The organism is Allobosea sp. P4_H5 (assembly GCF_056400825.1).
The window spans coordinates 55473-167002 of record NZ_JBFUKM010000013.1 but is presented as its reverse complement, the minus strand read 5'-3'; the positions used below and the strand labels follow the sequence as shown (position 1 = coordinate 167002).

At 67.0% G+C, this 111530-nt stretch carries 102 protein-coding genes and 2 tRNA genes (2 of these 104 cut by a window edge); 53 read left to right on the top strand and 51 right to left on the bottom strand.

The features are described from left to right. Positions 1–76, bottom strand: the start of a protein-coding gene (argE, locus tag AC1DS0_RS24710) for an acetylornithine deacetylase (protein ID WP_476816873.1). It extends 1100 nt beyond the left edge of the window; the window shows 76 of its 1176 coding nt (coding positions 1–76); it begins with the start codon at positions 74–76; its stop codon lies off the left edge, out of view. After that, positions 73–465 (bottom strand): Co2+/Mg2+ efflux protein ApaG, encoded by a 393-nt coding sequence (apaG, locus tag AC1DS0_RS24705; RefSeq protein WP_152013077.1) that lies wholly within the window; start codon positions 463–465, stop codon positions 73–75. Before apaG ends, argE begins: the two co-directional genes overlap by 4 nt. Positions 466–709: 244 nt before the next feature. Between apaG and AC1DS0_RS24700 the strand changes: the two genes are divergently transcribed. The 4 genes from AC1DS0_RS24700 (at position 710) to AC1DS0_RS24685 (ending at position 3787) form a co-directional block, all read left to right on the top strand. Beyond that, positions 710–1876, top strand: coding sequence for a 2'-deoxycytidine 5'-triphosphate deaminase (locus tag AC1DS0_RS24700; protein ID WP_476816872.1), 1167 nt, complete (start codon positions 710–712; stop codon positions 1874–1876). Between the two features lie 261 nt (positions 1877–2137). Beyond that, positions 2138–2434 carry a hypothetical protein gene (locus AC1DS0_RS24695; RefSeq protein ID WP_476816871.1) on the top strand — a complete coding sequence of 99 codons (297 nt, stop codon included), beginning with the start codon at positions 2138–2140 and terminating at the stop codon, positions 2432–2434. 127 nt (positions 2435–2561) lie between these two features. Further along, positions 2562–2636 (top strand) — tRNA-Gly (locus AC1DS0_RS24690). Positions 2637–2947: 311 nt separating this feature from the next. Beyond that, positions 2948–3787: a hypothetical protein gene (locus AC1DS0_RS24685; protein WP_476816870.1), complete on the top strand. Its 840-nt coding sequence runs from the start codon at positions 2948–2950 to the stop codon at positions 3785–3787. A 217-nt stretch (positions 3788–4004) separates the two neighbouring features. Here AC1DS0_RS24685 and AC1DS0_RS24680 read toward each other — a convergent pair whose 3' ends face one another. Further along, positions 4005–4892: a LysR substrate-binding domain-containing protein gene (locus tag AC1DS0_RS24680; protein WP_476816869.1), complete on the bottom strand. Its 888-nt coding sequence runs from the start codon at positions 4890–4892 to the stop codon at positions 4005–4007. A 107-nt stretch (positions 4893–4999) separates the two neighbouring features. On the opposite strand from AC1DS0_RS24680, the gene psrA reads away from it, so the two are divergent. From psrA to AC1DS0_RS24655, 5 genes are all read left to right on the top strand, one after another. Continuing rightward, positions 5000–6088, top strand: coding sequence for an iron-containing alcohol dehydrogenase PsrA (gene psrA, locus AC1DS0_RS24675; RefSeq protein ID WP_476816868.1), 1089 nt, complete (start codon positions 5000–5002; stop codon positions 6086–6088). 78 nt (positions 6089–6166) lie between these two features. Then, positions 6167–7042, top strand: coding sequence for a phosphonate ABC transporter substrate-binding protein (gene phnD, locus AC1DS0_RS24670; RefSeq protein WP_476816867.1), 876 nt, complete (start codon positions 6167–6169; stop codon positions 7040–7042). 30 nt (positions 7043–7072) lie between these two features. Then, entirely contained in the window at positions 7073–7882 is an 810-nt protein-coding gene (phnC, locus tag AC1DS0_RS24665) for a phosphonate ABC transporter ATP-binding protein (RefSeq protein ID WP_476816866.1), read from the top strand. A gap of 14 nt (positions 7883–7896) precedes the next feature. Beyond that, a complete protein-coding gene (gene phnE / locus AC1DS0_RS24660) occupies positions 7897–8700 on the top strand; it encodes a phosphonate ABC transporter, permease protein PhnE (RefSeq protein WP_476816865.1) in 804 nt (267 codons plus the stop codon). A gap of 105 nt (positions 8701–8805) precedes the next feature. Further along, positions 8806–9546: a metallophosphoesterase family protein gene (locus AC1DS0_RS24655; protein ID WP_476816864.1), complete on the top strand. Its 741-nt coding sequence runs from the start codon at positions 8806–8808 to the stop codon at positions 9544–9546. A 16-nt stretch (positions 9547–9562) separates the two neighbouring features. On the opposite strand, the gene AC1DS0_RS24650 is transcribed toward AC1DS0_RS24655, so the two are convergent. Genes AC1DS0_RS24650 through AC1DS0_RS24640 form a run of 3 tightly spaced genes read right to left on the bottom strand, consistent with a single transcriptional unit; the run spans position 9563 to position 14400 of the window. Beyond that, positions 9563–11119, bottom strand: a complete 1557-nt coding sequence (locus tag AC1DS0_RS24650; RefSeq protein WP_476816863.1) for a SpoVR family protein — start codon at positions 11117–11119, stop codon at positions 9563–9565. Between the two features lie 11 nt (positions 11120–11130). Continuing rightward, positions 11131–12435, bottom strand: a complete 1305-nt coding sequence (locus AC1DS0_RS24645) for a YeaH/YhbH family protein (RefSeq protein WP_476816862.1) — start codon at positions 12433–12435, stop codon at positions 11131–11133. A gap of 18 nt (positions 12436–12453) precedes the next feature. After that, positions 12454–14400, bottom strand: a complete 1947-nt coding sequence (locus AC1DS0_RS24640) for a PrkA family serine protein kinase (RefSeq protein WP_476816861.1) — start codon at positions 14398–14400, stop codon at positions 12454–12456. A 326-nt stretch (positions 14401–14726) separates the two neighbouring features. Between AC1DS0_RS24640 and AC1DS0_RS24635 the strand changes: the two genes are divergently transcribed. Then, entirely contained in the window at positions 14727–14903 is a 177-nt protein-coding gene (locus AC1DS0_RS24635) for a hypothetical protein (protein WP_476816860.1), read from the top strand. 32 nt (positions 14904–14935) lie between these two features. Next, on the top strand, positions 14936–15529 hold the full coding sequence (locus AC1DS0_RS24630; protein WP_476816859.1) for an SCO family protein: 594 nt from the start codon (positions 14936–14938) through the stop codon (positions 15527–15529). On the opposite strand, the gene AC1DS0_RS24625 is transcribed toward AC1DS0_RS24630, so the two are convergent. After that, entirely contained in the window at positions 15474–17411 is a 1938-nt protein-coding gene (locus AC1DS0_RS24625; RefSeq protein ID WP_476816858.1) for a glycosyltransferase family 2 protein, read from the bottom strand. The genes AC1DS0_RS24630 and AC1DS0_RS24625 overlap by 56 nt on opposite strands. 547 nt (positions 17412–17958) lie before the next feature. Between AC1DS0_RS24625 and AC1DS0_RS24620 the strand changes: the two genes are divergently transcribed. From AC1DS0_RS24620 to AC1DS0_RS24600, 5 genes are all read left to right on the top strand, one after another. Then, positions 17959–18948, top strand: a complete 990-nt coding sequence (locus tag AC1DS0_RS24620; RefSeq protein WP_152016175.1) for an ABC transporter substrate-binding protein — start codon at positions 17959–17961, stop codon at positions 18946–18948. Further along, the gene (locus AC1DS0_RS24615; protein WP_476816857.1) at positions 18945–19787 is read left to right on the top strand and encodes an ABC transporter ATP-binding protein; all 843 of its coding nucleotides are present in this window, start codon (positions 18945–18947) and stop codon (positions 19785–19787) included. Before AC1DS0_RS24620 ends, AC1DS0_RS24615 begins: the two co-directional genes overlap by 4 nt. A gap of 3 nt (positions 19788–19790) precedes the next feature. Further along, positions 19791–20537, top strand: coding sequence for an ABC transporter permease (locus AC1DS0_RS24610; protein WP_152016173.1), 747 nt, complete (start codon positions 19791–19793; stop codon positions 20535–20537). 4 nt (positions 20538–20541) lie between these two features. Beyond that, positions 20542–21285 (top strand): ABC transporter permease, encoded by a 744-nt coding sequence (locus tag AC1DS0_RS24605; protein ID WP_476816856.1) that lies wholly within the window; start codon positions 20542–20544, stop codon positions 21283–21285. A gap of 97 nt (positions 21286–21382) precedes the next feature. Further along, the gene (locus AC1DS0_RS24600) at positions 21383–21652 is read left to right on the top strand and encodes a hypothetical protein (RefSeq protein ID WP_476816855.1); all 270 of its coding nucleotides are present in this window, start codon (positions 21383–21385) and stop codon (positions 21650–21652) included. Between the two features lie 706 nt (positions 21653–22358). Here AC1DS0_RS24600 and gyrB read toward each other — a convergent pair. Next, positions 22359–24797: a DNA topoisomerase (ATP-hydrolyzing) subunit B gene (gene gyrB / locus AC1DS0_RS24595; protein ID WP_476816854.1), complete on the bottom strand. Its 2439-nt coding sequence runs from the start codon at positions 24795–24797 to the stop codon at positions 22359–22361. Positions 24798–24915: 118 nt separating this feature from the next. Beyond that, positions 24916–26769 carry a DNA helicase RecQ gene (gene recQ / locus AC1DS0_RS24590; protein ID WP_476816853.1) on the bottom strand — a complete coding sequence of 618 codons (1854 nt, stop codon included), beginning with the start codon at positions 26767–26769 and terminating at the stop codon, positions 24916–24918. Between the two features lie 129 nt (positions 26770–26898). On the opposite strand from recQ, the gene AC1DS0_RS24585 reads away from it, so the two are divergent. Continuing rightward, positions 26899–27414 carry a hypothetical protein gene (locus AC1DS0_RS24585; protein ID WP_476816852.1) on the top strand — a complete coding sequence of 172 codons (516 nt, stop codon included), beginning with the start codon at positions 26899–26901 and terminating at the stop codon, positions 27412–27414. Positions 27415–27421: 7 nt separating this feature from the next. Here AC1DS0_RS24585 and AC1DS0_RS24580 read toward each other — a convergent pair whose 3' ends face one another. The 3 genes from AC1DS0_RS24580 to AC1DS0_RS24570 form a co-directional block, all read right to left on the bottom strand. After that, the gene (locus AC1DS0_RS24580; protein ID WP_476816851.1) at positions 27422–27982 is read right to left on the bottom strand and encodes an NADPH-dependent FMN reductase; all 561 of its coding nucleotides are present in this window, start codon (positions 27980–27982) and stop codon (positions 27422–27424) included. A 193-nt stretch (positions 27983–28175) separates the two neighbouring features. Continuing rightward, positions 28176–28976, bottom strand: a complete 801-nt coding sequence (locus AC1DS0_RS24575) for a class I SAM-dependent methyltransferase (protein WP_476816850.1) — start codon at positions 28974–28976, stop codon at positions 28176–28178. Positions 28977–29113: 137 nt separating this feature from the next. Beyond that, positions 29114–29875, bottom strand: a complete 762-nt coding sequence (locus tag AC1DS0_RS24570) for a Crp/Fnr family transcriptional regulator (protein ID WP_476816849.1) — start codon at positions 29873–29875, stop codon at positions 29114–29116. A 121-nt stretch (positions 29876–29996) separates the two neighbouring features. On the opposite strand from AC1DS0_RS24570, the gene AC1DS0_RS24565 reads away from it, so the two are divergent. The 3 genes from AC1DS0_RS24565 to AC1DS0_RS24555 all read left to right on the top strand — a co-directional run bounded on the left by AC1DS0_RS24565 (position 29997) and on the right by AC1DS0_RS24555 (position 33265). Continuing rightward, the gene (locus tag AC1DS0_RS24565; protein ID WP_476816848.1) at positions 29997–31808 is read left to right on the top strand and encodes an ABC transporter ATP-binding protein/permease; all 1812 of its coding nucleotides are present in this window, start codon (positions 29997–29999) and stop codon (positions 31806–31808) included. 130 nt (positions 31809–31938) lie between these two features. Beyond that, entirely contained in the window at positions 31939–32214 is a 276-nt protein-coding gene (locus AC1DS0_RS24560; RefSeq protein ID WP_152016164.1) for a hypothetical protein, read from the top strand. 178 nt (positions 32215–32392) lie between these two features. Beyond that, positions 32393–33265 (top strand): transglutaminase family protein, encoded by an 873-nt coding sequence (locus tag AC1DS0_RS24555; protein WP_476816847.1) that lies wholly within the window; start codon positions 32393–32395, stop codon positions 33263–33265. Here the strand turns inward: AC1DS0_RS24555 and AC1DS0_RS24550 are convergent. From AC1DS0_RS24550 to AC1DS0_RS24540, 3 genes are all read right to left on the bottom strand, one after another. Beyond that, a complete protein-coding gene (locus AC1DS0_RS24550; RefSeq protein ID WP_476816846.1) occupies positions 33190–34920 on the bottom strand; it encodes a histidine kinase dimerization/phosphoacceptor domain -containing protein in 1731 nt (576 codons plus the stop codon). The two genes, AC1DS0_RS24555 and AC1DS0_RS24550, sit on opposite strands and share 76 nt — an antisense overlap. Before the next feature lie 114 nt (positions 34921–35034). Further along, complete coding sequence (locus AC1DS0_RS24545) at positions 35035–35595, bottom strand: sigma-70 family RNA polymerase sigma factor (RefSeq protein ID WP_476816845.1); 561 nt, start codon at positions 35593–35595, stop codon at positions 35035–35037. Further along, positions 35582–35797, bottom strand: coding sequence for a NepR family anti-sigma factor (locus tag AC1DS0_RS24540; protein ID WP_476816844.1), 216 nt, complete (start codon positions 35795–35797; stop codon positions 35582–35584). Before AC1DS0_RS24540 ends, AC1DS0_RS24545 begins: the two co-directional genes overlap by 14 nt. Before the next feature lie 342 nt (positions 35798–36139). Here AC1DS0_RS24540 and AC1DS0_RS24535 point away from each other — a divergent pair, with 342 nt between their 5' ends. From AC1DS0_RS24535 to AC1DS0_RS24520, 4 genes are all read left to right on the top strand, one after another. Next, the gene (locus AC1DS0_RS24535; RefSeq protein WP_476816843.1) at positions 36140–36934 is read left to right on the top strand and encodes a response regulator; all 795 of its coding nucleotides are present in this window, start codon (positions 36140–36142) and stop codon (positions 36932–36934) included. Between the two features lie 191 nt (positions 36935–37125). Then, a complete protein-coding gene (locus AC1DS0_RS24530) occupies positions 37126–37875 on the top strand; it encodes an extensin-like domain-containing protein (protein ID WP_476816842.1) in 750 nt (249 codons plus the stop codon). A gap of 441 nt (positions 37876–38316) precedes the next feature. Then, a complete protein-coding gene (locus AC1DS0_RS24525) occupies positions 38317–38778 on the top strand; it encodes a DUF992 domain-containing protein (RefSeq protein WP_476816841.1) in 462 nt (153 codons plus the stop codon). Between the two features lie 177 nt (positions 38779–38955). Continuing rightward, positions 38956–39315 (top strand): response regulator, encoded by a 360-nt coding sequence (locus tag AC1DS0_RS24520; protein ID WP_476816840.1) that lies wholly within the window; start codon positions 38956–38958, stop codon positions 39313–39315. An 8-nt stretch (positions 39316–39323) separates the two neighbouring features. Here the strand turns inward: AC1DS0_RS24520 and AC1DS0_RS24515 are convergent, their stop codons facing one another. The 4 genes from AC1DS0_RS24515 to polA form a co-directional block, all read right to left on the bottom strand. Beyond that, positions 39324–40712, bottom strand: a complete 1389-nt coding sequence (locus AC1DS0_RS24515) for a sensor histidine kinase (protein ID WP_476816839.1) — start codon at positions 40710–40712, stop codon at positions 39324–39326. Positions 40713–40813: 101 nt separating this feature from the next. Further along, the gene (locus tag AC1DS0_RS24510; RefSeq protein WP_476816838.1) at positions 40814–41233 is read right to left on the bottom strand and encodes a hypothetical protein; all 420 of its coding nucleotides are present in this window, start codon (positions 41231–41233) and stop codon (positions 40814–40816) included. 3 nt (positions 41234–41236) lie between these two features. Next, positions 41237–41599, bottom strand: a complete 363-nt coding sequence (locus AC1DS0_RS24505) for a glycine zipper domain-containing protein (RefSeq protein WP_476816837.1) — start codon at positions 41597–41599, stop codon at positions 41237–41239. Between the two features lie 96 nt (positions 41600–41695). Further along, on the bottom strand, positions 41696–44725 hold the full coding sequence (gene polA, locus AC1DS0_RS24500; RefSeq protein ID WP_476816836.1) for a DNA polymerase I: 3030 nt from the start codon (positions 44723–44725) through the stop codon (positions 41696–41698). 81 nt (positions 44726–44806) lie between these two features. Between polA and AC1DS0_RS24495 the strand changes: the two genes are divergently transcribed. The 4 genes from AC1DS0_RS24495 (at position 44807) to addA (ending at position 52867) form a co-directional block, all read left to right on the top strand. Next, positions 44807–45472 (top strand): nitroreductase family protein, encoded by a 666-nt coding sequence (locus tag AC1DS0_RS24495; protein WP_476816835.1) that lies wholly within the window; start codon positions 44807–44809, stop codon positions 45470–45472. Between the two features lie 76 nt (positions 45473–45548). Continuing rightward, on the top strand, positions 45549–46283 hold the full coding sequence (locus AC1DS0_RS24490; protein ID WP_476816834.1) for a nucleotidyltransferase family protein: 735 nt from the start codon (positions 45549–45551) through the stop codon (positions 46281–46283). A gap of 6 nt (positions 46284–46289) precedes the next feature. After that, on the top strand, positions 46290–49394 hold the full coding sequence (gene addB, locus AC1DS0_RS24485; protein WP_476816833.1) for a double-strand break repair protein AddB: 3105 nt from the start codon (positions 46290–46292) through the stop codon (positions 49392–49394). Then, on the top strand, positions 49391–52867 hold the full coding sequence (addA, locus tag AC1DS0_RS24480; protein WP_476816832.1) for a double-strand break repair helicase AddA: 3477 nt from the start codon (positions 49391–49393) through the stop codon (positions 52865–52867). Before addB ends, addA begins: the two co-directional genes overlap by 4 nt. Before the next feature lie 4 nt (positions 52868–52871). Here addA and AC1DS0_RS24475 read toward each other — a convergent pair whose 3' ends face one another. Then, positions 52872–53267, bottom strand: a complete 396-nt coding sequence (locus tag AC1DS0_RS24475; RefSeq protein ID WP_476816831.1) for a RidA family protein — start codon at positions 53265–53267, stop codon at positions 52872–52874. 41 nt (positions 53268–53308) lie between these two features. Next, a complete protein-coding gene (locus AC1DS0_RS24470) occupies positions 53309–53953 on the bottom strand; it encodes a TetR/AcrR family transcriptional regulator (RefSeq protein WP_476816830.1) in 645 nt (214 codons plus the stop codon). A gap of 120 nt (positions 53954–54073) precedes the next feature. Between AC1DS0_RS24470 and AC1DS0_RS24465 the strand changes: the two genes are divergently transcribed. The 4 genes from AC1DS0_RS24465 to AC1DS0_RS24450 are packed head-to-tail and all read left to right on the top strand — an operon-like array spanning position 54074 to position 58071. Further along, a complete protein-coding gene (locus tag AC1DS0_RS24465; RefSeq protein ID WP_476816829.1) occupies positions 54074–54853 on the top strand; it encodes a cyclase family protein in 780 nt (259 codons plus the stop codon). 23 nt (positions 54854–54876) lie between these two features. Then, positions 54877–55803 (top strand): 3,5-dioxohexanoate:acetyl-CoA acetone transferase, encoded by a 927-nt coding sequence (kce, locus tag AC1DS0_RS24460; RefSeq protein WP_476816828.1) that lies wholly within the window; start codon positions 54877–54879, stop codon positions 55801–55803. Next, positions 55803–56831, top strand: coding sequence for an SMP-30/gluconolactonase/LRE family protein (locus AC1DS0_RS24455; protein ID WP_476816827.1), 1029 nt, complete (start codon positions 55803–55805; stop codon positions 56829–56831). Before kce ends, AC1DS0_RS24455 begins: the two co-directional genes overlap by 1 nt. Positions 56832–56862: 31 nt before the next feature. Next, positions 56863–58071 carry an ABC transporter substrate-binding protein gene (locus tag AC1DS0_RS24450; protein WP_476816826.1) on the top strand — a complete coding sequence of 403 codons (1209 nt, stop codon included), beginning with the start codon at positions 56863–56865 and terminating at the stop codon, positions 58069–58071. Between the two features lie 168 nt (positions 58072–58239). On the opposite strand, the gene AC1DS0_RS24445 is transcribed toward AC1DS0_RS24450, so the two are convergent. From AC1DS0_RS24445 to AC1DS0_RS24430, 4 genes are all read right to left on the bottom strand, one after another. Then, on the bottom strand, positions 58240–58989 hold the full coding sequence (locus tag AC1DS0_RS24445) for an ABC transporter ATP-binding protein (protein ID WP_476816825.1): 750 nt from the start codon (positions 58987–58989) through the stop codon (positions 58240–58242). Beyond that, positions 58965–59843, bottom strand: a complete 879-nt coding sequence (locus tag AC1DS0_RS24440) for an ABC transporter permease (RefSeq protein WP_476816824.1) — start codon at positions 59841–59843, stop codon at positions 58965–58967. Before AC1DS0_RS24440 ends, AC1DS0_RS24445 begins: the two co-directional genes overlap by 25 nt. A gap of 3 nt (positions 59844–59846) precedes the next feature. Then, complete coding sequence (locus AC1DS0_RS24435) at positions 59847–60860, bottom strand: ABC transporter substrate-binding protein (protein WP_476816823.1); 1014 nt, start codon at positions 60858–60860, stop codon at positions 59847–59849. A 68-nt stretch (positions 60861–60928) separates the two neighbouring features. Beyond that, positions 60929–62275, bottom strand: a complete 1347-nt coding sequence (locus tag AC1DS0_RS24430) for an LLM class flavin-dependent oxidoreductase (protein ID WP_476816822.1) — start codon at positions 62273–62275, stop codon at positions 60929–60931. 494 nt (positions 62276–62769) lie between these two features. Between AC1DS0_RS24430 and AC1DS0_RS24425 the strand changes: the two genes are divergently transcribed. Beyond that, positions 62770–63894, top strand: a complete 1125-nt coding sequence (locus AC1DS0_RS24425) for a helix-turn-helix transcriptional regulator (protein WP_476816821.1) — start codon at positions 62770–62772, stop codon at positions 63892–63894. A gap of 91 nt (positions 63895–63985) precedes the next feature. Here AC1DS0_RS24425 and AC1DS0_RS24420 read toward each other — a convergent pair. Both AC1DS0_RS24420 and AC1DS0_RS24415 read right to left on the bottom strand, forming a co-directional pair. Next, a tRNA-Ala gene (locus AC1DS0_RS24420) sits at positions 63986–64061 on the bottom strand. A 189-nt stretch (positions 64062–64250) separates the two neighbouring features. Beyond that, the gene (locus tag AC1DS0_RS24415; protein ID WP_476816820.1) at positions 64251–64658 is read right to left on the bottom strand and encodes a TIGR02300 family protein; all 408 of its coding nucleotides are present in this window, start codon (positions 64656–64658) and stop codon (positions 64251–64253) included. A 242-nt stretch (positions 64659–64900) separates the two neighbouring features. Between AC1DS0_RS24415 and cmk the strand changes: the two genes are divergently transcribed. Both cmk and AC1DS0_RS24405 read left to right on the top strand, forming a co-directional pair. Beyond that, positions 64901–65527, top strand: a complete 627-nt coding sequence (gene cmk / locus AC1DS0_RS24410) for a (d)CMP kinase (RefSeq protein WP_476816902.1) — start codon at positions 64901–64903, stop codon at positions 65525–65527. A 183-nt stretch (positions 65528–65710) separates the two neighbouring features. Continuing rightward, positions 65711–66529 carry a DUF1194 domain-containing protein gene (locus AC1DS0_RS24405; protein WP_476816819.1) on the top strand — a complete coding sequence of 273 codons (819 nt, stop codon included), beginning with the start codon at positions 65711–65713 and terminating at the stop codon, positions 66527–66529. Between the two features lie 3 nt (positions 66530–66532). On the opposite strand, the gene AC1DS0_RS24400 is transcribed toward AC1DS0_RS24405, so the two are convergent. Both AC1DS0_RS24400 and AC1DS0_RS24395 read right to left on the bottom strand, forming a co-directional pair. Further along, positions 66533–67729 (bottom strand): multidrug effflux MFS transporter, encoded by a 1197-nt coding sequence (locus AC1DS0_RS24400; RefSeq protein WP_476816818.1) that lies wholly within the window; start codon positions 67727–67729, stop codon positions 66533–66535. A 209-nt stretch (positions 67730–67938) separates the two neighbouring features. Next, positions 67939–69351: a sodium:proton antiporter gene (locus AC1DS0_RS24395; protein WP_476816817.1), complete on the bottom strand. Its 1413-nt coding sequence runs from the start codon at positions 69349–69351 to the stop codon at positions 67939–67941. A 247-nt stretch (positions 69352–69598) separates the two neighbouring features. Between AC1DS0_RS24395 and AC1DS0_RS24390 the strand changes: the two genes are divergently transcribed. Both AC1DS0_RS24390 and hrpB read left to right on the top strand, forming a co-directional pair. After that, complete coding sequence (locus AC1DS0_RS24390; RefSeq protein ID WP_476816816.1) at positions 69599–70387, top strand: class II glutamine amidotransferase; 789 nt, start codon at positions 69599–69601, stop codon at positions 70385–70387. 43 nt (positions 70388–70430) lie between these two features. Continuing rightward, on the top strand, positions 70431–72929 hold the full coding sequence (gene hrpB, locus AC1DS0_RS24385) for an ATP-dependent helicase HrpB (protein WP_476816815.1): 2499 nt from the start codon (positions 70431–70433) through the stop codon (positions 72927–72929). A 4-nt stretch (positions 72930–72933) separates the two neighbouring features. Here hrpB and AC1DS0_RS24380 read toward each other — a convergent pair whose 3' ends face one another. Continuing rightward, a complete protein-coding gene (locus AC1DS0_RS24380; RefSeq protein WP_476816814.1) occupies positions 72934–75084 on the bottom strand; it encodes a transglycosylase domain-containing protein in 2151 nt (716 codons plus the stop codon). Positions 75085–75384: 300 nt separating this feature from the next. Here AC1DS0_RS24380 and AC1DS0_RS24375 point away from each other — a divergent pair, with 300 nt between their 5' ends. Next, positions 75385–75780, top strand: a complete 396-nt coding sequence (locus tag AC1DS0_RS24375) for a DoxX family protein (protein WP_476816813.1) — start codon at positions 75385–75387, stop codon at positions 75778–75780. A 73-nt stretch (positions 75781–75853) separates the two neighbouring features. Here AC1DS0_RS24375 and trxA read toward each other — a convergent pair whose 3' ends face one another. Then, the gene (gene trxA, locus AC1DS0_RS24370; protein WP_126114465.1) at positions 75854–76174 is read right to left on the bottom strand and encodes a thioredoxin; all 321 of its coding nucleotides are present in this window, start codon (positions 76172–76174) and stop codon (positions 75854–75856) included. Positions 76175–76336: 162 nt separating this feature from the next. Beyond that, on the bottom strand, positions 76337–77581 hold the full coding sequence (locus AC1DS0_RS24365) for a Zn-dependent hydrolase (RefSeq protein WP_476816812.1): 1245 nt from the start codon (positions 77579–77581) through the stop codon (positions 76337–76339). A 394-nt stretch (positions 77582–77975) separates the two neighbouring features. Here AC1DS0_RS24365 and AC1DS0_RS24360 point away from each other — a divergent pair, with 394 nt between their 5' ends. From AC1DS0_RS24360 to AC1DS0_RS24340, 5 genes are all read left to right on the top strand, one after another. Beyond that, positions 77976–78911, top strand: coding sequence for a sugar ABC transporter substrate-binding protein (locus tag AC1DS0_RS24360; RefSeq protein ID WP_152016126.1), 936 nt, complete (start codon positions 77976–77978; stop codon positions 78909–78911). 66 nt (positions 78912–78977) lie between these two features. Then, positions 78978–80126 (top strand): ABC transporter permease, encoded by a 1149-nt coding sequence (locus AC1DS0_RS24355; RefSeq protein WP_476816811.1) that lies wholly within the window; start codon positions 78978–78980, stop codon positions 80124–80126. Between the two features lie 2 nt (positions 80127–80128). Beyond that, positions 80129–80926 carry an ATP-binding cassette domain-containing protein gene (locus tag AC1DS0_RS24350; protein WP_476816810.1) on the top strand — a complete coding sequence of 266 codons (798 nt, stop codon included), beginning with the start codon at positions 80129–80131 and terminating at the stop codon, positions 80924–80926. A 45-nt stretch (positions 80927–80971) separates the two neighbouring features. Next, complete coding sequence (locus AC1DS0_RS24345; protein WP_476816809.1) at positions 80972–82084, top strand: Gfo/Idh/MocA family protein; 1113 nt, start codon at positions 80972–80974, stop codon at positions 82082–82084. A 99-nt stretch (positions 82085–82183) separates the two neighbouring features. Beyond that, positions 82184–82639: a MarR family winged helix-turn-helix transcriptional regulator gene (locus AC1DS0_RS24340; RefSeq protein WP_476816808.1), complete on the top strand. Its 456-nt coding sequence runs from the start codon at positions 82184–82186 to the stop codon at positions 82637–82639. 186 nt (positions 82640–82825) lie between these two features. On the opposite strand, the gene phnN is transcribed toward AC1DS0_RS24340, so the two are convergent. Together phnN and nadC are read right to left on the bottom strand one after the other, a co-directional pair. Further along, positions 82826–84868, bottom strand: a complete 2043-nt coding sequence (gene phnN / locus AC1DS0_RS24335) for a phosphonate metabolism protein/1,5-bisphosphokinase (PRPP-forming) PhnN (protein WP_476816807.1) — start codon at positions 84866–84868, stop codon at positions 82826–82828. A 7-nt stretch (positions 84869–84875) separates the two neighbouring features. Then, positions 84876–85709, bottom strand: a complete 834-nt coding sequence (nadC, locus tag AC1DS0_RS24330) for a carboxylating nicotinate-nucleotide diphosphorylase (protein WP_476816806.1) — start codon at positions 85707–85709, stop codon at positions 84876–84878. Positions 85710–86101: 392 nt separating this feature from the next. Here nadC and AC1DS0_RS24325 point away from each other — a divergent pair, with 392 nt between their 5' ends. From AC1DS0_RS24325 to AC1DS0_RS24310, 4 genes are read left to right on the top strand one after another with little or no spacing between them, the layout of a single operon-like run. Beyond that, complete coding sequence (locus tag AC1DS0_RS24325; protein WP_476816805.1) at positions 86102–87586, top strand: 6-hydroxynicotinate reductase; 1485 nt, start codon at positions 86102–86104, stop codon at positions 87584–87586. Between the two features lie 4 nt (positions 87587–87590). After that, positions 87591–88478: a UPF0280 family protein gene (locus AC1DS0_RS24320; protein ID WP_476816804.1), complete on the top strand. Its 888-nt coding sequence runs from the start codon at positions 87591–87593 to the stop codon at positions 88476–88478. Then, positions 88471–89055 (top strand): amino acid synthesis family protein, encoded by a 585-nt coding sequence (locus AC1DS0_RS24315; RefSeq protein WP_476816803.1) that lies wholly within the window; start codon positions 88471–88473, stop codon positions 89053–89055. The genes AC1DS0_RS24320 and AC1DS0_RS24315 overlap by 8 nt, the downstream gene beginning before the upstream one ends. After that, entirely contained in the window at positions 89052–89636 is a 585-nt protein-coding gene (locus tag AC1DS0_RS24310) for an amino acid synthesis family protein (RefSeq protein ID WP_476816802.1), read from the top strand. Before AC1DS0_RS24315 ends, AC1DS0_RS24310 begins: the two co-directional genes overlap by 4 nt. Before the next feature lie 28 nt (positions 89637–89664). Here AC1DS0_RS24310 and AC1DS0_RS24305 read toward each other — a convergent pair whose 3' ends face one another. From AC1DS0_RS24305 to typA, 7 genes are all read right to left on the bottom strand, one after another. Further along, the gene (locus tag AC1DS0_RS24305) at positions 89665–90444 is read right to left on the bottom strand and encodes an ATP-binding cassette domain-containing protein (protein WP_476816801.1); all 780 of its coding nucleotides are present in this window, start codon (positions 90442–90444) and stop codon (positions 89665–89667) included. An 11-nt stretch (positions 90445–90455) separates the two neighbouring features. Next, positions 90456–91709 carry a sugar ABC transporter permease gene (locus AC1DS0_RS24300; protein WP_476816901.1) on the bottom strand — a complete coding sequence of 418 codons (1254 nt, stop codon included), beginning with the start codon at positions 91707–91709 and terminating at the stop codon, positions 90456–90458. A gap of 43 nt (positions 91710–91752) precedes the next feature. Then, positions 91753–92802: a D-xylose ABC transporter substrate-binding protein gene (gene xylF / locus AC1DS0_RS24295; RefSeq protein ID WP_476816800.1), complete on the bottom strand. Its 1050-nt coding sequence runs from the start codon at positions 92800–92802 to the stop codon at positions 91753–91755. A 221-nt stretch (positions 92803–93023) separates the two neighbouring features. Continuing rightward, positions 93024–94256: a COG3904 family protein gene (locus tag AC1DS0_RS24290; protein ID WP_476816799.1), complete on the bottom strand. Its 1233-nt coding sequence runs from the start codon at positions 94254–94256 to the stop codon at positions 93024–93026. 153 nt (positions 94257–94409) lie between these two features. Then, the gene (locus AC1DS0_RS24285; RefSeq protein ID WP_476816798.1) at positions 94410–95348 is read right to left on the bottom strand and encodes an aldo/keto reductase; all 939 of its coding nucleotides are present in this window, start codon (positions 95346–95348) and stop codon (positions 94410–94412) included. Positions 95349–95456: 108 nt separating this feature from the next. Further along, entirely contained in the window at positions 95457–95990 is a 534-nt protein-coding gene (locus tag AC1DS0_RS24280; RefSeq protein WP_476816900.1) for an AAA family ATPase, read from the bottom strand. 38 nt (positions 95991–96028) lie between these two features. After that, positions 96029–97852, bottom strand: a complete 1824-nt coding sequence (typA, locus tag AC1DS0_RS24275; RefSeq protein ID WP_476816797.1) for a translational GTPase TypA — start codon at positions 97850–97852, stop codon at positions 96029–96031. 194 nt (positions 97853–98046) lie between these two features. On the opposite strand from typA, the gene AC1DS0_RS24270 reads away from it, so the two are divergent. Together AC1DS0_RS24270 and AC1DS0_RS24265 are read left to right on the top strand one after the other, a co-directional pair. Further along, a complete protein-coding gene (locus AC1DS0_RS24270; protein WP_476816796.1) occupies positions 98047–98493 on the top strand; it encodes an Rrf2 family transcriptional regulator in 447 nt (148 codons plus the stop codon). After that, positions 98483–99388 (top strand): NAD(P)/FAD-dependent oxidoreductase, encoded by a 906-nt coding sequence (locus AC1DS0_RS24265; RefSeq protein WP_476816795.1) that lies wholly within the window; start codon positions 98483–98485, stop codon positions 99386–99388. The genes AC1DS0_RS24270 and AC1DS0_RS24265 overlap by 11 nt, the downstream gene beginning before the upstream one ends. Before the next feature lie 7 nt (positions 99389–99395). Here AC1DS0_RS24265 and AC1DS0_RS24260 read toward each other — a convergent pair whose 3' ends face one another. After that, positions 99396–99731 (bottom strand): hypothetical protein, encoded by a 336-nt coding sequence (locus tag AC1DS0_RS24260; RefSeq protein ID WP_476816794.1) that lies wholly within the window; start codon positions 99729–99731, stop codon positions 99396–99398. A 72-nt stretch (positions 99732–99803) separates the two neighbouring features. Then, positions 99804–101057, bottom strand: coding sequence for an ABC transporter substrate-binding protein (locus AC1DS0_RS24255; RefSeq protein ID WP_476816793.1), 1254 nt, complete (start codon positions 101055–101057; stop codon positions 99804–99806). A 130-nt stretch (positions 101058–101187) separates the two neighbouring features. On the opposite strand from AC1DS0_RS24255, the gene AC1DS0_RS24250 reads away from it, so the two are divergent. The 3 genes from AC1DS0_RS24250 to AC1DS0_RS24240 all read left to right on the top strand — a co-directional run bounded on the left by AC1DS0_RS24250 (position 101188) and on the right by AC1DS0_RS24240 (position 104021). Continuing rightward, a complete protein-coding gene (locus AC1DS0_RS24250) occupies positions 101188–101871 on the top strand; it encodes a phosphoribosylanthranilate isomerase (RefSeq protein WP_476816792.1) in 684 nt (227 codons plus the stop codon). Further along, a complete protein-coding gene (trpB, locus tag AC1DS0_RS24245; protein ID WP_476816791.1) occupies positions 101868–103085 on the top strand; it encodes a tryptophan synthase subunit beta in 1218 nt (405 codons plus the stop codon). The genes AC1DS0_RS24250 and trpB overlap by 4 nt, the downstream gene beginning before the upstream one ends. 198 nt (positions 103086–103283) lie before the next feature. Then, the gene (locus tag AC1DS0_RS24240; protein WP_476816790.1) at positions 103284–104021 is read left to right on the top strand and encodes an SIMPL domain-containing protein; all 738 of its coding nucleotides are present in this window, start codon (positions 103284–103286) and stop codon (positions 104019–104021) included. 3 nt (positions 104022–104024) lie between these two features. Here AC1DS0_RS24240 and AC1DS0_RS24235 read toward each other — a convergent pair whose 3' ends face one another. After that, on the bottom strand, positions 104025–104870 hold the full coding sequence (locus tag AC1DS0_RS24235) for an aldo/keto reductase (protein WP_476816789.1): 846 nt from the start codon (positions 104868–104870) through the stop codon (positions 104025–104027). Positions 104871–104979: 109 nt separating this feature from the next. Here AC1DS0_RS24235 and AC1DS0_RS24230 point away from each other — a divergent pair, with 109 nt between their 5' ends. After that, on the top strand, positions 104980–105810 hold the full coding sequence (locus AC1DS0_RS24230) for an alpha/beta hydrolase family protein (RefSeq protein WP_476816788.1): 831 nt from the start codon (positions 104980–104982) through the stop codon (positions 105808–105810). A gap of 70 nt (positions 105811–105880) precedes the next feature. Here the strand turns inward: AC1DS0_RS24230 and AC1DS0_RS24225 are convergent, their stop codons facing one another. From AC1DS0_RS24225 to AC1DS0_RS24195, 7 genes are all read right to left on the bottom strand, one after another. Further along, positions 105881–106294: a hypothetical protein gene (locus AC1DS0_RS24225; protein ID WP_476816787.1), complete on the bottom strand. Its 414-nt coding sequence runs from the start codon at positions 106292–106294 to the stop codon at positions 105881–105883. A gap of 22 nt (positions 106295–106316) precedes the next feature. Next, complete coding sequence (locus tag AC1DS0_RS24220; RefSeq protein ID WP_476816786.1) at positions 106317–107639, bottom strand: bifunctional folylpolyglutamate synthase/dihydrofolate synthase; 1323 nt, start codon at positions 107637–107639, stop codon at positions 106317–106319. Between the two features lie 34 nt (positions 107640–107673). Further along, the gene (gene accD, locus AC1DS0_RS24215) at positions 107674–108573 is read right to left on the bottom strand and encodes an acetyl-CoA carboxylase, carboxyltransferase subunit beta (RefSeq protein WP_476816785.1); all 900 of its coding nucleotides are present in this window, start codon (positions 108571–108573) and stop codon (positions 107674–107676) included. A gap of 35 nt (positions 108574–108608) precedes the next feature. Then, a complete protein-coding gene (gene trpA, locus AC1DS0_RS24210; protein WP_476816784.1) occupies positions 108609–109457 on the bottom strand; it encodes a tryptophan synthase subunit alpha in 849 nt (282 codons plus the stop codon). A gap of 58 nt (positions 109458–109515) precedes the next feature. After that, positions 109516–109902 carry a DUF488 domain-containing protein gene (locus tag AC1DS0_RS24205; protein ID WP_476816783.1) on the bottom strand — a complete coding sequence of 129 codons (387 nt, stop codon included), beginning with the start codon at positions 109900–109902 and terminating at the stop codon, positions 109516–109518. A gap of 77 nt (positions 109903–109979) precedes the next feature. Next, on the bottom strand, positions 109980–110915 hold the full coding sequence (locus AC1DS0_RS24200) for an acetamidase/formamidase family protein (RefSeq protein ID WP_476816782.1): 936 nt from the start codon (positions 110913–110915) through the stop codon (positions 109980–109982). A 20-nt stretch (positions 110916–110935) separates the two neighbouring features. Then, a protein-coding gene (locus AC1DS0_RS24195) for a DMT family transporter (RefSeq protein ID WP_476816781.1) crosses the window boundary here: on the bottom strand, positions 110936–111530 show its 3' portion. It continues 500 nt past the right edge of the window; only the last 595 of its 1095 coding nucleotides appear in the window; the start codon falls outside the window, past its right edge; it ends in the stop codon at positions 110936–110938.

Genomic DNA, 111530 nt, shown 5'->3' with positions numbered 1-111530 from the left:
CCGTGTCGAAGGCGACGAGGCGGGCGAGCATGTCGAGCGGCTGGTAGCGCTGCCCGGTCGGTGTTGCGGTAGTCAATGCAGGACCTTCTTCACATAGGGCGAGTCGAGCGGAAACAGCGGCACTTCGACATCGAAACGCGCGCCATCCTCGCCGAGCATGGCATAGACGCCGCGCATGCTGCCGTCGGGCGTCATCAGCGGGCAGCCGGAGGTATAGCTGAAGCGCTCGCCCGGCTGCAGCACCGGCTGCTGGCCGATCACGCCGTCGCCGCGGACCTCATGCACCTCGCCGCGTCCGTCGGTGATGACCCAGTGCCGCGTCATCAACTGCATGGCGCGGGGCGACAGGTTCTCGATCTCGATCGTATAGGCCCAGAAATAGCGGCTCTGGTCCGGCGTGGATTCGCTGTCCATGAACTTGGGCGAGGCGGTGACGCGCACGCCATGCGTTTCGGCCTGGTACATCATCGCGGCTCCGTGCCGCCTCCATGCGGCTCTCGCCGGGGCGGCGGGAAGGCCTTGTTATGCCTTGCGGCGGCGCAGCGTCAATGCCGTCAACCGGTTGTAGACCCGATGATCCGCGAGTACGCGGGCATGTGGACAACCTGACGCCGGACTCGCCAGCTGCATCCCGGCACGGCAAGAAGAACGATCAATCTCGCGGCAGGCTGGCTTTGCGCCGCGCTTCACAAGGTGATCTGATAGCGCCATGGCGACATCGCCCGACATGCTGGCCGAGATCGCGACCGCGCCGGCTTCGCTCGCCGGCCCTCCCGGCGTGCTGCCGCGCCAGGACATCCGCAAGCTCGTCCATCGCGGCATGGTCCGCTCGACCTCCGGCGCCTTCGCCGAGAGCCAGTACCAGCCTGCGAGCCTCGACCTGCGTCTCGGCCACAAGGCCTATCGCGTCCGCGCCAGCTTCCTGCCCGGGCCGAACAAGAGCGTCGCCCAGATGCTCGCCGACCTGACCCAGGACGAGGTCTCCCTCGAGGAGGGCGCGATCCTCGAGAAGAACTGCGTCTATGTTGTCGAGCTGATGGAGTCGCTGCACGAACTGCCGGCGACGATCTCGGCCTTCGCCAATCCGAAGAGCTCGACCGGCCGGCTCGACGTCTTCACCCGCCTGATCGCCGACCGCAGCGAAGCCTTCGACAGCGTCGCCGGCGGCTATTCCGGCAAGCTCTATGCCGAGATCTCGCCGTCGAGCTTCTCGATCAAGGTGCGCAAGGGCAGCCGTCTCAACCAGTTGCGCTTCCGCCGCCGGAGCTCTGGCCAGGAGGAGGCGGAGGGCTTTCGCGTCTCCGACCGCGAGCTGCGCGAGGTCCATCGCCACACCGCTCTGGTCGACGGCCCCGCGACGATCCGCAACGGTCTCCTGTTCAGCATCCATCTCGGCGACGCCGAGAGCGAGATCATCGGCTACCAAGCCCAGCGCTTCACCGACGTCATCGATGTCGACCGGGTCGGTGGCTACGAGATCGACGATTTCTGGACGCCGATCCCGGCCAAGCGCAAGCGGCTCATCCTCGACCCCCATCAGTTCTACATCCTCGCCTCGAAGGAACGGATCTACATTCCGCCGGCCTTTGCCGCCGAGATGGCACCGATCGATCCTGCGATGGGTGAATTCCGCGTCCACTATGCCGGCTTCTTCGATCCCGGCTTCGGCGTCGGCGCCGGCGGCGTTCCCGGAAGTCGCGGCGTGCTCGAGGTCCGGAGCCATGAAGTGCCCTTCCTGCTCGAGGATGGGCAGGTGGTCGGCCGGTTGGCGTTCGAGCGCATGGCGGCCGAGCCCGACGCCCTCTATGGCACGATCGGTACCTCCAACTACCAGGGCCAGGCGCTGAAGCTCTCCAAGCATTTCCGCTCGGCTTGAGCGACGACAAGAACTGACGGCTCTGCGCGGCCGATTCAACCTTTCCTTAGCTGCGAATCCGCAACGCAGGCAGGAAGATTGCCCGGGCGGCAAGCTACGGGGCGACAAAATGGCGATTCCGTGTCAGATGGCAGCAAGCGCCGATGGCGTTGCCGGCCGTTGGCCTGCGGCGTGTTCATGCTTGTGTCACCGGCGGCAGGCTTCGACCGCCTTCCGCTTCATGGCTTTCGTAGCCAAACGTCTACAGGGAAAGGATTTCTCATGCGCGCCCTCATCATCGCCGGCGTTCTCGCCGCTGCCCTCGGCGGTTGCCAGAGTGTCGAGCAGTCGGCGGCCGAGTCCGACCAGGTCTGCATCGATGCCGGCCACCGCCCCGGCACCCGCGCTTTCGAGCGCTGCCGCAGCGAAGTGTTCCAGAGCTTCCGTCGCTCCAACGCGCAGGCCAGCAACGCGGTTGCGGCCGGCGTCGTCGCCGGTGCGGTCGGCGGCGCGGTCATCGCGGCGTCCTCCCGGCGCAGCTACGGCTATTATGGCTGCGGCTACTACGGCTGCTACTGAGACGCACCGCGTCTGAACCAAGCCGCGCCGGGCGACAGGGGTCCGGCGCGGTTTTTCGCATCTACGAGGAAATCTCGTGGCGACCGGCTTGCCGGCGGCGGCTCGGCCCGGCTATAGGGGCAGGAGCGCGGGCGTAGTTCAGTGGTAGAACGTCAGCTTCCCAAGCTGAATGTCGTCGGTTCGATCCCGATCGCCCGCTCCAAAAACCTGTTTAATTACAGTATGTTGGCACTCTTTTCAATCGAGCCTTGCCAGCGGTTCGAACTCTCTGGCGTGGTTTGGCAGGGAACGCGAGCGTGCAATTTCAATGGGTTAGGCATTAGCTGGGCGCCGCGCAAAGAGACTGGTCGCCATAACCGGCACCGAAACGCGGCAATCGTTGAAGCTCTTTCGTCGAGCGAGATCGCTTACGATCGACCTAAACAGACGTCGTGGCACAGGGTGGTCTTGCGGATCGCAAGACGGATGACCAATGTGCGTCGATTGCGGATTTGACATTGTCAGGAAGCAGTCATGGCGGATGTATTCAGAATCGAGCCGGGCGAGACCCGCGTTGCTCTGTTTAGCACGCATCGGATGCCTCATACGTCAAGAAAAGGCCCTATGGATTCGGCGCGTCGTGAATTACGTGCGGCTATCGAAGACATCGAGGCTTCATCCGGAAAGATTATCGAGGGTGTATATTCGAGCCAGATTGAAGGCTTCTTTGATGTCGAGAACGTCGTGTTCTACAATATCGAGCCCGCAACGTTTAGAAATTCGGCGAGGAACGGTCTACGAGCGCGTAGATGCAGATTACATAGTGAGACTTATAGCCCGGGATTTCCGCATAAGATGGACTACCGCTTAATCCCGACGCCGGAGATTCCCGTTTCTTCCCTAGTTCATCTTAGCTTCACGCCGGGCAGCCTCAAGAGCGTCTTCGATGTCTGGTGGGCGGCAGGTAGCGGTCGGGCAATCAGGACAGGCGCTGTCACAGGAACCTATGGGATTTACGTGGAATTGGGCGGGCCGACGCCATTGAGAAATCCAGCAGTGAAAATGAAGGCGCTGTTCGATGGAATCATCGCCTCCCTACAGCAGGACTTATTGCCCGACGCGGTTGCCGTGGAGCGTCTTTCCAAGACACACCAGATCGCGCACGCCTTGATCGAAGAGCGCCTCAAGAACCCTATTGTTTCGGCGATCACAGCATCCAGTTCGAAGAGTCTAGTTCGGCAATACCGAACGCATGTTATGTGGAACCCCGCCGACGATAGGTGCGAGGAATGCACTCTGATTGTTACGCAGAAGCCCACACCGATCTGCAATGTATATGTCTACGCTTTGGTGGATGGCTTTGCCCCGGATTGACGGCTTTCCGCCACCCTTTCCGGACACTGTCGATCATCTATTCGGGAACGCAGGCGCAGTAATTCAACAACTTAGCGCCGCTTCCCAAGCTGAATGTCGTCGGTTCGATTCCGATCGCCCGCTCCAATTCCCTTCGAAACTCAGTCGATTGCGGCGGCTTGTCGTTGGCCGCCGATTCCGCGGGCCTTGCGTTCGCGCGCCCCCCTATATCGATGCCCTACGCATCGGCGACGTCAGAAGCATCGCGCGTCCGCTGGACGACGTCGAGGAAGGCCTTGATGATCCGGCTGGTCTGCCGCTGCTTCAGCACGACCACATGCGCATAGGTATAGACCTCGGCCCCCTCGATCGGGATCAGCCGCAGCGTCTCGTCCGGAACGAACTCGGCCTCCGAGACATAGCTGATGCCGAGCCCGCGGATCACCGCCTCGCGGATCGCTTCGCGGCTGCCGATCTCCATGACCAGGCGCGGCTTCGTGCCAGTCTTTGCCAGTGCACCCTCGAAAGCGCGCCGGGTCGTCGAGCCCTGTTCGCGCGCGATCATCGGCTCCCCCGCCAGCTCCGGCAGCCGGATGCTGCGCTGGTCCGCCAGGCGATGATCGCGCCGCACGAAGACCGCGACGGGGTGGCGGCGATAAGGGATGGTCAATAGCCTGTCGTCCTCGTCGATATAGGCGAGCACCGCGACGTCGCAGCGATAGCTTTCGAGATCGCCAAGCACCTCGGCGGAGTTGCCGATCTTCACGGCCAGCTCGATGCCCGGATAGGCCTGGTTGAAGGCGGCGAGCATTTCGGTGACGTGGAACGGTCCGACGGCGCCGATCGAGAGCCGGCCCGTCCGGAGCTCGCGCGATTCCGTCAGGAAGGCGAGCGCCTCGGCCTCCTCCGCGAAGAGCCGGGTGGTGATGCCAAGCAGCTGGCGCCCGCTCTCGCTCAGTTCACGTCGCCGGCCGCGCTTGACGAAAAGCTCGACACCGAACTCCGCCTCCAGCGCCCCGACCTGGGCGGTCAGCGTCGGCTGGCTGATGTTGAAGGCCTCGGCCGCCGCGTTGAAGCCGCCGGCGTTCGCAACGTTATGGAAGGACCGGAGCTGAGTGTAACGCATAGAGAATTTCTATTCATTTGGATTAAAAAATCAATTTGTTATAAGAATGGAGCTCTGTGAGCATCCTTCGCAACGAGCCGGCAAGGCGCATTGCGAGGATGGACCGCATGAATTGGGCGTACTGGAACCCCGTGAAGATCCGGTTCGGCAGCGGCCTCCTCGATGAGGTCGCCGGGCTGATCGGCGGGCGGCGCTGGGCCCTCGTCACCTATGATCAGCCGCTCTTCCGCGAATTCTCCGCCAGGCTGACCGCGGTGGCCGGCGCGCCGGTCGTCTCGATCACCAATATCGAGACCAATCCGGACTGCGCCGATCTCGCCGAGTCCTGCCGCCAGTTCGGCGCGGCCGAGCCGGCCGAGGTCATCGTCGCGCTCGGCGGTGGCTCGATGATCGATGCCGCCAAGGTGCTGGCGGCCAGCGACGGCGACTTCGAGACCGTCCGCCGCCACCTGACCGAGAAGAAGCCGCTCGATGGGGCCGCGATCGTCCCGATCATCGCCGTGCCGACCACGGCTGGCACCGGCTCCGAGGTCACGTCCTGGGCGACGGTCTGGGACCAGGCCAATGGCAGCAAGTATTCGCTCGCCCATCCCCGGCTCTATCCGGAGACGGCTGTTCTTGACCCCGCCTTGACGGTCGGCGCGCCGCGCGGCCTCACCTTGGCGACCGGGCTCGATGCCCTCTCCCATGCGCTGGAGAGCATCTGGAACGTCAACGGCAATCCGGTCTCGGCCAATTACGCGGTCGAGGCTGCCCGCGAGATCATCGACACGCTGCCGCGCCTGCTCGAACGCCTCGACGATGTCGAGCTCCGGGCCCGGCAAATGCGCGCCAGCCTGCTGGCGGGCCTCGCCTTCTCCAACACCAGGACGGCGCTCGCCCACAACATCTCCTACGACATCACCCTGAAGAGCGGCACGATCCACGGCATCGCCTGCTCCTTCTCGCTGCCGATGGTGATGCGCTGGGCGATGGGCGCGCAGCCGCAATGCGACGCGGCGTTGCGCCGGGTCTTCGGCCCCGATCTCGAGGCGGGAGCCGAGCGGCTCGGCGCCTTCCTCCGGGACCTCGGCGTCGCGACCGACCCTGTCGCCTACGGCGTCTCGGCGGGCGAATGGAACCGTCTCGTCGGCAAGGCGCTCGAAGGCGAGCGCGGCCGCAATTTCATCGGAAGGCAGGCGGCCATGGCCGCCTGAGAGCACGCACCGGGCAACGACGCCCGCAACGGTTCACCGGCAGATCAAAAGATCGCCGGATCATCTTGGGAGGATGACATGACCACCACGCGTCGCACGATATTGAAGGGTACGCTGGCCGCCGGAGTGCTGCTGGCCGCGCCGGCCCTGGTCCGGGCCCAAACCAAGCTGGTCCGCGTCGGGCTGATCCCGTCCGAGGACTCGCGGGCGATGCTGGAATCGAGCGCCCAGCTCCTCGCCGCGCTCCAGAAGAATCTCGGCATCCCCGTCCAGGGTTTCGTCGCCTCCGACTATAACGGCGTGATCGAGGCGATGCGCTCGAACCATGTCGATGTCGCCTATCTCGGCCCGTTCTCCTATGTGCTCGGCACCACGGTCGCGGCGATCGAGGCCTTCGCCACGGCGGAGACGGCCAAATCGAGCCGCAGCTATTATCGCAGCCAGATCATCGCGCGGAAGGACAGCGGCATCAGCGACTGGAAGGGCCTGAAAGGGCGCACCTTCGCTTTCGTCGATCCGTCCTCGACCTCGGGCCACCTCTTCCCGAAGGCCGGGCTGATGAAGCTCGGCTTCGATCCCGAGAAGGATTTCGGCCGGGTCCTCTTCACCGGCTCGCACGACGCCAATGCGCTCGCCGTCGCCAACAAGCGGGTCGATGCGGCGACGATTGCCGACCGTATCCTCGATGCGGCCGTGCAGAAGAAGCTGGTCGATCGCGCCGACATCCACGTCGTCTGGGAGTCGGACCCGATCCCGGAATCGCCGACCTGCTGGCGCAAGAACCTGCCGGAGGATCTGAAGGCGAACATCAAGTCGGCCTTCCTGAACATCCGCGACATCACCTGGGCTGACCAGGGCAAGCTCAACCGCTTCGTCGAGACCAATGACCAAGCCTACGACATCATTCGCGAGACCGCGAAGGTGCTGAAGCTCGATCTCACCAAGATGAAGTAGTCGCGGAACGCGACCGGCGGAGGAAGCGGCATGATCAAGATCGAAGGGCTGAAGAAGTCCTATGCGGGCCGCCCGGTCCTGCAGGGCATCGACCTCAGCGTCAAAGCCGGCGAGTTCCTCGTCGTGCTCGGCCCCAGCGGCGCCGGCAAGTCGACGCTGCTGCGCTGCATCAACGGGCTCGCCCAGCCCGATGCGGGCCGGACCGTCATCGACGGCAAGGTGCTCGACCTCAGGCGCGGCACGGCCGGCAAGCGGCCGGTGGCGATGATCTTCCAGCACCATAACCTTGTGAAGCGCCTGTCGGTGCTGAAGAACGTGCTGGTCGGCCGCATGGCGGGCTTGTCGTCCTTCCTCTCGATGCTGCAGCTCTTCCCGAAAGAGGACGTCGCCATCGCGATGGACTGCCTGGCCCGGGTTGAGCTCGCCCAGAAGGCGAATTCGCGTGGCGACCAGCTCTCCGGCGGCGAGCAACAGCGGGTCGGCATCGCCCGGGCGCTGGCGCAGCAGCCGGCGGTGATCCTCTGCGACGAGCCGGTGGCGAGCCTCGATCCCAAGACCTCGCGCATCGTGCTCGGCTATCTCAAGGCGATCTGCAAGGAGGAGGGTATCGCGGTGATCTGCAACCTCCACCAGGTCGACTATGCCGTCGAGTTCGGCGAGCGCATCGTCGGCCTCAGCGGCGGCCGGGTGGTCTTCGACGATACGCCGGACCAATTGACCTCCGAGATCGTCCACCAGATCTATCCCGGCCTGGAGGACCCCGGTATCGCCCGCGTGCTCAAGCCTCGCCCGGCCAGTCAGCCCATGCTGGCGCCGATGATCGCCACCGCAACCGCCTGACGGGGAGGCAAGCCATGTCGTTCGGAACGCTGCAACTCGTCCTTCGTCCCCCGCAAGGCCGCTTCGGCTGGTGGGGCGTCGGCTCCATCACGCTGGCCGCGCTGGTCTTCCTGTGGTGGGCCGCGCTCGGCTCCCAGATCAACGCCAGCAACCTCTGGAACGGCATCCCCTATATGGTGGACTTCCTCGTCCGGATGATGCCGCCCAATCCGGAGTTCCTCGAGCGGCTCTGGCAACCGGCTCTGGAAAGCCTGCAGGTCGCGGTCTGGGGCACGCTGCTCGGCGTCGTCATCGCCCTGCCGGTCTGCTTCTTCGCGGCGCGCAATCTGAGCCCGAGCCCGGTCGTCTTTCATGCGACACGGCAATTGCTCAACTGCATGCGCGGCATCAACGAGATCATCCTGGCGCTGATCTTCGTCGCTGCCATCGGGCTCGGCCCCTTCGCCGGCGTGCTGGCGCTCGCGATCCATGGCGCCGGCATGCTCGGCAAGTTCTTCGCCGAGGCGATGGAGGATATCGACGAAGGGCCGCTGGAGGCCTTCCGCTCGGCCGGGGTCGGCCCGTTCAAGACCTTCTTCTTCGGCGTGCTGCCGCAGGTCCTGCCGGCCTGGCTCGGGACGATCTTCTATCGCCTCGAGACCAATGTCCGCCAATCGACCGTGCTAGGCATGGTCGGCGCCGGCGGCATCGGCTTCGAGCTCGTCTCCTCGATGAAGCTGTTCAAGTACCAGGACACCGCGACCTGCATCCTCGTCATCCTCGCCATGGTCCTGATCGCCGACCTCGTCTCGTCCCGCGTCAGGGCGCTGATCCGCTGATCGTATCGTCCAAGCCATGACATCCCTGGCCTTGGCGCGCGGCCCGGGACGCGTCATCACAAGATTGGCTGGCGCAAGATCGGTCGGGGATTCGGGAGCTATGACATGCGGCTAGGCGTCCTCGCAGACGTGCACGGCAATCTGCCGGCCCTCGAAGCCGTGCTCGCCAGGCTTGCCGGGCTCTCCGTCGATCGCATCGTCAACCTCGGTGACTGTGCCTCGGGCCCGCTCTGGCCGGCGGAGACCGTGCGGCTGCTGCGTGCCTCCCCGATGAGCCATGTCCGCGGCAACCACGACAGGGCGCTCGGCGCGGCCTCGCCGGACGGCCTCGGTGCCTCCGACAGCTTCGCCTGGCGCAATCTCGACGCCGATGCCCGCAATTGGCTGGCCGACCTGCCCTTCGAGCTCGATGTCGGCGGTGTGCGCTGCGTCCATGCCAGCCCGAAGGACGACGACACCTATCTCCTCGACGAGATCGAAGGCGGGCGCCTGGTTGCGGCCAGTCCAGGCGTCGTCGAAGACCTGCTCGGGCCGACCCGTCCCGCCGTGGTGCTGTGCGGACACAGCCATCAGCCGCGCCTGCTGCGGCTCGATGACGGCACCGTCGTGATCAACCCCGGCAGCGTCGGCAATCCCGCCTATAACGCCGACGAGCCCCGCATCCATGTCTCGGAGAGCGGCGCGCCGCATGCCCGCTTCGCCGTGGTGACTATGGCGGATTCGGTCGAGATCGAGCACTACGCCGTCGCCTATGACTGGGAGCATGCGGCAAGGCGGGCGCAGGCCAATGGCCGGGCCGACTGGGCCCATGCCCTGCGGACCGGTCGGGTCCTGCCGACGCAGTAGCGGCCTGCGCCTGTGATCACTGCTCCAGCTGGCTGCTGGAGCGCTCATAGACCGTTGCGCCGGTCTGCGCGTCGATGCCCTGCAGGCTGACCTCGTAGCCCCAGAGCCGCTGGACATGGCGCAGGGTCGCGTCGCAGCTGCCGCCATCCAGCACGATGCCGTCGCGGACCTTGTGCTGCAGGCGCAAATGCCGCTGGCCGAGCAGGTCGACATCGACGACCTGGATGTCCGTATTGTTCGCCCCGATGTCGTATCTCTGGGCCAAAGCGGTGCGGATCTGCTGATAGCCACGCTCGTTGTGGATCGAGGCCACGCTGTAGAACGACTCGTTCGCCGCATCGGAGAGCAGGAACAGCCGCCATTTCCGGATCAGCGCCGGGCTCAGATATTGGCGGATGAAGGATTCGTCGCGGTGGTTGGCCCAGGCATCGAGCAGGATCGTGCGCCAGTCGCCGCTGCCCGCGATCTCGGGAAACCAGTCACGATCCTCCGCGGTCGGCTCGGTCGCGATGCGCTTGATGTCCTGCATCATGTCGAGGCCGAGCGCATAGGGGTTGATGCCGGAGAAGCGGGGATCGTCGAAGCCGGGCTGGAAGATGACGTTCGAATGGTTGCGCAGGATCTCCAGCATGGCGCCTTCGCCGATCCGGCCGCGATCGAACAGCGCATTCATCACGGTGTAATGCACGAAGGTGGCGCAGCCTTCGTTCATCACCTGCGTCTGCCGCTGCGGATAGAAATACTGCGCGATCACCCGGACGATCCTGAGGATCTCGCGCTGCCAGGGCTCGAGGATCAGGCTGGTCTTCTCCAGGAAATAGAGCAGGTTTTCCTCGGGCAGGTTGAGCGCCTTCTTGCGCTCGGCGATCAGGTCCGCACTCTCCGCTGCCGCCGCCTTGCTGCCATCCGCCTGGCGCGGGAGCGTCCGCCAGAGGTCGTTATAGGAGCGCTCCTCATACTCCAGCCGTTCGCGTAAGCCCTCGCGCTGCTTCTCGGAGGAGAGCCTTGGCGGGCGGCGATAGCGGAACACGCCCTGGTCCATCAGCGCGTGGGCGGCGTCGAGAATGGCCTCCACGGCCGCGATGCCGTGCTTCTCCTCGCAGCGGGTGATGTAGCTCTTGGCGAAATCGAGATAGCCCAGGATCGCGTCGGCGTCGGTCCACTGCCGGAACAGATAGTTGTTCTTGAAGAAATGATTGTGCCCGAGGGCCGCATGCGCCGTCACCAGCGCCTGCAGGGCCATGGTGTTCTCTTCCATCAGATAGACGATGCAGGGGTCGGAATTGATGACGATCTCATAGGCGAGGCCGCGGCCGCCCTTGCGGTAGTGCAGTTCGTGATGGACGAAGTGCTTGCCGAACGACCAGTGGCGATACATCAGCGGCATGCCGATCGAGGAATAGGCGTCGAGCATCTGCTCGGAGGAGATCACCTCCATCTGCACGGGGTAGATGTCGAGCCGCAGCTCCTCCTTCGCCACCGCCTCGATGACGTCGTAGGCATGCGACAACGTTCCGAAATTCCAGTCCGAGCCGGTGAACAGCAGATCGGATCGGTGCGCGTGCCTGGGCATCGGCGCTCCTTTCAGTTGCGCGGCCGCGCCGGCTGCCGGGTGAAGAGCTGGCGGAAAACCGGGTAGATGTCGGCGGCCTTGGCGATGCGGGTCGTGTCGAAATTCGGCCAGCGTTCCTTGACCGTGAGATAGGCACGCCAGAGCGAGGTGCCGTTGTCGGTCGAGCCGAAGATCTCGCTCTCGCGTTCGTCGATGATCTCGACATAGGCGAAGTACTGGCACAGGCGCATGATCTCGCCATCGAGCAGCCGCAGGCAGCGCTCGGAATCACTGGCGAAATTGTCACCGTCCGAAGCCTGCGCGACATAGATGTTCCAGTCCTTACTGGGATAGCGCTGTGCGATGACGCGCTGCATCTCCTCCAGCGCGGTGGAGACGACGGTGCCGCCGCTCTGCGTGCTCAGGAAGAAGGTGTCCTCGTCGACCTCCTGCGCCGTATGGGTGTGGCGGATGAAGACAATCTCGGTGCGGTCATAGCGCCGCTTCAGGAACAGGTGCAGCAGCACGAAGAAGCGCTTGGCCAGGTCCTTCTCGCGCTCGCCCATCGAGCCGGAGACATCCATCAGGCAGAACATCACCGCGTTCGCATTCGGCTGGGGCTGCGCCTCGAAGCGGTTGAAGCGGATGTCGACGGGGTCGACGAAGGCGATCACCCGGCGCCGGCGCTCCAGCCGGTCGAGCTCGGCGCGCAGGGCCGCGACCTTGGCGCGGGCCGTATCCGTTCCCTCGGCCTCGATCCTCGTCAGCTCCGCGAGGATGGCCTCGACCTCTGCGCGCTTGGGCCGCTGCAGGGCGATGCGGCGGCCATAGCTGTTGCGCATGGTGCGCGAGACATTGATGTTGGTTGGCGAGCCGCCCGTCGAGAACCCGGCCCGTCGTGGCTTGGAGGCGAGGATCTCCTTCAAGGCGAGCTTGACCATGTCAGGCAGCTCGAGGTCCTCGAAGAACAGGTCGAGCACCTCCTCGCGCGACAGCACGAAGCGGAAATCGTCCTCGGAATCCTGCAGTCCGGGGGACGACCCCGCTCCGCTGCCCTCGCCGGGCTTCGGCATCTTGTCTCCCGGCGAGAACTGCTTGTTCCCCGGCAGGACATGCTGGCGTCGGCCGCTGTTCCTGGCGTCGCGGAAGCTTGGCTCGCTCGTGCCCTTCGCCGGGATCGAGACGGCATGCTCCCCGTCCGCATCGGCGATCTTGCCGGAGCGGATCTGCTCCTGGACGCTGCGCTTCAGCTCCGCCCGCACGCGGTGCAGAAAGCGCTGGCGGTTGCCCAGGCTTTTGTCCTTCGGATTCAGGCGGCGATCGATGAAGATCGGCATGGCAGGCTCCCGCCGAGGTCAGCCCGCCTTGTTGACGCGCATGTACCAGTCCACCAGGCGCCGGACCTGGCGCTCGGTATAACCACGCTCGACCATGCGCTGCACGAAGCCGTGATGGCGCTTCTCGGTCACGCTGTCCTGCTTGGAGCCGAAGCTGATCACCGGCAGCAGATCCTCGACCTGGCCGAACATCCGCTTCTCGATCACCTCGCGCAGTTTCTCATAGCTGGTCCAGGACGGGTTGCGGCCGTTGTTCCTGGCCCTGGCGCGCAAGGTGAACTTCACGACTTCGTTGCGGAAGTCCTTGGGATTGGCGATGCCGGCCGGCTTCTCGATCTGCGACAGTTCGTTGTCGAGGACCTGCCGGTTGAGGATCTGGCCGGTATCGGGATCCTTGTAGTCCTGATCCTCGACCCAGGCATCGGCATAGGCGATATAGCGGTCGAACAGGTTCTGGCCGTATTCGCCATAGGATTCGAGATAAGCCTTCTGGATCTCGTGCCCGATGAACTCGGCATAACGCGTCGCCAGCTCCGACTTGATGAAGTCGAGATAGGCCGCTTCAGTCTCCTTCTGAAACTGCTCGCGCTTGATCGCCCCCTCGAGGATGTACATCAGGTGCACCGGGTCGGCGGCGAGCTCCTCGGTGTCGTAGTTGAAGGTCTGCGACAGGATCTTGAAGGCGAAGCGCGTGCTGACGCCGGTCATGCCCTCGTCGACGCCGGCGGCATCGCGATACTCCTGGATCGCCTTTGCCTTGGGCTCCAGCTCCTTCAGGTTCTCGCCGTCATAGACGCGCATCTTGGTGTGGAGCGGCGAATTCTCGAACTCGCTGAGCCGGGTCGAGACCGAGAAGCGGCTGAGCAGGTCGAGCACCTCCGGTGCGCAGGGGCTGCCGGCCAACTCGCTCTCGCGCAGCAGCTTTTCGTAGATCTGCCGCTCCTCGGTGATACGCAGGCAATAGGGCACCTTGACCACCAGGATGCGGTCGAGGAAGGCCTCGTTGTTCTTGTTGTTCTTGAACTGGAGCCATTCCGACTCGTTGGAATGGGCCAGGACGATGCCCTGATAGGGAAAGCCGCCGAAGTTCTCGGTGCCGTTGTAGCTGCCCTCCTGCGTCGCGGTCAGCAGGGGATGCAGCACCTTGATCGGCGCCTTGAACATCTCGACGAATTCGAGCAGGCCCTGGGTCGTCCGGTTCAGTCCGCCGCTATAGGAATAGGCGTCCGGGTCCGACTGGCTGAAGTTCTCGAGCTGGCGGATGTCGACCTTGCCGACCAGGGTCGAGACGTCCTGGTTGTTCTCGTCGCCAGGTTCGGTCTTGGCGATGCCGATCTGGCGCAGGCGCGAGGGCATCAGCTTGACGACACGGAACTTGGCGATGTCGCCCGAGAGCTCGTCGAGCCGCTTTGCCGCCCAGGGCGAGATCAGGCCGGTCAGGCGCCGCCGGGCTATGCCGTATTTGTCCTCGAAGAGATCGCCCATGCGCTCCGGGCGGAACAGGCCCAAAGGCGATTCGAACACCGGGCTGATCCGGTCGCCGATCTTGAGCGTGTAGAAGGGACGCTCCTCCATCAGCTTCTTCAGCCGCTCGGCCAGCGAGGATTTGCCGCCGCCGACGGGGCCGAGCAGGTAAAGGATCTGCTTGCGCTCCTCCAGCCCCTGCGAGGCATAGCGGAAATAGCCGGCGATCCGCTCGATCGTATCCTCCATGCCGAAGAAATCGGCGAAGGAGGGGTAAATCTTGATCGTCCGATTGGAGAAGATCCGGCCGAGGCGCTCGTCCTGGCTGGTGTCGAACAGTTTCGGCTTGCCGATCGCGTCGAGCATGCGCTCGGCGGCGGAAGCGTACATCGATTTGTCTTCGCGACAGGCCAGCAGGTATTCCTGCAGGCTCATCTCCTCCTGCGAATAGCTTCGATAATCCTCAGAAAATAAGCGAAAGACCTCGCCGTCTCGTTCCATCGTGGTAGCCCTCCAGCGCAAGCCGGCTTTGCCGACAGTGCCCCTGAACAATCAACCGCAGACAGACTTGCAAGTTCCTGGCCGATAAGGGGGCGCTTTGATGACTGCCGGGCATCTGGGCCCTGCCCCCCCGACGCAAACGCGAACTGTCCTCAACTCATCTCTTCGCGTCAACGCCAGAGATGGGCGCCAGCCTGTGCGCCTATGATGTCATGTGGGGTGGCCGAGCGGGATCGCCAAGTGGGGTCGCGAAGATGCGAAGTCGGAGTATCCCTGCGGCATGAACGCAGCTTCCGGTTGGCGGCCTGCGGCGCTAAATAATGCCGATGAGCGTAGCTCCGCAGACCGATACTCAGGATGCCGCCGCGGCGCATCGGCCTGGCCTCTGGCTGCTTGCCAGTGGTTTCGGGCTCCTGTTGGCGGCCGGCCTGCTGCTCTGGTGGCGCGAAGGCGATCGGCTGTTCACCGACGGGCTGATCGCCGCGCTCCTCGCCTGCTTCTGAGCGGCGTTCCACTCGCCTTCGAGGGTCTTCCCGTGAACCGCCGCCTGCTCCTGCCTCTGCTGGTTTTCCTGCTCGGTGCCGCCGCGCTCGCCGCCGCCGCCTTCATCACCTTCTCGCCGGCCTCCCGTCAGAGCGGGCAGAGCCTGGCTTCCAGCGTCGGCGGGCCGTTCACCCTCACCACCGCCGAGGGCAAGGCCCTGACCGACAAGGACCTGCGCGGTGCGCCCTTCCTGGTCTTCTTCGGCTTCACCCATTGCCCCGACATCTGCCCGACCAAGCTGTTCGAGATCTCGGAGGTTCTGCGCGCGGCGGGAACGAAGGGCGAGAAGCTCAAGGCGCTCTTCGTGACGGTCGATCCCGAGCGCGACACCACGGAGACGATGAAGAGCTATCTCGGCTCATTCGACCCGCGCATCGTCGGGCTGACCGGCGAGCGCGCCGCGATTGACGCCACGGTCAAGGCCTATCGCGCCTATGCCCGCAAGGTGCCGCTCAAGGATGGCGACTACACCATGGACCACACCGCTTTGGTCTATCTGATGGACAAGAACGGCGGCTTCGTCGGCGCCTTCAATATCGAGCGCCCGCCGGCAGAGGCGGCGCAGGAGTGGCTGCGGCATCTGTGAGTGGCGGGGGCTGCTGCCGGCCCCGATAGCGTGACGAGCGGGCAAGGCCGTGCACCGTCTTGTTCCAGGCGAAACGGTCATCGAGATATTCGTACAAGGCGAGCCACGCTGCCAGCGAGGCCAGCAGATGATAGACGGGCACCAACGGCAGCCAGCGCCAGAGCCCGGGCGCGCCGCGTCGCCAGGCGCCGAGCGCCGGCACCAGGAAGACCACGCAGATCCCGCTGACGCTCAGCACCAGCGCCAATGACGAAAACAGCAGCTCTAGCGGGCCATTCGGCGACAGCAACGAGCCGCTTAGCATGGCTGTCCCGGTTGCCGCGACGAACACGGGATAGAAGAAGCTCCCCAGCACGGTTCCCAGCGCCAACACCAGAAAAGTCAGCGTGTTGAAGAGGCCGGCTTCTTTCAACAGCCGGCCGGGCTGCAGCAGGTGGCTGATCAGTGTCTGCAGATAGCCCTTGTGCCAGCGCGTGCGCTGCTTGAGCCAGGCGCGCAGCGTGACGGGTGCTTCCTCGAGTGTGTGGCTCGGCAGGTCGGCGATGTAGCCGCCTGCGCGCACGAGCCGGAAGCCGATATCGGCATCCTCCGTGACGTTCCAGGGATCCCAGCCGCCGATGGCACGCAGCGCCTGCGTCCGGAAATGATTCGAGGTGCCGCCGAGCATGATCGGCAGGCCTGATTGCAGCAGGCCGGGGTTGAGCACGTCGAACAGCCCGGCATATTCGAGCGCGAAGCAGCCGGAAAGCCAGCTGTCCTCGGTGTTGTCGATGACGAGATGCGCCTGCAGGCAGACGAGTTCCTCATCCGAGCGCATGAAGCGGGCGGCGGCGAGGCGCAACTGGCGCGGCTCGGGAATGTCCTCGGCGTCGAAGATGGTGAACAGGGCACCGCGGGCTTCCGCGAGCGCGACGTTGAGCGCTCGTGGCTTGGTTTGCGGAGTGCCGCGCGGCACGATCACGACCTGCATGAAGGGTGGCAGTTCATAGGCCGAAAGGGCGCGGCGCAGCCGCCAGTCGACCTCCTCGACGAGGATGCGGATATCGAGCTTGGCTGGCGGATAATCGATCGCGCGCAGCGCGCCGATCAGCTGGTCGAGCACAGCCTCCTCGCCGAACAGCGGTACCGCGATGGTGTAGACGGGAAGGCGGCTGTCATCGATCTGCCAGCGATGTACGCGCCAGAGATCGATGGCCGGTCTCTCCATCAGCGCCGCGAGGCGCAGGATCACCGCACCGAAGAAGACCGGCCCCAGCGTTAGCATCACGCCGATCAAGGTCAGCGTTGGCATGAGCGTGCCGGTCACGGAAAGAATGGCGACCAGGATGAAGGCCAGCGTCTTCTGCAGCCAGTTTGTGCCGGTTCGGGCGCTGAAGCGTTGCCGGCCTGCCTCGTCCAGCCAGGCCGCTGCGCGCGTGATTGTTCCGGCGTTTGTCCGCCGCAGCTCGGCTGCCAGCGCAGTGGGAGGCAGTACCAGGATATCCTCCCGAGCTCGGGCGCCGGCCGAGAGGAAGCGTCGCAAGGCCGGGCCCGGCGGTGGCGCGGCTGCGAAGCGCAGGGGACTCTCGGGGCGGATACGCGTGGCGGCCAGGCCTTCGCGCAGGATCGCCGCGACGTCGCCGCCCGGCTGCAAGGGAGGCGCGCGCGGCTGGAAGCGCAGGTCGAGCTCTGCAGCCAGCGCCCGGTAGAACTGCTCTTCGGTGACGAGGCCGGAGGCGATGACCTGGCGGCTCGGCGACACGCCGATCCGCTCCGCGAGCCGGGTGGCCTCCCGCAACTCTGCGGGCGGCACACCATGGTCGGCGAGGAAGGCGATCTCGGCAGGCAGGCCGAGCATACGCACCTCGCCGGCGCCGGCGCGCGGCCAAGCTAAAACCTCCATCCCCATCCCCCCGGGGTTGCAGCTGAGCGCTCCCGCAGCCGGCAGCAACTTATGGTTGCTTAACGATACGTCAGAGTCGAGTCGAGCAAGAGAGACCGGCGTGTTATCCCTTCGACAAGGCGGCGTCGTCAGCCTTGGGGAAGGGCGAAATAGCCGCTCTAGATCATTTGCATACAAATGAGGCGAGCTTGCCGTTTCCCGCAGCAGTGACCGAGCTAGCGACGATGTCGCGAGTCGGTGGCGGCCTGGCCTGTGCTCGATGCCAAGCCGCGATCGAGCCTATGGTCGGTCCAACCCCTTCATTTCTTGTCGAATTTGTACGGTGCGACGGAGATCGAGTGCCATTTCACTTCGCAGTTGCGAACGAGATCGCGCGCGATAGTCTCGCTCCCGGCTGCCGCAGGCAGTTTGCAAGGGTCGATCTCAAATCGCTTGACAAGCTTGAAATCCGTTGAGATCGTTGTTTGCATACAAATGAAATTTGGACGTGAACGTCCGGCCTGCTGCAACGATAACGATCGGCGGCCTGCCACAATGGGAGAGTGACATGACCGCCTGGCTTGGCCTGACTTCGTTCAATCGTCTCGCGGCCATCGCCGCTGCGGCCGTGCTCTCCCTTCAGGCGCCTGCACGCGCCGAGGAGATTTCCGTCACCCAATGGGGCGCGAGCCTCTATGGCGCGCCCTATGCGGTGGCGATGGAGAAGGGCCTGTTCAAGCAGGCCGGCATCGACATCACCGGCATCATCGGCTCGGGCGGCGGCGGCACCACGGTACGCAACATCCTCGCCAGCGCGACGCCTTACGGCGAGGTCGCGGTCTCCGCCGCGCTCGCTGCCAAGGCGCAGGGGCTCGACCTGATCATCGTCAACACCGGCACGCGCAGTGTCGCCGAGGCCTCGATGGTCGTCATGCCGAACTCCGACCTCAAGGGCGTCGAGGACCTCGCCGGCAAGAAGGTCGCGATCACCTCGCCTAAGTCCGTCTCGGAAATGCTGCTGCTGATGGTGCTGCGCGAGAAGGGCGTCGACCAGACGAAGGTCCAGCGCGTCGCCGCCGGCGGCTATGTCCCGGCGCTGACCATGCTCGAGCAGAACGCCGTGGTCGGCTCGGTGCTGATCGAGCCGCTCTCGATCATCCGCAAGGACAAGTACCGCACGCTCTACAAGGCCGGCGACGTCCTGAAGCCGATGACGACCTCGGTCGGCATCACCACGCGCAAGTTCGCGCAGGAAAACCCGGAGAAGCTCAAGGCGATCATCGCCGGCCGCCGCGCCGGCGTGCAGGCGATCTACAAGGACCCGGCCGAGACCGCCAAAATCATCGAGAAGCTCTACAAGCTCGACGCGCCGATCGCCAAGGAAGCCGTCGACAACATGATCCCGCCGAAGATGTGGAGCGAGGGCGAGTTCAACGTCGAGGAGCTCAACCGCATGGTCGAGGGCCTGAAGCTGATCGGCGAGGTCAAGAGCGACGTCGACTGGTCGGCCGTGCTCGACAAGTCCTACCTGCCCGCCGACCTCCAGGCGAAGCAATGAGCGCGGCATCGGGGGCCAAGGTCGTGCCGCTCGCGCCCCAGGCTGCCGCCGCCCCGGCCCATGCCAGGCTGCGCGGCGTCACCCGGGTCTTCGATCTCCCGAAATCGACCCTGCATGCGCTTGGCCCGGTCGATCTCGATCTGGCCAAGGGCGAGTTCTTCTCGGTGGTCGGCCCGTCCGGCTGCGGCAAGTCGACCTTGCTCGACATCCTCGCGGGCCTCAGCGCTCCGCAAGCCGGCACGGCCGAGTTCGAAGGCAAGCCCATCCAGGGCGTGCCCGACGGCGTCGGCGTCGTCTTCCAGGAGGACGCCTCCTTCCCCTGGCTCAATGTCCGCGACAATGTCGCCTTCGGCCTGCGCCGGGCCGGGGTCGATCCGGCCGAGATCAACAGGCGCGTCGATTACGCCGTCGGCTTCATGGGGTTGAAGGATTTTGCGGCGTCCTATCCGGCCCAGCTCTCCGGAGGCATGCGCCAGCGTGTCTGCATCGCCCGCACTTTGGTGATGCAACCGCGCCTGATCCTGCTCGACGAGCCCTTCGGCGCGCTCGATCAGCAGACCCGCCTGCTGATGGGCGACGAATTGCTGCGCCTCTGGCGCGAGACCTCTGCCACCGTGCTCCTGATCACCCACGCGCTCGACGAGGCGGCGATGCTGTCGGATCGCGTCGGGGTGATGTCGACCCGGCCCGGTACCTTCATCGATTTCGTCGAAACCGGCTGGGAGCGGGACCGCGACAGTCGCGTCGTCTCGACCCCGCATTTCGGCGACATCACTGCCCGCCTCTGGGAAAAGCTCCGGATCGAGGCCTTGAAGATCATGTCGGCCGGAAAGGCCTGAGCCATGTCCGAGAAATGGCTGCGCGTTGCGGTCGTCACCGCGATGATCCTGCTGGTCGAGGCGCTCTGCCGCGTCGGCATCATCCCGCGCATGGTGATGATCGCCCCGTCCGACATGGTGGTCGAGCTCGGCAAGATCCTCGCCTCCGGTCAGTTCTCGGCCGATATCGCAATCACCTTCACCAATATCGCGATCTCGACCGTGCTCTCGGTCCTGCTCGGCTTCGCAGCCGGCGTGATCATCTACTCGCTGCCGGGCCTGCGCGACGCGATCGAGCCGCTGCTGGCGAGCTATTATGCCGTCCCGACCTTCGTCTTCTATCCGATCTTCATCACCCTGTTCGGCGTCGGCTCGGCCTCGATCATCGCGATCGCGGTGCTGCTCGCGATCGTCTCGATGGTGACCGCGACTCTGAACGGGCTCGACCGCATCCCGCGCGTGCTGCGCAAGACCGGCCAGATCTACCGGATGTCGCGGGTCAAGACCGCGCTCCTGATCGAATTGCCGGCTGCGACGCCCTACCTCTTCACCGGGGTCAAGCTCTCGGTCGCCTATTCCTTCATCGGCGTGATCGCCTCGGAGTTCATCCTGTCGGGCGCCGGTGTCGGCTACGCCATCGCCTATGCCTACAACCTGTTCGAGAACGGGCACATGTACGCGCTGATGCTGCTCGTCCTCATCGTCGTCACCGTGGTCAACACCTTCCTCAATGTGATCGACCGGCGCCTCCAGGCGCGCAGGCAGCGGTGACGCCATGACTGCTCTCATGCCACGATCCGCCGGCACGCTCCTCGTCCTCCTTGCTCTTCTCGTCCTCTGGCAGGGTTTGCATCTCCTGGTCGGCGCCTCCTCGCTGGCCTCGCCGGCGGCGACGGTCACGAAGCTCGCTTCCCTGCTCGCGACCGGCGAGTTCTGGCTCAACGTCTCCGAGACCATGCGGGCCTTCGTCGCCGCCTTCGCGATCTCGCTCTTCGGCGGCATCGCGCTCGGCATCGTGCTCGGCGTGCGCAAGCTCGCCGGCAATGTCGCCGAGCCGATCCTGACGACGCTCTATTCGATCCCCAAGGTCGTGCTGTACCCGCTGGTGCTGCTCTGCTTCGGCCTCGGCATCTCCGCCAAGATCGCCTTCGGCGTGATGCATGGGCTGATCCCGATCACGCTGTTCTCGATGAACGCGATCCGCCAGATGAAGCCGGTCTACCGCCGGACGTCGCAGGTGATGCGGCTCTCGCCCTCGCAGAACGCCTTCACCGTGATCATGCCGGCGATCCTGCCCGAGATCATCTCGGGCGTTCGGCTCGGCTTCTCGCTGACCTTGCTTGGCGTGCTGATCGGCGAGATGTTCGCTTCGCAGCGCGGCCTCGGCTTCCTGCTGACCAGCGCGATCAACCTCGGCCAGATCGACACGATCATGGCGATCGCCCTGCTGCTGACCATCTTCGCGGTGACCTGCAACACGCTGATGATGCGCTTCGACCGGCGGTTGACGCACCGCTGACGCTCGCTGTGGGAGCTTGCGCGGACCGCGCGGGTCATGCAGGTTGCGCCGGACTCGTTCGGCTGCGGTCGCCCGCGCCTCCCGCATTGGAAAAACCATGAACCGCTATCATTTCGGCGCGGCTGCCGTCCTCGTCACCCTGCTCGGCGGCTGCGTCTCGCGCGAGGAGCCGGTCGCTGTCTCGGAGCCTGCTCCGGTGACGCGCACGCGGGTGGTGCGGAACGCGCCGCCGCCGGATCGCGGCGATCTCCAGCTCGGCCTGCCGCCGGCGCGCGAGGGCGGTCCGGCCTATGTCCGCTCCGGCCTCGGTAGCGGGGCTGGGCAGGGCGAGCTTTATGGTCGCGGTACCCTGCCGTCAGGCTTCTGAAGCCTGGCGTCGCCAGATTTCGTGAGGCCGTAACAGCCCTTCCCGCCATGGTCGGGCTTGTCCCGGCCATCCACGTCTTTGCCTCACCGATCGCGTGAGGCGTTCAGACGTGGATGCTCACCACAGGGGCGAGCATGACGAAGCGGACTGATGCGTCCTCCAGTGTGTCGGTGCCCCCATAAAGCGGGACGCCGCCTCTAAAAGAATCAAAGGGTTAGCGCGCGACGCTTCCGAGTAAGCTGGACGCTATGCCTCGAAATACCAGGATTCTTGATCGCAGCGGACCAATAAACCCGGACGACGCATTGAGTCGCCTTACTTGCGCGATTCCCCGTGAGCGAGGGCGCCCGCATGAACAAAGCCATAGCATAAAAATTAGCGAGAAAAAGCGGAGGCCCGATTCAGGCCGGCTTATCCAAAGCTAACTGCCGAAGCGCTCACGTGAACGAGTTAGATGGCTGGAGCTTGGTCTGGCGGATTGCAACGAGTCTCCGAGCCGCTGAGGTGTGGTCGGTGCCATCGAAACGACGATTAGCCGCTGCTCCCGAAGCGGGCGATGAGGCGACTCGCGACGCCGACATCGGGATGGAGAGGCGCGTACCTGATGCCCAGGCATTCAGGCCGCGCAGCAGCCCGTCCTCAAATGACCAGCGGCTGTTCCCATAAAGCCGGATTCCCTGCAGTAATTGGGGTCCCCCACAGCCGCTCAGGTATCGACCGTCGCGTTCAGCGCATTGGTCTGGATGAATTCGCGGCGCGGTTCGACCACGTCGCCCATCAGCTTGACGAAGAGGTCGTCGGCCTCGTCGTTCTGGTCGTTCTTGACGCGCAGCAGCGAACGTACGTCGCGGTCGAGCGTCGTCTCCCAGAGCTGGTCGGGATTCATCTCGCCGAGGCCTTTGTAGCGCTGCAGCGACACGCCCTTCTTGCCGATGGCGTTGATTGCGTCGAACAGATCGCTCGGGCCGTTGACGATATGGTCATCGCCTTTGCGGCTGAGCACGCCTGGCTTGGCATAAGCCTCCCGCAGCGAATGGGCAGCAGCGTCGAGCTTGCGCGCTTCGGCGCTGGCGAGAAGCCCGGAATCGAGCGAGACGACCTGCTTCACCCCGCGCACCAGCCGCGAGAAGGTGAAGCCGCCATCGGCGGCCTTGCCCTCCCAGCCGCGCTCGATCTCGTCCGAGATCGCGTCGAGCCGGCGCGCGACAGAGGCGGCGGCCTCGGTGAGCTCAGCCTCGCCGCGTTCGCCCTGTGGACGCAGCGCGCCGGCGATGGCGATCTGCTCGACGACGCGCCGGTCATAGCGCGAATGCAGCTGCGACAGCGTGTTGCGGATGCTGCGGGCTTCCTCGATCAGGGCGCGCAGGTCGGCGCCGCCGCGCTCGCTGCCCTCGCCGGTCCGGAAGACGGCGCCGTCGAGCGCACTGTCGACGAGATAATCCTCGAGCGCGCGCTCGTCCTTGAGATAGGTCTGCGACTTGCCGCGCGCCGCCTTGTAGAGCGGCGGCTGGGCGATGAAGAGGTGGCCGCGGTCGATCAACTCCGGCATCTGCCGATAGAAGAAGGTCAGCAGCAGGGTACGGATATGGGCGCCGTCGACATCGGCGTCGGTCATGATGATGATCTTGTGGTAGCGCAGCTTCTCGACGTTGAAGGCGCTTGAGTCCTTCTCGTCGCGCCCAATGCCGGTGCCGAGCGCCGTGATCAGCGTGCCGACCTGGTCGGAGGACAGCATCTTGTCGAAGCGCGCGCGCTCGACGTTCAGGATCTTGCCACGCAGCGGCAAGACGGCCTGGTATTCGCGGGCCCGGCCCTGCTTGGCCGAGCCACCGGCCGAATCGCCCTCGACGATGAAGATCTCGGACTTGGCCGGATCCCTCTCCTGGCAGTCAGCCAATTTGCCCGGAAGAGACGCGATGTCGAGCGCGCCCTTGCGGCGGGTGAGGTCGCGCGCTTTGCGGGCGGCCTCGCGGGCGGCGGCGGCCTCGGCCACCTTGCCGACGATGGTCTTGGCCTCGTTCGGATGCTCTTCGAGCCAGGTCGAGAGCGCCTGGTTGACGACGTTCTCGACGACCGGGCGAACCTCCGAGGAAACCAGCTTGTCCTTGGTCTGCGAGGAGAACTTCGGATCCGGCACCTTGACCGAGACGATCGCGGTCAGGCCTTCGCGGCAATCGTCGCCGGTGAGCGAGACCTTCTCTTTCTTCGAAATGCCGGACGTCTCGGCATAGCCGGTGACCTGCCGCGTCAGCGCGGCGCGGAAGCCGGCAAGATGGGTGCCGCCATCGCGCTGCGGGATGTTGTTGGTGAAGCAGAGCACGTTCTCGTGGTAGCTGTCGTTCCACCACAGCGCGACGTCGACGGTGATGCCGTCCTTCTCGTTCGAGAGCATCACCGGCTTGGAGATGATTGGCGTCTTGGCGCGATCGAGATAGCGCACGAAGGCTTCGACGCCGCCTTCGTACATCAATTCCTCGCGCACGACCTCGGCATGGCGGGCATCGGTCAGCACGATGCGCACGCCCGAGTTCAGGAATGCGAGCTCACGCAGCCGGTGCTCCAGCGTCTTGTAGTCGAACTCGATCATCGTGAAGGTTTCTTGGGAGGGCGTGAACGTCACCTCCGTGCCGCGCTTGTCCCCGGCCGGTCCCACAACCGCCAGCGGCGCGATCGCATCGCCATGGCGGAACTCCATGAAATGCTCCTCGCCGCCGCGCCAGATCCGGAGCTTCAGCGAGATCGAGAGCGCGTTGACGACCGAAACACCGACGCCGTGCAGGCCGCCCGAGACCTTGTAGGAGTTCTGGTCGAATTTACCGCCGGCATGAAGCTGGGTCATGATGACCTCGGCAGCCGAAATGCCTTCCTCGCTGTGGATGGCGGTCGGGATGCCGCGACCATTGTCGGTGACAGTGACCGAGCCCTCTGCATTCAGCGTCACCGTGACGAGGTCGGCATGGCCGCCGAGTGCCTCGTCGATGGCATTGTCGACGACCTCATAGACCATATGGTGCAGGCCCGAGCCATCATCGGTGTCGCCGATATACATGCCGGGGCGCTTGCGCACCGCGTCCAGGCCCTTGAGAACCTTGATGGAATCGGCGCCATAGGCGGCATCCTCGAGGTCGCGGGCAGAATCGCTCATGGTGGGGTCCTTCGGCGGGCGAGCAGGCGCCCGCGATGATCTTGATTCGTCAGGAGAATATAGTGCTTCAGGATGGCTTTTTCACGTGCGTGCGCGTACGTACGCGGGAGTGGCAGATTTAGCCAGTGAATGTCGCGATCGCATCCAGGAAAACCTCGCCGTACTGGGCGAGCTTGCGTTCGCCGACGCCTTCGATGGCGCGCATCTGGTCGAGGCCGAGCGGTCGCTCGCGCGCCATGGCGATCAGCGTGCGGTCGGTGAAGATGATGTAGGCGGCAACGCCTTCCTCGCGCGCGAGGCTCAGCCTGAGCTGGCGCAGATGCTCGAACAGCGTGGCGGTGTCGCCGTCGAGCCCGTCGGCGCGCGCTGCCTCGCGCTGGCCGCGGCGCGAGCGCCGTTCCGCGAGCGGGTCGACGCGCAGCGCGATCGGCTCGCGCCCGAACAGGATGTCCTCGCCCTTCTCGGTCAGGCAGAAGCCGCCATGTTCGGTGCTGGCCTCGGCGAGCGCGCCGGCGGCGAAGAGCTTGCGGGCCATCGCCATCCAGGCTCCCTTGGGCTTGTCGTTGCCGACGCCGAAGGTCTTCAGGCCGTCATGGTTCTGGCGCCGGATCGCCTCCGTCTGGGTACCGGTCAGGATATCGGCGAGATGGCCGGCGCCGTAGCGCTGGCCGGAGCGGATCACCGCCGAGAGCAATTTTCGCGCATCGAGCGTCGCGTCGGCGAGCTCGGGCGCGGTCGGCCCGCAGAGATCGCAGCGGAACTGCGCATTGTCTGAATTGACCTGGCCATGCCGGCAGGGCGGTACCTGCTCGCCGAAATAGGACAGAAGCGCCGAGCGCCGGCAAAGCGCCGATTCGCAGAGATCGATCATCGCGTTGAGGCGCTTGTGCTCGATGCGCCGGCGTTCGTCGTCGATCTGCTTCTCGTCGATCTGGCGCCGGCGTAGCGCCATGTCGTCGACGCCGTAGAGGGTCAGCGTATCGGCCGGCAGCCCGTCGCGCCCGGCACGGCCGATCTCCTGGTAGTAGCTCTCGATCGAGCCCGGCATGTCGGCATGGACGACGAAGCGCACATCCGGCTTGTTGATGCCCATGCCGAAGGCGATGGTGGCGCAGACGACGACGCCGTCCTCCTGCAGGAAGATGTCCTGGTTGCGGTTGCGCTCCGTCTGCTCCAGCCCGGCATGGTAGGGATAGGCCTTCCAGCCTTTTTCGCTGAGACCCTGTGCCAGTCGCTCGGTGCGGCCGCGCGAGGAGCAGTAGACGATGCCTGAGCCGCCGCGATGGACCTTCAGGAAGTCGTCGATCTGCCGGCGTGGCTGATCCTTCGGCGCGAAGGCGAGCTTCAGGTTCGGCCGGTCGAAGGAATGGACGACGAGGTGCGGCGGCGCCGGGAAGAGCTGCTGGGCGATGTCATCGCGCGTCTGGCGGTCGGCGGTCGCCGTGAGCGCCGTCACCGGGACATCCCCGAGCGCCTCGCGCACTTTCGAGAGCAGGCGATATTCCGGGCGGAAGTCGTGGCCCCATTGCGAGACGCAATGCGCCTCGTCGATGGCCAGTCGCGTCACGCCCAGGCGTCGCAGGCGGGCGACGAGGCCCTCGCCCGCCAGACGCTCCGGCGAGACGAAGAGGAGCCGCAGCTCGCCGGAATTGAGCTTGTCCCAGGCCTGGGCCGCCTCGGCCTCGCTGTTCATCGAGTTGAGCGAGGCGGCGGCGACGCCGGCGCGCACCAATTGGCCGACCTGGTCGCGCATCAGCGCGATCAGTGGCGAAACCACCAGCGTCAAACCCCCGGTGACCAGCGCCGGCAGCTGGTAGCACATCGACTTGCCCGAGCCGGTCGGCATCACCGCGAAGACGTCGCGGCCGGCGAGCGCGGCCTCGATCACCTCCCACTGCCCGGGACGGAAATCGTCATAGCCGAAGACCGACTTCAGGATCGCGCGGGCTTCTGATTCGCGGGGCGATGACATCCGCCGGATGTGCCGGATTCGGGCTGATAAGGCCAGTGCGATGGCGAAACCATCCCCGCTTCCCGCAAGTCGGCTTGATCAGCCGCGATGTGTGCTTCACGTTACGGCAGCCCGGCAAGGAGAGCCGTGATGCGCCTGCCCCTGACTGTCGCCATCTGCTGCCTTGCCACCTTTGCGCAAGCCCAGCCGCTCGAGCGTGAGCTGCCGCCGGCGAAGGCCGCCTGCTGGGAGCGGGCCTATGATGCTGCCCATCTCGCCAGCCATCCGCAGCAGAAGGTCACGCGGATCCGCCTGGTCCATCTGCCGCAGAACTGGGCCGAAGCCGGGCAAGGTGGGTTCTACGTCGCGCTCTATGTCAACCTGCGCCAGCGCGTGAAACCCGATCAGGGCTTCGACTACCAGCTCGGCGGCATCTGCAAGCCGGCCGGGCAGGGGCTGCGCTGCGTGCCAGAATGGGAGGCCGGCAATTGGCGGATCGAGCGCGGCCCGAACGGCGCACTCGACATCCGCAATGCCGGCATCATCGCCAATCCCAACCCCTACGATGCCGAGGAGATCGCCGACGGCGCCGTCCGCATTCCCGCCAGGCCGGATGACGGGCTCTGGCGCCTGTCGCCGGCGAGCGGGCCGTGCGGGATGGAGTAACCGCGCTCTAAGGATGCAGCGCCGCGACCTTCACCAGCCGGGCCACCATCTTGTCGCGCATGCCCTTGAGGCGCTTGTCGGTGAAGTCGCCGTCATCACCATAGGCCTTGTCGGCGCCGTTGACCGCGAGCATCTCCGGCACGAGCAGCGCGCCGAAGCCGAGCTCGAGCACGGTACGCAGCTGGGTCAGGCACCGATAGGTGCCGAGATTGCCGGCCGAGGCGCCGCCGATGGCGACCACCTTCTCGCGCAGGCCGGGGCCGCCGGAGCGGACGATGCTGATCCAGTCGAGCGCGTTCTTCAGCGCCGGCGGATAGCCGGAATTGTATTCGGGGCTGGCGATGAAGAGCCCGTCATGGCCATCGACCAGCGCCGCCAGCGCCTTCGCCTCATCAGGCGGGTCGTTGTCGAAGGCGCGCGCGTCGATCAGCGGCAGTGGATAGTCGCCGAGCGAGATCTGCGTCACCTCGGCTCCCGCCGCCTGGAGATTCCCCGCGATCAGGGTCGCGAGCCGGGTGTTCATCGAGCCCGGGCGCCAGGAGCCGGCGAAGACGAGGATTTTTGGCATGGTCACTCCGACAAGCTGGAGCATTTTCGAGCGAAGTGGCCACCGGTTCGCGTGAAGAAAATGCGATCAAAACAGAAACTTGGAGCAATCCCGCGATTCGGAGAAACGCGGGGCTGCTCCAGCCGGAGCGAGCGCCCCGGCTTTTTCATTCTGCGATGTCGAGCGATGCGGGCGTCCAGTCAAGCCCGAGCCGTCACGGCTTGGCGCGGCGATAGACCCAGACGCGCGCCGGCGGGATGTTGCGCAGCACCCAGTCGGAAACCTCAGCCTTGAGGTGGGAGCCTTTGCGCGGCACCGGCGAGATCACCGCATAGGTGAACTGGATGAAGGGTGCGCCGGGGTTGAGCACATTGGTAAAGGCGTCCTGCACCAGTTCGGTCCGCTCGGCCGGCGGCTTGTTGAACAGCGGTAGCGAGGACACGACCGCGCTCGCCTTCTCGGTCAGATGCCCGGCGAGCGTCGTCGAGAGCGCATAGGCATCGCCCTCGATGACGGTTGCCTGCGGAAAGCGACGACGCAGCAATTCGCAGAATTCGGGGCTGTACTCGACCAGGATCAGCCTGGCTTCGTCGATGCCGCGCTCGATCAGCGCTTCGGTGACCGGGCCGGTGCCCGGGCCGATCTCGACCACCGGCCCTTGCGCCTGCGGATCGACATAGGACGCCATGCGCCTGGCCAGGAACGGGCTCGACGGCGCGACCGCGCCGGTTCTTCCAGGCGAATCGATCCAGGACTTGAGGAAGCGGGCATCGTCGCTGAACCGGGCCTTGGCCTCGTCGGCCGCCTTGCGCACATGCGACTTCAGCTTGCCGGCGGTGTTGCGGACCTCGTCCTCGACCTTGTAGCGCGCCGCGGCGACCCGAAGCCTGGCCTCTGCGACGCTGTCGGCAAAATCGGCCGCCGTCAGCCGCACCTCGTGCTCCAGCCGCGCAGCCACGGACGAGCGTCCGAAGCGAGTGGCGCGCAGGCGCTGACCGGAAGCGGAATGGACCATCCAGAACCTCGATGCGGCCAGGCGGAAGGCCCGCGCCGGAGCGACATGACAATGCCGTGACGTTACGCCGCTGTCATATGGGGTCAAGAGCGGGTCGAATCCAGCGATTTCTTGGCTGGCCGCCCGAGCGTCAGCGATCAGATCAGCGGGCGCGGGTGAAGCTCGCCCTCGAACAGCAGCGCCATGCGCTCGGTCAGGCGCGGATTGTGGATGGTGAGGCGGCCGCGCTCGAGCGAGAACATCCCGGCTTTGCGCAGGCGGGCCCAGGTCTTGCTGGTGTGGACGAGCGAGAGGCCGAGCGCATCGGCGAGCTGCTGCTGCGTCAGCGGGAAGGCGAAGCTCTTCTCGGCGACCAGGCCAAGCGCTTCGGCCCGGCGATAGAGCGAGATCACCAGCGCTGCGATCCGCTCCTGCGCATTGCGCTGGCCGACCGAGGTCAGGTTCTCGTCGATCAGGCTCTCCTCGCGTGAGCCGAGCCAGGCGAGCTCATAGGCGAGCGCCGGCATCCGCCCGAACATTTCATAGGTGCGCCGGCGCGGGAAGACGCAGAGCTCGACCTCGGTCAGCGCCTCGATGCCGTGCTGGGCGGCGCTGAGCAACGAAGCCTGCAGGCCGACGAGATCGCCGGGTAGCAGGAAGTTCAGGATTTGCCGGCGTCCGTCCGGTAGCGACTTGTAGCGGAAGGCCCAGCCGGAAAAGAGCGTGTAGAGCTCGGCATCCTCCTGGTCGGGGTGGATGATGTCGGCGCCGGCTGGCAATTGCCGGTGATCAAGCTTCATCTCCTGGATGAAGCGGATTTCCTCGTCGGACTTGTCCTTGAAGGCAGGTTTCAGCCGCAACGGACAGGCGAGGCAGGACGGGCTGCGGTGATTGCGGTGATTGCTCGATGCGACGATCACGCCCGGCTCCTTCATCCGCCGGAACCCGCGGCGAATGCTTGCGTTTTCTGTGTGGCGCGAAAGCCGTGGCTTAGCAATCGCGCCCGTCCCGGCATAGCAGATCGGCTCAGGAGGCCGCCGCATGAAATCACATGCCTCCGGGCTGCGGCGTTCGCGCCTGCGCCAGTTCTTTCGTGTCGCCTTGGGCTTCTGGCGCGGCAAGACCAGGCTGCGCGCCTGGGGGCTTACCCTCGCGGTACTGCTCTTCGTCGCGGCCCAGCTCGGCGCGGCGGTCGGCGTCAACAGCTGGAACCGGCTGTTCTTCGACGCGCTGGAAAAGCGCGACCTCGACAAGATCTGGACGGCGGTCGGCTGGCTGCCGCTGATCGTCGCGGCGTCGGCTGCATCGTTGTCCTGCCTGGTGATCAGCCGGATGCTGCTGCAGACGCGCTGGCGGGAATGGCTGACGCATCGCCTCGCCGGCTGGTGGATCGCCGACCAGCGCTATTACCGGATGCAGTTCGTCGCGCGCGAGCAGAGCGCCCCCGAATACCGCATCGCCGAGGATGTCCGCCTTTCCATCGAGCCCCTGGTCGAGTTCGCCATCGGCCTGCTCAGCGCCTTCGTGACCGCGGTGACCTTCGCCGCGATCCTGTGGCAGGTCGCAGGCTCGGCGCATTTCACGCTCGGCGGGTCCGAGATCGTCATACCCAGCTACATGGCGATCGCCGCAATCGTCTATGCGGTCGTCGCCTCGGTCGCGGCCTACTTTGCCGGGCGGCCCTTGGTGCCGCGCATCGCCGCCAAGAACGAGGCCGAGGCACAGTTTCGCGCCGAGATGACGCGGTTGCGCGAGAACGCCGAGAGCATCGCCCTGATCAAGGGCGATGCCGACGAGCGCGATTCGGTCGGCGAAAACTATGGCCGCGTCGTCGCCGCCTGGCTGAAGGTGATCCGGCAGCAGGGCGTCATCGCCATCGTGCTGAACACCAATGGCGCGCTGTTCCCGATCGTGCCGCTGCTGCTGATCGCGCCGAAATACCTCTCGGGCGAGATCACCTTGGGCGCTGTCATGCAGGTCGTCGCCGCCTTCAGCGCGGTGCAGGCCGCCTTGATCTGGTTCGTCGACAATTTCGTCCGGCTGGCGGAGTGGTTCGCCTCGGTGAGGCGCGTCGACGAGCTGGCCGAAGCGCTGGAGGCGCTCGACATCGGCACGATCATGGAGGGCGAGACCCAGATCGAGCTGGGGGAGAGCGAGGATGGCGGCATCCATATCGCCGATCTTTCGATCGCCCACCTCAACGGGCGGATCGTCATCGCCGACGCGTCGATCGTGATCGCGGCCGGCGAGAAGGTCCTGGTCGCCGGCGAGAGCGGCACGGGCAAGAGCACCCTGATCCGTGCGATTGCGGGCCTCTGGCCCTGGGGCTCGGGCTCGATCAAGCTGCCGCCGGGCAAGCGCATCGCCTTCGTGCCGCAGAAGCCCTATCTGCCGATCGGCACGCTGCGCGACGTGCTGCTCTATCCGGAAGCCGAGAGCCGCGTCGACGACGAAGCGGTCAGGGACGCGCTGAAGCGCTGCGGGCTCGCCTCGCTCGGCCGACGGCTCGACGAGGAGGAGCGTTGGGACCAGACCCTGTCTGGTGGCGAGCGTCAGCGCATCGCTTTCGCGCGGCTGCTGATCCAGAAGCCCGACATCATCATCATGGACGAGGCGACCTCGGCGCTCGACGAGGCCAGCCAGGATTCTCTGCTCGGGCTGATCGATAGCGAGCTCTCCTATGCCACGATCATCAGCGTCGGGCATCGGCCTGGCCTTGAGGATTTCCACGAGCGCAAGATCACCTTCGAGAAGCGCGAGGCTGGCGCGCATCTGACCTCGAGGCGCCTGACCCGGTCGCTTTGGCGGCTCTTCCGCCGGCGCGAGGCCGCCAATGATCGCTCAGTCGCCTGAAAACGAATCGCGCCTGAAGAAAGAATCGGGATCGCTGCGATTTTCGCACAAACCGGAACAATTCCCAGCCAGATGGGTTGAAAAGCCGTTCCGCCTTTCAAAAACGACCACACGAACCGGGAGAGCGAAGATGACTACCGCCAGCCTTGCCCCCTTCAAGCGCGCTGCCACCTTCTTCGGCGGCATGGCGCTGGTCGTGACCGCCCTGACCATGGGCGCCTCGTATCAGAACGGCTTTGGCGAGAGCTCGGAAGCGGTCGCCCAGGCCAAGCTCCAGCGCGGCGCTCCGGCCGATGTCCAGTACGCGGCGGTCAATCCGGCCGAGATGCGCCGTGATTTCGCTCATCGCGTCGTCCCGACCTCGCAGCGCGAGGCCAGCCTCAAGGGCAACACCGTCCTGCGCTGAGCTCCGCTCCTCGTCTTATCGCATTTTCTTCACGCGAACCGGTACCCACTTCGCTTGAAAATGCTTTCGGCGGAACCGATCCGGCGCTCGCGCGTAATTGACCTGCCTGACCAGCAAAGCCGCCGCGAGGCGGCTTTTCGCCGTGATGGCGAGGTATGATGGATCGGCTGGAGATCAGATGTATCTGCGCATTCGCCACGCGACGACCTATCGCTACGCCGAGCCGGTCGTCTTCGGCCCGCATCGACTGATGCTGCGTCCGCGCGATTCCTTCGATCTGCGCGTCATCGATACCGCGATTGCGATCTCGCCGCCGGCCGGGCTGCGCTGGATGCACGATGCCTATGGCAACCCGGTCGCCATGGCGAGCTTCGCCGGCCCGTCGGACACGCTCGAGGTCGTCAGCAAGCTCGTTGTCCAGCGCTTCGGCTCGGCGCTGCCGCGCTCCAAGATCGAGCCTGACATAGAAATCTACGAGATCAACTACACCCCGGCCGAACGCGCCGTGCTCCAGCCCTATCTCGACCTGGCTGCAGCCGATCCGGACGGAGCGCTCGACGCCTGGCTGCAGGCGTTCCGGGCCCGGCTCAATGGCGGCCATCTGCTGCGCGCCCTGGCGCATGAGATCAATGCCGGCCTGAGCTATGCTGTGCGCTTCGACGAAGGCACCCAGCATCCGCTCGACACGCTGAGGCTGGGGGCGGGCTCCTGCCGTGACTACGCCTGGCTGTTCATCGAGCTGGCGCGCCGGCTTGGCTTCGCCGCGCGCTTCGTCACCGGCTACATCCATGATCGCTCGCCGGAAAGCGGAGGAATGACCTCCGTGGCCGGGCTGACCCATGCCTGGGCCGATGTCTTCATCCCCAATGACGGCTGGGTCGAATTCGATCCGACCAATGACCTCGTCGCCGACCGGCAATTGCTGCGCGTCGCGGTGGCACGGGTGCCGCAGGACGCGTCGCCGGTGTCGGGGAGCTATGTCGGGCCGGCCGGCGCCTTCCTCGGACTTAGCGTCGGCGTCGAGATCACGCCGGTCGACAAGCTCGGCTGACTCTCGTCGGTCCGGCGCGGAGTGCCGTGGCTCAGGCGCCAGATGCCGAGGCTGCGCCCCTGCGGCGGGCTGATCTCGACGGCTTCGATCTGCATCAGGAGTCCGGCGAACAGGCGCGGCGGCGCGATCTGTGTGGTGTCGCGGTCGGTGCTGATGGCGACGTCGATGATGCCGTCGCCGGCCGCGGTCACGGCGAGTTCGAGGCCGATGCCCGGAGCTGTGCGCAGCACCCGGCTGACCACGTCGACGATCAGGAAGCCGAGCGGGATGATCCGGTCGATCGGCAGGGCGGCTTGCGTCTCGATGCGGCTCTCCAGCCGCTGGCTGCGGGCGAGGATCAGGCTGGAGACCATCGCCACGACGTCGTCGAGGAAGAGGTCGATCCGCACCGGCTGCATCTCGCCGTCGGCGAGCGTGAAGCGATAGGCGGCCGAAAGCACATGGACGCGGCACTCCGCATCCGAGAGCGCCATCCGCGCCTCGCCCTGATGGTCGCGCTTGGTCAGGCCGATATAGCTCTGCACCACCTGCAGGCTGTTCTTGACCCGATGGTGCAGCTCGCGGACCAGGAAACGGTTATCGTCGAGCGCGAGCCTGAGCTTGCTCTGGCGCACCTCCTGCTCGTCGACCATCGCATTGAAGGCCTCGGCGACGCTGCGGATGTCGCGCGGCATCTCGTCGGAGAGCGGGACGCGGGCACTGGCCGAGCTCGACCTCGCCCGGGCCGTCGCCTCGATGCCGCGCAGCCAGCGCACGCAGTGCTGGTCGATCGCCTTCATATAGACCAGGCCGAGCAGGGTCAGCGTCAGTAAGGGCGCGAGCAGCAGGATGTAGAACTGCGTCCTCGCGGCTTGCTCCGCCGTGCCGTCGAAACTCACCACGACATAGAGATCCGGTTCGGCCACCATGCGGGCGGCGTAGGTCCGGCTTGGTCCGGCCCGGCTCGGAGCAGCCCAATGTGCGGTCGGCTCGGGTACGGTCTCGGCCTTCGGAAGCCAGGATGCGTCGGCTTGCGCGCCGCCGCGCGCGACCACGACGTCGCCGCCGCGTCGGAGCAGCGCCGCCATCATGCCTTTGTCGCTGCTGCCGAGGTCGAAGGTGTCGTCGAGCGGATCCGGCTTGGTGAGCAGGAGCGCATCGCCCCCGTCGAACTCGCTGTAGATGGCGAGATAGGAGCGGCCGGCGATCGTCACTTGATCATAGCGGGCCTTGGTGAACTCGGTCCCGCCCCAGAGCTTGATGGGAAGGCGCGTGGCGAGCTGATTCGCCACGGCCGTGAGCTCGCCGCGTGGGATGCTGCCGTCGAGCCCGCCGATACAGTCCGGCTGGCCGGAGACCCGCAGCAGCAGTGACTCGTAGCCGGAGACCGCGGCGATTGCCTTCTCGGCGATGCGTTCGCAGCTGTCAGCGGGCGGCGCTGCCGCCCGGATCGCCGTTGAGCTGGCGACGAGCGAGCGCAGTGCGCCGCGATACCAGACGCGGGCGCGCACGGCGAAATCATCCGCCGTGCGCGCCTGCGACGTCTCGATCGCCTCGAAGACGGTCCGGTAGGTCGCGACCGCCGCCGCCGCCGTCAGGCAGGCGATCGGCAGGACGATCGCGACCATCAGTGCCAGCAGGCGGCCGCGGACCGTCCTGAACAGCGAGAGGGCCATCAGATCACGATGATTTTGGACCGAATCGGTCCAAAATCATAAAATGTGATCGATTCTAAGAGTTTAGAACAGGATTCCTGCGAAAAACCGGTTCCCACTTTTTCGCATCCTGTTCTAGCTGCCGACGGTTTCGGGTCCGGCGCGCTGCACGGCCGCGGTGATCCGGCGATCGGGGCCGAGATCGTCGACGCCGCCGATGGACAGGAGTTCCGCCAGCTTGGTGCGTGCCCGGTTGACGCGGCTCTTGATCGTGCCGATCGCGACGCCGCAGATTTCGGCGGTCTCCTCATAGGACAGCCCGGTGGCGCCGACCATGATCAGCACCTCGCGCTGCTCCTCGGGCAGCTTGGCCAGCGCCTTGCGGAAATCGGCGAGGTCGAGATGGCTTTCCTGGTTACCGTGGGTTGCGAGCCTGTCGGCATAGGTGCCTTCGCTGTCCTGCACCTCGCGCCCGCGCTTCCGATAGAGCGAGTAATAGGTGTTGCGCAGGATGGTGAAGAGCCAGGCCCGCAGGCTGGTGCCGGGTTGGAACTTCTCGGCATTGCCCCAGGCCTTGAGCAGCGTGTCCTGGACCAGGTCGTCGGCGAGCTGCATCGAGCCCGAAAGCGACGCTGCGAAAGCGCGCAGGTTCGGAATCTCCGCGATCAGCCCGTCCTTGAAGTCAGCTGAGCTCATCGGAGCCGCCTTCGGCCTTCAGGCGCTGTTCGGTATCCTCGAGCTGGGCCAGCAACACCAGAAACCGATCGGGCACCGGCGCATTGATCAGGTCGTCATAATGCGCCTTGAGGGATCGGCCGATCGATTCCTGCACCCGCGGGTCGAGCACCATCTCGTCGTCAGGTTCGGCTCGGGCCGCTTGGGGCGGATCGGCATTCATCAGATTCATGATCCCTAGCTCCATTGGCATGCCGACATGTCCGCCGATCACACCCAACCACGCCACGCACGCTCGTCGACACGCCTGCGCGCAACCGCCCCGAAACGCACCTTCATTCGGCCCAATAACGAGGCCGAAAGCAAAAGGTTCCATTCCGAACGAAAAATAATTTTCTTGTCATAACAGGGACTTGAGTGCTCTTCTCCAGCAACTTTGGTTGGAGCCGGATCTCGCTTGGTCGGAAGTCCGGTCGGTGATTCCGACTCTCAATTCTGGATAGTGCCCGACCCGATCAGCTTGCATCGAAAGCCGATCGGGTCGGACTTCGTGGGGGATAGCAAGATGTCGATCGCCACTGAAATCGCGCCGCATTTGCCGTATCTGCGCCGCTTCGCCCGGGCGCTGAGCGGAACGCAGGCCAGCGGTGACGCCTACGTCGTTGCGACGCTGGAAGCGCTGATCGCCGACCCCGGCACCTTTCCGCGCGAGCTCGGCGCGCGGGTCGGCCTCTACCGGCTGTTCCTGCAGATGTGGTCGTCCGTGGGACTCAACACCCAGGCATCGGCGCCGGAGACGGAGCGTTCCGCCGCCGAGCGTAATCTCGACGCGCTGACGCCGCGCTCGCGCCAGGCCTTCCTGCTGCGGACGGTCGAAGGTTTCTCCATCGAGGAGGTCGCGCAGGTCATGAACATCGCCCCAAGCAACGCCGCAGCCCTCGTCCAGACGGCCGGCCAGGAGATCGCCGAGCAGGTCGCCACCGACGTGCTGATCATCGAGGACGAGCCGATCATCGCCCTCGACATCGAGACCATGGTCGAGGAGCTCGGCCATAAGGTCACCGGCGTCGCCCGGACACATCGCGAGGCCATCGCGCTCGTCGCCAAGAAGCGGCCGGGCCTGGTGCTGGCCGACATCCAGCTGGCCGACGGCAGCTCCGGCCTCGAGGCGGTCAACGAAATCCTCGCTGCGATCGAGGTGCCGGTGATCTTCATCACCGCCTATCCGGAGCGTCTGCTCACCGGCGACCGGCCGGAGCCGGCCTTCCTGATCACCAAGCCGTTCCAGCCGGAAGCGGTGAAGGCCGCGATCAGCCAGGCGCTGTTCTTCGATCGCCGCGCCGGCCGCAAGGCGGCCTGACGCACCGACCGAGGTGACCGGGAACAAATCGGCCATCCCTCGCGTTGCCCCGGCCCGGGCGATGCGAAGGAGATCGGTCATGTCCATGGCTCTGCTGGCGGCGCTGATCATCGCGGCCTCGATCACGGTCCTGTTCACGGCTGTCGGCTGACCGCATGCGTCGGCATTGGCCCATCTGGTGGGGTTGCCTGGTGATCGTCATCGCCGCCGCCGGATTGGTCGAGGCCGATCGGGCTTGGAGCCAGGAAGCGAAGCCGACAAACGCTCCACGGCCCCCGCCGCGGCCCGCCTCCCTGCAGAAACCCGCTTCGGCTCCAGCGATCATCTCGCCGGAGGACAAGCCGGTCTCTGCGACAGAAGGCAGTGCCTGCGTGCGGATGCTCGCAGGTGTCCCCGGGAACAGGATTCGCCCGATCGCGCTGGCCGCGAAGCCGGAGGCGGAAGGCTGCCGCGTGGTCGATCCGGTCGTGGTCGAGGCGCTGGCGGTTCGTGCGGCCTCGGGGCCGGGGCAGGTCAGGCTGGTACCGCCGCCGACGGTGAGCTGTGAGCTGGCACGGGCGGTCTCGCTTTGGCTCGACACCGGCCTTCAGCCTCTGGCGCGCGGGGCGTTCGGTCGCGAGCTGACGGCGTTGCGCGTCGGTGGCGGGCACGAATGCCGCCGGCGCAATCGTCAGGCGTCAGGCGCGCTGAGCGAGCACGCCACGGGGCAGGCGCTCGACATCTTTGCCTTCGAGCTGGGCGAGGAGAAACAGGGCGGAGCGGTGGTGGTGGTCGAGCGGCCGAGCGGCCTGGAGCAGACGCGCTTCCTGGACGGTGTGCGCCAATCGGCCTGCGGCGCCTTCATGACCGCCCTTGGTCCGGGCGCGGATGCGGCCCACGCCAACCATCTTCATGTCGATATTCAACAGCGCCGGGCGGCCTCGAGCCGCTTCTGTCAATGATCCCGGCGAAATCCCGATGATCCCGGCGAAATCCTATGACGCGATCGTGAAGACGCCGTCGGGCGTGTCGGACTGCGCCGCGGCCGGTGGCGGACGCCTTCCGCTCGACCAGCTCTCGCGCCGACGCGCAAGCTCGGCCAGCGCCGAATCATGGTCAAAACCCTCGCGCAGAAGTTGTTCAAGGTCCCAGAATGGCGGAAGATCGCGCGCCAGTTTGGGAGTAGGGAACATCTGCACCGGGCTGGTCCGTCCTTGCTTTGGCATTTGCGCGTCCACTGGTCAGTTCCCGTCAACGCAAGCACCGGATTGAGGTTCCGGATTATTTGGGAACTATGGAGTGATTGCGGCGTTTTGGTGCGGTTTCGAGGCGCAGCGGACGATTCGGCGAAGCCGGCCTCGTGCCGGTGCGGTGCATTCGGGGTACGGCGCAGGAGAAGGTGAATGAGACGTCTGATCGCAATGCTCGCTTTGGCGGCCGGTGCCAGCCTGCCCGCAGCTCCGGCCCTGGCGCAGAGCACTGCGCCGGCGGGGCGCTTGACTTGCACGATCGGCGCCGGCCTCGCCCAGGCCGTCGCGACGCAGAAGCCGCTCGAATGCCGCTTTCGCCCGCGACGCGGGCCGCTTCAGACCTATACCGGAGTAATCCGTGGTTTCTCGCTCGACGCCAAGACAGTTGGGCGCAGCCTGCTCGCCTGGCGGGTCTACGGGCCCTATGCGCGCGCGCCTCTCGGCGTCCTCAGCGGTCCCTATGCACGCAAGGAGGGCGATATCAGGTTGTTCGGCAGCCATGACGGCGATGTCCGGCTGGTGCCGCGGGCCCTGCCCATCCAGCGCGGCGCCAATGTCGCCCTCGGCGTCACCGCCTTCGAGCTCAATCTCGTCCGCTCGCCGCGCCGGCGCTGAGCGGCGATACTTACGCTTTCCTAACCATATCCAATCAATTTGAGTTGAATTTGAAGGGTTTGACGCGGACAATCCGGTTCAGAACGGAACAAGGCCGACCAAGCAGGCGTTCATGAAGCTCACAAGCAGGAAGCAGCTTGGGGTTTAGTCGTGAAGTTGGAAGGTGATCTGGGTCTCATGGCCGGTATTCGGGTCCTCATCGTCGAGGACGACCCCTTCATTGCGATGGATATCGAAAGCGCCGTGAGCGAGGAGCTCGGCGGCGACGCCGAGCTGATCGTGGTCGACTCGGTGTCGCAGGCGCGGCGGGCCGCCGATCAGCCGCTCGATTGCGCCTTGCTCGACATCGACGTCGTCGGCGGAAAAACCTTCGCCATCGCCGCCAGCCTGCGCGCCAGAGGCACCCCGCTGGTGTTCGTCTCCGGCTCCGCCCCGAGCGAGGTTCCGCCCGAATTGCGCGACGTGCGCTTCGTGCGCAAGCCCTTCTCGGCCGACGAGCTCGGCCGCTTCGTCTCCAAGGCCGTGAACAAGGGCTGAGGAACGGCCTATGCTGCCGCGTCCTCCTCGGCCGGTTGCTCCCGTTTCGGGAAGGTGACGGCGACACGGGTGCCGGGCCGCGCCACACCGGGCGACAGCGGTGCAATCTCCATATCGGCCCGCATGCTGCGCAGCAGGGCGTTGATCACCGACTTGCCCAGCCCGGCGCTCTGCTGGTCTTCCGGCATGCCGACGCCGTCATCCTCGACGCAGAGGACGAGGTTCTCCTCGGGCGTCCGCGCGAGCCGGATCGTGATCCTGCCGGCGGCACCGTCCGGAAAGGCGTGCTTGATCGCGTTGGTCACCAGCTCGTTGATGACGACGACGAAGGAGACGGCGTCGCGTCCCGGCAGGCGGATCGCATCCATCGCCAGGGCGATCTCGATCGGCTTGCCTTCCGCCGCCTTGCCGATCTCGGCCAGCAGGTCCTCCAGATAGGGCCGGGCCTCGATCTCGTCGGCCTCGATGTCGAGCCGCAGGCGTCGCTGGCCGGCCGCGATGGCCTGGATGCGCGATTGCGCCTGGGCCAGCGCCTGCTTGACGGCGGGCTCGCGCGTCTGCCGGCTCTGGACGTTGAGCAGCGCCGAGACCATCGCCAGATTGTTGCCGACGCGATGGTTGACGTCGCGCAGCAGCGCCTCGATGCGCAAACGCTCATTCTCGAGCTGGAGCGTGCGCTCGGCCACTTTCCGTTCCAGCTCGGCGTTGTAGCTGGTCAACGAGACTGTCCGGCGATGCCGCCCCCGCAACTGTAGCCAGGCGGCGAGGCACAGGCCGGCGAGCGCGATCAGGATGCCGGCGCTGGCCAGGACACGTCGGCGTGTCTCGCGGCGGGTGCTGGCGGTGAGCCGAAGATTCTCTTCCAGCTGGATCGCGCTGACGACCTCGCGCAGTCCCTGGGTCAGCCGGTTTCCGGTGCCCTGATTGACGAGGGCGGCGGCTTCGCTGCGCTGGCCGCGCCGCATCAAGGCGATCGTCTCGGCCATTTCCCCGAGTTTGCGGTTCGTGATGGCGCGGGCGCTCTGAATGCGCTCCAACTGCGTCGGACTATAGGCCGCGAGCTGCTCGATCTGATCGAGACTCGGCAACAACTCCGCTCGCTTGTCGTTGTATGGCTCGAGATAGGCTTCGTCGCCGGTGAGCAGGAAGCCGCGCTGACCTGTTTCCGCATCGAGCACGTTGCTGAGGAAGCGTTCGCTGCGTTCGCGGATGTCGATCGAGCGCGAGACCAGCTTCGAGGCCTCGTCGGCCTGGATATTGATCCAGCCGGCGATCAGCACGGCGGCGGCGACCACGACGATCGCGATCGCCGCCGAGGAGGCGGTGTACAGGCGCGTACCGAGCAGGGGCAATCCCGGCGACAGCCAGCGTGGACGGAGCTTCAGCTGGGCATTCATCGCTGCCTTGAATAGACGCTGAAACCCGATCGCCCAAGGTAAAAAGACATATCGCCGTGAGCCGGCTGCGGAAAAGGCAGCCGATTCAAGGTCGTTGCGTCTTATTTTTCAGCGTCGTCGTCGCCTTGCGCGAACTGCCGCCCGAGGATGAGCCCGAGCAGCACGACGCCGCCGACCAGCCCGGTGCGCCAGCCGAGCTTGCGGTTGCCGACCAGCGTGGCCGCGATCGGGGCGGCGGCGACCGCGGCGGCGAGGCGCCGGTCCGGCCGCGGCCGGCTCTTCACATAAAGTGCGATGCCGAGCAGGAGCAGTGCGGCGGCGAGCAGCCCGCCGGCGATCGACAGGCTGGCGGTGACCGCCCCGTAATGCAGCGTCAGCACCGTGTGCAGCGCATCGAGACCGTAGCCGACAGCGCCGGCCGCGAGCACGCCCGCAAGCAGATAGAGCACGATGACCGTGACGTTGCGGCGCACGACGCCGCCGATCTCGCGCGTGACCAGACCGGTCAGCCCCCCAAGCATGGCTCAGCGCGCCGAGAGGAAGCCGACGAACAGCCCGACCGCGGCCGCAAGGCCAAGCGCCCGCAGGGGCCGCTCGCGGATCTCGCGGATGATCAGCTCTTCCAGATCGCCGGCCTGCTCGCGCGCGACGGCGGCCATGCGATCGGTATCGACGCCGACCGATTTCAATTTCTCGCTGACCGTCGCGGCGAGATCCTGGGCGCCGCGCGCCAGGCTGGCCTCGATCTCGTCCGCCTCGTCCTTGACACGACGACCGGCTTGGCGGGCGCGCTCGGCCGTGTCCGAGGCGGCGTCAGCGACTCCGTCCTTGGCGCGTTTGACCGAGGCCGCGGCCTGTCGCTTTGCGGTGGAACTGGTTGCGGCCATCAAACGCCTCCTTGGTGCCGGCAATGAACGATGCCATGCGGAACGCATGGCGCAAAGCTCAACGCCTCAGCAATGGGACGGTTCCCGGCCGTAAGGTTAGTGCGCCTCGTCCCAGTTGTCGGCGGCGCGCGCATCGACGACGAGCGGCACCTTGAGCGCGACGGCCGGCTGCGGTGCCTCGACCATGACCTTGCGGATCACCGGCAGCGCCGCCTCGACCTGCGCCTCCGGCACTTCGAAGACGAGTTCGTCATGGACCTGCAGCAGCATGCGCGCGTCGAGCTTGGCTGCGGCGAGCGCATCCTCCATCCGGATCATCGCGCGGCGGATGATATCGGAGGCCGAGCCCTGGATTGGCGCGTTGATCGCCTGGCGCTCGACGAAAGCGCGCTCGGACGGGTTCTTCGAGGCGACCGCCGGGAAATGGCAGACGCGGCCGAAGATCGTCTCGACCGCGCCCTTGGCGCGCACCGTGGTGCGAGCCTGGTCCATGTAATCGCGGATGCCGGGGAAGCGCTCGAAGTACTTGCGGATATAGGCGCTGGCCTCCTCGCGGGAGATGCCGAGCTGATTGGCGAGGCCGAAGGCCGAGATGCCGTAGATGATGCCGAAATTGATCGCCTTGGCGCGCCGGCGCACTTCGCTCGGCATGCCCTCGACCGGCACGCCGAACATCTCGGACGCCGTCATCGCATGGATGTCGACGCCGTCGGCGAAGGCCTGCCGGAGCTGCGGGATCTCGGCGATATGGGCGAGGATGCGCAATTCGATCTGGCTGTAGTCGGCCGAGACCAGCTTGTGGCCCTTCTCGGCGACGAAGGCGGTCCTGATCTTGCGGCCGGCCTCGGTGCGGATCGGGATGTTCTGCAGGTTCGGCTCGGAGGAGGAGAGCCGGCCGGTGGTGGTCGCAGCCAAGGCGTAAGACGTATGGACCCGGTGGGTCTGCGGGTTCACGTAAGTGGGCAGCGAGTCGGTATAGGTCGATTTCAGCTTGGCGAGCTGGCGCCAGTCGAGGATGCGGGCAGGCAGTTCGTTGCCCTGCTCGGCGAGGTCCTCGAGCACGCCGGCGCCGGTCGCCCATTGGCCGGTCGCGGTTTTCTTGGCGCCGGGCAGGCCCATCTTGCCGAACAGGATGTCGCCGAGCTGCTTGGGGCTGCCGATGGTGAACTTCTCGCCGGCGAGCGTGTGGATCTCGTCCTCCAGCCGCGCCAGCGACTGGGCGAATTCGCCCGACAGACGCGACAGGATCTGCCGGTCGATCGAGATGCCGCGCCGCTCCATCCGCACCAGCACCGGGACCAGCGGGCGCTCCATCGTCTCGTAGACCGTGGTCTTGCGCTCCGGCACGAGGCGCGGCTTCAGCGCCAGCCAGAGCCGGAGCGTGACATCGGCGTCCTCGGCGGCATAGGCGGTCGCCTTGTCGAGCGGCACCTTGTCGAAGGTGACCTGGCTCTTGCCGGTGCCGGCGACCTCCGAATAGGGGATCGGCTTGTGGCCGAGATGAACCTCCGAGAGCCGGTCCATGCCCTGTCCGCCATTGCCGGCATCGAGGGCATAGGAAATCAGCATGGTGTCGTCGATGGGGCCGACCTCGACCCCGTGCCGGTTGAACACGGCGATGTCGTATTTGAGGTTCTGTCCGATCTTGAGCACGCCGGGGTCGATCAGCAGCGGCTTCAATTCGGCCAGTGCCTGGTCGAGCGGGATCTGGCCTTCGAGCAGGCCTGAATCGAACAGGCCGTCGCCGGCGCGATGCTGCAGCGGGATGTAGCAGGCCTTGCCCGGCGCGACCGCGAGCGAAATCCCGATCAGGTCGGCCTGCATCACGTCGAGCGAGTTGGTCTCGGTGTCGAGCGCGACGAAGCCGGCCTCGTAGGCCCAACCGATCCAGCGCGAGAGGTCGGCGACCGTACGGACGCACTCGTAAGATGCATGATCGATCTTGACCGCGAGCGCTGCATCCTTACGCGCGGCGGCGAGATCGGCCGGCCGCAGCCAGCCATCGGCCGGAGCGGATGCCGTCGGCGCGGCGCCGTTCGTGGCGGGAGCAGTCGTGGCGATCTCGCCTGCCCCAGCGACCGGAGCATCGGTCTCGGCATAGAGCGCCTTGAGCGCTGCGGCGCGGGCCCCGCCCGGGGCGAGGTCGGGATCGGCGTCGATCGCGCCGACATCGGCCTCGTAGGCCTCGGCCGCGCGCTTGGTGATGGTGGTGAATTCCATCGCCTTGAGGAAGGCAATGAGCTTTGCCGGATCGGGCTGGTTCAGGGTGAGCTCGCCGAGCGGCGTCTCGACCTTCACATCGTCGACCAGCGTGACGAGCTTGTGCGAGATGCGGACCTTCTCGACCACTTCGGGATTGGTCAGCGTCTCCCGGCGCTTGGGCTGCTTGATCTCGCCGGCCCGGGCCAGCAGCGTGTCGAGATCGCCATATTCGCCGATCAGTTGCGCCGCCGTCTTGATGCCGATGCCGGGCGCGCCGGGGACATTGTCGGTCGCATCGCCGGCCAGCGCCTGCACGTCGGTGACCTTGTCCGGCGTGACGCCGAAATATTCGACGACCTCGGGCTCTCCGATGCGCCGCTCCGGCCGGAAGCCGGCGCCCTTCTTGGCATCGCCGGAGGCCGGGTCGTACATGGCGACGCCCGGGCGCACCAGCTGCATCAGGTCCTTGTCGGCCGAGACGATCAGCACGTCGGCGCCGGCCTCGCGCGCCTGCCTTGCGTAGGTCGCGATCAGGTCGTCGGCCTCGTAGACGTCCTGCTCGACCGGGATCAGGCCGAAGGCGCGCACCGCGTCGCGCATCAGCGGGAATTGCGGGATCAGGTCCGGCGGCGGATCGGAGCGGTTACCCTTGTAGGCCGGGTAGATCTCCTTGCGGAAGGAGTTCTCGCTCTTGTCGAAGACGATGGCGAGATGGGTGGGTTTCACCCCGAGCACGCCCTCGCGCACGAACTGGAACAGCTTTGTCGCGAACAGCCGGACCGCGCCGGACGGTAGCCCATCGGAGCGGGCATTGTATTTCCGGTCCTGGTTGATCGACTGGAAATAGGCGCGGAAGATGAAATTCGAGCCATCGACCAGGAAGAGGTGGTCGCCGGGCTTGAGCTGGGAGCTGTCGTTCGTCATGGCCGGGACCATAGGGCTGCGCGCCGGGATGGTCTATTGTGCAAGCAGCAGTGCCCGCAAGAAGCTGTCAGGAGGAAATCGATGAACGCCTATGTCACCATGCCGCTCGCCTTCCAGGGCTTGCCCGAGGAGGAGATGAAGGCGCAGGCGCTCAAGTTCATGGAGACGATGAAGAAGCGCCGCACGGTGCGCGACTATTCCGACAAGCCGGTGCCGCGCGAGGTGATCGAGGCCGCAGTCGCGACCGCCGGCACCGCGCCGTCCGGGGCCAACCAGCAGCCCTGGACCTTCGTCTGCATCTCCGATCCCGAGATCAAGAAGAAGATCCGCGAGGGCGCCGAGGAAGAGGAGCGCGCCTTCTATGCCGGCCGCGCCGGCGAGGAATGGCTCGATGCGCTCGAGCATCTCGGCACCGACGAGCACAAGCCTTTCCTTGATACCGCGCCCTGGCTGATCGCGATCTTCGCCCAGCGCTGGGGCTATGATGCTGATGGCCGCAAGGTGAAGCATTACTACGTGCCTGAGTCGGTCGGCATCGCCGCCGGCTTCCTGATCGCCTCGCTGCATCAGGCGGGCCTGGCCACGCTGACGCATACGCCGGCGCCGATGAATTTCCTCAACGAGCTCTGCGGCCGGCCTGACAACGAGAAGGCGCTGATCCTGCTGGTCGTCGGCTATCCCGCCGAGGGCTGCGTCGTCCCGGCGATCGGCAAGAAGCCGCTGGAGGAGATCGCGAGCTTCCTGTGAGCTGCTGCCGCACTTGAGCAATCGCGCCGGCCATGGCTGATAGGCCGATATGGCCGGCGGGAGATTCGTTCACGTCATGCAGACCAGTTCGCCGCCGATCCGCCGGGCCATGGTGCTCGCCGCCGGGCTCGGCAAGCGCATGCGCCCGATCACCGACACCATGCCGAAGCCGCTGGTCGCGATCGCCGGCAAGACCATGCTCGACCACGCGCTCGACCGGCTCAAAGAGGCCGGCGTCGCGGACGCCGTGGTCAATGTCCACTACCTCGCCGAGCAGATCGAGGCGCGCGTCGCCGGCCGCTCCAGCCCACGCATCACGATCTCCGATGAGCGCGACCTGCTGCTCGAAACCGGCGGCGGCGTGAAGAAGGCGCTGCCGCTGCTCGGCGCCGAACCGTTCTTCCACATCAACTCCGATTCGCTCTGGAGCGAGCGCGGAGCATCGAACATTTCCGCCATGGCCGCCGCCTGGGATGCCGCGCGCATGGACATGCTGCTCCTGCTCGCCGAACGCGAGAGCAGCGTCGGCTTCGACGGCGCCGGCGATTTCTTCCGCGACGCGGCCGGCCGGCTGGCGCGGCGCGGGCAGGCCGCAAGTGCGCCTTACGTCTATGCCGGCGTCGCCATCATCAAGCCGGAGCTCTTCGCCGATACGCCGGACGGGCCGTTCTCGCTGAACCTGCTGTTCGACCGCTGCATCGCCAGGGGCACCCTGTTCGGCCATCCCCTCGACGGGCGCTGGCTGCATGTCGGCACGCCCGAGGCGATCCCGCTGGCAGAGCAGGCCTACGCCGCCCACCAGGGCGGGTGAGCGGCGATGGCCGCCGGGCTCAACCTGTTCAGCATCCCGGCCGGCGCGCCCTTCCTTTCGGTGCTGGCCGAGGCGCTGATCGCAGGCCGCTTCGGCCGGGCCTTCGACCCCGGCGATCCCGCCGCCCTCTCGCGCACCACGCTCTATCTGCCGACGCAGCGCGCAGCGCGGGCCTTCGGCACGATCCTGTCGGAAAAACTCGGCGGCCAGCCATTGCTCCTGCCGCGCATCGTCCCGCTCGGTGATGTCGATGAAGCCGAGACGGCGCTAATCGCCGGCGCGGGCGATGCGCTGGCGCTTGGGCGGGTCGCGCCGATCGATCCGCTACGTCGTCGCTTCATCCTGACGACGCTGATCTCGGCCTGGGGCCGCACCGCCAACCGCCAGCACCTCAAGCTCGACCCGGCGGAGCCCTCGCTGATGCCGGCGACTTTGGCCGAGGCCTGGGGGCTGGCCGGCGACCTCGCTCATCTGCTCGACCAGCTCCAGACCGAAGGCGTCTCGCCGGCGCGGTTGAAGGGGCTCGACGCCGCCCGTTTCGACGAGATCTGGCAGTTCAACGCCCGTTTCCTCGATATCATCGCCGAAGCCTGGCCGGCGATCCTCGAACAGCGGGCCGAATGCGACCCAGCCGAGTTCCGCAACCGCATGCTCGCCGCCGAGCGTGATCGCTTGCTCGCCGGCGGTTTCCACGGGCCGGTAATCGCGGCCGGCTCGACCGGAACGGTGCCGGCGACGGCCCGCCTGCTCGCCGCGCTCGCCCGCGCCCCGAACGGCGCCGTCGTGCTGCCCGATCTCGACGAGGCGCTCTCGGAGCAAGGCTGGCGCGCCATCGTCCAGGAACCGGCGCCCTCGCATCCGCAGGCGGCGCTGCATCGCCTGCTCGACGAGATCGGCGCGGGCCGAGACGAGATCGTCACCATTGCCGAGCCTTCGCCTGGGCTGGAATCGCGCCGCGACCTGCTGCGCCGCGCTTTGCTGCCGGCTTCGATCACCGATGACTGGGCCGGTGCGGCGCCTCTTGCTGCCGGGGCGCTCGACGGCCTGCGCATCGTCGAGGCCGCCGATGAGCGCGAGGAGGCGCTGGTCGCAGCCTTGGCCTTGCGCGAAGCGCTGGAGGAGCCAGGCGCCCGTGCCGCGCTGATCACGCCGGATCGCGGCCTTGCCGAGCGCGTCGCTGTCGAGCTCCGGCGCTGGGGCATCCAGGCCGATGATTCCGCCGGGCTGCCACTCGGCCGCTGGCCGGCCGGTGCGCTGCTCCGGCTGGCGCTCGATGCGGTCGAGGGCGATCTCTCGCCGGCGAGCCTCGTTGCGCTGCTGGCGCATCCGCTCTGCCGGCTCGGGTTGACGGAAGCCCGCCTGCGGCAAGGCGCGGCAGCGCTGGAGATCGGCTGCTGGCGCGGCGAGCCGGTGGGTCCGGGTTTCGCCGGTCTGCGCCGCGCCTTCGAGGCGATGCCGGAATTGCGCGAGGCGACCTATGCGCCGCGCCCGCGTCGCAAGCTGACAGACGAGGATGTCGGCGCGGCCGAACAGGTGCTTGCCGGACTGGAAGATGCACTCGCGCCACTTGTGGCGGCTTTGGCCGGCCCTGCCCCCGAATTACGCGAGATCGCGGCGCAGGCCCGACGCGCGATCGAGACGCTGAGCGGCGACGAGGCCGGCGCCGTCCTCGCCTGGCGCGGTCCGGATGGCGAAGCGCTCGCGGCTTTGCTCGACGATCTCGACGCCGCCTTGCCGGAGGCGCCCGGCGAAGGCCGCGCCCGCGACTGGATAGCCATCCTCGAAGGTCTGATTGGCGAGCGCGTCGTACAGCGCCGCGATCCCGGCCATCCCCGCGTCAAGATCTGGGGCCTGCTCGAAGCCCGCCTGCTCGAAGCCGAGCATGTCGTGCTCGGCGGCTTGATCGAGAGCGTCTGGCCACCGGCCACCGAGACCGATTCCTTCATCAACCGGCCGATGCGGGCCGAGCTTGGCCTTTCGCCGCCGGAACGGCGCATCGGCCAGACCGCGCATGACTTTGTCGCGGCGGCGCTCGCCGGCAAGGTGACGCTGACCCGCGCCCGCAAGGCCGGCGAGGCCGAGACGATCCCCTCGCGCTTCTGGCAGCGCCTCAAGGCGGTGGCGCCGGCTGAAGGCTGGGAAGCGGCCGAGGGACGCGGGCGCGAGCTGATCGCCTGGGCCGCGTTGCTCGGCAAACCGGCCGATCTCCTGCCGGTGCCGCGGCCAAAACCCTTTCCGGCGGCGCATCTGCAGCCGACGCGGCTCAGCGTCACCGAGGTCGAGACGCTCTATCGCGATCCCTATGCGGTCTATGCCCGCAAGATCCTCAGGCTCGACGCCCTGCCCGAGCTGGTCGAGGACCCCGGCGCGACCGATCGTGGTTCGCTGCTGCACGACATCGTCGGAACCTTCGCCGAGACCTACCCCGAGCAGATTCCAGCCGGCGCCCTCGGCAGCCTGATCGAGATCGGCGAGCGCTTTTTCCGCGCCTATGAGGAGACGCCGGAGGTGCGCGCCTTCTGGTGGCCGCGCTTCCTGCTGATCGCACAGAACTTCCTCGGGTGGGAGGAGCGGCGGCGGCCCGGGCTCGCCCGCATCGCGGTCGAGCGCGATACGCAGGCCGAATTCCCGCTGATCGACGGTTCCTCGATCCTGCTGACCGGCCGCGCCGACCGTGTCGAGATCACCCGCGAGGGCGCCCTGCGCATCATCGATTTCAAGACCGGAGCGCCGCCCAGCGACGAGCAGGTCCGCCTCGGCTTCGCCCCGCAACTGACGCTGGAGGCCGAGCTCGCTTTGCGCCACGGCTTCTCGCCCGACATCCTGCCCGGCCCGGTCGAGGCGCTGATCTATCTGCGGCTCAACCATGACCCGAAGAGTTGGGAGAAGGACAAGAAGCTGTCATTCAAGGACGAGGCGCAGGCCGACGTCACCGCCCGCCATCTTGTCCAGCTGCTCGATCATCTCGCCGTGTTGCGCGCCGGCCGCGAGCCCTGGCTGTCGCGCCGCGCCCCGGCCTACATCAAATATGCCAGCCCCTATGACCAGCTCGCCAGGGTCAAGGAATGGTCGGCCGCGCCAGACCTCGGCGATGCCGGAGACGAGGCATGACGCCCGCTGGCTGGACCATCCCCGAGCAGACGCGCCGCAATCAGGCGCTGGCGGCCGAGCCCGATCTCAGCGCCTGGGTCTCGGCCAATGCCGGCTCGGGTAAGACCCATGTGCTGGTCAACCGCGTGCTGCGCCTGCTGCTCGATGGCGTCGCTCCCGGCCGGATGCTTTGCATCACCTATACCAAGGCCGCCGCCGCCAACATGTCGAACCGGGTGTTCCGGGCGCTTTCGGTCTGGGCGGTGGCGTCCGATTCGGTGCTGTGGGCGGCTTTGTCGGCGCTGACCGGGCAGCTTCCGGCCGCGAGCGACATCAGCCGGGCGCGGCGCCTGTTCGCGCAGGCGCTGGAGACGCCGGGCGGGCTCAAGATCGAGACGATCCACGCCTTCTGCACCCGCGTGCTGCAGAGCGCGCCGTTCGAGGCCAATGTCCCGCCGCGCTTCGAGGTCGCCGACGATCTCGCCCAGGACGAGTTGATGCGCGATGCCAGGCGCGATCTGCTTGCCGCTGCCGAAGCCGATCCTGAGGGGCCGCAAGCCAGGGCATTGCGCTTCATGGCCGAGCATGCGGCGCAGGACACCTTCGACCAGATCATGCGCGAGGCACTGCACCAGCGCGCCGTGTTCAGCGATGCGGAAGGGCGGGCGCGCAAGCCGGAGGAGATCGTCGCCGGGCTCAGCGCCTTCCTCGGCATCGCGCCGGAGCTGACGGCCGAGACCGTGCGCGAGCGCTTCCATCAGGAGCTTGCCGCAGTGCCCGACCTGCAGCGGCTGCTCGCGGCGTTCGAGGCCGGCAGCGCTACCCGCGCCAAGGCGGCGGCTGCGATCAGGCTCGCGCTCTCGGATGCGCCGGGCATCGATCCTGTCTCGGCTTGCCGTGCTGGCCTGCTCACGGCCGAGGGCAACGTCGCCCAGCATGTCCGCGGCAAGGGCAACAGCGCCCTGCCGGCCGATCTCGACGCGGCGCTCGATGCGCTCGCCGCCTGCCTGACCGCCGCGATCGACCAGCTCAACGCCATCGCCGTGCGTGAGCGCAGTGCGGCGCTGGCCGTGCTGGTGACGCATATCCTCGCCGCCTATCGCCGCCTGAAGGCGCAGCGCTCTTTGCTCGACTATGACGACCTGATCGCTAAGGCGCGCTCGCTGCTCGATCGGGTCGATCCGGCCTGGGCGCTCTACAAGCTCGATGCCGGCATCGACCATATCCTGCTCGACGAAGCCCAGGACACCAGCGAGGCGCAATGGGCGATCCTGCGCCGCCTCGCCGAGGAGTTCTCGTCCGGCGAGGGCGCGCGCGAACTGGTGCGGCCGCGCACCGTCTTCGTCGTCGGCGACGAGAAGCAGTCGATCTACGGCTTCCAGGGCGCAGCGCCCGCCCATTTCAGCGAGGAAAGGCGGCTGCTCGGCCGGCGCCTTCAGGAGGCCGGCCAGCGCTTCGAACCGATCAGCCTCACCACCTCCTTCCGCTCGGCCCCTGACATCATGCGCGCGGTCGATGCGGTGTTCGCGCCGCAGGAGCATTGGCGCGGCCTCGTCTTCGATGGCGGCGCCGGGCCCGAGCGGCACGATACGGTCAGGCGCGCTTCGATCGGCGCCGTCGATCTCTGGCCGGTCTCGGCCGATGATGCCGGCGACAAGCCCGATGCCTGGACGGCGCCGGTCGATGCGCCCGAGCGACGCTCCGGCCTGGTCAAGCTCGCCGCCCGCATCGCCGATGTGCTGAAGCGCTGGAGCGAGGCCGGTCGCGACGATATCGGCCGGCCGTTCAAGCCCGGCGACGTGATGATCCTGCTGCGCCAGCGCGGCGCGCTGTTCGAGGCGATCGTCAAGGCGCTGAAGGATCGCGAAGTGCCGGTCGCCGGCCGCGACCGTCTCACGCTAGCCGACCATCCGGCGGTCGAGGACCTCGTCGCGCTCGGGCGCACCATCCTGCTGCCGCAGGACGATCTCTCGCTGGCGATCACGCTGAAGACGCCGCTGTTCGGCCTCGACGATGACGATCTGATGCGCCTCGCGCCGGAGCGGAAGGGCTCGCTGCGCGAGGCTTTCCGTGAGGCGGCGCAGACCGAGCCGCGCTACGCCGCGATCGAAGCGCGGCTGACCGAACTCGTCGAGGAGGCTGGGCGCTGCGGTCCGTTCCGCTTCTACGCCGGCCTGCTCGGTCCCGGCGGCGGCCGCAATCTCGCGCTTGCCCGGCTGGGACCGGAAGCCGGCGATGCGCTCAACGCCTTCCTCAACGCCGCGCTCGACCATGAGCGGCGCTACGGCCCCTCGCTCGCCGGCTTCCTGCACCATATCGGCGCGGTGGCGACGCAGGTGAAGCGCGATCTCTCGGCCAGCGCCGGCGAGGTCCGGGTCATGACTGTGCATGGCTCGAAGGGGCTGGAGGCGCCGGTCATTATCCTCGCCGATCTCGGCGTCGCTCCTGGCGAGCGCCGGCTGCCGAAGCTGATGGCGGTCGAGCCGCCGCGCGGCGCGCAGGTGCCGGTCTGGCCGAGCAAGCGCGCCGACGACCCCGCGGCGATGCGGCGCGCCAAGGATGCCATCGTTGCGCAGATGGTCGAGGAGCATCACCGTCTGCTCTATGTCGCGCTGACCCGCGCCGAGGAGCGGCTGATCCTTTGCGGCGTGCAGGCCAAGGGCGAGGCGCCCGAAGGATCCTGGTACGCCATGGCCGAGCTCGGCCTCGCCGGCTCCGAGCCCTGGTTGCGCGATGTGCCGGCTCCCGATGGCGACGGCGAAGTGCGCCGCTTCATGGTCTCGCAACCGGGAGAGATCGCGGCTGAGGAAAGTCTTGCCGCACCGGCTGCGACAGCGCCGCCGGGCTGGCTGATGCGCACTGCTCCGGAGGAGGCCGAGCCGGCGCCGCCGCTTCGCCCGTCGAGCGCGCTCGCTGCGGCCGACGCGCAGGAGCGTCCGCATGACGGGCCTTTCCTCGCCAATGCGGCGGCGGCCGGCCGGCTGGCGCATCTCCTGCTGCAGGTCCTGCCGGAGGTGCCGGCGGAACGGCGGGCCAGCACGGCCCACGCTCTGGCGCAGGCGCGTGCTGGCGCGTTGGCGCAGGAGAGGCGGGAGCAGATCGTCACCGATGCGCTCGCGCTCATCGCCGCACCGGAGTTCGGCGCGCTGTTCGGGCCGGGCAGCCTGGCTGAGGTGCCGCTCGCCGGCGAGATCGCCGTGGACGATGGCAGCAGGCGGCCGGTACAGGGCCGGATCGATCGGCTTGCGGTCGGCGATGGCGAGGTCCTGATCGCCGATTTCAAGACGGCCGCCCGCCCGCCGCAGGATGCAGCCGCCTTGCCGGCGTCGACGCTGGTTCAGCTCGCGGTCTATCGCCGGCTGATCGGCGAGATCTATCCCGGCCGGCGCGTCAGGGCGGTGGCGATCTACACGGCGAGCCTGAAGCCGCTGGAGCCATCAGCCGAGCTGCTCGATGCGGCCCTGGCGAAGATGGCGATACCCTCACGGCACTGACGGATCAGCCGATCGCGGCGACGCATTCGATCTCGATGTCGAAGGGCAGCGGCCAGGGCCGGATCGCGGCGCTGGTCCGTGCCGGGAAGCCGTCGCTGAAATAGGTGCGATAGACCGCGTTGACCCCGCCCATCAGCGCGGGATCGGTGACGAAGATCGTCGCCTTGATCACGGCGTCGAGCGAGGAACCGCCATGGCGCAATGTCACGGCGAGCGCCTCCATCGCGGCGCGAGTCTGCGTCTCGATATCGCCGCTGACGATCTCGCCGGTGGTGATGTCGATCGGCGGCATGCCGCAGGTGAAGAGCAGGTCGCCGGCGCGGGCCAGCGCCGAGGTCGGCGCACCGAGCCGGCGAATGGCCTCGGAGATGACGGGGACTTCGATGATCTCGCGGCGCATGGTGTGATCCACTTTTCTTGTCTTCAACCGAGTAAGCCGGCTCAGCGGCCTCGCAGCAGCCCGTCGATACCGGCGGCACAGAAACCGGTCAGGCGCTGCAACAGCTGCTCGGCATTCTCGACCACGGGCACGGCCTCGCGTTCCTGGTCGAGCCGCATGGCGCGATCGCCGGCCGCCATGGTCATGACGAGCGCGCCGACCATGAAGAGATAGGCGTCGACCAGCGCTCCCTCCGGCGCCTGCGGATAGGCCTTGCCCAGCGCCGCGACGAACTGTCGTGCGGTCGGATCGAAATGCTCGGCGACGACGCCGCGCGCGGCTTCGCGCGGATCGACGGCTTCGCGGGCGGTCATCATGGCGAAGGCCGCGCCCTGCACCCCTTCGCTGAAGCGCTGGCGCACGGACGGGCCGATCAAGGCGGCGACGATCTCGCCGACATCGAGCGCCGGCCGAGCCATGGCCTCGCCGAGCGCCTGGGCGCGCGCCAGTGCTAGGGCGTGTGCCCGGCGGGCGAAGACGGCGCGGTAGAGCGCTTCCTTCGAGCCGAAATGGTAGCTGAGTTGCGAGAGCCGCACGCCCGCCGCGGCCGCAAGGTCACGCATCGAGGCGCCGTCGGCGCCACCGCGCTCGGCGAAGAGCCGCTCGGCAGCGTCGAGAATGCGGTCGCGCGTCGGCATCGCGGACATCGTGCCCCTCCAGAATCCAGCGATTCCCCTCTTACCAGAAACATGATGCCCTGCTATAGGTCGGACGTTCGTCCAAATTCGAACCACAGAGAATACGTCTTTATGGGAGGGCATACCGGCATGCTGCCAGGCCGCCTCGTCGATCTGTCGATTCCGCTCGAGAACGACGTTCCTGCCGATCCGCCTTTCCAGAAGGTCAGAATCGACTATCGCATGCATCAGGCGACGGCGACGGACATCGCCGCGGCGTTTCCGGGCCTCAAGCCCGAGCAACTGCCTGATGGCATGGGCTGGGCGGTCGAGCTCGCGACGATCTCGACCCATAACGGCACTCATGTCGACGCGCCCTGGCATTATCATCCGACGCAGGATGGCGGCGCACCGGCGCTCAGGATCGACGAATGTCCGCTCGACTGGTTCCTGCAGCCGGGCGTGAAGCTCGACTTCCGCCATCTGCCGGATGGCCATGTCGTCACCCCCGACGAGATCGATGCCGAGCTGGCGCGGATTGGCCACACCTTGAGCCCGCTTGAGATCGTCATTGCCAATACGCGGGCCGGCGCCCGTTACGGGCAGGCCGACTATGTCGATTCCGGCTGCGGCTTCGGCCGCGAGGCGACGCTGCATCTGGTTCGGCAGGGCATCAAGGTCGTCGGTACCGATGGCTGGAGCTGGGACGCTCCCTTCAGCCACACCGCCCGGCGCTTTGCCGAGACCGGCGACGCCTCTTTGATCTGGGAGGGCCACAAGGCCGGACGCGAGGCCGGCTACTGCCAGATCGAGAAGCTGCACAATCTCGAAGCGCTGCCGGCGATCGGCTTCACCCTCAGCTGCCTGCCGGTGAAGGTCCGCAACGGCTCGGCCGGCTGGACCCGCGCCGTGGCGATCCTGCCCGTCTGACCCTACCGCCGAAGGAGAACGCCATGAGCAAGGTCATCATCACCTGCGCCGTCACCGGCGGCATCCATACGCCGACCATGTCGGAGCATCTGCCGATCACGCCGGACGAGATTGCCAGCCAGGCGATCGCGGCGGCGGAGGCGGGCGCGGCGATCCTGCATCTGCATGCCCGCGACCCCAGGGACGGCCGCCCGACGCCGGACCCGGCCGTGTTCATGGAGTTCCTGCCGCGGATCAAGCAGGCGACCGATGCCGTCGTGAACATCACCACCGGCGGCGGCCTGACCATGACGGTCGAAGAGCGCCTCGCTGCGCCGCTCAAGGCCGCGCCCGAGATGTGCTCGCTCAACATGGGCTCGATGAACTTCGCGCTGCACCCGCTGGCGGAGAAGTACAGCAACTGGAAGCATCCCTGGGAACAGCCCTACCTCGCCAACACCAAGGACTTCATCTTCCGCAACACTTTCGGCGACATCGAGCGCATCTACAAGCTGCTTGGCGAGGGCCACGGCACCAAATTCGAGCACGAATGCTACGATGTCGGCCACCTCTACAATCTCGCCCATTGCCTCGATCGCGGTTGGTTCCGGCCGCCGGTCTTCCTGCAGTTGATCTTCGGCATCCTGGGCGGCATCGGCGCCGATCTCGACAATCTGATGTTCATGAAGCGCACCGCCGACAAGCTCTTCGGCAAGGACTATCATTGGTCCGTGCTCGCCGCCGGGCGGCATCAGATGGCGTTCTGCACGCAAGCGGCGATGCTGGGCGGCAATGTCCGCGTCGGGCTCGAGGACAGCCTGTTCATCGGCAGGGGCAAGCTCGCCACGTCCAATGCCGAGCAGGTCGCCAAGATCCGCCGCATCGTCGAGGAGCTCGGCTACGAGATCGCCACGCCCGACGAGGCCCGTGCCATGCTCGGCCTCAAGGGCGGCGACCGCGTGAACTTCTGATGTCGCCTCGCCCCAACCCGCTCGACGGTTTCGTCATCGCCTCCGCCGCGATCAGCTATGTCGGCGAGGGTCTGCAGCGGCCGGAATGCATCCTCGCCGAGCGCGATGGCTCGCTCTGGAGCGCCGATGCGCGCGGCGGCGTCGTCCATATCAGGCCGGACGGCTCGCAGCAGCTGATCACGCAGACGGCGAGCCACGGCTTCGCCGAGGCGGCCGACGAGGAGGCGCGCTTCGTCTCCGGCACCTTGCCGAACGGGCTCGCCTTCGCCGGGAATGGCGACGTGCTGATCTCCAACTTCGGCACCGACCGGCTGGAGGTGATGACGCGCTCGGGCGAGACGCGCGTGCTGGTCGATACGATCGACGGGCAGGCGATCGGCAAGGTCAACTTCGTGCTGCGCGACAGCAAGGACCGGATCTGGCTGACGATCTCGACCCGGACGAAGAACTGGATGCGGGCTATGAGCCCGAATGTCCGCGACGGCTATGTCGCGCTCTATGATGGCGGACGGCTGCGGATCGTCGCCGATGGATTCGCCTTCACCAACGAGATCCGGCTCGATGCCAATGAGGAATGGCTCTACGTCGCCGAGACCTGCGCCTGCCGGGTGACGCGATTGCGCGTAGGGGCCGATGGCAGCCTGACCGATCGCGAGGTCTTCGGCCCGAGCGACCATGGCGCCTTCATCGACGGCATCGCCTTCGACGCCCATGGCAATCTCTGGGGTACGCATGTGATGCTCGATCGGGTCTTCGCGATCACGCCGGAGGGCGATTTGCGCATCCTGCTCGACGATGATCGCGGCAGCGCCGCCGGCAAGGCGCTGATGGCCGCCTTTGCCCGCGACGAGGCGACGCCGGAATTGATGCTCGCCTGCGGCGGCACGATCGCCCCCTGGTTCGCCAGCATCACCTTTGGCGGCGCTGATCTGCGTACCGCCCATATCGGTAGCCTGCGCGGCAGCCGCATCCCCTGTTTCAGATCGCCTGTGCCCGGCCTGCCGATGGCGCACTGGCACGACCGCTAGCAACGACGAAAACACCACGGGAGGAATTCACATGAAGGGTCTGGTTTCGGCGCTCGCCATCGCCACCGCGTTGCTCGGCGCCCTGCCCGCCGCAGCCGAGATTTCGGACGGCGCCGTCAAGATCGGCGTGCTGACCGACATGTCCGGCGTCTATTCCGACATCACCGGCAAGGGCTCGATCACCGCCGCCCGCATGGCGGTGGAGGACTGCCTGAAGGCCGAATGCCAGGGCATGAAGATCGAGGTCGTCTCGGCCGACCATCAGAACAAGGCCGATGTCGGCTCGGCGATCACCCGCGAATGGATCGACCGGCAGGGCGTCGACGTGCTCGCCGACATGTCGAACGCCTCGCTGCAGCTCGCGATCCCGCCGCTGCTGAAGGACAAGAACCGCGTCGGCCTGTTCCCCGGTGGCACCGCGCGCCTCACCGGCGATGCCTGCCAGCCCGACCATGTCGTCCAGTGGATGTGGGACACCTATGTCCAGGTCGCCGGGATCGCCAACCACCTGACCAAACCCGGCACCAAATGGTATCTGGTCACCGCCGACTATGCGCTCGGCCACCAGCTCGAAGCCGACGCCAAGACGCTCGTCACCGCCAAGGGCGGGGTCTATGCCGGCTCGGTCCGGCACGCCTTTCCCGCCGTCGATCTCTCTTCGCAGCTCCTGACGGCGCAGGGTTCGGGCGCCGACCTGATCGCGCTCGCCAATGCCGGCGGCGACACCGTCGCCGGGATCAAGACGGCGCGCGATTTCGGCATCGGCCAGGACAAGCAGAAGCTGGTCGCCTTCTTCCTGACCGCGATGGACGTGAAGAGCGTCGGCCTCGCCGCTGCGCAGGGCACGATCCTGACCGAGGGCTTCTACTGGAACATCGACGAGCGCACCCGCGCCTTCTCGGAGCGCTTCAAGGCGGCGCATGGCGCGGTGCCCTCGGCGATCCAGGCCGGCGTCTATTCCTCGGTCCGGCACTACCTCAAGGCGGTCGTCGCGGCGAAGTCGGACGAGGCCAAGACGGTGATCGCCAAGATGCGCGAGCTGCCGATCGACGACGAGGTCGTCCGCAACGCCAAGCTGCGCGAGGACGGGCGCATGGTCCACGACTTCTACGTCTTCCAGGTCAAGAAGCCGGCCGAGTCGAAAGGCGAATGGGATCTCTACGACCTCGTTGCCACCATCCCCGGCGACCAGGCCTTCCGCCCGCTCGCTCAGAGCGCCTGCCCGGCGATCAAGAAGTAGCAATCCCGCCGTCTTTCCGGGACTTCGCGCAGCGAAGGGCCCGGAACCCAGAACCGATGCCGGCTGTCACGATCGCGCTGCGACCGATGCGCCTTTCCAGCTCTTGTCTCGGTTCTGGGTTCTGGGCTCAGGCCTGCGGCCTGCCCCGGAAAGACGTGGTGGTTCGCTTCAGGCGACGCGGCGCAGCTCCTCCTGGGTCACGCCGAGACTGCTCAGCAATTCGCTGCGCACCTCGGCGAAGCGGCGCTGCCGCGGTCCCGCCTCGGTCGGCAGAGCGACCTCGAGATCGACCACGAAGCGGCCCTGATCGAGCACCAGCACGCGCTGGGCGAGATGGATCGCTTCGTCGACGTCATGGGTGACGAGCAGTACCGCCGGGCGATGGCGGGCGCAGAGGTCGAGTAGGAGCGCCTGCATGCGCAGGCGGGTCAGCGCATCGAGCGCGCCGAAAGGCTCGTCGAGCAGCAGGAGCTCGGGCTCGCGCACCAGCGACCGGGCCAGCGCCGCGCGCTGCTGCTCGCCGCCGGAAAGCTGCATCGGCCAGGCCTTTGCCCGCGCCGTCAGTTCGACCTCGGCAAGCGCATGCAGAGCACGCTCGCGCGGCGTCTGCCCGTTCAGCCCGAGCGAGACATTGTCGACGACCGTCTTCCAGGGCAGCAGGCGCGCATCCTGGAAGACGACCGAGACCGCGTCGGGGGTGCCGAGCCGGCCTGAGCCGGGCACGCCATGGTCGAGCCCGGCCAATGCCCGCAGGAAGGTGCTCTTCCCCGAGCCGGAGCGGCCGAGCAGGGCGACGAACTCGCCGCGGCCGATGTCGAGATCGACGCCGTCGATGATGGTGCGCTCGCCATAGCGGCGGGTGAGGCCGCGGACAGCGACGACCGGCGGCTGGTTCAATCGGCCAGAATCTTGCGCCATGGCAGAGCCTTTCGGGTGATGAAGCGGACGAGCCAGTCCGAGCTCAGGCCGAGCGCGGCATAGACGGCGAGGCACAGGATGATGACCTCGGTCTGGCCGTAGGTGCGGGCAAGGTTGATCATGTAGCCGAGGCCGGAGGTGGCGTTGACCTGCTCGACCACGACGAGGGCGAGCCAGGAATAGGTGACGCCGAAGCGCAGCCCGAGCAGGAAGCCGGGCAGCGCCGCCGGCAGCACGACATGGCGCAGGAACTGGCCGTTGCTGAGGTCGAGCGTCTCGGCCAGCTCGATGAAGCGGGCATCGGTCGAGCGCAGGCCGTCATGGGTCTGAATGTAGATCGGCGCGAAGGTGATCAGCGCGATCGTCAGGACCTTCATGCCCTCGCCGATGCCGAACCAGAGCATCAGCAGCGGGATCAACGCCAGCGCCGGAATGGCGCGCTTGATCTGGATCGGCCCGTCGACGAGGTATTCGCCGATGCGGCTGAGCCCCGCGATGACGCCGAGCGAGGCGCCGGCGACGATGCCCCAGAACAGCCCCCAGAAGGAGCGCTGGAACGAGGTCCAGAGATTGTCCTGCAGGCGCCCGTCCTGGATCAGCTCCCAGCCGGTGGTCGCCACCGTCCAGGGCGCCGAAAGGATGCGGTCGTCGATGAAGCCGGTGGCCGAGCCGATGCTCCAGAGGATCAGCAGCAGGGCAGGCCCGAGCGCAGCGCCATAGGGGATGGGGCGCCCCGGGCCGAGCTTGCGCCGGCGGCGAGGCTTGTCGACCGCACCGCTGGTCTGGCTGCGACGGAGCTTGAGCCAGGCCGGGTCGGCGGCGCCATGCGCGCCGGAGAGTGAGATGTCCGCCATGGCTCACTCTCCCTGATAGGCCGCGCCGGCGACCTGCTCGAAGCGCCGGTCGAACAGCGCCTGCGCCTTGAGCACCGGCTTCTTCAATTCGGCGGCGAGGAGATCGATGGTTTCCTGCTGGCGCTCGATCGCCCCGCTCCAGTCGAGCGGCACATCCGGATCGCCGTTCGATTCGACGAGGAAGCGCCCGGAATCGGCCTTCAGGCCCTGATCCCTAACGTAATAGCCCTTGATCCACTCTTCGGGATGGGTCTCGATCCATTTCGCGGCACGGCCCCAGGCCTGGACATAGGCGCGGATCGCCGCCGCCTTGCCGGGATCCTCCAGCGAGGATTTCACGACATAGAGATAGGCAGGATCGTCGCGCAGGCCGTGCGGCAGCGCCTTGGCGCCGTCCCGCGCATAATTCTGGACGAAGCGCTGCTTGTTCGCCTCCGCGATCGGCGCGGCATCGACGAGCTTGCTGGCGAGCGCGTTGACATAGGCGTCGCCGACGCTCGGCAGTTCGACAAGCTGGACCTCGTCATGCCGGAGGTTCAGCTTCTTCAGCACGCGCAGCACGAGCGCGCCCTGGGCCTGGCCCGGGCTGAAGGCGATCTTGCGGCCCTTGATATCTTCGAGCTTGGCGATGCTGGAGCCCGGCGCCGTGGCGATCACATAGATCGGATGGCCGATGGGGTCGCGTCGGAACTTGGCGCCGACGATCCTGACTTCGAGCCCGGTCCATTGCGCATGAATCGGCGGGATGTCCGCGACCGAGCCGATGTCCAGCGCCTTGGCCCGGAAGGCCTCGATCGTCTGTGGGCCACCGGAGATATTGGCCCATTCGACCTTGAAGGGCAGCTTGGCGATCTCTCCCGACAAGGTGAGGGCAACCTTGGTCTGCGGATCGCCGATCACCAAAGTCGTGCCCGGCGGGACGCGTTCGGGGATCGGCGCGGTCTCCGGCAGCGGCTGGGCCGCAACGGGGCCGGCCAGCAGGGCGGCCGCAAATGGCAGGACGTAGCTGAATTTCATCGGATGTCCTCTGCGGGGCCGGCAAGGCCGTCGCGTCATGGCTGGATCGGAAACCCCGGCGGGCAGGCTCAGGCGCTCTGGCGCTGCTCCGTAGCGAAGAGGCTCTCCGGGCGCGGCAGCTCGTAATGGTCGCGCAGCGTCGTGCCGGAATACTCCTGCCTGAACAGGCCACGCTTGCGCAGGATCGGCACGACCTCGGCGACGAAGCTGTCGAAGCCGCCGGTGAGATAAGGCGGCATGACGTTGAAGCCGTCAGCCGCGCCCTGCTCGAACCAGGTCTGAATCTCGTTCGCGACATGCTCGGGCGTGCCGACGACGACGCGGTGGCCGCGCGCGCCGGCAAGACGCCGGATCAACTGGCGAATCGTCGGGTTCTCGCGGTCGACGATGTCGACGACGAGCTGGAACCGGCTCGCCAGTCCTTTCGGTCCGCTGGTGTCGATGATGTGGCGCGGCACCGGCCCGTCGAGATCGTAGCCGCTGAGATCGACGCCGATCATGCGCTTGAGCTGGTCGAGCGAGGCGGCCGGCTGGATCAGATCGTCGATCTCCTCCTCCAGCCGCTTCGCCTCGGCCTCCGTCGAGCCGAGGAAGGGGCTGATCCCCGGCAGGACGCGCAGGTGATCCGGCCGGCGTCCGAGCGCCACCGCACGGGTCTTGATGTCGGAATAGAATTCCTGCGCGCTGGCAAGTGTCTGGTGCGCGGTGAAGATCGCCTCGGCGAACTGGGCCGCGAAAGAGCGGCCATCCTCGGAGGAACCGGCCTGGACATAGACCGGCCGACCCTGCGGCGAGCGCGAGACGTTGAGCGGCCCGCGGACACGATAATGCTTGCCGACATGGTCGATGCGATGGACCTTGTCGGCATCGGCAAAGACGCCGCTTTGCGGGTCTGCGACGAGGGCGTCGTCCTCCCAGCTGTCCCAGAGCCTGGTGACGACATTCAGGAACTCGCGGGCCTTCTCGTAGCGCTCGCCATGCGGCGGATGTTCCGGCAGCCCGAAATTATGCGCGGCCCCGGCATCGCTGGTGGTGACGATGTTCCAGCCGGCACGGCCGCCGCTGATGTGATCGAGTGAGGCGAACAGCCGGGCGAGATTGTAAGGCTCGTTATAGGTGGTCGAGGCCGTGCCGATCAGGCCGATCTTTTCGGTCGCGGCGGCAATCGCGGTCAGCCAGGTGATCGGCTCGAAGCGAACGCGTGAGGAGTAGCGCACATTCTCCGGCAGCGAGGGGCCGTCGGCGAAGAAGATCGCGTCGAACTTCGCGGCCTCCGCCTTCTGCGCCAGCTCCTGATAGTAGCGGATGTCGAGCACGCGCTCCGGCTCGGACTCCCTGTAGCGCCAAGCCGCCTCATGGTGGCCGCCGGGATAGATGAACAGGTTGAGCGTGAGCTGGCGGCCGGCACTGGACATCGCGCACCTCGCATCGAGCGAATGGTTTGACAGGGCGAGAACCTCACGCCCTTGATCATTCACGATGACGGCCAGCACTGCGAGTGGTCAAGAGAAGTGTTTTTTAAAAAGAACGCTCTGCCAAGAAGATTATTATGCGCCATAGGCAAGTTAATTTGGCAATCAATAGAGCCTTATTCAGAAAAAATAACTGAAGATGATTACCTTTACGGGATGATTATCCCTGACAGAGAGCCTCCGAAAGAACGCTCCCGTTTCAAACCCAAAGATGCACCAATCGCAGCGAGACGCAGATTGCTGCGATTGGCGGCTCGGTCCCGGCACTGCCGTTTGAGCCTCCCAAGCGGAGGAGCAATCCCCTTTTTTCTGCGGTGCCCGATCGGCTAACGTTGAGGCAATGGAGACAGTCGGCGCTGGCGGCCCGGCCATCGTCATGACCTTGGGACGGATCGATCGTGAGGCGAGGATCGCTCGACGTCTATGATGAGGACCGCGTGTCGGTCATCAGCCAGAACGTGGCCGCGGCAGTCGAAGCCGCGACCTTCGGCGAGGGCTCATGGGACCGGGTGCCCGCGATCCTGAGCGAGGCCTTCCCCGGCTCCTGGGGAGGGCTTGCCAACATGAATTTCCCCGAAAGCCGCCTCAACTTTCTATCGCTCCAGAATATGGAGCCCGCATTCGTGACCGCCTACGCGGAGCATTTCGCCTACATCAATCCCTGGAACACCTATTGGGGTCGCCTGAAGGGAACCACCATTGGCGCTTCGGAGGAAGTCTGCCCGGCGAAGAACTTCGTCAAGACAGAATTCTACAATGATTGGCTGTTGCCTCAGAGCCGTGCGGTGGCCGCCGCCGGCATGAAGATCGTCGGCGAGCGCGACGAGGCGGTGAATCTGCTTCTGCACTACCCGCTCTCCAAATCCGGCGTCTACGATCGGGCGGCGGTGGAGATCCTGACCAATATCCGCGGCAGCTTCGAGCGTTCGATCAACCTGGTTCGCCTCCTGCGCTCCGACATGGAAACGGCGGTTACCAAGGCCGCGCTGGTCGAGCGTAGCCGCTGCGCCGCCTTCGTCGTCGACGGCGACCGGCACGTGCGCGACACCAATCTCCTCGCAGAACGCCTCTTCGTCTCGGGACGAGGCGTCACCGTTCGGCGCGGCCGCTGCCATATCCCGGATGCGACTGCAGACGCCCGCTTCGCGGCAGCACTGGGCCTGCTGTCTCAGGGGAAACCCACATCCGTCTCGCGCATTGGCTTCCGTACGGCCACCGGCGCATGGCAGGCGTCGGTGGCCGCGCTTCCGGTAGCCCAGCCGCCCGGCGGAGCCCGCCTCATCCTGCTTCCACCCGAGCGGCTGATCCTGGTGCAGATTCTCGAGCTCAGCTCAAGGGGAGTGAATGCCGACGATCTTGCGCCTCTCGCCCCTGCCTTTGGCCTGACGCCATCGGAGATTGCCTTCTGCAGGCGCCTGCTGCTGGGCGAGACGATCGCCAATGCTGCAGAGCAGCTCGGCATCACCCAGGAAACCGGCAGAGCGAGGCTGAAGACGATTTTCCAGAAGACAGGCACCTCGCGCCAGGCGGAGCTGATGCTGCTCCTGGCCAGAGCGAGCTAGTCTGGCTATGCCGGCTTCGGGCGAGGAGCATCTTGGGCCAGCGCTGCTGCACTGATCCGAAACGCGAAAATCCTGTTATCTATGAGAGATTTGGTGGAGCCAGGCGGAATCGAACCGCCGACCTCTTGAATGCCATTCAAGCGCTCTCCCAACTGAGCTATGGCCCCACTTTGCCGGCCTTCTTGGGGAAAGGCCGGGAAATCGTCGCTGACCGAGGACTCTTTCGAGCCGGTCCGCGTTCGTCGCCGCAGCGACGAAGCGCTCTATAGGCAAGCTTGCGCCAAGACACAAGCACTGATGTCACGTTACCGTCGCGCTTTTTTCAGGAGCGCGATTTGACGCGATCTTGGCGCTGATCAGGCGTCTTCGTCGCCTTCGATGTCGCCATCGATCAGGTCGGAGACGTCGTCGTCGCCTTCCTCGTCCTCTTCCAGGAAGGTGTCGTCGTCGTCGCTGGCGTCGCCGTCATCCTCGATCTCGATGTCGTCGTCGCTGGTGACCACCGGCTCCTTCTCGGCAGCCTCGGCATCGGCGTCGTCGAGCGAGACGAGCTCGACCGCGCCGTCGGCGGCCTCCGTCTCATCCTCATCGTCCGCCGGCTTGGGTGCCGGAACCGCTGCCGCCGCCTTGGCCTGCGGCTCGAACAGCGAGCGCGGATAGGACTGGCCGGTGTAGGGCGAGACGATCGGATCCCTGTCGAGATCGTAGAATTTGCGGCCCGTGACCGGGCAAACGCGCTTGGTACCAAGTTCCGGTTTCGCCACGGCGTCGGACCTTCAAGTTCGTACGGGGTTCGTAAAAAGCAGGGGCGTCCGTTAGTCGGGCAAAGCGTCTCTGTCAAATATTGATTTGGCTGCGGCGCAAGCCGGTGAAGCCCGGCGCAAAACCGCTTCGCATCGGCGCGCCCGGTGCTTTAGAACTCTGCCTTCACCAGAGCACTGACGAAAGACTGAGAATCGTGCCCGCGACCCAGCCCTCCGCCTCTCCGATCCAGCAGGCCGACCGGCTGGTCATCGCTGTCGATGGGCCGGCAGCCTCCGGCAAGGGCACCTTGGCGCGCCGGCTCGCCGCCCATTACGGCCTGCCCTATCTCGACACCGGCCTGCTCTACCGCATGGTCGCCCGCACCATGCTCGACGCCGGCGAGCCGCTCGACGATGCGCAGGCCGCAGCGGTGAGCGCCGTGGGCTTCGACGATGCGACGATCGACGAATCGCGGCTGCGTGGCCGCGAGATCGGCGAGGCCGCCTCGGTGGTGGCGGCGATCCCCGCTGTCCGGCATGCGCTGATCGACCGGCAGCGCCGCTTTGCCGCGGCCGCTTCCGGGGCCGTGCTCGACGGGCGCGACATCGGCACGGTGATCTGCCCTGAGGCGACGGTGAAGCTCTTCGTCACCGCGACCCCCGAGGTCCGTGCCGCGCGCCGGCACAAGGAACTGGCGGGGCGGGGCGAGGCCGCTACGCTCGACGGCATCCTGGCCGATATCCGCCGACGCGATGCCAGGGATTCGGGCCGCGGCGACGCGCCGCTGAAGGCGGCGGAGGATGCGGTGCAGCTCGACACCTCGGCGCTCGGCGTCGAGGAGGCCTTCCAGGCGGCGCTCGCCATCGTCGAGGATCGCCGGCGCGGATAGTCCTTTCAGGGTATCGGTTTGTGTGGGCCGATGCTCATTTTTCCGGCTTGAACTCGCGTTTTCGTGCTTTGCGCGAATCGAAACCAAGCGCAGACTTCGACGACATTCGTTTGAAGCCTGCCTTCGCCCGAAACCCGTCCTCCTTTCGGCGTCACGCTTCGACGACAGATGACGGAGGTTTCGATGCGGCCCTGGCTGTTCGGTCTCTTCAGTCTCGCGGTCGCCGGGCTCTGGCCGGCCTCGGCGCCCGACGCGCAGCCGGCGAGCGCGCCGCCCGAGGAGGTCGACGTCGCCCTCGTCCTGGCGGTCGATGTCTCCTATTCGATGGATCTCGACGAGCTCGCTCTGCAGCGCAACGGCTATATCGAGGCCTTTCGCTCGAAGCTGTTGCACGAGGCCATCGCCAAGGGGGCGATCGGCAAGATCGCCGTCACCTATTTCGAATGGGCGGGCGGCGATTTCCAGCACATCGTCAGGCCCTGGACGGTCATCGAGTCCGCGCAATCGGCGATCGCCTTCGCCGAGGAGCTAGGCGAGGCACCGACCCGGCGCGGCCGGCGCACCTCGATCTCCGGCGCGATCGATCTTGCCGTCGCGCTGCTCGAGAAGAGCAACGTGACGCCGCTGCGCCGCGTCATCGACATCTCCGGCGACGGCGCCAACAATGACGGGCGCCCGGTGACGGTTGCCCGCGACGCCGCGCGCGACAAGGGCATCTCCATCAACGGCCTGCCGGTGATGCTGAAGCAGGCGAGCTATTTCGACATCGACAATCTCGACGTCTACTACGAGGACTGCGTCGTCACCGGCGTCGGCGCCTTCGTCATCCCGATCCGCGAGCGCCACCAGTTCGTCGATGCGACGCGGACCAAGCTGGTGCGCGAGATCGCCGAGCTGCCGGCCTCGGGGCCCGACGCGCTGATCCAGAAGGCGCAGGCCAAGCCGCCGCGCATCTCCTGCATGCAGGGCGAGCGGCAATGGCGCGACCGGATGGGGAACTGACGCTCAGGTCTTGCCCTTGCGGGTCGCGGCACTGGCGCGAAAGACGATCAGCGTCGCCACCCCGATCACCGACATCACGGCAGGCATCGGCAGCGCGCTGCCCTTGAGCAGATGGCCGACCAGCAGGCCGACGCAGGCCGCGAGCAGCATCTGGCAGAGGCCGGTCAGCGAGGAGGCCGCGCCGGCCCGGTCCGGGAACGGCATCATCGCCGATGCCTGCGCCTGCGGCATGACGAGGCCGACGCCGCAGGCATAGAGCGCCATCGGCGCGACGACCCCGAACGGCCCGCCGAAACCGGTGGCGACGCCGGCCAGCATGGCGAGCCCGCCGGCGGCGAGGCAGACGACGCCGAGCCCGATCACGCCGTCGAGGCCGCGGCGGCCGACCAGGCGCTGCGCGATGATCGTGCCCAGGATGAAGCCGAGCACGGCGCAGCCGAAGGACAGGCCATAGGCGGGCGCCGTCAGGCCGTAGACCCCCATCAGCACATAGGACGAGCCGGAGATGAAGGCGAAGAGGCCGGCATAGGCCAGCGAGGTCAGGGCGACATAGACCCGGTAGGCCGGGTTGCCCAGCAGCAGCTTGTAGCCGCGGAAGATCGCCGGTAGCGACAGGCCGTCGGGCGAGCACCGGCGCAGCGTCTCCGGCATGATCGTCACGATGATGGCGAGCATGGTGAGGGCGAAGACGAGCGAGGCCAGGAAGGTCGAGCGCCAGCCGAAGGCGTTCTGCAGCAGGCCGCCGAGCACGGGAGCGATCGCCGGGACGAGGCCCATGATCATGCCCATCCGGGCGAGCTCGCGGCCGGCCCTGGGTCCCTCGTAGAGATCGCGCACCATGGCGCGGCCGAGCACGATCGGCCCGGAGGCTCCGACCGCCTGGGCGAAACGGGCGCCGATCAGCGCCTCGATCGAGGGTGCGAAGGCGCAGGCGAGCGTGGTCGCGATGAAGAGGCCGAGGCCGATCATCAGCACCGGCCGGCGGCCGAGCCGGTCCGAGAGCGGCCCCCAGATGATCTGGCCGGCGGCATAGCCGAACAGGAAGGCCGAGAGCGTCGCCTGCGCACCGGCGAAATCCGTGCCCATCACCCGCGCGATCTCAGGGAGCGAGGGCAGATAGAAATCGGTCGAGAGTGGGCCGAGCGCCGTCAGCATGGCGAGGACGGCGGTCATCGCCAGCGTGTCGGGGCGCAGGGGCATCGGATCTTCCTTCGGACGCCGCGTTTAGACCATGTCGGTTCGCAACGGAACCACGCCGTCATTCCGGGGCGGCCGAAGGCCGAGCCCGGAATCCAGAATCTATACCGGCTCCGGATGGAGTGCTCCGCCTTCCCAGGCCTCATGACCAAGGGTATCGGTTCTGGGTTCCGGGCCCATGGCTTCGCCATGTCCCGGAATGACGGCCGGGCTCAGCGGAAGAAGATCAGCGTCTGCAGCACGAAGAGCGGGATCAGGATCGCGCCCGACCAGAGCATGTAGCCGAAGAAGCTCGGCATCGCGACCTTCCGGTCCTTGGCGATGGCGTAGACCATGAAGTTCGGGGCGTTGCCGATGTAGGAGTTGGCGCCCATGAAGACGGCGCCGGCCGAGATCGCGGTCAGCGTCAGCGCCCCCGTCGTCATCAGCACCTTGGGATCGCCGCCGGCGAGCTCGAAAAAGACGAGATAGGTCGGCGCGTTGTCGAGGAAGGAAGAGAGCGCGCCGGTCAGCCAGAAATAGGCGGTGTTGTTGGCGCTGCCATCGGCATTGCTGACGAGGGCGACGAGCGGGGCGAAGGCGCCGTTGCGGCCGGCCTGCAGCATCGCCAGCACCGGGATGATGCAGGCGAAGATACCGGCGAAGAGCTTGGCGACCTCCTTGATCGGCCCCCAGGAGAACTCGTTGCCGGCGCGCACCGGCTTCGGCGTCAGGGCGAGCGAGAGGCCGGCCAGAGCCAGCAGGACGAGGTCGCGCACCAGATTCTGCCATTCGACGGCGATGCCGTGGAGAGTGAAGGCGACGCCCGGTTTCCAGCTCGCCGACATCAGGATGGCGAGGATGACGCCGCCGAGCAGGAGGATGTTGACCTTGCCGAAGAGCTTGATGGCGCGGTCCGGCGTCGGATCGCGCAGCGGCGGGTAGTTCTCCTCCTTGCGGAAGAACCAGCTGTCGAGGGCGTAGAACACGGCGAGCAGGATCACGACGGCGGTCAGCGTCTCCGGCAGCAGATGCGTAGTCGTCCAGAAGAAGGAGACGCCGCGCAGGAAGCCGAGGAAGAGCGGGGGATCGCCGAGCGGCGTCAGAGACCCCCCGATATTCGAGACCAGGAAGATGAAGAAGACGACGACATGGACGTTGAAGCGCCGGTTGTCGTTGGCCCGCAGGACGGGGCGGATCATGATGATCGAGGCGCCGGTGGTGCCGACGAAGCTCGCCAGCAACGTCCCGATCGCGAGCAGGGCGGTGTTGGTCGCCGGTGTGCCGTGCAGGTTGCCGGTGATCAGGATGCCGCCGGCGATGGTGAACAGCGCGAACAGCAGGATGATGAAGGGGACGTAGTCGAGCAGCGCAGTGTGCAGGATTGCACCGAGCGCCGGGTCGACACCCCGGAACAGGACGAGCGGCACCACCACCAGCAAGGCCCAGAAGGCCGCAAACTTGCCGTAGTTCAGCTCCCAGAAATGCGGGAACAGCACCGGTCCGAGCGCGATCGAGAGCAGCATGCCGGTGAAGGGCAGGGCCCAGGCCACGCCCATGCTGGCGCCGCCGATATCGCCGGCGGCGAAGGCGGCCTCAGGGAAAAGGGCGAACAGGAGCGCCGCGCCGGCGAGCTTCGTCAGCATGGAAATCGGCCCTTCCCCCGCCCGCTTGCCGCGGGACGTTTGTCGTCACCCCATCGCTGCGACGGTTATATCAAGGCTATACGGCTCGCAATCATGCTGGCCATTTCATCTCCCGTCGTCAGGTACGGAGCCGAGGGAGCTGTCCAGGATGACCCTATCGGAGGGAGATGAACCATTATGCCGGCGTTCATTCTCGTGGAATAATCTTCTCCTGCGGCGTCCCGCCCGCACCTGATTCGGGACCACCATGTGCCGTTTCCTCGCCTATGCCGGCGCCCCGGTCTTCCTCGAGGACTTCATCGCCTCGCCTTGTCATTCACTGATCCACCAGTCGCTGCATGCCGAGGAAGCCAAGACCGGCACCAATGGCGACGGCTTCGGTGTCGGCTGGTATGGCGAGCGGGCCGAGCCCGGCCAGTATCGTGAGATCAGGCCGGCCTGGTCGGACGAGAACCTGCTCTCGATCGCGCGCCTGGTGCGCTCGCATCTGTTCTTCGCGCATGTGCGTGCCGCGACCGGCACGGCGACGACGCGGGCGAACTGCCACCCCTTCGTCCATGGCCGGCATCTGTTCATGCATAATGGCCAGATCGGCGGCTACGCCCTGATCAGGCGTCGGCTCGAGAGCCTGATTCCCGACGGGCTCTACGGCGCGCGTGTCGGCACGACCGATTCGGAAGCGCTGTTCCTGCTGGCACTGGCCCGCATTGCCGAGGGCGCTGCGCCCGGCGATGCCCTGGCGGGCGCGCTCGGCGACGCGCTCGCGCTGATGCAGGAGGCCGGCGTGCGCGAGCCATTGCGCTGCGCTGCCGCGCTTGCCGATGGCGAGACGATCCATGCCGTGCGCTGGTCGTCCGATCCGAAGCCGCCGACGCTCTATCTCTGCGATCGCGGCGACGCCGTGGTGATCGCCTCCGAGCCGGTCGATGCTGCTCGCGACTGCTGGCAGGCCCTGCCTTGCAACACATTGGTCTGCGTGAAAGCCGGCACGGTCAGCATGACGCCGTTCGAGGTCGGATTGCGGCAGGCAGCCTGAGGCGGCTTGCACAGCAGCTCCGCCTGCGCCACATCGCAGGCGCATGCGCGCCTTCGACACAGCCCTCCCGATCGACGCGGTTCTCGCCGCTCTCGCCGCTTCGCTGCGCGAAAAGCCGAACGCCGTGCTCGTCGCCCCGCCCGGCGCCGGCAAGACGACGCGCGTGCCGCTCGCGCTGCTCGACGAGCCCTGGGCTAATGGCGGCAAGCTGATCGTGCTGGAGCCGCGGCGACTGGCGGCGCGCGGCGCGGCCAATCGCATGGCGCAGACGCTTGGCGAGCGCGTCGGCGACACGGTAGGCCTGCGTGTCCGGCTCGGTTCGAAAATCGGCCCGAAGACGCGGATCGAGGTCGTCACCGAAGGCGTCTTCGCCCGGATGATCCTCGACGATCCTGCGCTCGACGGCATCGCCGCCGTGCTGTTCGACGAATTCCACGAGCGCTCGCTCGACGCCGATTTCGGGCTGGCGCTGGCGCTCGATGCGCAGGCCGGCCTGCGCGAGGACCTGCGCATCCTGGTGATGTCGGCGACGCTGGACGGCGCGCGGGTCGCCAGGCTCCTCGGCGATGCCGAGGTGATCGAGAGCGAGGGCCGGGCCTATCCGGTCGAGACACGCTATCTCGGCCGCGACCCGCTGAAGCGGATCGAGGATCAGGTCACCGAGGCCGTGCTGCAGGCGCTGAACGAGCAGGCCGGCTCGCTGCTCGTCTTTCTGCCGGGGCAAGGCGAAATCCGCAGGGTCGAGGAGCGCCTGTGCGAAAAAATCCGCGATCCCGCGACGGAGATCGCACCGCTCTATGGCGCGCTCGATCAGGCCGAGCAGGACCGCGCCGTACTGCCGGCGCCCAAGGGCAAGCGCAAGGTCGTGCTCGCGACCTCGATCGCCGAGACCTCGCTGACGATCGAGGGCGTGCGCGTCGTCATCGATTCCGGCCTCGCCCGCGTGCCGCTCTATGAGCCCGATATCGGCGTCACCCGCCTCGTCACCCAGCGCGCCAGCCGGGCAGCCTCAGACCAGCGCCGCGGCCGCGCCGGCCGGACCGAGCCCGGCATCTGCTACCGGCTCTGGGAGGAGGCGGGCAACGGCGCGCTCGAAGCCTTCGCCCGGCCGGAAATCCTCTCGGCCGATCTCGCGCCGCTGCTGCTCGACTGCGCCGCCTGGGGCGTCTCCGATCCGAGCACGCTCTCCTTCCTCGATCCGCCGCCAGCGCCGGCGCTGAAGGAAGCGCGGACGCTCCTCAACGACCTCGACGCATTGGATCCCGATGGCCGCATCACCGACGACGGCAAGGCGCTGCAAGCACTGCCGCTACCGCCACGGCTGGCGCATATGGTCGTTGGCGCGGCGCATCATCGCCGGGCTGAGCCCGCTGCCTTGCTGGCGGCACTGCTCGTCGAGCGTGGGCTCGGCGGCGATGCGATCGACCTTTCCGAGCGGCTGGAGCGCTTCGGCCGCGAGCGCGGCGGCCGCGCCGCCGATATGCGCCGCCTCGCCGAGGGTTGGGCCAGGCAGGCGGCCAGCAACGTAAGGGCGGGCGCGGAGCAGTTTCTCTCGCCCGGCTTCCTGCTCGGCCTCGCCTTCCCCGACCGCGTCGCCAAGGCGCGCCAGCCCGGCTCAGGACAATACCTCCTCGCTAATGGCCGGGGCGGAGCGCTCGAACCCGGCCAGAGGCTGGCGCGCGAGCCCTATCTCGTCGTCGGCGAGATGACCGGCTCGGCGCAGCAGGCTCGCATCCTCAGCGCTGTCGCGATCAGCGAAGCCGAGATCGCGGCGCTCGCCGCCTCAGGCCTGATCCGGATCGCGTTGTCGGAGCGCAACGAGACCGTGTTCGACCGGCAGGCGCGGGCGCTGCGGTCCCGTGCCGCCCGCAAATACGGGGCGCTGGTGCTGGCCGAGCGGCCCTTGCCGGTCGAGTCGTCCCCGGAGAATGCCGAGGTGCTGGCGAAGGGCATCGCCACGCTCGGCATCGAGGCGCTGCCCTGGAGCAAGGCGCAGGCGCAACTGCGCGAGCGCGTCGCCTTCCTGGTTGCGGCCGAAGGCGAGGGCGCCGGGTGGCCGGACCTGTCCGATAGCGGGCTCGCCCAGGCGGCCGCGGATTGGCTAGCCCCACACATTGTCGGGCGCAATTCATTGGCGGCGATCACCCCGGGCGATCTCGATGCCGCGCTGTCGGCCCTCTTGCCCTGGGAGCTGAAGCGGCGGCTCGACGCGGAGGCGCCGACGCATTTTGCCGCGCCGACCGGCTCGCAGCTCGCAGTCGACTATGGCGCCGAAGCCGGGCCGACGATCTCGGTCCGGGTGCAGGAGCTGTTCGGTTTGGCACAGCATCCTTCGCTCGCCGGCGGGCGGGTGCCGCTGGTGCTGGAACTGCTCTCACCCGGGCACCGGCCGATCCAGATCACCCGCGACCTGCCGGGCTTCTGGCGCGGCTCTTGGGCTGCCGTGAAGAGCGAGATGAAAGGTCGCTACCCGCGCCACCCCTGGCCGGATGATCCCGCCGCGGCGCCGCCGACGACGCGGGCCAAGCCGCGCGGGACGTAAGGCGTCAGCCGCCGAACAGGCGCTCGAGGAAGTTCTTCTCCTGCGGAGCCGGCGGCGTCCAGGCGCGGTCGCCGGAGGCGACAGGCTGGGTCCGCGGCGAGGGCGCGACGCCCGCGACCGGCTCGCCGCCGTCGAAGATCGACTTCGGCGCCGACTGCCAAAGCCCGCCCGGCAGCTGTATCGGTTGCTGGCCGGCATGGGCCGTCTTCATGTACTTGCCCCAGATCTCGGCCGGCAGGCCGGCGCCGGTGACGCGCTTCATCGTCGAATTGTCGTCATTGCCGACCCAGACGGCCGTGACGAGGCGGCCGGTGAAGCCGACGAACCAGGCGTCGCGGTAATCCTGCGTCGTGCCCGACTTGCCGCCGACCTCCCAGCCGGGAATGTTGACCTTGCTGCCGGTGCCGCCCGTCATCACCGCATGGAACATCGAATTCATCATCGAGAGCGTCTGCGGCTGGATCACCGGGCCGAAATTATTGGCCTTGCGGGCGTAGACGACCTTGCCGCTGGTCGATTTGACCTCGCGAATCACATAGGGAAGCACCGACTGGCCGCCATTGGCGAAGCTGGCATAGGCGGCGGTCATCTCCAGCGGCGTCACCTCCGAGGTGCCGAGCGACAGCGACGGATTGGCCTGCAGGGACGAGTTGATGCCGAGACGCTGGGCCGTGCGCACGACCTCGCGCGGCGTCACCTCCTGGATCAGGCGCGCCACGACCGTGTTGAGCGAATGGGCGAAGGCGGTCTGCAGCGTCACCGGGCCGCGGAAGCTGCGCGAATAGTTCTCCGGCTCCCAGCCCTTGATCGAGACCGGGGAATCGTCGCGGATCGTATCCGGCGTCATGCCCTTCTCGAGCGCCGTCAGATAGACGAAGGGCTTGAAGGACGAGCCCGGCTGGCGATGGGCGGCCGTGGCGCGGTTGAACTGGCTCTTGGTGTAGTCGCGCCCACCGATCAGGGCGCGGATCGCGCCGTCCGGCGCCAGCGAGACCACCGCGCCCTGCGAGGCGTTGAGCTTGGCGCCCTGTGCCGAAAGCGCCTCGACCAGGATCGTCTCAGCCGAGCTTTGCAGCCTGGTGTCGATCGTCGTCAGCACGGTGACGTCGCCCTCGATCGCGCCGATGAAGTCGTCGAGCACGTCCATGACATAGTCGGCAGCGTAGTTGACCGAGCCGGCGCCGACGCGCTCTGGCACCTCGGCCGGCGCGCCGAGCGCAGTCTTGGCTGAGGCCTGCGAGATCAGCCCCTGCTCGGCCATCGCCGAGATCACCAGTTGGGCGCGCTTCTCGGCGGCTTCCGGGTTGCGGTTCGGCGCGAGGCGCGAGGGCGCCTGGACGAGGCCCGCGAGCATGGCGGCTTCGGCAACCGAGACCGAACGCGCCGACTTGTTGAAATAGCGCTGCGCCGCGGCCTCGACGCCATAGGCGCCCGAGCCGAAATAGACGCGGTTGAGATAGAGCTCGAGGATCTGGTCCTTGGTATAGGTCCGCTCCAGCCAGAGCGAGAGGATCGCTTCCTGGATCTTGCGCGCCGCCGTGCGCTCCTGCGTCAGGAACAGGTTCTTGGCGAGCTGCTGGGTCAGGGTCGAGCCGCCCTGGACGCCGCCGCGCTTGGTCAGGTTGTTGACGATGGCGCGGCCGAGCCCGATCGGGTCGATGCCGAAATGGTCGTAGAAGCGCCGGTCCTCGATCGCGACGAAGGCTTTCGGCAGATAGGGCGGAACTTCTCCGATCGTGATCGTGCGTCCGCCGGTCTCGCCGCGATTGGCGAGCAGCGTGCCGTCCGCAGCCAGAATGGCGATGTTCGGCGGGCGCTTCGGCACGGTGAGCTGGTCGATCGGCGGCAATTGCGCGGCGTGATAGGCGACGACGCCACCGACGGCGAGCACCGCCCAGAGCCCCATGACGACGCCCCAGTAGAAGATGCGGCCGAGGAAGGAGCCGCGCTTGCGGCGCGGCTTGCGGCCGCCCTTGCTGCGCTCGTTCTGCGGGCGGCGCGGTTGCTGGCGCGGTGCCACCGAATTCTTTCCTCCGCGATAGGGGCGATCCTCGGCCGACAGGCGCAGATCGCCGTCGTCGCGCTCGTAATCGTCGCGCGCACGCTCGAAAGACGGCTCGCGCCGCTCACCGCCTCGTTTCGACCGGTCGTTCATCCCGCCCCGTTCAGGCCCCGTCACCGTTCTGCGATCCGCAGCCCGGCATTTTCCAGACAGGATTCAAACATGGCGCTTTTAAGGGGTGGTTAAGCCCGATTTCGGCGAACTTTCCGCAATGGTGAACGAAGCCGCCGCTGTTGCGGATTTGCCGCTCGGTGATTTTGCTGCACTGCAAACGAAAACGTGACTTGATCGATCTTCTTTGCATGGGGACAAGCGCGATGCGGTGAAGGCGACTTCTTCGCCAGCAAACCCAATCACTTAGACTCATTCAAATCGGACGGAAGGTCCCCGCCCATGCAGGCCCTCAACTCATTGAACCGCTATGCGCCGCACGCGCTCGGGCTGCTGCGCATCGCGGCGGCGCTGATCTTCATCGCCCATGGCACGCAGAAGCTGTTCGGCTTCCCGGCTCCGCCGGCCAGCGGGCTGCCGGCGATGTTCACGCTGTTCTGGTTCGGCGCAGTCCTCGAGGCCTTTGGCGGCCTGCTGATCCTGATCGGCCTGTGGACCCGCCCTGTCGCCTTCATCCTCGCGGGCGAGATGGCCTATGCCTACTGGATGTTCCACGCGCCGCGGAGCATGTATCCGCTGTTGAACGGCGGCGACGCCGCCATCCTCTACTGCTTCGTCTTCTTCTATCTGGTCTTTGCCGGTGCCGGCGCCTTCGCGCTCGACAATCGCTCGAAGTGATCCAGGCATAGTCTGAAAGCAAGGAAGGCCCGCCCTCAGCGAGGGCGGGCCTTCCTGATTCTACAAAGCCGGATCAGACCGCAGCCGAGATCCAGCGCGACAGGTCGCTCTTGGGGGCTGCACCGACCTTCTGCGAGGCCAGCTTGCCGTCCTTGAACAGCATCAGTGTCGGAATCGAGCGGATGCCGAACTGAGCCGGAATCTGCTGGTTCTCATCGACGTTCATCTTGACGATCTTGACCTTGCCGTCGAGTTCGCCGGCGATCTCCTCGAGCGCCGGGCCGATCATCCTGCAGGGGCCGCACCATTCGGCCCAGAAATCCACCACCACCGGCTCGCTCGACTTCAGCACGTCGGCCTCGAAGCTCGCATCGGTCACTTTGATCGTCGCCATGGCTCGTCGCCTTTCGATTCGCTTGCGGCAACAACGCCGCTATTCACCGCCGAAGCTATGAACGGGCGGCCGCAGGGTCAAGGCTGGCTCACCTTCCGGTGATGCGGGTCAGCCGTGCTTCCACTGGAGATGGATCGTCGCCCCAGGAAGCGACGCATGGATTCAGCGATCCGCTCGCGCCACCACCGTGTGCAGCAGCACGTTGAGGCCGGGCTCGAGATCATCCGGCGTGCATAGCTCCTGATTATTGTGGGTGATGCCGCCCTTGCAGGGCGCGAAGATCATCGTTGTCGGCGCGTGGCCGGCGACGAAATAAGCGTCGTGCCCGGCCTGGCTCAGGATATCGCGCGTGCGGTAGCCGAGGGCTTGCGAGGTCGCCCGGACCTGCTCGATCAGTTCGTCGGCGAAGACCTTGCCGCCCCAGTTCCAGACATCGAGGATCTCGGCGGTGCAATCGGCCCGGGCCGCCGCCTCATGCACGGCGCGGCGCACGCGCTCGGCCATCACGGCGGTCGCCTCCGGATCGGCATGGCGGACATCGCAGGTCGCCTGCGCCCAGTCGGAGAGGATGCCCGGCTTGTTCGGCCAAGCTACGAGGCGTGAAGCCGTCGCCTTGCCGCCGCTGCCGGCATGCTCCCAGCCGAGATCGTCGACGGCGACCAGCAGGCGCGCCCCGGCGATCAGCGCGTTCCTGCGCCGCTCCATCGGCCAGGGGCCGGTATGGGCGGTTTCGCCGCGGAACTCGACCAGCATGCCGGTGCTGGAAAAGCCGCCAGTGACGATGCCGACCTGCATGCCCTCGCGGTCGAGGATCGGCCCTTGCTCGATATGGAACTCGACATAGGCGTCGAAGGGGTGGGGCGCCGCCTCCATCTGCCCGCGATAGCCGATCCGGTCGAGCTCCTCGCCGATTGTTCGGCCGTCGTCGTCGCGCCGGCCCAGCGCCCAGTCGAGCGTATAGGCCCCGGTGAAACAGCCCGAGCCGACCATGGGCGGCGAGAAGCGCCCGCCTTCCTCATTGGTCCAGTTGACCACCTCGATCGGCCGCTTCGTGCGATGGCCGAGCTGGTCGAGCGTCCGGCAGACCTCGAGCCCGCCGAGCACGCCGGCGATGCCGTCGAAGCGCCCGCCATTCACCTGCGTGTCGAGATGGCTGCCCATCACCACCGGCGGCAGGCTGTCGTCCTGCCCGGCCCGGCGCGCGAAGATGTTGCCGATGCCGTCGATACGGACGGCGAGGCCGGCCTGTCGGCACCAGTCGATGAAGACGTCGCGGACCTCCCGGTCGGCATCGCCGAGCGCCAGCCGGGATAGTCCGCCCGGCCGGCCGGCCCCAATCTCCGCCGAACGTTCGATCGTCGTCCAGAAGCGCCCGATATCGATGCGCGCGGTCGCTGGCAGGCCCATGAAATTCCCCAAATTCCGGGCGCTGAGCGCGCCGCTTCAAGTGCCAACAATCGAGGCGCCGGCCCACTCCTGGCAAATCGATATTGGTGATGGGTTTCTCCGGTCCGGGTGGAACGGCCAGGCACGCGTTCCGGTATGTCACCGGCGCAGAAGGCGCTTGACAGCTGCGCATGAGCAATGGAATGATTGTTCCATTGAATATTGAAAACGGTTTTTTTGTTTCGTTTTGCATGCAGCGCAGAGTCGGCGGCCGCGCTCGAAGCGCGTCCTTCCTTCTTCGCCATCCAGGCAGTCCGCGACGCTTCGCGGCCCGCCACGTCGCCCGAAAACCGGCCGATCGAGCCCGATCGGACCGATAACGAAAGCGGGGGACATCCCCGCAAGGGAGGATGAGATGAAGCGTTTTCTCGCAGGGATGATTGCTGCCGCCGCCATCGCGGTCGCAGGAGCGACGCCGAGCATCGCGCAGCAGACCAGGATCATCGTCGTCAGCCATGGTCAGGCCGCGGACCCATTCTGGTCGGTGGTCAAGAACGGCGTCGCCAAGGCGGCGGCCGATCTCAAGGTCGCCGTCGACTATCGCGCACCCGAGACCTTCGACATGGTGGCGATGAGCCAGCTGATCGATGCCGCGGTGAACCAGAAGCCGGCCGGCCTCGTCGTCTCGATCCCCGACGCCTCGGCGCTCGGCCCGTCGATCCAGAAGGCGGTCGCTGCGGGCATCCCGGTGATCTCGATGAACTCGGGCTCCGATGTCTCGAAGAAGCTCGGCGCCCTCCTGCATGTCGGTCAGGACGAGTTCGACGCCGGCAAGGCCGCCGGCGAGAAGCTTGCCAGCATGGGCGGCAAGGTCGGCGTCTGCGTCAACCACGAGGTCGGCAATGTCGCGCTCGACCTGCGCTGCAAGGGCTTCGCCGAGGGCTTCAAGGGCAAGGTCACGGTGCTGCCGGTCTCGAACGATCCCTCCGAGATCCGTTCCAAGGTCAAGGCGGCGCTCTCCGACGCCAGCGTCGATACGGTGATGGCGCTGAGCGCCTCGCTCGGCGGCGAGCCGACCCTGGCGGGCGTCAAGGAGGCCGGCAAGATCGCCAGCGTCCGCGTTGCCACTTTCGATCTTTCGGCGAACTTCCTCAAGGCGATCGCGGCCGGCGAAGCCGCCTTCGGCATCGACCAGCAGCAGTTCCTGCAGGGCTACCTGCCGGTCGCCTTCCTGGCGCTCAATGCCGAATACGGTCTCGTCCCCGGCGGCAATGTCCCGTCCGGTCCCAACCTCGTCACCAAGGAGAAGGCGGCCCAGGTCGTCGACCTCTCGGCCAAGGGCATCCGCTGAACGTAGGGCGGCGCTGATCCGCGCCGCCCTTCCTTCCGGATCGTTCAGAAGCTCAGGAGGCGCGCCATGGCCACATCGACCGCCGATCTCGCCGCGGGCGCGTCCCGTCCCACTGACCCGGCCGCAGAGGCCCGCGACGAACGGCTGCGCCGCGTCTCGCTGATCGCCCGGCTGATGCGCCGGCCCGAGCTTGGCGCAGTCGCCGGCCTCGTCCTGGTCACCGTCTTCTTCGGCCTCACCGCCAACCCGGCGATGTTCACCCTCGCCGGCGCCATGACCGTGCTCTCGCCGGCATCGCAGCTCGGCATCCTCGCCATCGCGGCGGCATTGCTGATGATCGGCGGCGAGTTCGATCTTTCGATCGGCTCGATGATCGCCTTCGCGGGGCTCATCTTCGGCGCGCTGATCGTCGTCGGCGACCTGCCGCTGCTGGCGGCGATCGTCGCGACCTTCGTCTTCGCCGGGTTGATGGGCGCGGTGAACGGGCAGATCGTCATCAGGACGCGCCTGCCTTCCTTCATCGTCACCCTCGCCTTCCTGTTCATCCTGCGCGGGCTCTCGCTGGTCGGGCTGAAATGGGCGACCGGTGGCTCGACGCAATTGCGCGGCATCGGCGACAAGGCGGGCGCAGGCGTGGTGCGCGAGCTCTTCTCCGGCCAGGCGCTGGAGGGACTGTTCGCCTGGCTGGCGCAGGCCAACCTGATCGCCAAGTTTCCGAACGGCACGCCGACCGTGACCGGCGTTCCCGTTGGGGTGCTCTGGTTCCTCGCCATCGCAGCGCTCGCGACCTATGTCCTGCTGCGCACCCGCTTCGGCAACTGGGTCTTCGCCGCTGGCGGCGATCCCAATGCGGCCCGCAATTCCGGCGTGCCGGTCAACATGGTCAAGACGACCCTGTTCGTGCTGACCGCCTGCGCCGCCACCCTCGTCGCCATCTTGACCGTGCTCGACGCCGGCTCGACCGATGCCCGCCGCGGCTTCCAGAAGGAATTCGAGGCGATCATCGCGGCGGTGATCGGCGGCTGCCTCCTGACCGGCGGCTATGGCTCGGCGGTTGGTGCCTTCTTCGGCGCGATCATCTTCGGCATGGTCTCGATCGGCCTGACCTACACCAGCTTCGACAGCGACTGGTTCCAGGTCTTCCTCGGCGGGATGCTGCTGCTCGCCGTGCTGTTCAACAACTTCATCCGCCGCAAGGCGACAGGGGAGCGCTGAGCATGACGACCGCAACCCCGGAACAGGCCCCGCTCATCGAGGTCCGCGACATCGTCAAGCATTTCGGCTCGGTGATCGCGCTTTCGGGCGTCTCGCTCAAGGTCTCCGCCGGCGAGGTGCTCTGTCTGCTCGGCGACAACGGCGCCGGCAAGTCGACGCTGATCAAGACGCTGTCGGGCTGTCATAAGCCGAGCTCGGGCGAGTTCCTGGTCGAGGGGCGGCCGGTCGCCTTCTCCAGCCCGCGCGACGCGCTCGATGCCGGCATCGCCACCGTCTACCAGGATCTGGCGATGATCCCGCTGATGTCGATCACGCGGAATTTCTTCATGGGCCGCGAGCCGATCCGCGGCTTCGGCCCGCTGAAATGGATCGATTTCGACCTCGCCCATGCGGTGACCCGCGACGAAATGCACAGGATCGGCATCGATATCCGCGATCCGTATCAGGCGGTCGGCACGCTCTCCGGCGGCGAGCGCCAATGCGTCGCCATCGCCCGCGCCGTCTATTTCGGCGCCAAGGTGCTGATCCTGGACGAGCCGACCTCGGCGCTCGGCGTCGCCCAGACCTCGATGGTGCTGAAATACATCAACCTCGTCCGCGCCAAGGGCCTCGGCGTGATCTTCATCACCCACAATGTCCGCCACGCCTATGCCGTCGGCGACCGCTTCACCGTGCTCAACCGCGGCAAGACGCTCGGCACCTACGCCAAGTCGGGGATCGCCATGGACGAGCTGCAGAACCTGATGGCCGGCGGCAAGGAATTGCAGGCGGTCTCGGAGGAGCTCGGCGGTACGGTCTGACACCAGCAAGCATCCGATCCTTCCTCTTCGCTACGGAGATTGCTCATGCGCGCGCTCGGCGTCGGCCTGATCGGCACCGGCTATATGGGCAAGTGCCATGCGCTGGCCTGGAATGCCGTCGCGCCGGTCTTCGGCGACGTGCTCCGTCCGAAGCTCGCTATGCTCTGCGAGGTCGACGAGGCCCTGGCGGCGCAGCGGGCCGGCGAGTTCGGCTTCGCTGAATCGACCGCCGACTGGCAGGCGCTCATTGCCCATCCCGATGTCGACGTCGTCTCGATCACCACGCCGAACGCCTTCCATGCGCAGATGGCGATCGCGGCCTTGAGCGCCGGCAAGCATGTCTGGTGCGAGAAGCCGATGGCGACCAGCCTCGGAGACGCCGAGGCGATGCTGGCGGCGGCGAAGGCGGCCGGTACGGTTGCCGCACTCGGCTACAACTACATCCAGAACCCGGCGATTCGGCTGGCCAAGCGCCTGATCACCGAGGGCGCGATCGGCCCGGTCAACCATGTCCGCGTCGAGATGGACGAGGATTTCATGGCTGATGCTGGCGCGCTCTTCTCCTGGAAGAGCGAGGCTGCCTCCGGCCATGGCGCGCTCGACGATTTCGGCGTGCACGCCTTCTCGCTGATCAAGGTGCTGATCGGCGAGGTCGAAGCGGTCATGGCCGATATGGCCAAGCCCTATGCCGAGCGCCCGCTCGCGGCCGGCGGCAGCCGCGCGGTCGAGACGCACGATATCGCCACGCTGCTGCTGCGCCTGTCTTCCGGGGCCTCCGGGCTCGTTGCGCTCAACCGCTCGGCCTGGGGCCGCAAGGGCCGGATTGCCCTGCAAGTCTTTGGCGCGAAGGGCACGATCGCCTATGATCAGGAGCGGATGAACGAGATCGAGCTCTACACGGCCGAGGGCGCGAGCGATGTCCAGGGCTTTCGCCGCATCCTGACCGCCCCGGCGCACGAGCCTTATGGCCGCTTCATCCCGGCGCCCGGGCACGGCCTCGGCTTCAACGAGCTCAAGATCATCGAATGCCGCGAGTTGCTCCGCGCCATTGCCGGCGAGCCGGCGCTTCTCCTCGATTTCGAGGCGGGACTGCGCATCGAGCGCACGGTCGATGCAGCAGCCAGAAGTTTCCGGGATGGGCGCTGGACGCACGTCTGAGGACCTGCTTCGCTGGAACAGGTCCTGATTGCAAAAGTGGTTCCCACTTTTGCCGGACATGCTCTAGGAATATCGTTCGTATACGAACGAGGATCAGTGATGGCGCGACCGAGCAGTGCGGCCGAGACGCCCAACCTTGCCGACGAGAGTTATGATCTCGCCGAGCAAGTCGGCTTCATCATGCGCCAGGCGGCGCAGCGCCACGTCTCGATCTTCAACGAGATCATGGGCAGCGACCTGACGCCGACGCAATGGGCAGTGCTGGCGCGACTCTATCAGGATGGCGGCTCCTCGCAGAACCTGCTCGGCCGCCAGACCGCGATGGACGCCGCCACGATCAAGGGCGTGGTCGACCGTCTTCTCAAGCGCAAGCTGGTCCAGACCAAGCCCGATCCGGAGGATGGCCGCCGGCTCATCGTTGAACTGAGCCCGGCTGGCGTCGACTACACCCGCGAGCTCCTGCCCAAGGCGGAGACGGTGACCAAGGTGACGCTGGCGCCGCTCGCGACCAACCAGCGGGCGACGCTGATCGCGTTGCTGAAGCAGCTGCGTTGAAGGGCGCACCGTCATTCCGGGGCGGGCCGACAGGCCCGAGCCCGGAACCCAGAACCGATGAGGATGCCGGGTGGGGCTGTTGGGTTCCGCGCCTTTACGACGAAGCGTATCGGTTCTGGGTTCCGGGCCCGCCGCTACGCAGCGTCCCGGAATGACGGCGTGGCTCCTTGCGAGATCAGCCTGCCCCTACGCGATCACATAGCAATCGCAGCTGTCCGCCATCGCCTTCGCCTCGTCGAGGTCGCTCGAGGCGCTGGCGTGGATCGCGAAGAGCGGATCGCCCACAGCGACCTTATCGCCGACATGGCGGCGCAGGTCGATGCCCGCTGCCTTGTCGAAGGGCGCGCCGGCGCGCCGCGCGATCCCGGCGACCGCCCAGCCATCGATCTCGGTGATGACCCCGGCCTTGGGCGAACGCACCGTATGGACCAGCAGCCCTGGCGCCACCGGAGGCTCGCGCCGCCCTTGCGCGTCGATGATCCGCTCGAAGGCGGCCCGGGCCGCGCCCGAGCGCAGCAGCTCCTCGGCCCGTGCCCGCCCGGCCGCGACCGAGCCGAGCGCCGGGTCCCAGGCCAGGATGCGGCTGGCGAAGAACAGCGCCTTCTCGACTAGGTCGGCCGGCGCCTGCGGGTCGTTGTCGAGCACCCAGCCGACATCGCGGCATTCGAGCGCCGGGCCGATGCCGCGCCCGATCGGGCGGCTGCCATCGGTCGGGAAGGCGTTGACGACGAGCCCGAGCCCGGCTCCGACCGTCTCGAACAACTGCGCCAGCTCGGCGGCCTCGGCCTCGCTCTTCAGTTTGGCACGCGGGCCATAGGGCAGGTCGACGATGACATGGGTCGAGCCGGCCGTGAGCTTCTTCGACAGGATCGAGGCGACCGACCAGCGATTGGAATCGATGCCGAGCGGCCGCGTGATCGCGTTCATCACGTCGTCGACGACGGAATGGTTGAGCCGCCCATTCCAGGCGATGCAGCCGCGAGCCTGTTCCACGCAGGCGCGCAGCTCGGCCGGGTTGAGCTCGACGCGGGCGAGCGCCTCCATCGCGTCGGCCGTGCCCGCCGCCGAGGTGATGGCGCGCGACGAGGTCTTGGGCATCAGGAAGGCGCCATGCGCCGCGACGATCGGCACCACGATCAGCGTGATCCGGCTGCCGGGGATGCCGCCCATCGAATGCTTGTCGACGACGATCCTGTCCGGCCAGGTGATTGTCTGGGCGAAGCGGCTGCGCACCCGCGCCAACGCGACGACCTCGTCGTCGGAGAGCTTCTGCGTCGCCGCGACCAGGAAGGCCGCGACCTCGCCATCGGGATAGCGCGCCTCGACGATGTCGCGGATCAGCGTGTGGTATTGCTCTTCCGCGAGCTCGCCGCCTTGGATCTTGCGGGTCAGCGCTGCCCGGCTCTCGGGCGAGGGCGTGCGCCGGAGCGTGACCTCGCTGCCTTCCGGCAAACCGAGCTCGTCGAAAGCCTCGGCCGACAGGCCGATCTCGTCGCCGGCGAGCAGTGAGGGCAGGTCGATGACCTGCACATCCGAGCGCGTGCTGGCTGTGGCTCCCGAAATCTCGATCCGACCGGGGCCGAGATAGTCGAAGCCATTGACGATCTCGCCCTTGGCCGGGAGGTAGGCGCAGTGCGCCCGTCCCGCGAAGAGCGGCAGCCGGCGCAGCCGCATCGTGTTGGCGGCGGCCTCGACTGCGGCGATGAAGCGCTCGACGCCGATCTCGACGCTCTCATCGTTGCAGATCGTCGCCGCCCTGATCCCTTCCGGGCGTGGCTCAACCGTGCGCGACAGGCGCTTCTCGATGGCTTCGCCGCTCTCGCGTCCGCGCCCGGTGATGCGGGCGGCGAGCACCTCAGGTGGCGCCGTGACCTCGACCACGACGAAGCGCGGCAGGCGCCCGGCGAGCGCCGCGATCGTCGCGCGCGAGCCATTGGCGATGACGTTGCGCCCGGCTTCGACCAGCCGCTTCAACTCGGCCGGCAGCCCGTAGCGCAGGCCGTGGGCGTCCCAGGTGATCAGGAAGTCGCCCCTGGCCTCGCGTGCGTCGAAAGCTTCGTCCGTCGCCGCCTCGTGGTCCTCCCCCGGCGATCCCGCCGGGCGGGTGACGACGCGACGGGCGAAGACATAGCGGCCGGTCGGCTCCAGCAAGGCGCGGGCGCCGTCGATCAGCGAGTCCTTGCCGGCCCCGCTCGGGCCGACGATCAGGAAGAAGGTGCCGGGCCGCATCGTCCGCTCAGGCTTCGTCGAGGCCGATATCCACCGCCGGCGCCGACTGGGTGATCTTGCTGGTCGAGATGTAGTCGACACCGGTTTTGGAGATCGGGCCGATCGTGTCGATGTTGATGCCACCGGAGGCCTCGACCTTGGCACGTCCGGCGATCAGCTCGACCGCCTTGGTCATGTCGGCGACCGACATGTTGTCGAGCATGATCACGTCTGCGCCGGCCTTGGCGGCCTCTTCGACCTGCTCCAGCCGATCGCACTCGACCTCGAGCTTGGTCAGGACCGGCAGCTTCTTGCGGGCGCGTTCGACGGCGGCGGTGATGCTGCCGCAGACGGCGATGTGGTTGTCCTTGATCATCACGCCGTTATCGAGACCGAGGCGGTGGTTGAGGCCGCCGCCGCAGGTCACGGCGTGCTTCTCCATCATGCGCAGGCCGGGCGTGGTCTTGCGGGTGTCGATCAGGCGCGCCTTGCTGCCGGCCATGGCGGCGGCATAGCGGGCGGTCTCGTTGGCGATGCCGGAGAGGCGCTGGGCGATGTTCAGCGCGGTGCGCTCGGCAGTGAGCACACTGCGGGCAGAGCCTTCGATCTCGACCAGGATCGCGCCCTTCTCGACCTTGTCGCCGTCCTTGACGCGCAGGGTCACCTTGAGCTCGGGGTCGTAGCGCTTGAATACGCGAGCGGCGACCTCCACACCGGCGACGATCATCGGCTCGCGGGCGTTCATGTGGAACTTGCCGGTCTCATTGGGCTCGATCATCACCTGGACGGTGAGGTCGCAGGCGCCGATATCCTCAACAAGCCAGTGGTCGATCAGGCGGTCCGTGGCGAAGACGTCATACATGGCAGGGCCCTCTCTCCCGCGGCGATGCCGCTCCAAACATGTTTGTATGCAAACAATAGCAGCGGGAAAATTTGGCTGTCAATGCGCCATTGATGCCGTGCTTGCAACCGCCAATCGCGTCATCCGGAGGTCATCTCCGCCGGGTAGAAATCCCGCTTCGCAGCGCTGATAATAATCTTGTATGCAAGATTGAGTGGCTGCCTTCCCTTTTCACCGACGAATCAGCGTGAACTTGGCCATGAAGGCCGAGGCCGTGGGCCAATCCCGAGATCGGGCGTAGAGTGGATGGTCATCCAGCGCCTCGCCGCTGTCTTGACTTGGTCTAAGAGGCGCGCCAGTATCGTTTGTACACAAACAAAATCCTTAAGGCCCGCTCTGCGGGAGGATCAAGCATGGCGCTGGACGAAGCGAGCCCGGTCGCGGACGACAAGATCCGCTGCGATGCCTGCCCGGTGATGTGCTTCATCAAGCCGGGCGCCGTCGGCGCCTGCGATCGCTATGGCAATGTCGAGGGCGAGCTGGTGCGGATGGAGCCGCATATCGTGCTCGAGCGCACGCTGGAGCATGGCGGCGAAATCGTTCCCTTCGCCGGGGCGCGCGAGTGGGACGGCGAGATCGTCCACCAGCAGGGCACCTTCATCACAGCGATCGGCGCCGGTACCACCTATCCCGACTACAAGCCCGCTCCCTTCATCGTCTCCTCGCAGGTCGATGGCATCGACATGGTCACCGTCGTGACCGAGGGCATCTTCAGCTATTGCGGCGTCAAGGTGAAGATCGACACCGACCGCTTCCTCGGCCCGGAGCAGGCGACGGTGCGCGTCGAGGGCGAGGCGATCGGCCATGTCACCACCGGCGAATACGGCTCGCAGATGCTTTCGCTCGGCGGCGTCCACCACCTCACCGGCGGCTCGAAGAAGGAGGGCCGCGTCACCTGCGACGCGCTGCTCCAGCTCAGCAACGGCAAGGCGGTCGAGCTCACCATCGACGACGGCGAGACCGTGATCGTCCAGGCCGGCAAGCCGCCGATCGTCAACGGCATCCAAGAAAGCCGCATGCGCGTTGGCTGCGGCTCGGCGACGATCGGCATCTTCGCCAAGCAATGGCACGGCAAGGTCGACGAGGTCGTCGTCGTCGACGACCACATCACCGGCGTGCTCTCCGAGCACCAGGCCGGCAAGCTGCTCGGCATGGCCGGCACCGGCATCAAGCTGAAGGGCCGCCGCTCGACGCCCGGGCGCTATTTCCAGGTGGCGCAGCCCGGCACCGGCTGGGGCGGCACCAATATCAGCGACCCGCTGACCATTCTCGGGCCATTCGATCCCAAGGTCGCCTATCCCGGCTTGCGCCTGCTGATGGTCTCGACCACCGGCGAGCACGCCGCCTATTACGAGCTCGACGAAAATCTCGTTCCGGTCGAGACGCAGATGCCGCAGCCGCTGGTCGAGCCGGTCGAGCGCATCGCCGAAAATTGCGAGCCGGCGCTCTCGACCGTGCTGTTCATCGGCGGCGCCGGCGGTTCGCTGCGCGCCGGCGTCACCGAGAATCCGGTCCGCCTGACCCGCTCGGTCAAGGATGCGCTGACCTATGTCACCTGCGGCGGTGCCCCCGTCTATATCTGGCCGGGCGGCGGCATCACCTTCATGGTCGACGTCACCCGCCTGCCCGAGAACGCCTTCGGCTATGTGCCGACGCCGGCTCTGGTCGCGCCGCTCGAATTCACCATGAGCCGGACCGACTACGAGGCGCTCGGCGGCCATATGGACGCGATCCAGCCGCTGGCTTCGCTCAAGGGCGGCAGCCGCCTGCGCCTGCCGCAGCGCCTGGACAATCCCTGGCCGCTGGCGCCGGAGCAGCCGCGCCGCTCGCTGGGGTAGGGCGATGTGGGAGAAGCCCTCCGTGCGTATCCTGCCGGATGGCAGGCGCCTGCTCCTGCAGCAGGGGCCGATCGATCTCGTCATCGAAGCCATCGGCGAGCCAAGCACGGTGAAGGCCGCACATGAAGCGGCGATCGGCCGCTTCGACGGCCTGCTTGCCGAGCTTTGCGATGAATTGAAGCTGCTGCGCACAGCGGTGAGCCGGACGAGTCCGCTGCCGCTCGGACCGGTCGCCCGGCGCATGCACGCGGCGGTCAGTCCCTTCGCCATCAGGAGTTTCATCACCCCGATGGCGGCTGTCGCCGGCTCGGTTGCGCAGGAGATCCTCGGCGTGATGTGCGCGGCCGCGCCGTTGCAGCGCGCCTATGTCAACAATGGCGGCGACATCGCCTTGCATCTCGCTCCCGGCGAGCAGTTTCGCATCGGGCTGGTGAAGCGTCCCGACCGGCCGGAGTTCTTCGCGACCGCGACGATCCGACCGGAGGACGGCGTCGCCGGCATCGCCACATCCGGCTATCCCGGCCGCAGCTTCTCGCTGGGGATCGCCGAGGCAGTGACAGTGCTGGCCCCAACCGCGGCCATGGCCGACGCCGCCGCGACGGTGATCGCCAATGCGATCGACCTGCCCGGCCATCCCGCAGTCGAGCGCCAGCTAGCCAGTTCCATCCAGAGCGACAGCGACCTTGGCGAGCGACTGGTCACCCGCCATGTCGGCCCGCTTGCCACCGGCGAGATCGAGACCGCGCTCGCCGCCGGCGTCGTCGAAGCGGAGCGCCTGCGCGCGGCCGGCCTGATCGTCTCGGCCGCCATGCATCTACAGGGCGTGAGCCGCACGCTTCCCACCCCTATGTTCGTTCAAGAAGACCCCGAGAGGAGACTTGCCCGTGCCTGAGATCGTCGTCCGCAAATACGCCGTGACCGTCGAGGAGATCTATCATGAGGGTGGCCCGGCCGCTGCGGTGCCGCTGAAGCGCGGCGCGGCATTGGCCGTGATCGCCAACCCCTATGCCGGCCGCTATGTCGAGGACATCCAGGGCTTCATGGATGATCTCAAGCCCTTCGGCCTCGCCATGGCGCAGCGCCTGCTCGCGGCGATGGGCGGCGATGCCAAGACGATCCAGGGCTATGGCAAGGGCGCCATCGTCGGCGCCGCCGGCGAGCTTGAGCATGGCGCGCTCTGGCATGTGCCGGGCGGCTATGCCATGCGCGAATTGCTGGGCGATGCCAAGGCGATCGTGCCCTCGACCAAGAAGGTCGGCGGCCCGGGTACGCGGCTCGACATCCCCGTCACCCACGTCAACGCGTCCTATGTCCGCAGCCATTTCGACTCCTTCGAGATCGGCATCACCGACGCGCCTCGCGCCGACGAATTGCTGTTCGCGCTGGTGATGACCACCGGCTCGCGCATCCACGCCCGCGTCGGCGGCCTCAAGGCGAGCGAGATCAAGGGCGAGGACGGCCTGCGATGAAAGCCAGGATCCGCAAGATCGTCACCATCCTCGACGAGACCCATAGCGAGCTCGGCCGCACCGTTTCGCCGCCGATCAAGCGCGCCGCCGCCGTCGCGGTGATCGCCAATCCCTTCGCCGGCACCTATCAGGATGACCTCTCCGAGCTGATCGATATCGGCGAGGAGCTCGGCGACCTGCTCGGCCGCCATGCGCTGGCGGCGCTCGGCATCGAGGGCGAGGCGGTCCAGGGTTATGGCAAGGCCGCGGCCGTCGGCGAAGACGGCGAACTGGAGCACGCCGCGGCGATCCTGCATCCCAAGTTGGGGGCGCCGCTGCGCAAGCTCCTGGGCAAGGCGCCGGCGCTGATCCCGTCCTCGAAGAAGCGCGGTTCGCTCGGCGTCGTCCTCGACGTGCCGCTCGGCCACAAGGCGGCGGCCTATGTCCGCAGCCATTTCGACGGCATGGAGGTGCGCATTCCCGATGCGCCGCGTGCCGGCGAGATCGTCGTCGCGGTCGCCCTCACCAGCGGTGGTCGGCCCTTGCCGCGCGTCGGCGGGCTCACCCATGCCGAGGCCAAGGGCGAGGACGGTTTGCGCTGAGGCGCGCCTCGTCCTTTCGCGAGCGCTGCTAGCTCCGCAGCGCGCCCGGCCCGGCCACCGCGCCGGGCGGGCATTTACCGGAGATGATCATCCCCAGCACCTCGTCCTGCGTGACGTCGCGGACATGGGCGGTGCCGACCACCTTGCCGTTCTTCATCACGCTGACGCGGTCGGCGAGGTCGAAGACATCATGCAGGTCATGGCTGATCAGGAAGATGCCGATGCCCTGCTTTTTCAGCTCAAGGATGAGATCGGCGACCTGCTTGGTCTCGGCCGGGCCTAGCGCCGCGGTCGGCTCGTCCATGATCAGCACCCGCGCGTTGAAATAGATCGCGCGGGCGATCGCGACCGACTGGCGCTGGCCGCCGGAAAGCGCCTTCACCGGCTCCTTGAAGCGGCGGAAATGCGGGTTGAGCCGGCCCATCACCTTGCGAGTCTCGGCTTCCATGGCGCTGTCGTCGAGCGTGCCCCAGGAGGTCAGGAGCTCGCGGCCGAGGAAGATGTTGGCGGCGGCGTCGACATTGTCGGCAAGAGCGAGCGTCTGGTAGATCGTTTCGATGCCGTGGCGCTTGGCGTCGCGTGGGCTGGAGATCGCGACAGGTTCGCCGGCGATCCTGATCTCGCCGGCATCGGCGCGATAGGCTCCCGACAGGATCTTGATCAGCGTCGACTTGCCGGCGCCGTTATGGCCGAGCAGGCCGACGACCTCGCCGGCATGGAGATCGACGCTCGCGTGGTCGACGGCCTTGATGCCGCCGAAGGCGATCGAGATCTCGCGCATCTCGACGAGGGGCGTGGGCATGTCCATGGCGCCCTCCTTCAGCCGAGCCGCTTGCGATAGAGCCCGTCGAGCCAGACGGCGAGGACAAGCACGATGCCGACGACGATGTTCTGCAACGGAGTGTCGACGCCGATCAGCACCATGCCCGACTGCAGCGACTGCATCACCAGCGCCCCCAGCATCGCGCCGGCGATGGTGCCGACGCCGCCGGCGAGCGAGGTGCCACCGATCACCGCTGCGGCGATGACATAGAGCTCGTCGAGCTGGCCGGCCGAATTGGTTGCGGCATTGAGGCGGGCGGTCGAGATGCAGGCGGCGATGCCGACGAGCATGCCCATCAGCCCGTAGACCAGCATCAGCACCTTGCGGGTGTTGACGCCGGAGAGCTGGGCCGCCTCGGGATTGCCGCCGATCGAGAAGACATAGCGGCCAAAGCGCAGGCGCCGCGCCAGGAAGCTCATGGCGACCCCGACCGCGAGTGCCAGCAGCACCGGCACGGCCAGGCCATGGCCGATGACGAGCCCGCCCTCCGGCCAGGTGCCGCCCTTCGCCTCGACGAGGCGGCGGGCGACCCCGGCCGGCAGGGCATAGGCGTTGGCGATTGCGACCGCGCCGAGCACGGTGCCGCAGGCGAGCGCAGCGAGCGCGATCTCGGCCCAGAGCGGGCGCTGGGCGAAGCCGTAGCGCTTGCGCCGGCGGCGAGCGAAGGCGATCCCCGCGACGATCAAAGCGCAGATGACGAGGCCTATCGCCCAGGAGGCGGTGGTGCCGATCGCACCCTCGATGCCGCCGCCGAGCGGGCGGAAACGCGAATCCATCGGCGCGATGGTCTGGCCCTGCGTCACCCACCAGGCGCCGCCGCGCCAGACCAGGAGGCCGCCGAGCGTGACGATGAAGGAAGGGATGGCGAGATAGGCGATCAGCGCGCCCTGGAACAGGCCGATCAGCCCACCGAGCGCGACCGCCGTCGCGATCGAAATCAGCCAGGTCGCGGGATGCTCGAAGCCGAGCAGGTCAGGAAGCAGCCGCGCCTGGACGAGACCGATGACCATGCCGACGAAGCCGAGCATGGAGCCGACCGAAAGATCGATATTGCGGGTGACGATGACCAGCACCATGCCGCAGGCCATCACGGCGACCGAAGCGGTCTGGACCGAAAGGTTCCAGAGATTGCGCGGCGTCAGGAAGGCACCGCCCGAGAGCCAGTTGAAGCCGAGCCAGATTGCTACCAGCGCGGCGATCATGCCGATCATCCGCGCGTCGAATTCGATCGCGCGCAGATGATCGGCCAGTGCCTTCGTTTCCGGCGCCGACTGAGCCGGCGCGGGAGCGGTTTCAGTCACAGGCCTTGACCTTGCCGGCGGCGACGCCCTGGCAGACGGCGGCCTTCGGCGCCCAGCCGGCGTCGATCACAACGCCGAGATTGTCCTTGGTCACCGGCACCGGCTTGAGGAACAGTGCCGTCATCTTGGCCTTGCTCGGGCCCTGGTCCCAGGCGGCGGAGCCTGCGATCTCGGTCAGCTTGGCGCCCCCGGCGAGCTTGATTGCGATCTCGCCGGCATTGCGCCCGAGCTCACGCGCATCCTTCCAGATCGTCACCGTCTGGGTGCCGAGCGCGATGCGGTTCAGCGCGGCGCGGTCGGCATCCTGGCCGGTGACTGGCACCGAGCCGGCGAGTCCCTGGGCGGTCAATGCCGCGATCGCGCCACCGGCCGTCCCGTCATTGGCGGCAACGACGACGTCGACCTTGTTGGCGTTGCGCGTCAGGATCTGCTCCATGTTGCGCTGGGCATTCGCCGGCAGCCAGTTGTCGGTGAAGGCTTCGCCGATGTTCTTGATCTTGCCTGCGTCGATGGCGGGCTTCAGGATTTCGATCGAACCATTGAAAAAGAAGGCGGCGTTGGGATCGGCGCTCGAGCCCTTGATGAAGGCGTAGTTGCCCTCTGGCTTGGCCTTCAGGATCTCGCGCGCCATCATCCGGCCGACTTCGACATTGTCGAAGGTCAGGTAGAAGGCTTGCGGGATCTCGATCAGCCGGTCGTACCCGACCACCGGAATGCCCTCGTCGACCGCCTTCTGCACCGCCGGGCGGATCGCCTGCGCATCCTGCGCCAGCACGATGATCGCCTTGGCGCCGCGCGCGATCAGGCTCTCGACATCGGTGAGCTGCTTGGCGGGCGAGGATTGGGCGTCGGCCGAGAGATAGGTGCCGCCGACCTTCTCGATCGCGGCCTTGATCGCCGCCTCGTCGGTCTTCCAGCGCTCCTCCTGGAAGTTCGACCAGCTGACCCCGATCACCGGGCCCTTGCTCTGGGCGAAAGCGGGGAATGCGCTGCCGAAGGCCGCGAGCGCGAGGCCCGCGGCGAGAAAATGGCGTCTCAACACGGCGTTTCTCCCTCGTTTACGGCCGCGTGCCTTGATGCGGCGCGTCGGATTGGAGGGAAGGTGAGCGTATCGGCTCGGGCCCGTCAAGCACACATTGAAGGCAACGCCGATTGCACGCAGGGCGCGCATGTAATCGATTTCGCCAGTCGACGAGCGATTGGTTCCGGATGGGATTTCATGTGACGGCACGTGGCGTCATTCGCCGGCGAGACCCAAGGGGGCTAGCGACAGAGCGTGGCACGCAGGTTGGGCAGGCGCAGTACCTCGGCGGCAGTCCCGGTGCGCTGCCAGCTGGCGGGGCTGCTGTCCTCGGCCGGTGGGTCGACACGCAGGAACACCGAGCTCCGGTCTGTCAGCCGGCACAGGAATTCGCGCTGGACTTCGGCCGTCATCGGCCCGTCGGGTGCAGAGCCGTCCTCGTTCGACGCGACGATCAGCGGGCTCCCAGGCAGGGTTATCGTGACGGTCCGCAAGCGTGTCGGAAGCGCTGCCTGGCCGATGAAGAGCTGAAACTGCAGGGCCGCCGTCTGCTGGTACCGACCCTCTCCGACTGACAGCGCCAACCGCAGGATGCTGCCGCGATGCGGGCCGAGCTCGACCGAGCCGATCGGGGTCGCCGGCGCGGACAGCGTCGCCGGCAGCACTGGTGCTGCTCCGAGGCTGGCAGGTCCGGTCGAGCCCCGCAGGGATCTGGAGGTCGAGAAGGCGAGTGCAGCCGGCCCGACTTCGGTCGCGATCGTGGTCGCCTGCATCTCGTCGGGCTTGAGGTAGCGCATCGTGTCGGCGGGTGTGGACACGGTTACCTCGAGGAAAGAGCGGTCGAGCCCCATCGCTTCGAGATAGCGCCTCATCTTGGCGTCGATTTCGCCGGTCGCCTGCTCCTGCTTGACGGTCCGTGTTTCCGTTCTCTCGTCGACCAGTTCCTTGCGCCCGCGCACGATCTTGTAGTCGCGCACCGTCGTGGTTTCGGTTTCGACGATGGTCTGCTGGTGCACGCCGATGCGCGATTGCGGCGGGATGATCCGGCGTTGCCCGCCGGCGAGGAGAAGCGTGCAGGCCGAGGCGCAGAGCGGGCTGCGCTCGTCGATCGTGCCGAGCGCCGGGTCGCGCTGGCTGAAGACGGTGCGGGCGACAGCGATGTCGAGGCCGCTCTTGCGGACGAGCTCGCCCATGGCGATCGCCGTCTCGACCGTACCGCCGGTCGAATAGACCAGCAGCGGCAGCTTGCGCCCGTTCAGCTCGGCGAGCGCCCGGCGCAGTTCGGCGAGCGTGTCCTTGCCGATCGCGCCCTGGGCGGCGAGCCATTCGCGGCAATCGGGCTCGCAGGGCTCGGCGCTGCGCGTCAGCACGATGCGCATCGGCTCCGGCGGAGGTGCCGCAGCAGGCTTGTCCTGCGCCACAGCCGGCGAGGCGGCTAGGCACAGGGCGAACGCCAGGAGACGGGCGATGCGCATCACGGAGTCGGCGGCCTCAACTGCAATTGCGCAAGGGAACCCCAGGCGCGGGGATTTGACAACAGTCTCCCTGCCCCGTCGCATGGACAGGGAGACAGCGTAAACGCTTTCGCTTGGCGGTTGGGCGTCTTTGAGGCGCTCTCGCGGCCGATTTCAGCGCGTGATCGCGTCGATCTCGGCGAGCTCCTCCGGAGTCAGCGCCCAGTCCGCCGCCTTGACGTTGGCTGCGACCTGTTCCGGCTTCGTCGCGCCGGCGATGACGCTGGAGACGACCGGCTGAGCCGCGAGCCAGGAGAAGGCGAGCTCCAGCAGCGTTTTCCCACGGGCTTCGCAGAAGGCGGCGAGCTTTTCGGTCCTGGCCCAGTTTGCCTCGGTCAGCACCTCGCCGGCGCGCTGCGCTTCGCGGGTCATGCGCGCGCCTTCCGGCATCGGGGCGCCACGCTGGTACTTGCCGGTGAGCAGGCCGTTGGCGAGCGGGAAATAGGGCAGGAGCCCCATGCCGAAATGGCTGATGGCCGGGATCAGCTCCTTCTCGGCGCCGCGCACCAGGAGACTATACTCGTCCTGGGCCGAGGCGAAGCCTTCAAGGCCGAGCGTCTTGGCCGTCCAATGTGCGTCGGCCACCTGCCAGGACGGCAGGTTCGAGCAGCCGATATAGCGGACCTTGCCCTGGCGGACGAGGTCGTCGAGGGCGCGCAGCGTTTCCTCGATCGGGGTCAGCGGATCGGGCCGATGCAGCTGGTAGAGGTCGATCCAGTCGGTCTTCATCCGCTTCAGCGAGGCCTCCACCGCCTCGATGATGTAGCGCCGGGAGCCGCCCTTCTTCACGCCCTCTTCGTCCATGTTCATGCCGAACTTGCTGGCGAGCACGATGTCCTTGCGGCGGGCGCCGAGCAGTTCGCCGAGCGCCAGCTCCGAACCGCCGCGATTGCCGTACATGTCGGCAGTGTCGAACAGGGTGATGCCGTGATCGATCGCGGCGTCGACCACCTTGCGCGCCGCCTCGAGGTCGATCCGACCGCCGAAATTGTTGCAGCCGAGGCCGACGAGCGAGACGCGCAGGCCGGAGCGGCCGAGATTGCGGAATTGCATGGTGACATCCTTCCCCTTTGAGCGGAGCGCAAGGGAGCAGAGCCAAGAGCGGGAGACAATGGCGCCTGCTGCAGGACAGGCCCGCGGCGATCGAACAGCCGAGGCCGTTCAGCCCAGCATGGGCAGCCAGTTCGTCTTGCCAAGCACTTCACCGGCTAGCTCGGCCGGTGTGCGGCCATCCGTTTCGATAACGAGGAACGCCGCGGCATCCTCGCCTGCCATGCGTTTGGCCTGGCGCAGCGAGCGTTCGATCTGAGCATCTCGGCCCGCTCCGGTCTCACGCCGTTCGAGTCGTTCGAGCAGGGCCTCGTCGCCGGCGCGCAGCCGCACCACGGTGATGCGGGCGTCGGGAATCGCGGCGAGGATCCAGCTTCTGTCGAAACCGACATGGAGCATCACGCCGGACATGATCAGGCGGGTATGGCCGAGCGCACGATAGGTGCCCCAGAGCGCGGCGAGGTTGAGCTGGCTGACGTCGCGGGCGCTAGGCGCAAGGGGAGCGAGCTCCTCCGCACCAGGCTTGGGGAAGACGCGGTCGAGTTCGTCGCTCTCGATCGCGGCATGGGCGATGCCGGCCTCAGCCAGCACATCGCCCATCTCCCAGCACAGGGTCGACTTGCCGACCCCGGCCGGGCCGGTGATCAGCAGGATCTCGACGGGAGCGTTGGCAGCGGCCAGGCTCAGGCGACTTCCGCCTTGATCTTCTGCGAGCGCTTGCGCTCGTTGGGGTCGAGGATGCCCTTGCGCAGGCGGATCGACTTCGGGGTGACCTCGACCAGCTCGTCGTCGTCGATCCAGGCGAGCGAGCGCTCCAGCGTCATCCGGATCGGCGGCGTCAGGCGCACCGCCTCGTCCTTCGACGTCGTGCGGATGTTGGTGAGCTTCTTGCCCTTGAGCACGTTCACCTCGAGATCGTTCTCGCGGGTGTGCTCGCCGACGATCATGCCCTGATAGACCTTCCAGCCGGGCTCGATCATCATCGGGCCGCGGTCTTCGAGATTCCAGAGCGCGTAGGCGACGGCCTCGCCGGTCTCCATCGCGATCAGCACGCCGTTGCGGCGCCCGCCGATCTCGCCCTTATAGGGCAGGTAGTCGTGGAACAGCCGGTTCATGATCGCGGTGCCGCGCGTGTCGGTCAGCAGTTCGCCCTGATAACCGATCAGGCCGCGTGTCGGGGCGTGGAAGACGAGGCGCAGGCGATTGCCGCCGGAGGGACGCATCTCCAGCATGTCGGCCTTGCGCTCGGACATCTTCTGCACGACGACGCCGGAATGCTCCTCGTCGACGTCGATCACGACCTCCTCGATCGGCTCGAGCAGCTGGCCGGCCTCATCGCGCTTCAGCACGACGCGCGGACGCGAGACGCCGAGCTCGAAGCCCTCGCGGCGCATCTGCTCGATCAGGATGGCGAGCTGCAATTCACCGCGGCCGGAGACGATGTAGCTGTCCTTGTCGGAAGCTTCCTCGATCTTCAGCGCGACATTGCCCTCGGCCTCCTTGAACAGGCGGTCGCGGATGACGCGGGTGGTGACCTTGTCGCCTTCCGTGCCCGCGAGCGGGGAATCGTTGACCATGAAGGTCATCGACACCGTCGGCGGATCGATCGGCTGGGCCTTGATCGGGGTGTCGACCGAGGGGTCGCAGAAAGTGTCGGCGACCGAGCCCTTGACCAGGCCGGCGATCGAGACGATGTCGCCCGGGATCGCTTCCTCGATCGGCGTGCGCTCGAGCCCGCGGAAGGCCAGGATCTTGGTGATGCGGCCGGTCTCGACGGTCGAGCCGTCACCCGAAAGAACCTTGACGGTCTGGTTCGGCTTGGCCGTGCCCGAGACGACGCGGCCGGTGATGATGCGGCCGAGATAGGGATTGGCCTCGAGCAGCGTGCCGATCATGCGGAACGGCCCCTCCTCGATGCGCGGCTCCGGCACATGCTTCAGGATCAGGTCGTACATCGGCGCCAGGCCCTGGTCCTGCGGCCCTTCCGGCGAAGGCGCCATCCAGCCCTGCTTGCCCGAACCGTAGAGGATCGGGAAATCGAGCTGCTCGTCGGTGGCGTCGAGCGCGGCGAAGAGGTCGAAGACCTCGTTGATCACCTCGGTGACGCGGGCGTCGGGCTTGTCGACCTTGTTGATCGCGACGATCGGGCGAAGGCCGAGCTTCAAAGCCTTGGAGACCACGAACTTGGTCTGCGGCATCGGGCCCTCGGCGGCATCGACCAGCACGATCGCGCTATCGACCATGTTGAGGATGCGCTCGACCTCGCCGCCGAAATCGGCGTGGCCGGGGGTGTCGACGATGTTGATGCGCGTATCCTTCCAGACCACCGAGGTGGCCTTGGCCAGGATGGTGATGCCGCGCTCCTTCTCGAGGTCGTTGGAATCCATCACCCGCTCGGCGACGCGCTGGTTCTCGCGGAAGGCGCCGGACTGCTGCAGCAGCTTGTCGACGAGCGTGGTCTTGCCGTGGTCGACGTGGGCGATGATGGCGATGTTGCGCATGGACATGCGGGAAGCGGCCTTGGTTCAAGACCGCGAGCCGGCAGGGAAAACCCGGCCGGCGCAGCCTGTGTGTTGCGTGAATCTGGAATTCGTTGCGCTGCACATAAACGCTTGACGCCGTTTGGGCAACCGAAACCGGGCGATGCCCGTACTTCGTGGGACGCTTGACATGCTCATAATCATGTAACATTGAAAGTTACATGAAACAGGACAGCCGTCTCTCAGCCACCCTGCACGTGCTGCTGCACATGGCCGATCGCGGCGCCCCGATGACCTCGGAGGAGCTCGCGGCCTGCCTCGGCACCAATCCGGTCGTGATCCGCCGCACCATGGCGGGCCTCAGGGAAACCGGACTGGTGCGCTCCGAAAAAGGCCATGGCGGCGGCTGGACGCTGGCGCGCGCGCTCGATGCGATCACGCTCGGTGACGTCCACCGCGCGCTCGGCGAGCCCGCGCTGATCGCACTCGGCCATCGCAGCGAGAACCCGCAATGCCTGGTCGAGCAGGCGGTCAACGCGGCGCTGGGCGAAGCGTTTGCGGAAGCCGAGGCGCTGCTCGCCGGCCATTTCGACCGGGTTCGGCTGTCCGATCTCGCGGCGGATTTCAGCCGCCGCTTCGCCGAACGGAGGCAGGCCCATGCCAAATAAGACCACGCCCTATGACGCCATCATCGTCGGCGGCAGCTTCGCCGGCCTCTCGGCCGGTTTGCAGCTGGCGCGGGCGCGCCGCCGCATCCTGGTGATCGACGAGGGTCAGCGGCGCAACCGCTTCTCCAGCCATTCGCACGGCTTCCTAGGCCAGGACGGGCGCGAGCCGGCGGCGATCGTCGCCGAGGCGAAGGCGCAGCTTCTCGCCTATCCGACCGTCTCGTGGCGCGACGCCAAAGCGGATGGCGCTCACGTCAAGGAGGACGGTTTTGCTGTCGCGGATTCCGGTGGCGAACAGCACCAGGCGCGGCGTCTCCTGCTTGCGACCGGAGTGCGCGACGAGCTGCCCGCGATCCCTGGCCTGAGGGAACGCTGGGGCAAGAGCGTGCTGCACTGCCCCTATTGCGACGGCTACGAGCTTGGCGGCGGCAAGCTCGGCGTGCTGGCGAGCGGCTCGTTCTCGGCCTTGAAGGCGGCGCTCGTTGCCGATTGGGGCGAGGTCACGCTGTTCCTCAACGGCGAGGCCGAGCCGGACGCCGAGGCGACCGCCCTGCTGGAGCGGCGCGGCGTTGCGGTCGAGCGTGCCCGGATCGTGGCGGCCGAAGGTGACGGGACGGCGATGGCGGGCCTGCGCCTTGCCGATGGCCGGTTGGCACCGGTCAAGGCGCTGTTCGTGGCCGCCGGCATCTGCCCGGCGAGCCCGCTGGCGGAAGAGCTTGGCTGCGCCTTCGATGACGGCCCCTTCGGTCCGTTGCTGCGCGTCGACGGGATGAAGCAGACGAGCATTGCCGGCGTCTACGCGGCGGGCGATGCCGCAACGGCCCGGCATAGCGTCGCGCTCGCCGTTGCAGACGGTGTCGTCGCCGGGACCGGCCTGCACATGTCCCTGCTCTAGCGCCGGGTCACGACTTCCGGCAGGCGTAGGGCATGAAAGTCGAGGACACCCCGGCGTTCATGCCCGCCATCACCATGACATTGGCGAAGTTGAGCTCCTCGGCGCTGCGGGGGCAGACATCGGGCGGGTTCTGGCAGCCGGAGGCAATGAAAGCCTCGTTGCCTGCGATGAACTCCTGCCCCAGCCCCTTCCTGCCGAAACGCTTGAGCGCTTCGTCATAGGCGCTGCGCCAGCGCTCGCATTTCACTTGCGGCCAGTTTTCAGGCGCTTGGGCCCGGAGCGGCGCGGCAGCGGAGAGCGTCAGCAGCGTCCCGAGGGCGAGCGAGGCAAAGGCGGAGGTCATGAGAAGGTCTCGAAGCTGTCGGTGCGGCCGCGCCACCCGCATGAACGCGCTTTGCGGCAGGAATAAAGCTGATCACTCGGCTTCCGCTTCGGCCAGGACGATGCGCCTCTCGGTCGCCGCGCGGCCGAGCTGGTCCATGGCGAAGCGATAGGCCCCGATCCCGCCGGAATCGATGTCGCCGCGCGCATAATTCGCCAGCACGCCGGCGAGGATGGCATCGGCCTCGCGCTCCATCGCCGCCAGATCCGGCTCGTCCTCGGCGGTCCGCATCGCCGCGAGCAGGACGACGAGACGGCTGAGGTCCGCCATCGCGCGCTTGCGGCGCGTCGAACTGTCGTAGCCGAGCAGGCCGGCGGCGCCGGAGCCGAACAGCGAAAGCGCCATCACGCCGAGATAGAACCAGTCGCCATAGCGCTCGAAGAAGCTCTCCTGCTCGCCGTCGATGAAGGCGGCGGCGCCGGAGTGCACGGCGAGCGGCGCGTCCTTGTCGGTCTCCGGCGTCTCCAGCCCCTGGATCGCCGGCAGGTCGGCGGCGAGGGTGACGCGCAGCGACAGGATCGCACCGACGAGCTCGCCGACCCTGGCATCGTCGAGCGACTGCGCCGCCATCAGGCGCGAGGTGATCGAGATGCTCGGCAGGTTCTCGGCCGGCACAGGCGGATCGCCGCCGAGCGCGCCGCGGACGATCTCGCCGCTCTCGATCGCATGGTTGCGGGCGGCGAGCGCCTCCGCTTCGCGGATCGGGATGATGGTCGGGCTCTCGCCAAAAGCCCGGTGCAGCCGCGAGCCGACTTCGGTGACGACGCGGGCGTTCAGCGCATTGACGGCGAAGAGCACGTCGATATGGCCCTCGGCGATTGCGGCCTGGACGTCTTCTGGCCCGAGCGGGACGATCGTCACCTCGTCCGGCTTCACCTCGTATTGCGAGAGCACGAGCTTCAGGAGGTCGAGATTGCCGTTCGGCGCGCGCACCACGCCGATCCGCTTGCCGCGCAAACCGGAGATGCGGTCGGTACCGAGATCCTTGGAGCCGATGAAGAAAGGGAAGGAGCGGCGCGTGATCAGCGCCGTATCGGCCTTGGCCGGCAGGGCGACATCGGGGCGGATGATGGCGAGGTCGACCTTGCCGGCGTCGATCTTGCGGGCGCTCTCGGCCGAGCCCTCGGTCAGGACGAGCCGTAGGCGCACCGGCTTCTTCTCGCGGCTGAGGCCCTGGACGAGGGCGGCGGCGAGCCTCGCATCGTCCGAGCCGAGCGGGCCGACCGCGAGCTTCAGCGTCCTCGGCTGGCTCCACAGGTAGACGCCGAGCGCAACGAGACCAGCCATCAGCAGGAGCGCCGCCAGACCTGCAAAGAAACGCCGCCCCATTCGTCGCCCGCTTTCGCCCCCGTATTCCGGTTTCGGCCGGCATCATGTCACGAGTGCGGCGGGAAGGGCTATGTGCTAGAGCGCCCGAATGACACGTGACGACGCCTTTCCGATCAAGATCTGCGGCCTCTCGACTCCGGAGACTCTGGAGGCCGCGCTCGCTGCCGGCGCCGACATGATCGGCCTCAACTTCCACCCGAAGAGCCCGCGCTATGTCACGCCGCAGCGCGCTGCGGAACTCGCCGACCAGGCACGCGGCAGAACAAAGATCGTCGCGCTTGTCGTCGACTACACGCCTGAGCAGGCCGCCGAGCTCGCACGGATCGTGCGGCCGGACTGGATGCAATTGCACGGCAAGGAGGCGCCGGAGCAGGTCGCCGCGATCAAGGCCGCGACAGGCCTGCCGGTGATGAAGGCGCTCGGCGTCGCCAGCACCGCCGATCTCGACCAGGCTGCGCTCTATCACGGCATCGCCGACCGTATCCTGCTCGACGCCAAGCCGCCGAAGGACGCCGCCTATCCTGGCGGGCACGGCAGGCCGTTCGACTGGAGCTTGCTGAGCAGCCTCGACCCGGCTTTCCGCTTCATGCTATCGGGCGGGCTCGATCCGGCGAATGTCGCGGAGGCCATCCGTGTCACGCGGCCGGCCGGCGTCGACGTCTCCTCCGGGGTCGAAAGCGCGCCCGGCATCAAGGATGTCGAGAAGATCGCGGAATTCGTCAGGGCCGCCCGTTCGGCGGCTGCACAGTTGAAGAAGGCAGGCCAGGCATGAACGCGCCGCACGCACCGAACAGCTTCCGGAACGGCCCGGACGAGAATGGCCGCTTCGGCCAGTTCGGCGGCCGCTTCGTCGCCGAGACGCTGATGCCGCTGATCCTCGAGCTGGAGCAGGCCTACAACGCCGCCAAGGCTGACCCCGCCTACCAGGCCGAGATGACGAGCGGGCTGAAGCACTATGTCGGCCGGCCCTCGCCGCTCTATCTCGCCGAGCGGCTGACCGAGCATTTCGGCGGCGCCAAGGTCTACCTCAAGCGCGAGGAGCTGAACCACACCGGCTCGCACAAGGTGAACAATGTGCTCGGCCAGATCCTGCTCGCCCGGCGCATGGGAAAGAAGCGGATCATCGCCGAGACCGGTGCCGGCCAGCACGGCGTCGCCACCGCGACGCTCTGCGCCCGCTATGGCCTCGAATGCATCGTCTACATGGGCGCGGTCGACGTCGCCCGGCAGGCGCCGAACGTCTTCCGCATGCAGATGCTGGGCGCGACCGTCATTCCGGTCGAATCCGGCACGAAGACGCTGAAGGATGCGATGAACGAGGCGCTGCGCGACTGGGTGACCAATGTCGCGACGACCTTCTACTGCATCGGCACAGTCGCAGGCCCGCACCCCTATCCGGCGATGGTGCGCGACTTCCAATCGATCATCGGCAAGGAGACGCGCGAGCAGATGCAGGAGATGGAGGGCCGCCTGCCGGATTCGCTGATCGCCTGCATCGGCGGCGGCTCGAATGCGATGGGCCTGTTCCATCCCTTCCTCGATGATCCGAGCGTCGAGATCTACGGCGTCGAGGCGGCTGGCCACGGCATCCCGTCCGGGCTGCACGCGGCTTCGCTGACCGGCGGACGTCCCGGCGTGCTGCACGGCAACCGCACCTATCTGCTGATGAACGAGGACGGGCAGATCAACGACGCCCATTCGATCTCGGCCGGGCTCGACTATCCCGGCATCGGCCCTGAGCATTCCTGGCTGCACGATATCGGCCGCGCCACCTATCTGTCGGCGACGGACGAGGAGGCGCTCGAGGCCTTCCAGCTGATCTCCAAGCTCGAAGGCATCATCCCGGCGCTGGAATCGGCGCATGCGCTGGCGCGCGTCGCCGAGCTCGCTCCGAAGAAGCCGAAGGACCATCTGATGGTCGTCAACCTCTCCGGCCGCGGCGACAAGGATATCCCGCAGGTCGCGGAGATTCTGGCGGCGCGGTGACCTGGAGCATTTTCGAGCGAAGTGGACACCGGTTCGCATGAAGAAAATGCGATAAAACAAAGACCTAGAGCATTTCCGCGATTCGGAGAAACGCGGAAATGCTCTGGATCGTCCTGATGCTGCCCCAATAGGTTGTGAATGGTCTGATCGCAGGAGCGGTCCCCGCTTCTGCGGACTATTCCTCAGCGAAGGACGACCATGTCGAAGACCAAGAAGGCCCTGCTCATCGCCGCGCTCGCGGCGCTCGCCGCTCCCGTGCACGCCCAGACCGCGGGACCACTCGCGCCGGCGGAAGGCATCGTGATCCAGACCACCGGCGAAATCAGGGTGAAGCCCGATCTCGCCACCGTCCATGCCGGCGTGGTCAGCGAGGGCAAGACCGCGGCCGAAGCGCTGGCGAAGAACACGCCGGCGCTGGCCAGGCTGATCGAGGCGGTCAAGGCCGCCGGCGTCGTCCAGGGCGACCTCTCGACCTCGCAGATCGCGCTGACGCCGCGGATGACGCAGCCCTCGGCCTCGTCCTCGCCGCAGGCGCGGGCGCCGAAGATCGATGGCTACGAGGCCCGCACCGGCATCACCGTGATCGTGCGCGATCTCGCCAAGGCCGGCCCGCTGATCGATGCGCTCGTCGCCGCCGGCGCCAACGACATGTCCGGCATCAGCTTCGGCCTCGCCGACGAGGACAAGGCCAAGGACCAGGCCCGCGACAAGGCGGCCGAAGCGGCGCGCACCCGGGCCGAAATCTATGCCAAGCGCCTCGGCGTGAAAGTGGGCGAGCTCGTCTCGATCGTTGAGGCCGAGGCCGAGCCGCCGGTGCGGCCGATGGGCGATGTCAGGGCCTATCGCATGGCCGCCGGCGCCGCGCCGGTGCAGGTCGAGCCGGGCGAGGTCACCGTCAGCGCCGCGCTGCGCACAGTCTGGCGGATCGAGAAGTAACCGCTACAGCATCGGCAGCCCGCGCGGTTTCGGACCGCGCGGGAAGGCTGCGTCGAGCCGGGCGACGTCCTCGGCACTGAGTTCAAGCGTCAGCGCGCCGGCATTATCTTGGGCATGGCTCGCTTTCGCGGCCTTCGGGATTGCGAAGACGCTGGGACTGCGCGTCAGGAAGGCGAGTGCCACTTGGCGTGGGCTCGCGCCATGGGCTGAGGCGATCTGCGCCAGCACTTTGCCTTGCGCCGAGCGCTCTTCCGGGAAATCGTCCTGCCCGAAGGGGCTGTAGGCGGTCACCGCGACGCCATGGCGCTCGCACCACGGGATCACCGCATGCTCGATCGCCCGCTCGCGCAGGTGGTAGAGCACCTGGTTGCAGGCGATATGGCCGGGGCCGGCGATGCGCAGGGCCTCGTCGAGGTCGGCGACATCGAAATTGCTGACGCCCCAGGACAGGATCTTGCCCTCGGCCTTGAGCTCCTCGAACGCGGCGAAGGTCTCGGCGAGCGGATAGGAACCGCGCCAGTGCAGCAGGTAGCAGTCCAGCCGGTCGGTCCGCAGCCGGCGCAGCGACTGCTCGCAGGCCTTGCGCGTGCCGGCTTTCGAGGCGTTGTGCGGCAGCACCTTCGAGACCAGGAAGACCTCGTCGCGCCGGCCGGCAAGTGCCTCGCCGGTGATCTCCTCGGCGCCGCCATCGCCATACATCTCGGCCGTGTCGATATGGGAGAGCCCGAGATCGAGCCCTCGCCGCAGCGCCGCGATCGCCTCGCTGCGCGGGGCGCGCTCGATGTTCCAGGTGCCCTGGCCGATCCGCGAGACCGCCGGACCGCCCTTGCCGAAAGCTGGTGTCGTCATGGGCACGATCCTAGCGATGCTGTTCCGGCAAGGCCATGGCGGCGAGCGTCCTTGTCGTCACCAGCGGAAGCTGCGATCCAATGGAAAGGTCGCAGCTGGGGAGCTGATCATGCGCAGGGTCGTTGCAGCGCTGGCTTCGGCTGGCTTGGCCGTCTTGCTCACGGTTGCCGCGGCGGCTGACACGGTCGAGACCCTGCAGGCGCGTATCGACGACCGGCAGATCGCGGTTTACCTCCACAAACCGGCGGGAACTGGTCCCTTTCCCGTCCTGGTGCTGTCCCATGGCAGCCCGCGCGATGCGGCGGGGCGGGCAGAGTTCGGCAAGGGCACGCTCGCTGCGGTGGCGCGCCATTTCACTGCACGCGGCGTGATGGTCGCGGTGCCGATCCGGCGCGGCTATGGCGCGGAAGGCGGCGGCTGGGCCGAAGGCTATGGCGCCTGCGACCGGGCCGAGTTCCATCGCGCCGGTTTGAACAGCGCGCGCGACATTCGCGCGGCGCTCGATGCGGTGCTGTCCCGATCGGATGCCGACGGCCGCCGCGTCGTGCTGATGGGCGTGTCGGCCGGTGGCTGGGGCTCGCTCGCCGCCGCCTCGCAATCCGCCCCCGGCCTGCTCGGCGTCGTCAACTTCGCGGGCGGCCGCGGCTCGCTGAAGGCCGGCGAGGTCTGCTCCCCGGATGCGCTGGTCTCGGCCGCAGCGCGCTATGGCAGCGGCTCACGCGTGCCGCAGCTCTGGCTCTACAGCAGCAATGACCGCTTCTTCGGACCGGAGATCGCCGGTCGGCTCCATCGCGCCTTCCAGGAGGCGGGAGGCAGGGCGGAATTCGTCGCAGCGCCGCCCTTCGGCGAGGACGGGCATCGCTATATCCGCGCGATCGGCCAGTGGCAGGGCAAGGTCGACGGCTTCCTGGCGACGATCGGATTCACCGGCCGGCGCTGATCTAAGTCTTTATTCTATCGCATTTTCTTCACGCGAACCGGTGCTCACTTCGCTCGAAAATGCTCTGGTCTCAGCGGACATCGACCTCATAGCGGCCATGGCGGATCTCGCCGTCGGAATAGCGGACGCGCACCTCGAACGCGTCCCGGCCGCGATAGTCGGGGGCGGAGGTGTATTCGAAGGCGAGTGCCTTGCCGACCTTGCCGTCGCAATGCTGGTAGGCGCCGGGACCGTAGACGGCCGTGGCCTTGCGGGTCAGCATCCGCACGCTGCCATGCTGCGGCTTCTGCGTCAGCACCGCGGTCGGCCGCTTCACCTGCCGGCAGCTCTTGTCCATGGTCATGTAGGTCTGCTGCATGAAGGTCGGCTCGCCGGCGACCGCGCGGTCGACGCCATCGGCACTCCTGTCGCCCGACGTCACGCAGCCGCCGAGCGCGCCGCAGAGCAGGATGAGGCCGAGCGTCGTCAATTCGGAGATCGGCATGGCGCTTCTCGTCGCGGGTGGGTCAAACCGGCGGTGTGCCGTTGGCCGCCAGCACCTCACCGGCGAGGTAGAGCGAGCCGCAGATCAGGATGCGCGGCGGTGCCGGCCAGTTTCGTGACGCGATCTCCCGCAGCGCCTGCTCCACCGAGCCGGCGATTTCGGCCTTCAGGCCCGCCTCGCGTGCGAGCGTCGCGACCTCCTCGGCCGTGCGTGCTGCGAGCTGGTTCTGCATGGACACGGCGAACAGAACCTGCGCCAGCCCCTTGAAATGGCCGAGCGTGGCGCGCGCATCCTTGGTTGCGAGCAGGCCGGCGATCATCACGAGCGGAGCCGGGTTCTTCTCCTCCAGATCGGCCATCGCCTGAGCGAGCACGCGCCCGCCATCGGGATTGTGGCCGCCGTCGAGCCAGAGCTCGGCGCCCGCAGGTGCGAGCTCGGCGAGCTTGCCGCGCGCCAGCCTCTGCAGGCGGGCCGGCCATTCGGCCTCGGTCATGCCGCGTTCGAAGGCGGTTGCCGGCAGGCCGCCATAGCCAGCGGCGCGCAGGGCCGCGATCGCAGTGCCGGCATTGATGTGCTGATGGCGCCCGGCGAGGCGCGGCAAGGGCAGGTCGAGCAGGCCGTCGGCATCTTCATAGACCAGCCGGCCGCCATCCTCGTGGACGTTGAAGTCCTGCATGCCAACCAGGAGTTTCGAGGCGCCGACGCGCTCGGCCGCCGCTTCCAGCACCGCAGTCGGTTCCGGTTCCTGCGGTGCGATCACCGCCGGTGCGCCGCGCTTGAAGATGCCGGCCTTCTCGCCTGCGATCTTGGTGACGGTGTCGCCGAGATATTCGGAATGATCGAGCGAGACCGGCGTCACCACCGTGCAGGCCGGGTGGTCGATCACATTGGTGGTGTCGTAGCGCCCGCCGAGCCCGACTTCGAGCAGCACGACATCGGCCTTGTGCTCGGAAAAGAGCAGCAGCGCAGCCGAGGTGGTGATCTCGAAGAAGGTGATGGATTCGCCGGCATTGGCCTTCTCGCAACGCTCCAGCGCCTCGACCAAGACGGCCTCATCGACAAAGCGCCCGCCGCCGGGGCGGCCGAGCCGGATGCGCTCGTGGAAGCGCACCAGATGCGGCGAGGTATAGACATGGACGCAGAGGCCCGCCGCTTCGAGGATCGCTCGCATGAAGGCGATGGTCGAACCCTTGCCGTTGGTGCCGGCGACATGGATCACCGGCGGCAGCTTCTTCTGCGGGTCGTCCAGCCGCTCGAGCAGGCGCAGGATGCGCCCGAGCGAGAGATCGATCAGCTTGGGATGCAGCGCGAGGAAGCGCGCCAGCAAGAGGTCGGATGTGCTCATGCGGACACCGGCCTCCCGGCCGGGGTGAAAGCGATCAGGCGGCGCTGGCCGGCAGCGGCTCGGGTTCAGGGGCGTTGACGGCCGGCAGCGGCTGCTTGGTGAAGAAGCGGCCGAGCCGCGCCAGCGTTGCCGGAATGTCGTGGCGGTGGACGACCATATCGACCATGCCATGCTCTTTCAGATATTCGGCGCGCTGGAAACCGTCCGGCAGTTTTTCGCGGATCGTCTGCTCGATCACGCGCGGTCCGGCGAAGCCGATGAGGGCGCCGGGCTCGGCGATGTGGACATCGCCCAACATGGCGTAGGAGGCTGTGATGCCGCCGGTCGTCGGGTCGGTCAGCACCACGAAATAGGGCAGTTTGGCTGCCTTCAAGCGCCGCACGGCCACGGTCGTGCGCGGCATCTGCATCAGGGACAGGATACCCTCCTGCATGCGCATCCCGCCGCCGCAGGCGAACACGACCAGAGGCGTCTTCTTCTCCAGCGCCGTCTCGGCGGCCTTGATGAAGGCCTCGCCCGCCGACATGCCGAGCGAGCCGGCCATGAAGTGGAAGTCCTGGACGGCGACCGTCATGGGCAGGCCCTGGACGCGGCCATAACCGACCTTGATGGAGTCCGCTGCGCCGGTCTTGGTGCGGGCGTCCTTGATCCGATCGGTATAGCGCTTCTCGTCGCGGAACTTGAGCGGATCGGCCACGGTCTCGGGGAGGGCGACGTCGATCCACTTGCCCTCGTCGAAGGTCAGCCGCAGCCGGTCCTGCGCGGTGACGCGCATATGGTGGTCGGAGCCGGGGATGACGAAGCCGTTGGCCTCGACATCCTTGTGGAAGACCATCTGCCCGGAATCCGGACACTTGATCCAGAGATTCTCCGGGGTCTCGCGCTTGAACAGCGTCTTAATGCGCGGACGGACGACTTCGGAAATCCAGTTCATCGGATCATCCTTGAATGACGTGAGCCGCGAACGGCTCAGGCCGCCGTTTTGGTGACGGAGTGCACGCCGGCGGCGAGCTCAGCGACCAGCGAGGTGACAGCCGAAACCGTCTTTTCCGTGGCCTTGCCATCGGCGTCGAGCGAGAGCCGGACGCGGTCGACCAGGGCCGAGCCGACGACGACGCCGTCGGCGCCCTTCGCGATCGCGATCGCATCCTCCGGCGTCTTGACGCCGAAGCCGACCGCGACCGGAAGCTCGGTGTGCTGCTTGATCCGGGCGACTGCCGCGCCGACCGCGTCGTAATTGGCGATCGCGCCGCCGGTCACGCCGGTCATCGAGACATAGTAGACGAAGCCGGAGGTGTTCTGCAGCACGCGTGGCAGGCGCTTGTCGTCGGTGGTCGGCGTCGCCAGGCGAATGAAGCTGACGCCCGCGGCGAGCGCCGGCAGGCAGAGCTCCTCGTCTTCCTCCGGCGGCAGGTCGACGACGATCAGGCCGTCGATCCCGGCGATGCGGGCGTCCTTGAGGAAAGCGTCGACGCCATAGGCCCAGATCGGGTTGTAATAGCCCATCAGCACGACCGGCGTGTCGTGTCCGGCCTTGCGGAAGGCGGTGACCATGGCGAGCGTCTTGCGCAGGGTCTGCCCGGCCTTGAGCGCGCGCTGGCCGGCGAGCTGGACAGGGATGCCGTCGGCCATCGGGTCGGTGAAGGGCACGCCGAGCTCGATGATGTCGGCGCCGGCCGCCGGCAAGGCGTTCAGGATCGCGCTGCCGGTGTCGAAATCGGGGTCGCCGGCGGTGACATAGGTCACCAGGGCGGCGCGGCCCGCCGCGGCGCAGGCGGCAAAGCGGGCTTGGATGCGGGCTTGTCCAGTCTCGGTCATGCCGGAGCGGTTAGCATGGCCGCGCCCGGCTGGCGAGAGGGCGCAGGTTCCTGCGGGATCAGGCGAACCTCGCGCTGCGCTCGGTCAGCAGCGCGCGCAGTACGGAGCGATGGCAATGCGCCTCGTCCTCGCAATAGCAGCCCACCGAGAAGTCGCTGCCATGCGACAGGGTCGCCAGCAAGTCGAGCGCGTGGCGCGGTGCCGGCTCGGCCATCTCGGCCTTGAAGGCGCGGGTGAAGCCGGCCCAGTCCTTCTCGCTCTCGGCGGCCTTGGCCTGCGCCATCAATTCGGGCGTCGGCGACAGCACCGGGAACCAGACGTCGAACCAGTCCTCGCTGGCATAGCGCTCCTTCGGCACGCCACGCGGCACGCGCCGCACCGTGCCGATGCGCGTGCCCTCGGCGGGATCGCGCGGCGTGCCAAGGCGAACGATGCGGACACTCATGCGCCTATCCTTTCATCGCTGGCCGCCGGCGCGAAATCCGGCCCGCATGCGTAGCATCATTGCCCAAAGCAGGACCGCTACGCCACCAGGCTCTTCGGCAGCATGCAGTGGATGCCCTTGGAGCCGTTGACCGTCTGGGTCACCCTGAGATCGGCGGCGAGGCTGCAGAGCATATAGGCCTCGTCCCGCGTCAGCTTTGTCCGCGAGGTGATCAGGTCGATCATCTCGCGTAGCGCGTTCTGGGCGCAGATATCGAGATCGGGATCGATGCCCATAGTGATGTGGTGGCTCTTCGTCTCCGCGCGCGGCATCGCATAGGACAAATCATCGCGCAGATGGAATTCGAAGGTACCTTCCAGCGCCGTCTCGATCGCGGTGATGCAGACCTCGCCATCACCTTGCGCGCCATGGCCGTCGCCGCAGGAGAACAGTGCGCCCTCGACGAAGACGGGCAGATAGAGCGTCGCCCCGGCGCCGAGCTCCTTGTTGTCGATATTGCCGCCGAAGGCGCGCGGGATCAGCGAGGTCACTCGGCCCCAATGCGCCGGCGGCGCCGTGCCCATCACCCCGAAGAACGGCGAAAGCGGCAGCTCCATGCCCCAGGGCAGGTGTGCGACGTTCCGCTCGCGGTCGAGATGGATATAGCGGAAGGCGTGATAATCGAACTCGTCGGGCAGCGTGCCGCCGAGTGGGCGGAACATGGTGTAGCCGAAATCGGTGCGGGGCCTGACGCTCCTGATCTGCACCTCCAGCACCTGGCCGGGTTTGGCGCCCTTGACCGCGATCGGACCGGTGAGGATATGGCCGGGCACCATGCGCTCGGCCTTTTCGTGGATCTCGTGGATCTCCGGCGGGATCGTCGCATTGCCCTCGGGCAGATGGGCGGGACCGCCGGTGACGGTGCGGATGGTGACGCTGTCGCCGCTTTCGATTTCCAGCACCGGCTTCAGCCCGGCGTCGAAATAGCCCCAATGGCAGGTGGCGAGGGAAGCGTCGAGCTGGTGATGCGCCATGGTCTGGTCTCGTTCGTCGGTCAGGGCGGAGATGAGAGGTCGGAGCCGGGGCGGCCGCGGGCGTTGCGGCGCATGGTGTAGAGCGTCGCGCCGATGACGATGGCGGCGCCGGCGAGCGTCGTCAGCGAGGGTACCTCCGCGAAGAAGACGAAGCCGGTGAAGCCGGCCAGGATCAGGCGACTGAAATCGAGCGGCGCCAGGGCGGCGGCCTCGCCGACCTGATAGGCCTTGGTGATCAGCCATTGCCCGGCGGTGCCGAACAGGCTGAGCAGCACCAGCCAGAACCATTGCTCGGCAGTCGGCCAGACCCAAAGCGCCCAGGCCGGCCAGGCGAGCACGACCATCAGGACGAGGCCTTGATAGATCAGGATCGTCTCGGTGCGCTCGCTGGTGCCGAGGATGCGCACGCTGATGGTGATGCCGGCCCCGAACAGTGCTCCGCCGACCGACATCAGCGCCCAGACATTCAGCCCCTCGCCCGAAGGGTTGAGCATGATCAGCACGCCGACGAAGCCGAGGCCGGTCGCGATCCAGCGCGCCGCGTCGACGCGCTCCTTCAGGATCAGCACGGCGGCGATGGTGACGAACAGCACCTGGCTGAAGCTGATCGCGGTC

What these genes read in the sequence shown, in the direction of transcription:
- apaG (WP_152013077.1), bottom strand. Translation starts at nt 465, where the DNA reads ATGTACCAGGCCGAAACGCATGGCGTGCGCGTCACCGCCTCGCCCAAG.
- AC1DS0_RS24700 (WP_476816872.1), top strand. Translation starts at nt 710, where the DNA reads ATGGCGACATCGCCCGACATGCTGGCCGAGATCGCGACCGCGCCGGCT.
- AC1DS0_RS24695 (WP_476816871.1), top strand. Translation starts at nt 2,138, where the DNA reads ATGCGCGCCCTCATCATCGCCGGCGTTCTCGCCGCTGCCCTCGGCGGT.
- AC1DS0_RS24685 (WP_476816870.1), top strand. Translation starts at nt 2,948, where the DNA reads ATGGCGGATGTATTCAGAATCGAGCCGGGCGAGACCCGCGTTGCTCTG.
- AC1DS0_RS24680 (WP_476816869.1), bottom strand. Translation starts at nt 4,892, where the DNA reads ATGCGTTACACTCAGCTCCGGTCCTTCCATAACGTTGCGAACGCCGGC.
- psrA (WP_476816868.1), top strand. Translation starts at nt 5,000, where the DNA reads ATGAATTGGGCGTACTGGAACCCCGTGAAGATCCGGTTCGGCAGCGGC.
- phnD (WP_476816867.1), top strand. Translation starts at nt 6,167, where the DNA reads ATGACCACCACGCGTCGCACGATATTGAAGGGTACGCTGGCCGCCGGA.
- phnC (WP_476816866.1), top strand. Translation starts at nt 7,073, where the DNA reads ATGATCAAGATCGAAGGGCTGAAGAAGTCCTATGCGGGCCGCCCGGTC.
- phnE (WP_476816865.1), top strand. Translation starts at nt 7,897, where the DNA reads ATGTCGTTCGGAACGCTGCAACTCGTCCTTCGTCCCCCGCAAGGCCGC.
- AC1DS0_RS24655 (WP_476816864.1), top strand. Translation starts at nt 8,806, where the DNA reads ATGCGGCTAGGCGTCCTCGCAGACGTGCACGGCAATCTGCCGGCCCTC.
- AC1DS0_RS24650 (WP_476816863.1), bottom strand. Translation starts at nt 11,119, where the DNA reads ATGCCCAGGCACGCGCACCGATCCGATCTGCTGTTCACCGGCTCGGAC.
- AC1DS0_RS24645 (WP_476816862.1), bottom strand. Translation starts at nt 12,435, where the DNA reads ATGCCGATCTTCATCGATCGCCGCCTGAATCCGAAGGACAAAAGCCTG.
- AC1DS0_RS24640 (WP_476816861.1), bottom strand. Translation starts at nt 14,400, where the DNA reads ATGGAACGAGACGGCGAGGTCTTTCGCTTATTTTCTGAGGATTATCGA.
- AC1DS0_RS24635 (WP_476816860.1), top strand. Translation starts at nt 14,727, where the DNA reads ATGAGCGTAGCTCCGCAGACCGATACTCAGGATGCCGCCGCGGCGCAT.
- AC1DS0_RS24625 (WP_476816858.1), bottom strand. Translation starts at nt 17,411, where the DNA reads ATGGAGGTTTTAGCTTGGCCGCGCGCCGGCGCCGGCGAGGTGCGTATG.
- AC1DS0_RS24620 (WP_152016175.1), top strand. Translation starts at nt 17,959, where the DNA reads ATGACCGCCTGGCTTGGCCTGACTTCGTTCAATCGTCTCGCGGCCATC.
- AC1DS0_RS24615 (WP_476816857.1), top strand. Translation starts at nt 18,945, where the DNA reads ATGAGCGCGGCATCGGGGGCCAAGGTCGTGCCGCTCGCGCCCCAGGCT.
- AC1DS0_RS24610 (WP_152016173.1), top strand. Translation starts at nt 19,791, where the DNA reads ATGTCCGAGAAATGGCTGCGCGTTGCGGTCGTCACCGCGATGATCCTG.
- AC1DS0_RS24605 (WP_476816856.1), top strand. Translation starts at nt 20,542, where the DNA reads ATGACTGCTCTCATGCCACGATCCGCCGGCACGCTCCTCGTCCTCCTT.
- AC1DS0_RS24600 (WP_476816855.1), top strand. Translation starts at nt 21,383, where the DNA reads ATGAACCGCTATCATTTCGGCGCGGCTGCCGTCCTCGTCACCCTGCTC.
- gyrB (WP_476816854.1), bottom strand. Translation starts at nt 24,797, where the DNA reads ATGAGCGATTCTGCCCGCGACCTCGAGGATGCCGCCTATGGCGCCGAT.
- recQ (WP_476816853.1), bottom strand. Translation starts at nt 26,769, where the DNA reads ATGTCATCGCCCCGCGAATCAGAAGCCCGCGCGATCCTGAAGTCGGTC.
- AC1DS0_RS24585 (WP_476816852.1), top strand. Translation starts at nt 26,899, where the DNA reads ATGCGCCTGCCCCTGACTGTCGCCATCTGCTGCCTTGCCACCTTTGCG.
- AC1DS0_RS24580 (WP_476816851.1), bottom strand. Translation starts at nt 27,982, where the DNA reads ATGCCAAAAATCCTCGTCTTCGCCGGCTCCTGGCGCCCGGGCTCGATG.
- AC1DS0_RS24575 (WP_476816850.1), bottom strand. Translation starts at nt 28,976, where the DNA reads ATGGTCCATTCCGCTTCCGGTCAGCGCCTGCGCGCCACTCGCTTCGGA.
- AC1DS0_RS24565 (WP_476816848.1), top strand. Translation starts at nt 29,997, where the DNA reads ATGAAATCACATGCCTCCGGGCTGCGGCGTTCGCGCCTGCGCCAGTTC.
- AC1DS0_RS24560 (WP_152016164.1), top strand. Translation starts at nt 31,939, where the DNA reads ATGACTACCGCCAGCCTTGCCCCCTTCAAGCGCGCTGCCACCTTCTTC.
- AC1DS0_RS24555 (WP_476816847.1), top strand. Translation starts at nt 32,393, where the DNA reads ATGTATCTGCGCATTCGCCACGCGACGACCTATCGCTACGCCGAGCCG.
- AC1DS0_RS24550 (WP_476816846.1), bottom strand. Translation starts at nt 34,920, where the DNA reads ATGGCCCTCTCGCTGTTCAGGACGGTCCGCGGCCGCCTGCTGGCACTG.
- AC1DS0_RS24545 (WP_476816845.1), bottom strand. Translation starts at nt 35,595, where the DNA reads ATGAGCTCAGCTGACTTCAAGGACGGGCTGATCGCGGAGATTCCGAAC.
- AC1DS0_RS24540 (WP_476816844.1), bottom strand. Translation starts at nt 35,797, where the DNA reads ATGAATGCCGATCCGCCCCAAGCGGCCCGAGCCGAACCTGACGACGAG.
- AC1DS0_RS24535 (WP_476816843.1), top strand. Translation starts at nt 36,140, where the DNA reads ATGTCGATCGCCACTGAAATCGCGCCGCATTTGCCGTATCTGCGCCGC.
- AC1DS0_RS24525 (WP_476816841.1), top strand. Translation starts at nt 38,317, where the DNA reads ATGAGACGTCTGATCGCAATGCTCGCTTTGGCGGCCGGTGCCAGCCTG.
- AC1DS0_RS24520 (WP_476816840.1), top strand. Translation starts at nt 38,956, where the DNA reads ATGGCCGGTATTCGGGTCCTCATCGTCGAGGACGACCCCTTCATTGCG.
- AC1DS0_RS24515 (WP_476816839.1), bottom strand. Translation starts at nt 40,712, where the DNA reads ATGAATGCCCAGCTGAAGCTCCGTCCACGCTGGCTGTCGCCGGGATTG.
- AC1DS0_RS24510 (WP_476816838.1), bottom strand. Translation starts at nt 41,233, where the DNA reads ATGCTTGGGGGGCTGACCGGTCTGGTCACGCGCGAGATCGGCGGCGTC.
- AC1DS0_RS24505 (WP_476816837.1), bottom strand. Translation starts at nt 41,599, where the DNA reads ATGGCCGCAACCAGTTCCACCGCAAAGCGACAGGCCGCGGCCTCGGTC.
- polA (WP_476816836.1), bottom strand. Translation starts at nt 44,725, where the DNA reads ATGACGAACGACAGCTCCCAGCTCAAGCCCGGCGACCACCTCTTCCTG.
- AC1DS0_RS24495 (WP_476816835.1), top strand. Translation starts at nt 44,807, where the DNA reads ATGAACGCCTATGTCACCATGCCGCTCGCCTTCCAGGGCTTGCCCGAG.
- AC1DS0_RS24490 (WP_476816834.1), top strand. Translation starts at nt 45,549, where the DNA reads ATGCAGACCAGTTCGCCGCCGATCCGCCGGGCCATGGTGCTCGCCGCC.
- addB (WP_476816833.1), top strand. Translation starts at nt 46,290, where the DNA reads ATGGCCGCCGGGCTCAACCTGTTCAGCATCCCGGCCGGCGCGCCCTTC.
- addA (WP_476816832.1), top strand. Translation starts at nt 49,391, where the DNA reads ATGACGCCCGCTGGCTGGACCATCCCCGAGCAGACGCGCCGCAATCAG.
- AC1DS0_RS24475 (WP_476816831.1), bottom strand. Translation starts at nt 53,267, where the DNA reads ATGCGCCGCGAGATCATCGAAGTCCCCGTCATCTCCGAGGCCATTCGC.
- AC1DS0_RS24470 (WP_476816830.1), bottom strand. Translation starts at nt 53,953, where the DNA reads ATGTCCGCGATGCCGACGCGCGACCGCATTCTCGACGCTGCCGAGCGG.
- AC1DS0_RS24465 (WP_476816829.1), top strand. Translation starts at nt 54,074, where the DNA reads ATGCTGCCAGGCCGCCTCGTCGATCTGTCGATTCCGCTCGAGAACGAC.
- kce (WP_476816828.1), top strand. Translation starts at nt 54,877, where the DNA reads ATGAGCAAGGTCATCATCACCTGCGCCGTCACCGGCGGCATCCATACG.
- AC1DS0_RS24455 (WP_476816827.1), top strand. Translation starts at nt 55,803, where the DNA reads ATGTCGCCTCGCCCCAACCCGCTCGACGGTTTCGTCATCGCCTCCGCC.
- AC1DS0_RS24450 (WP_476816826.1), top strand. Translation starts at nt 56,863, where the DNA reads ATGAAGGGTCTGGTTTCGGCGCTCGCCATCGCCACCGCGTTGCTCGGC.
- AC1DS0_RS24445 (WP_476816825.1), bottom strand. Translation starts at nt 58,989, where the DNA reads ATGGCGCAAGATTCTGGCCGATTGAACCAGCCGCCGGTCGTCGCTGTC.
- AC1DS0_RS24440 (WP_476816824.1), bottom strand. Translation starts at nt 59,843, where the DNA reads ATGGCGGACATCTCACTCTCCGGCGCGCATGGCGCCGCCGACCCGGCC.
- AC1DS0_RS24435 (WP_476816823.1), bottom strand. Translation starts at nt 60,860, where the DNA reads ATGAAATTCAGCTACGTCCTGCCATTTGCGGCCGCCCTGCTGGCCGGC.
- AC1DS0_RS24430 (WP_476816822.1), bottom strand. Translation starts at nt 62,275, where the DNA reads ATGTCCAGTGCCGGCCGCCAGCTCACGCTCAACCTGTTCATCTATCCC.
- AC1DS0_RS24405 (WP_476816819.1), top strand. Translation starts at nt 65,711, where the DNA reads ATGCGGCCCTGGCTGTTCGGTCTCTTCAGTCTCGCGGTCGCCGGGCTC.
- AC1DS0_RS24400 (WP_476816818.1), bottom strand. Translation starts at nt 67,729, where the DNA reads ATGCCCCTGCGCCCCGACACGCTGGCGATGACCGCCGTCCTCGCCATG.
- AC1DS0_RS24395 (WP_476816817.1), bottom strand. Translation starts at nt 69,351, where the DNA reads ATGCTGACGAAGCTCGCCGGCGCGGCGCTCCTGTTCGCCCTTTTCCCT.
- AC1DS0_RS24390 (WP_476816816.1), top strand. Translation starts at nt 69,599, where the DNA reads ATGTGCCGTTTCCTCGCCTATGCCGGCGCCCCGGTCTTCCTCGAGGAC.
- hrpB (WP_476816815.1), top strand. Translation starts at nt 70,431, where the DNA reads ATGCGCGCCTTCGACACAGCCCTCCCGATCGACGCGGTTCTCGCCGCT.
- AC1DS0_RS24380 (WP_476816814.1), bottom strand. Translation starts at nt 75,084, where the DNA reads ATGAACGACCGGTCGAAACGAGGCGGTGAGCGGCGCGAGCCGTCTTTC.
- AC1DS0_RS24375 (WP_476816813.1), top strand. Translation starts at nt 75,385, where the DNA reads ATGCAGGCCCTCAACTCATTGAACCGCTATGCGCCGCACGCGCTCGGG.
- trxA (WP_126114465.1), bottom strand. Translation starts at nt 76,174, where the DNA reads ATGGCGACGATCAAAGTGACCGATGCGAGCTTCGAGGCCGACGTGCTG.
- AC1DS0_RS24365 (WP_476816812.1), bottom strand. Translation starts at nt 77,581, where the DNA reads ATGGGCCTGCCAGCGACCGCGCGCATCGATATCGGGCGCTTCTGGACG.
- AC1DS0_RS24360 (WP_152016126.1), top strand. Translation starts at nt 77,976, where the DNA reads ATGAAGCGTTTTCTCGCAGGGATGATTGCTGCCGCCGCCATCGCGGTC.
- AC1DS0_RS24355 (WP_476816811.1), top strand. Translation starts at nt 78,978, where the DNA reads ATGGCCACATCGACCGCCGATCTCGCCGCGGGCGCGTCCCGTCCCACT.
- AC1DS0_RS24350 (WP_476816810.1), top strand. Translation starts at nt 80,129, where the DNA reads ATGACGACCGCAACCCCGGAACAGGCCCCGCTCATCGAGGTCCGCGAC.
- AC1DS0_RS24345 (WP_476816809.1), top strand. Translation starts at nt 80,972, where the DNA reads ATGCGCGCGCTCGGCGTCGGCCTGATCGGCACCGGCTATATGGGCAAG.
- AC1DS0_RS24340 (WP_476816808.1), top strand. Translation starts at nt 82,184, where the DNA reads ATGGCGCGACCGAGCAGTGCGGCCGAGACGCCCAACCTTGCCGACGAG.
- phnN (WP_476816807.1), bottom strand. Translation starts at nt 84,868, where the DNA reads ATGCGGCCCGGCACCTTCTTCCTGATCGTCGGCCCGAGCGGGGCCGGC.
- nadC (WP_476816806.1), bottom strand. Translation starts at nt 85,709, where the DNA reads ATGTATGACGTCTTCGCCACGGACCGCCTGATCGACCACTGGCTTGTT.
- AC1DS0_RS24325 (WP_476816805.1), top strand. Translation starts at nt 86,102, where the DNA reads ATGGCGCTGGACGAAGCGAGCCCGGTCGCGGACGACAAGATCCGCTGC.
- AC1DS0_RS24320 (WP_476816804.1), top strand. Translation starts at nt 87,591, where the DNA reads ATGTGGGAGAAGCCCTCCGTGCGTATCCTGCCGGATGGCAGGCGCCTG.
- AC1DS0_RS24310 (WP_476816802.1), top strand. Translation starts at nt 89,052, where the DNA reads ATGAAAGCCAGGATCCGCAAGATCGTCACCATCCTCGACGAGACCCAT.
- AC1DS0_RS24305 (WP_476816801.1), bottom strand. Translation starts at nt 90,444, where the DNA reads ATGGACATGCCCACGCCCCTCGTCGAGATGCGCGAGATCTCGATCGCC.
- AC1DS0_RS24290 (WP_476816799.1), bottom strand. Translation starts at nt 94,256, where the DNA reads ATGCGCATCGCCCGTCTCCTGGCGTTCGCCCTGTGCCTAGCCGCCTCG.
- AC1DS0_RS24285 (WP_476816798.1), bottom strand. Translation starts at nt 95,348, where the DNA reads ATGCAATTCCGCAATCTCGGCCGCTCCGGCCTGCGCGTCTCGCTCGTC.
- typA (WP_476816797.1), bottom strand. Translation starts at nt 97,852, where the DNA reads ATGTCCATGCGCAACATCGCCATCATCGCCCACGTCGACCACGGCAAG.
- AC1DS0_RS24270 (WP_476816796.1), top strand. Translation starts at nt 98,047, where the DNA reads ATGAAACAGGACAGCCGTCTCTCAGCCACCCTGCACGTGCTGCTGCAC.
- AC1DS0_RS24265 (WP_476816795.1), top strand. Translation starts at nt 98,483, where the DNA reads ATGCCAAATAAGACCACGCCCTATGACGCCATCATCGTCGGCGGCAGC.
- AC1DS0_RS24260 (WP_476816794.1), bottom strand. Translation starts at nt 99,731, where the DNA reads ATGACCTCCGCCTTTGCCTCGCTCGCCCTCGGGACGCTGCTGACGCTC.
- AC1DS0_RS24255 (WP_476816793.1), bottom strand. Translation starts at nt 101,057, where the DNA reads ATGGCTGGTCTCGTTGCGCTCGGCGTCTACCTGTGGAGCCAGCCGAGG.
- AC1DS0_RS24250 (WP_476816792.1), top strand. Translation starts at nt 101,188, where the DNA reads ATGACACGTGACGACGCCTTTCCGATCAAGATCTGCGGCCTCTCGACT.
- trpB (WP_476816791.1), top strand. Translation starts at nt 101,868, where the DNA reads ATGAACGCGCCGCACGCACCGAACAGCTTCCGGAACGGCCCGGACGAG.
- AC1DS0_RS24240 (WP_476816790.1), top strand. Translation starts at nt 103,284, where the DNA reads ATGTCGAAGACCAAGAAGGCCCTGCTCATCGCCGCGCTCGCGGCGCTC.
- AC1DS0_RS24235 (WP_476816789.1), bottom strand. Translation starts at nt 104,870, where the DNA reads ATGACGACACCAGCTTTCGGCAAGGGCGGTCCGGCGGTCTCGCGGATC.
- AC1DS0_RS24230 (WP_476816788.1), top strand. Translation starts at nt 104,980, where the DNA reads ATGCGCAGGGTCGTTGCAGCGCTGGCTTCGGCTGGCTTGGCCGTCTTG.
- AC1DS0_RS24225 (WP_476816787.1), bottom strand. Translation starts at nt 106,294, where the DNA reads ATGCCGATCTCCGAATTGACGACGCTCGGCCTCATCCTGCTCTGCGGC.
- AC1DS0_RS24220 (WP_476816786.1), bottom strand. Translation starts at nt 107,639, where the DNA reads ATGAGCACATCCGACCTCTTGCTGGCGCGCTTCCTCGCGCTGCATCCC.
- accD (WP_476816785.1), bottom strand. Translation starts at nt 108,573, where the DNA reads ATGAACTGGATTTCCGAAGTCGTCCGTCCGCGCATTAAGACGCTGTTC.
- trpA (WP_476816784.1), bottom strand. Translation starts at nt 109,457, where the DNA reads ATGACCGAGACTGGACAAGCCCGCATCCAAGCCCGCTTTGCCGCCTGC.
- AC1DS0_RS24205 (WP_476816783.1), bottom strand. Translation starts at nt 109,902, where the DNA reads ATGAGTGTCCGCATCGTTCGCCTTGGCACGCCGCGCGATCCCGCCGAG.
- AC1DS0_RS24200 (WP_476816782.1), bottom strand. Translation starts at nt 110,915, where the DNA reads ATGGCGCATCACCAGCTCGACGCTTCCCTCGCCACCTGCCATTGGGGC.